At 64.8% G+C, this 112,357-nt stretch carries 99 protein-coding genes, 1 pseudogene and 1 CRISPR repeat array (1 of these 101 only partly in view); of the genes and pseudogenes, 42 read left to right on the top strand and 58 right to left on the bottom strand.

The features are described from left to right. Positions 1 to 390 precede the first annotated feature (390 nt). Together ACZ0AV_RS12980 and ACZ0AV_RS12975 are read right to left on the bottom strand one after the other, a co-directional pair. Positions 391 to 711: an antitoxin YezG family protein gene (locus tag ACZ0AV_RS12980; RefSeq protein ID WP_499151400.1), complete on the bottom strand. Its 321-nt coding sequence runs from the start codon at positions 709 to 711 to the stop codon at positions 391 to 393. Beyond that, positions 689 to 1,153 (bottom strand): DNA/RNA non-specific endonuclease, encoded by a 465-nt coding sequence (locus tag ACZ0AV_RS12975; RefSeq protein ID WP_499153360.1) that lies wholly within the window; start codon positions 1,151 to 1,153, stop codon positions 689 to 691. Before ACZ0AV_RS12975 ends, ACZ0AV_RS12980 begins: the two co-directional genes overlap by 23 nt. Between ACZ0AV_RS12975 and ACZ0AV_RS12970 the strand changes: the two genes are divergently transcribed. Then, entirely contained in the window at positions 1,079 to 1,228 is a 150-nt protein-coding gene (locus ACZ0AV_RS12970; RefSeq protein ID WP_499153443.1) for a hypothetical protein, read from the top strand. The genes ACZ0AV_RS12975 and ACZ0AV_RS12970 overlap by 75 nt on opposite strands. A 190-nt stretch (positions 1,229 to 1,418) precedes the next feature. On the opposite strand, the gene ACZ0AV_RS12965 is transcribed toward ACZ0AV_RS12970, so the two are convergent. The 16 genes and pseudogenes from ACZ0AV_RS12965 to tssA form a co-directional block, all read right to left on the bottom strand. After that, a complete protein-coding gene (locus tag ACZ0AV_RS12965; protein WP_042553522.1) occupies positions 1,419 to 1,889 on the bottom strand; it encodes an SMI1/KNR4 family protein in 471 nt (156 codons plus the stop codon). 14 nt (positions 1,890 to 1,903) lie between these two features. Next, complete coding sequence (locus tag ACZ0AV_RS12960) at positions 1,904 to 3,655, bottom strand: HNH endonuclease (RefSeq protein ID WP_499151399.1); 1,752 nt, start codon at positions 3,653 to 3,655, stop codon at positions 1,904 to 1,906. Next, entirely contained in the window at positions 3,645 to 4,757 is a 1,113-nt protein-coding gene (locus tag ACZ0AV_RS12955) for a DUF2169 family type VI secretion system accessory protein (RefSeq protein WP_499151398.1), read from the bottom strand. Before ACZ0AV_RS12955 ends, ACZ0AV_RS12960 begins: the two co-directional genes overlap by 11 nt. A gap of 21 nt (positions 4,758 to 4,778) precedes the next feature. Next, on the bottom strand, positions 4,779 to 5,240 hold the full coding sequence (locus ACZ0AV_RS12950; RefSeq protein ID WP_499151397.1) for a hypothetical protein: 462 nt from the start codon (positions 5,238 to 5,240) through the stop codon (positions 4,779 to 4,781). Between the two features lie 1,135 nt (positions 5,241 to 6,375). After that, positions 6,376 to 8,055: pseudogene (locus tag ACZ0AV_RS12945) on the bottom strand (type VI secretion system Vgr family protein); the annotation flags it as partial. A 17-nt stretch (positions 8,056 to 8,072) separates the two neighbouring features. Continuing rightward, on the bottom strand, positions 8,073 to 10,781 hold the full coding sequence (gene tssH / locus ACZ0AV_RS12940) for a type VI secretion system ATPase TssH (RefSeq protein ID WP_499151396.1): 2,709 nt from the start codon (positions 10,779 to 10,781) through the stop codon (positions 8,073 to 8,075). Between the two features lie 69 nt (positions 10,782 to 10,850). Beyond that, complete coding sequence (locus tag ACZ0AV_RS12935; protein WP_499151395.1) at positions 10,851 to 12,017, bottom strand: lipase family protein; 1,167 nt, start codon at positions 12,015 to 12,017, stop codon at positions 10,851 to 10,853. 9 nt (positions 12,018 to 12,026) lie between these two features. Continuing rightward, positions 12,027 to 12,431, bottom strand: a complete 405-nt coding sequence (locus tag ACZ0AV_RS12930; protein ID WP_499151394.1) for a DUF6795 domain-containing protein — start codon at positions 12,429 to 12,431, stop codon at positions 12,027 to 12,029. Between the two features lie 59 nt (positions 12,432 to 12,490). After that, positions 12,491 to 13,528, bottom strand: coding sequence for a type VI secretion system baseplate subunit TssG (gene tssG, locus ACZ0AV_RS12925; RefSeq protein ID WP_499151393.1), 1,038 nt, complete (start codon positions 13,526 to 13,528; stop codon positions 12,491 to 12,493). Beyond that, positions 13,510 to 15,369 carry a type VI secretion system baseplate subunit TssF gene (gene tssF / locus ACZ0AV_RS12920; protein WP_499151392.1) on the bottom strand — a complete coding sequence of 620 codons (1,860 nt, stop codon included), beginning with the start codon at positions 15,367 to 15,369 and terminating at the stop codon, positions 13,510 to 13,512. Before tssF ends, tssG begins: the two co-directional genes overlap by 19 nt. Further along, complete coding sequence (gene tssE, locus ACZ0AV_RS12915) at positions 15,366 to 15,881, bottom strand: type VI secretion system baseplate subunit TssE (protein WP_499151391.1); 516 nt, start codon at positions 15,879 to 15,881, stop codon at positions 15,366 to 15,368. Before tssE ends, tssF begins: the two co-directional genes overlap by 4 nt. Next, positions 15,869 to 16,669 (bottom strand): type VI secretion system accessory protein TagJ, encoded by an 801-nt coding sequence (locus ACZ0AV_RS12910; RefSeq protein WP_499151390.1) that lies wholly within the window; start codon positions 16,667 to 16,669, stop codon positions 15,869 to 15,871. The genes tssE and ACZ0AV_RS12910 overlap by 13 nt, the downstream gene beginning before the upstream one ends. A gap of 159 nt (positions 16,670 to 16,828) precedes the next feature. After that, positions 16,829 to 17,317, bottom strand: coding sequence for an Hcp family type VI secretion system effector (locus ACZ0AV_RS12905; protein WP_084303567.1), 489 nt, complete (start codon positions 17,315 to 17,317; stop codon positions 16,829 to 16,831). Positions 17,318 to 17,390: 73 nt separating this feature from the next. Then, positions 17,391 to 18,884: a type VI secretion system contractile sheath large subunit gene (tssC, locus tag ACZ0AV_RS12900; protein ID WP_499151389.1), complete on the bottom strand. Its 1,494-nt coding sequence runs from the start codon at positions 18,882 to 18,884 to the stop codon at positions 17,391 to 17,393. 12 nt (positions 18,885 to 18,896) lie between these two features. Continuing rightward, entirely contained in the window at positions 18,897 to 19,415 is a 519-nt protein-coding gene (gene tssB, locus ACZ0AV_RS12895; RefSeq protein ID WP_073263152.1) for a type VI secretion system contractile sheath small subunit, read from the bottom strand. Positions 19,416 to 19,502: 87 nt separating this feature from the next. Continuing rightward, complete coding sequence (tssA, locus tag ACZ0AV_RS12890; RefSeq protein WP_499153359.1) at positions 19,503 to 20,540, bottom strand: type VI secretion system protein TssA; 1,038 nt, start codon at positions 20,538 to 20,540, stop codon at positions 19,503 to 19,505. A gap of 352 nt (positions 20,541 to 20,892) precedes the next feature. Here tssA and tagH point away from each other — a divergent pair, with 352 nt between their 5' ends. The 17 genes from tagH (at position 20,893) to ACZ0AV_RS12805 (ending at position 44,036) form a co-directional block, all read left to right on the top strand. Then, on the top strand, positions 20,893 to 22,440 hold the full coding sequence (gene tagH, locus ACZ0AV_RS12885; RefSeq protein ID WP_499151388.1) for a type VI secretion system-associated FHA domain protein TagH: 1,548 nt from the start codon (positions 20,893 to 20,895) through the stop codon (positions 22,438 to 22,440). Between the two features lie 55 nt (positions 22,441 to 22,495). Next, complete coding sequence (gene tssJ, locus ACZ0AV_RS12880; protein ID WP_499151387.1) at positions 22,496 to 22,963, top strand: type VI secretion system lipoprotein TssJ; 468 nt, start codon at positions 22,496 to 22,498, stop codon at positions 22,961 to 22,963. Positions 22,964 to 22,977: 14 nt separating this feature from the next. Beyond that, positions 22,978 to 24,312, top strand: a complete 1,335-nt coding sequence (gene tssK / locus ACZ0AV_RS12875) for a type VI secretion system baseplate subunit TssK (RefSeq protein WP_499151386.1) — start codon at positions 22,978 to 22,980, stop codon at positions 24,310 to 24,312. Positions 24,313 to 24,318: 6 nt separating this feature from the next. After that, positions 24,319 to 25,668 (top strand): DotU family type VI secretion system protein, encoded by a 1,350-nt coding sequence (locus ACZ0AV_RS12870; RefSeq protein ID WP_499151385.1) that lies wholly within the window; start codon positions 24,319 to 24,321, stop codon positions 25,666 to 25,668. Then, positions 25,665 to 29,183 carry a type VI secretion system membrane subunit TssM gene (gene tssM, locus ACZ0AV_RS12865; protein ID WP_499151384.1) on the top strand — a complete coding sequence of 1,173 codons (3,519 nt, stop codon included), beginning with the start codon at positions 25,665 to 25,667 and terminating at the stop codon, positions 29,181 to 29,183. Before ACZ0AV_RS12870 ends, tssM begins: the two co-directional genes overlap by 4 nt. Beyond that, on the top strand, positions 29,180 to 29,839 hold the full coding sequence (gene tagF / locus ACZ0AV_RS12860; protein ID WP_499151383.1) for a type VI secretion system-associated protein TagF: 660 nt from the start codon (positions 29,180 to 29,182) through the stop codon (positions 29,837 to 29,839). The genes tssM and tagF overlap by 4 nt, the downstream gene beginning before the upstream one ends. Further along, positions 29,836 to 30,564, top strand: a complete 729-nt coding sequence (locus ACZ0AV_RS12855) for a PP2C family protein-serine/threonine phosphatase (RefSeq protein ID WP_499151382.1) — start codon at positions 29,836 to 29,838, stop codon at positions 30,562 to 30,564. Before tagF ends, ACZ0AV_RS12855 begins: the two co-directional genes overlap by 4 nt. 80 nt (positions 30,565 to 30,644) lie before the next feature. Continuing rightward, positions 30,645 to 33,662 carry a serine/threonine-protein kinase gene (locus ACZ0AV_RS12850; protein WP_499151381.1) on the top strand — a complete coding sequence of 1,006 codons (3,018 nt, stop codon included), beginning with the start codon at positions 30,645 to 30,647 and terminating at the stop codon, positions 33,660 to 33,662. Next, entirely contained in the window at positions 33,662 to 34,378 is a 717-nt protein-coding gene (locus ACZ0AV_RS12845) for an ABC transporter ATP-binding protein (protein WP_499151380.1), read from the top strand. Before ACZ0AV_RS12850 ends, ACZ0AV_RS12845 begins: the two co-directional genes overlap by 1 nt. Then, a complete protein-coding gene (locus tag ACZ0AV_RS12840; RefSeq protein ID WP_499153358.1) occupies positions 34,378 to 35,574 on the top strand; it encodes an FtsX-like permease family protein in 1,197 nt (398 codons plus the stop codon). Before ACZ0AV_RS12845 ends, ACZ0AV_RS12840 begins: the two co-directional genes overlap by 1 nt. Then, positions 35,567 to 37,267 (top strand): formylglycine-generating enzyme family protein, encoded by a 1,701-nt coding sequence (locus tag ACZ0AV_RS12835; protein ID WP_499151379.1) that lies wholly within the window; start codon positions 35,567 to 35,569, stop codon positions 37,265 to 37,267. The genes ACZ0AV_RS12840 and ACZ0AV_RS12835 overlap by 8 nt, the downstream gene beginning before the upstream one ends. A 157-nt stretch (positions 37,268 to 37,424) precedes the next feature. After that, positions 37,425 to 38,303, top strand: a complete 879-nt coding sequence (gene tagQ, locus ACZ0AV_RS12830; protein ID WP_499151378.1) for a type VI secretion system-associated lipoprotein TagQ — start codon at positions 37,425 to 37,427, stop codon at positions 38,301 to 38,303. 346 nt (positions 38,304 to 38,649) lie between these two features. Further along, entirely contained in the window at positions 38,650 to 39,255 is a 606-nt protein-coding gene (locus tag ACZ0AV_RS12825; RefSeq protein WP_499151377.1) for a c-type cytochrome, read from the top strand. Between the two features lie 152 nt (positions 39,256 to 39,407). Continuing rightward, positions 39,408 to 40,037, top strand: coding sequence for a thiol:disulfide interchange protein DsbA/DsbL (locus ACZ0AV_RS12820; RefSeq protein WP_499151376.1), 630 nt, complete (start codon positions 39,408 to 39,410; stop codon positions 40,035 to 40,037). Positions 40,038 to 40,061: 24 nt separating this feature from the next. Next, positions 40,062 to 40,925: an endonuclease/exonuclease/phosphatase family protein gene (locus ACZ0AV_RS12815; protein WP_499151375.1), complete on the top strand. Its 864-nt coding sequence runs from the start codon at positions 40,062 to 40,064 to the stop codon at positions 40,923 to 40,925. Positions 40,926 to 40,927: 2 nt separating this feature from the next. After that, positions 40,928 to 42,916, top strand: coding sequence for a GGDEF domain-containing protein (locus ACZ0AV_RS12810; RefSeq protein ID WP_499151374.1), 1,989 nt, complete (start codon positions 40,928 to 40,930; stop codon positions 42,914 to 42,916). Between the two features lie 223 nt (positions 42,917 to 43,139). Further along, the gene (locus ACZ0AV_RS12805; RefSeq protein WP_499151373.1) at positions 43,140 to 44,036 is read left to right on the top strand and encodes a peptidoglycan DD-metalloendopeptidase family protein; all 897 of its coding nucleotides are present in this window, start codon (positions 43,140 to 43,142) and stop codon (positions 44,034 to 44,036) included. Positions 44,037 to 44,071: 35 nt separating this feature from the next. Here the strand turns inward: ACZ0AV_RS12805 and ACZ0AV_RS12800 are convergent, their stop codons facing one another. Next, positions 44,072 to 44,815, bottom strand: coding sequence for an endonuclease/exonuclease/phosphatase family protein (locus tag ACZ0AV_RS12800; RefSeq protein ID WP_499151372.1), 744 nt, complete (start codon positions 44,813 to 44,815; stop codon positions 44,072 to 44,074). Between the two features lie 496 nt (positions 44,816 to 45,311). Here ACZ0AV_RS12800 and ACZ0AV_RS12795 point away from each other — a divergent pair, with 496 nt between their 5' ends. From ACZ0AV_RS12795 to ACZ0AV_RS12785, 3 genes are all read left to right on the top strand, one after another. After that, a complete protein-coding gene (locus ACZ0AV_RS12795) occupies positions 45,312 to 46,805 on the top strand; it encodes an aldehyde dehydrogenase (protein WP_499151371.1) in 1,494 nt (497 codons plus the stop codon). Between the two features lie 69 nt (positions 46,806 to 46,874). Then, positions 46,875 to 48,299, top strand: a complete 1,425-nt coding sequence (locus ACZ0AV_RS12790) for an APC family permease (RefSeq protein WP_499151370.1) — start codon at positions 46,875 to 46,877, stop codon at positions 48,297 to 48,299. 60 nt (positions 48,300 to 48,359) lie between these two features. After that, the gene (locus ACZ0AV_RS12785; RefSeq protein WP_499151369.1) at positions 48,360 to 49,742 is read left to right on the top strand and encodes an aspartate aminotransferase family protein; all 1,383 of its coding nucleotides are present in this window, start codon (positions 48,360 to 48,362) and stop codon (positions 49,740 to 49,742) included. Between the two features lie 62 nt (positions 49,743 to 49,804). Here the strand turns inward: ACZ0AV_RS12785 and ACZ0AV_RS12780 are convergent, their stop codons facing one another. The 5 genes from ACZ0AV_RS12780 to ACZ0AV_RS12760 all read right to left on the bottom strand — a co-directional run bounded on the left by ACZ0AV_RS12780 (position 49,805) and on the right by ACZ0AV_RS12760 (position 54,863). Then, positions 49,805 to 51,166 (bottom strand): hemolysin family protein, encoded by a 1,362-nt coding sequence (locus ACZ0AV_RS12780; RefSeq protein ID WP_499151368.1) that lies wholly within the window; start codon positions 51,164 to 51,166, stop codon positions 49,805 to 49,807. Between the two features lie 71 nt (positions 51,167 to 51,237). Beyond that, positions 51,238 to 52,545: a phosphate regulon sensor histidine kinase PhoR gene (gene phoR, locus ACZ0AV_RS12775; protein WP_499151367.1), complete on the bottom strand. Its 1,308-nt coding sequence runs from the start codon at positions 52,543 to 52,545 to the stop codon at positions 51,238 to 51,240. A gap of 52 nt (positions 52,546 to 52,597) precedes the next feature. Further along, positions 52,598 to 53,287 (bottom strand): phosphate regulon transcriptional regulator PhoB, encoded by a 690-nt coding sequence (gene phoB, locus ACZ0AV_RS12770; protein ID WP_042552495.1) that lies wholly within the window; start codon positions 53,285 to 53,287, stop codon positions 52,598 to 52,600. Positions 53,288 to 53,377: 90 nt separating this feature from the next. Beyond that, on the bottom strand, positions 53,378 to 54,268 hold the full coding sequence (gene ubiA, locus ACZ0AV_RS12765; protein ID WP_499151366.1) for a 4-hydroxybenzoate octaprenyltransferase: 891 nt from the start codon (positions 54,266 to 54,268) through the stop codon (positions 53,378 to 53,380). Between the two features lie 46 nt (positions 54,269 to 54,314). Beyond that, positions 54,315 to 54,863: a chorismate--pyruvate lyase family protein gene (locus tag ACZ0AV_RS12760; RefSeq protein WP_499151365.1), complete on the bottom strand. Its 549-nt coding sequence runs from the start codon at positions 54,861 to 54,863 to the stop codon at positions 54,315 to 54,317. A gap of 153 nt (positions 54,864 to 55,016) precedes the next feature. Here ACZ0AV_RS12760 and ACZ0AV_RS12755 point away from each other — a divergent pair, with 153 nt between their 5' ends. The 4 genes from ACZ0AV_RS12755 to ACZ0AV_RS12740 all read left to right on the top strand — a co-directional run bounded on the left by ACZ0AV_RS12755 (position 55,017) and on the right by ACZ0AV_RS12740 (position 57,472). Beyond that, entirely contained in the window at positions 55,017 to 55,184 is a 168-nt protein-coding gene (locus ACZ0AV_RS12755) for a rubredoxin (protein ID WP_070880380.1), read from the top strand. A gap of 100 nt (positions 55,185 to 55,284) precedes the next feature. After that, entirely contained in the window at positions 55,285 to 56,448 is a 1,164-nt protein-coding gene (locus ACZ0AV_RS12750) for an FAD-dependent oxidoreductase (RefSeq protein WP_499151364.1), read from the top strand. Between the two features lie 176 nt (positions 56,449 to 56,624). Next, positions 56,625 to 56,897: an HU family DNA-binding protein gene (locus ACZ0AV_RS12745; protein ID WP_073263100.1), complete on the top strand. Its 273-nt coding sequence runs from the start codon at positions 56,625 to 56,627 to the stop codon at positions 56,895 to 56,897. A gap of 185 nt (positions 56,898 to 57,082) precedes the next feature. Next, a complete protein-coding gene (locus tag ACZ0AV_RS12740; protein WP_499151363.1) occupies positions 57,083 to 57,472 on the top strand; it encodes a helicase in 390 nt (129 codons plus the stop codon). A gap of 46 nt (positions 57,473 to 57,518) precedes the next feature. On the opposite strand, the gene ACZ0AV_RS12735 is transcribed toward ACZ0AV_RS12740, so the two are convergent. The 6 genes from ACZ0AV_RS12735 to exbB form a co-directional block, all read right to left on the bottom strand. Continuing rightward, entirely contained in the window at positions 57,519 to 58,922 is a 1,404-nt protein-coding gene (locus ACZ0AV_RS12735; RefSeq protein WP_499151362.1) for an aminoacyl-tRNA deacylase and HDOD domain-containing protein, read from the bottom strand. Positions 58,923 to 59,017: 95 nt separating this feature from the next. Further along, positions 59,018 to 61,093 carry an ATP-dependent DNA helicase RecG gene (gene recG / locus ACZ0AV_RS12730; RefSeq protein ID WP_499151361.1) on the bottom strand — a complete coding sequence of 692 codons (2,076 nt, stop codon included), beginning with the start codon at positions 61,091 to 61,093 and terminating at the stop codon, positions 59,018 to 59,020. Between the two features lie 8 nt (positions 61,094 to 61,101). Next, the gene (locus ACZ0AV_RS12725; protein WP_499151360.1) at positions 61,102 to 62,025 is read right to left on the bottom strand and encodes a hydrogen peroxide-inducible genes activator; all 924 of its coding nucleotides are present in this window, start codon (positions 62,023 to 62,025) and stop codon (positions 61,102 to 61,104) included. A gap of 163 nt (positions 62,026 to 62,188) precedes the next feature. After that, positions 62,189 to 62,938: an energy transducer TonB gene (locus ACZ0AV_RS12720; protein ID WP_499151359.1), complete on the bottom strand. Its 750-nt coding sequence runs from the start codon at positions 62,936 to 62,938 to the stop codon at positions 62,189 to 62,191. Continuing rightward, positions 62,935 to 63,363 (bottom strand): TonB system transport protein ExbD, encoded by a 429-nt coding sequence (gene exbD / locus ACZ0AV_RS12715; RefSeq protein ID WP_499151358.1) that lies wholly within the window; start codon positions 63,361 to 63,363, stop codon positions 62,935 to 62,937. Before exbD ends, ACZ0AV_RS12720 begins: the two co-directional genes overlap by 4 nt. A gap of 4 nt (positions 63,364 to 63,367) precedes the next feature. Next, entirely contained in the window at positions 63,368 to 64,048 is a 681-nt protein-coding gene (gene exbB / locus ACZ0AV_RS12710; RefSeq protein ID WP_499153357.1) for a tonB-system energizer ExbB, read from the bottom strand. Positions 64,049 to 64,669: 621 nt separating this feature from the next. On the opposite strand from exbB, the gene ACZ0AV_RS12705 reads away from it, so the two are divergent. Continuing rightward, positions 64,670 to 65,527, top strand: a complete 858-nt coding sequence (locus ACZ0AV_RS12705) for an SDR family oxidoreductase (protein ID WP_499151357.1) — start codon at positions 64,670 to 64,672, stop codon at positions 65,525 to 65,527. Positions 65,528 to 65,566: 39 nt separating this feature from the next. Here the strand turns inward: ACZ0AV_RS12705 and ACZ0AV_RS12700 are convergent, their stop codons facing one another. The 5 genes from ACZ0AV_RS12700 to ACZ0AV_RS12680 form a co-directional block, all read right to left on the bottom strand. Continuing rightward, positions 65,567 to 65,947 (bottom strand): RidA family protein, encoded by a 381-nt coding sequence (locus tag ACZ0AV_RS12700; RefSeq protein WP_013789416.1) that lies wholly within the window; start codon positions 65,945 to 65,947, stop codon positions 65,567 to 65,569. 60 nt (positions 65,948 to 66,007) lie between these two features. Then, positions 66,008 to 68,116 (bottom strand): bifunctional GTP diphosphokinase/guanosine-3',5'-bis pyrophosphate 3'-pyrophosphohydrolase, encoded by a 2,109-nt coding sequence (spoT, locus tag ACZ0AV_RS12695; protein WP_499151356.1) that lies wholly within the window; start codon positions 68,114 to 68,116, stop codon positions 66,008 to 66,010. Between the two features lie 60 nt (positions 68,117 to 68,176). Further along, positions 68,177 to 68,440 carry a DNA-directed RNA polymerase subunit omega gene (gene rpoZ, locus ACZ0AV_RS12690; protein WP_499151355.1) on the bottom strand — a complete coding sequence of 88 codons (264 nt, stop codon included), beginning with the start codon at positions 68,438 to 68,440 and terminating at the stop codon, positions 68,177 to 68,179. Between the two features lie 202 nt (positions 68,441 to 68,642). After that, positions 68,643 to 69,263 carry a guanylate kinase gene (gene gmk, locus ACZ0AV_RS12685; RefSeq protein ID WP_499151354.1) on the bottom strand — a complete coding sequence of 207 codons (621 nt, stop codon included), beginning with the start codon at positions 69,261 to 69,263 and terminating at the stop codon, positions 68,643 to 68,645. 55 nt (positions 69,264 to 69,318) lie between these two features. After that, positions 69,319 to 70,182, bottom strand: a complete 864-nt coding sequence (locus ACZ0AV_RS12680) for a YicC/YloC family endoribonuclease (protein ID WP_499151353.1) — start codon at positions 70,180 to 70,182, stop codon at positions 69,319 to 69,321. Positions 70,183 to 70,367: 185 nt separating this feature from the next. Between ACZ0AV_RS12680 and rph the strand changes: the two genes are divergently transcribed. The 3 genes from rph to ACZ0AV_RS12665 all read left to right on the top strand — a co-directional run bounded on the left by rph (position 70,368) and on the right by ACZ0AV_RS12665 (position 72,599). Then, positions 70,368 to 71,090: a ribonuclease PH gene (gene rph / locus ACZ0AV_RS12675; RefSeq protein ID WP_499151352.1), complete on the top strand. Its 723-nt coding sequence runs from the start codon at positions 70,368 to 70,370 to the stop codon at positions 71,088 to 71,090. A gap of 26 nt (positions 71,091 to 71,116) precedes the next feature. After that, positions 71,117 to 71,491: a DUF4870 domain-containing protein gene (locus ACZ0AV_RS12670; RefSeq protein ID WP_499151351.1), complete on the top strand. Its 375-nt coding sequence runs from the start codon at positions 71,117 to 71,119 to the stop codon at positions 71,489 to 71,491. A gap of 103 nt (positions 71,492 to 71,594) precedes the next feature. Then, on the top strand, positions 71,595 to 72,599 hold the full coding sequence (locus ACZ0AV_RS12665; RefSeq protein WP_499151350.1) for a hypothetical protein: 1,005 nt from the start codon (positions 71,595 to 71,597) through the stop codon (positions 72,597 to 72,599). Between the two features lie 12 nt (positions 72,600 to 72,611). Here the strand turns inward: ACZ0AV_RS12665 and ACZ0AV_RS12660 are convergent, their stop codons facing one another. The 11 genes from ACZ0AV_RS12660 to ACZ0AV_RS12610 all read right to left on the bottom strand — a co-directional run bounded on the left by ACZ0AV_RS12660 (position 72,612) and on the right by ACZ0AV_RS12610 (position 81,944). Further along, the gene (locus ACZ0AV_RS12660; RefSeq protein WP_499151349.1) at positions 72,612 to 72,935 is read right to left on the bottom strand and encodes a DUF3392 domain-containing protein; all 324 of its coding nucleotides are present in this window, start codon (positions 72,933 to 72,935) and stop codon (positions 72,612 to 72,614) included. A 79-nt stretch (positions 72,936 to 73,014) separates the two neighbouring features. Further along, the gene (gene hemW / locus ACZ0AV_RS12655; protein WP_499151348.1) at positions 73,015 to 74,154 is read right to left on the bottom strand and encodes a radical SAM family heme chaperone HemW; all 1,140 of its coding nucleotides are present in this window, start codon (positions 74,152 to 74,154) and stop codon (positions 73,015 to 73,017) included. 157 nt (positions 74,155 to 74,311) lie between these two features. After that, entirely contained in the window at positions 74,312 to 74,905 is a 594-nt protein-coding gene (rdgB, locus tag ACZ0AV_RS12650) for an RdgB/HAM1 family non-canonical purine NTP pyrophosphatase (RefSeq protein WP_499151347.1), read from the bottom strand. Beyond that, positions 74,902 to 75,306 carry a DUF4426 domain-containing protein gene (locus ACZ0AV_RS12645; protein WP_499151346.1) on the bottom strand — a complete coding sequence of 135 codons (405 nt, stop codon included), beginning with the start codon at positions 75,304 to 75,306 and terminating at the stop codon, positions 74,902 to 74,904. The genes rdgB and ACZ0AV_RS12645 overlap by 4 nt, the downstream gene beginning before the upstream one ends. 11 nt (positions 75,307 to 75,317) lie before the next feature. Next, on the bottom strand, positions 75,318 to 75,938 hold the full coding sequence (gene metW / locus ACZ0AV_RS12640) for a methionine biosynthesis protein MetW (RefSeq protein WP_499151345.1): 621 nt from the start codon (positions 75,936 to 75,938) through the stop codon (positions 75,318 to 75,320). A gap of 2 nt (positions 75,939 to 75,940) precedes the next feature. Further along, complete coding sequence (gene metX, locus ACZ0AV_RS12635) at positions 75,941 to 77,080, bottom strand: homoserine O-succinyltransferase MetX (protein ID WP_499151344.1); 1,140 nt, start codon at positions 77,078 to 77,080, stop codon at positions 75,941 to 75,943. Between the two features lie 117 nt (positions 77,081 to 77,197). Continuing rightward, complete coding sequence (locus ACZ0AV_RS12630) at positions 77,198 to 79,180, bottom strand: dynamin family protein (RefSeq protein ID WP_499151343.1); 1,983 nt, start codon at positions 79,178 to 79,180, stop codon at positions 77,198 to 77,200. A 109-nt stretch (positions 79,181 to 79,289) separates the two neighbouring features. Further along, positions 79,290 to 79,586 carry a DUF167 family protein gene (locus ACZ0AV_RS12625; protein ID WP_499151342.1) on the bottom strand — a complete coding sequence of 99 codons (297 nt, stop codon included), beginning with the start codon at positions 79,584 to 79,586 and terminating at the stop codon, positions 79,290 to 79,292. Between the two features lie 214 nt (positions 79,587 to 79,800). After that, complete coding sequence (locus tag ACZ0AV_RS12620) at positions 79,801 to 80,391, bottom strand: YggT family protein (RefSeq protein WP_499151341.1); 591 nt, start codon at positions 80,389 to 80,391, stop codon at positions 79,801 to 79,803. An 11-nt stretch (positions 80,392 to 80,402) separates the two neighbouring features. Next, positions 80,403 to 81,221 carry a pyrroline-5-carboxylate reductase gene (gene proC / locus ACZ0AV_RS12615; protein WP_499151340.1) on the bottom strand — a complete coding sequence of 273 codons (819 nt, stop codon included), beginning with the start codon at positions 81,219 to 81,221 and terminating at the stop codon, positions 80,403 to 80,405. A 36-nt stretch (positions 81,222 to 81,257) separates the two neighbouring features. After that, the gene (locus tag ACZ0AV_RS12610) at positions 81,258 to 81,944 is read right to left on the bottom strand and encodes a YggS family pyridoxal phosphate-dependent enzyme (protein WP_499151339.1); all 687 of its coding nucleotides are present in this window, start codon (positions 81,942 to 81,944) and stop codon (positions 81,258 to 81,260) included. 136 nt (positions 81,945 to 82,080) lie between these two features. Here ACZ0AV_RS12610 and ACZ0AV_RS12605 point away from each other — a divergent pair, with 136 nt between their 5' ends. Together ACZ0AV_RS12605 and ACZ0AV_RS12600 are read left to right on the top strand one after the other, a co-directional pair. Beyond that, positions 82,081 to 83,115, top strand: a complete 1,035-nt coding sequence (locus tag ACZ0AV_RS12605) for a type IV pilus twitching motility protein PilT (protein ID WP_499151338.1) — start codon at positions 82,081 to 82,083, stop codon at positions 83,113 to 83,115. A gap of 96 nt (positions 83,116 to 83,211) precedes the next feature. Further along, entirely contained in the window at positions 83,212 to 84,357 is a 1,146-nt protein-coding gene (locus tag ACZ0AV_RS12600) for a PilT/PilU family type 4a pilus ATPase (RefSeq protein ID WP_499151337.1), read from the top strand. A 47-nt stretch (positions 84,358 to 84,404) separates the two neighbouring features. Continuing rightward, positions 84,405 to 85,452: direct repeats of the CRISPR family, unit length 28 nt; unit sequence TTTCTGAGCTGCCTACGCGGCAGTGAAG. A gap of 190 nt (positions 85,453 to 85,642) precedes the next feature. Here the strand turns inward: ACZ0AV_RS12600 and ACZ0AV_RS12595 are convergent. Together ACZ0AV_RS12595 and ACZ0AV_RS12590 are read right to left on the bottom strand one after the other, a co-directional pair. Continuing rightward, positions 85,643 to 86,497 (bottom strand): TIGR03915 family putative DNA repair protein, encoded by an 855-nt coding sequence (locus ACZ0AV_RS12595; protein WP_499151336.1) that lies wholly within the window; start codon positions 86,495 to 86,497, stop codon positions 85,643 to 85,645. Beyond that, a complete protein-coding gene (locus ACZ0AV_RS12590) occupies positions 86,497 to 87,708 on the bottom strand; it encodes a putative DNA modification/repair radical SAM protein (protein WP_499151335.1) in 1,212 nt (403 codons plus the stop codon). The genes ACZ0AV_RS12595 and ACZ0AV_RS12590 overlap by 1 nt, the downstream gene beginning before the upstream one ends. A 134-nt stretch (positions 87,709 to 87,842) precedes the next feature. Between ACZ0AV_RS12590 and ACZ0AV_RS12585 the strand changes: the two genes are divergently transcribed. Continuing rightward, positions 87,843 to 88,247: an NINE protein gene (locus tag ACZ0AV_RS12585; protein WP_499153356.1), complete on the top strand. Its 405-nt coding sequence runs from the start codon at positions 87,843 to 87,845 to the stop codon at positions 88,245 to 88,247. A 90-nt stretch (positions 88,248 to 88,337) separates the two neighbouring features. Here the strand turns inward: ACZ0AV_RS12585 and ACZ0AV_RS12580 are convergent, their stop codons facing one another. From ACZ0AV_RS12580 to gshB, 7 genes are all read right to left on the bottom strand, one after another. Next, positions 88,338 to 89,609, bottom strand: coding sequence for a dihydroorotase (locus ACZ0AV_RS12580; RefSeq protein ID WP_499151334.1), 1,272 nt, complete (start codon positions 89,607 to 89,609; stop codon positions 88,338 to 88,340). Next, a complete protein-coding gene (locus ACZ0AV_RS12575; protein WP_499151333.1) occupies positions 89,609 to 90,613 on the bottom strand; it encodes an aspartate carbamoyltransferase catalytic subunit in 1,005 nt (334 codons plus the stop codon). Before ACZ0AV_RS12575 ends, ACZ0AV_RS12580 begins: the two co-directional genes overlap by 1 nt. Then, the gene (gene pyrR, locus ACZ0AV_RS12570; RefSeq protein WP_499151332.1) at positions 90,610 to 91,131 is read right to left on the bottom strand and encodes a bifunctional pyr operon transcriptional regulator/uracil phosphoribosyltransferase PyrR; all 522 of its coding nucleotides are present in this window, start codon (positions 91,129 to 91,131) and stop codon (positions 90,610 to 90,612) included. The genes ACZ0AV_RS12575 and pyrR overlap by 4 nt, the downstream gene beginning before the upstream one ends. Before the next feature lie 27 nt (positions 91,132 to 91,158). Next, positions 91,159 to 91,602: a Holliday junction resolvase RuvX gene (gene ruvX / locus ACZ0AV_RS12565; RefSeq protein WP_499151331.1), complete on the bottom strand. Its 444-nt coding sequence runs from the start codon at positions 91,600 to 91,602 to the stop codon at positions 91,159 to 91,161. Beyond that, entirely contained in the window at positions 91,602 to 92,171 is a 570-nt protein-coding gene (locus ACZ0AV_RS12560; RefSeq protein WP_499151330.1) for a YqgE/AlgH family protein, read from the bottom strand. The genes ruvX and ACZ0AV_RS12560 overlap by 1 nt, the downstream gene beginning before the upstream one ends. 189 nt (positions 92,172 to 92,360) lie before the next feature. Beyond that, on the bottom strand, positions 92,361 to 93,257 hold the full coding sequence (locus tag ACZ0AV_RS12555; RefSeq protein WP_499151329.1) for an energy transducer TonB: 897 nt from the start codon (positions 93,255 to 93,257) through the stop codon (positions 92,361 to 92,363). A gap of 104 nt (positions 93,258 to 93,361) precedes the next feature. Next, complete coding sequence (gshB, locus tag ACZ0AV_RS12550; protein WP_499151328.1) at positions 93,362 to 94,324, bottom strand: glutathione synthase; 963 nt, start codon at positions 94,322 to 94,324, stop codon at positions 93,362 to 93,364. 228 nt (positions 94,325 to 94,552) lie between these two features. Here gshB and pilG point away from each other — a divergent pair, with 228 nt between their 5' ends. The 8 genes from pilG to ACZ0AV_RS12510 all read left to right on the top strand — a co-directional run bounded on the left by pilG (position 94,553) and on the right by ACZ0AV_RS12510 (position 107,986). Beyond that, positions 94,553 to 94,960, top strand: a complete 408-nt coding sequence (pilG, locus tag ACZ0AV_RS12545) for a twitching motility response regulator PilG (protein ID WP_447594792.1) — start codon at positions 94,553 to 94,555, stop codon at positions 94,958 to 94,960. A gap of 50 nt (positions 94,961 to 95,010) precedes the next feature. After that, complete coding sequence (gene pilH, locus ACZ0AV_RS12540; protein ID WP_499151327.1) at positions 95,011 to 95,376, top strand: twitching motility response regulator PilH; 366 nt, start codon at positions 95,011 to 95,013, stop codon at positions 95,374 to 95,376. Positions 95,377 to 95,415: 39 nt separating this feature from the next. Then, positions 95,416 to 95,952 (top strand): chemotaxis protein CheW, encoded by a 537-nt coding sequence (locus ACZ0AV_RS12535; protein WP_499151326.1) that lies wholly within the window; start codon positions 95,416 to 95,418, stop codon positions 95,950 to 95,952. Positions 95,953 to 96,037: 85 nt separating this feature from the next. Continuing rightward, the gene (locus tag ACZ0AV_RS12530; protein ID WP_499151325.1) at positions 96,038 to 98,086 is read left to right on the top strand and encodes a methyl-accepting chemotaxis protein; all 2,049 of its coding nucleotides are present in this window, start codon (positions 96,038 to 96,040) and stop codon (positions 98,084 to 98,086) included. Positions 98,087 to 98,154: 68 nt separating this feature from the next. Further along, positions 98,155 to 99,003, top strand: a complete 849-nt coding sequence (locus ACZ0AV_RS12525) for a CheR family methyltransferase (protein ID WP_499153355.1) — start codon at positions 98,155 to 98,157, stop codon at positions 99,001 to 99,003. A gap of 14 nt (positions 99,004 to 99,017) precedes the next feature. After that, positions 99,018 to 106,451, top strand: a complete 7,434-nt coding sequence (locus tag ACZ0AV_RS12520; protein WP_499151324.1) for a hybrid sensor histidine kinase/response regulator — start codon at positions 99,018 to 99,020, stop codon at positions 106,449 to 106,451. Beyond that, positions 106,451 to 107,470 (top strand): chemotaxis protein CheB, encoded by a 1,020-nt coding sequence (locus ACZ0AV_RS12515; RefSeq protein WP_499151323.1) that lies wholly within the window; start codon positions 106,451 to 106,453, stop codon positions 107,468 to 107,470. Before ACZ0AV_RS12520 ends, ACZ0AV_RS12515 begins: the two co-directional genes overlap by 1 nt. Before the next feature lie 45 nt (positions 107,471 to 107,515). Then, positions 107,516 to 107,986, top strand: coding sequence for a chemotaxis protein CheW (locus ACZ0AV_RS12510; protein WP_499151322.1), 471 nt, complete (start codon positions 107,516 to 107,518; stop codon positions 107,984 to 107,986). A 192-nt stretch (positions 107,987 to 108,178) separates the two neighbouring features. Here ACZ0AV_RS12510 and ACZ0AV_RS12505 read toward each other — a convergent pair whose 3' ends face one another. From ACZ0AV_RS12505 to ACZ0AV_RS12495, 3 genes are all read right to left on the bottom strand, one after another. After that, entirely contained in the window at positions 108,179 to 108,697 is a 519-nt protein-coding gene (locus ACZ0AV_RS12505) for a cytochrome b (RefSeq protein ID WP_499151321.1), read from the bottom strand. A 179-nt stretch (positions 108,698 to 108,876) separates the two neighbouring features. After that, positions 108,877 to 109,596, bottom strand: a complete 720-nt coding sequence (locus ACZ0AV_RS12500; protein WP_499151320.1) for a 16S rRNA (uracil(1498)-N(3))-methyltransferase — start codon at positions 109,594 to 109,596, stop codon at positions 108,877 to 108,879. 83 nt (positions 109,597 to 109,679) lie between these two features. After that, positions 109,680 to 111,083, bottom strand: coding sequence for an adenosylmethionine--8-amino-7-oxononanoate transaminase (locus ACZ0AV_RS12495; RefSeq protein WP_499151319.1), 1,404 nt, complete (start codon positions 111,081 to 111,083; stop codon positions 109,680 to 109,682). Between the two features lie 224 nt (positions 111,084 to 111,307). Between ACZ0AV_RS12495 and ACZ0AV_RS12490 the strand changes: the two genes are divergently transcribed. Together ACZ0AV_RS12490 and ACZ0AV_RS12485 are read left to right on the top strand one after the other, a co-directional pair. Next, a complete protein-coding gene (locus tag ACZ0AV_RS12490) occupies positions 111,308 to 111,853 on the top strand; it encodes a cytochrome b (RefSeq protein WP_499151318.1) in 546 nt (181 codons plus the stop codon). A 59-nt stretch (positions 111,854 to 111,912) separates the two neighbouring features. Further along, a protein-coding gene (locus ACZ0AV_RS12485; protein ID WP_499151317.1) for a YceI family protein crosses the window boundary here: on the top strand, positions 111,913 to 112,357 show its 5' portion. Its footprint extends 134 nt past the window's final position; 445 of the gene's 579 nt are visible here — the first part of the coding sequence; its start codon is at positions 111,913 to 111,915; its stop codon lies beyond the right edge, outside the window.

The following is a 112,357-nucleotide window of genomic DNA, read 5'->3' as shown; positions in this document are numbered from 1 at the left end:
AGGAGGCTGCGGTCGGTCGAGTGCAGCGTTCGGCTTGTGACCTGCCGGGACTCACTTCAACAGTCGCGCAGCTCGTCCATGGCAGCGTCGAGCGCCGCGCGATCGACGGGCCGCGTCTGGCGCTGGAAAGCGCAACACGTTTCTCGTCAACGGCCACGATGCCCATCAGGGCTTTGTAGATCGCCTTGCGCGGTGGTTTAGATAAGTCGCAGATTCGGCGCAGCGCAGCGGGGGAGTCGACGCCTTCGAGAACGCTGGTCTGAATACGCTGGATCCAGCTGTTGCCATTTATTGAAGAGGTTTAGCGCAAGCTCCCCACCAGTGCGACTGTGGCGCAACTCACGTCATGATGTTCGTACTGGTTGCGGGTGGGGTTTGGCCACTTCAACCCTAGAGCTTCGGCTGCTCTGGAATACGATCCTGCAGCTCCGGTCGTGGGTAGGTGCGGAACTCGTCCGCCCATTTATCGGCAGACGGAATGATTTCAAATGCGGGCAGTTCGTCATAAATGAAATCGAATCTGAAATTGCCGTCAGGAGTCAGGGTAAATGTTCCGGTGTACCAGGCATGCCCGTTTTCATGGAGGGTTGCCATTTTGCTGCGTAGCTCATGGAACGCATCGCTTGCCTCGTCTTCGATGGAGAAGTAAACCGGCTTTCCGTTTTCCGGCAGGTAGTGGCCGATCTCTTCAGCAAAGAGCGTGATGGTCAACAGAGAGTACTGGGCCTGAGTCCAGCCATCGTCTGGCAACGCGTCGTATACACCTCTGGGCGATAGTTTGTTGGAGCTGTTGTATTTCAGGGGTCATGTCATAAGCCTGTCGAGTTATTGATCGTGCGTGTCTTGGTGACGTCACCAATGGTCTCAACAATCTTGAATTTACTGGCTCGCATGCTGGCGTCGGTATACACCGGACTGATTTAACACGCACATCTTTGCCGGCCGCCAGTTCGCTGGCCCAGCGCTTCTCCATCTGCCCCCACTCACCTGCGTGATAGTTGTTGATGTCCTTGTGCATGGGGGGCAGGTTGCCTTTGCCGCCGTGCCCGCCGAACTGTGAGCCGATGAGGTGCCCGCCTTGGTCATCAGCGATGCGACCGTCGTTCTTGCCGACAGTACGCTGAGCGTACCCGTTGCGTTCAGCCTTTTTCAGTGGCAGTTTGCATTCGACGGAGTTGATACGGCCTTCTGCGTCGGCGGTGTATCTGTCGGCGTTGAGTTCGAGTGAATGCGGCTTGGCCAGTCTCACCTGCCCCGATAATCTTTAGAAGCCCCATGCAGTCGCCTGGGATGCTTGGATAACGGGTAAGAGTATTTCTTTCGTTGATCTGCAGAGATGGCCGTCATCTAGTCGATTGCAGAACCGCTGCCTTTTGGTCTACTGGTAGTAGTTGTATATGTCCGAGTCTTTTTCGGTTTCAAGTGAATAGCAGGGTCTTGAAGTCGGCGAAGGAGGGGGCAACTGGCTCCGTATGCGGAGCGAAATCATCGGATTGGTTGTGATCCCAAAGTACCACCTCAGGGCATTCAGCGTTTTTCCGAAAATCTAAGCAGAGAAAGTCACCAGAAAAAAGCGCTGCGAAAGGAATGAGCTTGCAGCCGATCTCGTCAGGATCATCGCCGAGTCGGGAGTCCAACGCTGTCATCACTACCGATATGTCGTACTCACCTATATCCTCTGAGTTAGGGTCTAGCATAACGGGTAGAAAGCGTTCAATCAGTCTGTCCGTACCCTCATGCATAAATAGATTTTTTTCGGGGATTCCACCATTGCCGTATTGGAGGAACTCAATAAAATCCTGAGGCAGTTTTACTCTGCAGTAACGCTCGAGTGAAGTTGTCGCTTCAATAGGGGGCGCTGAAATCTGGCCTACTATTTTTAATTCCATAACAAACTCCTGGTTCATCTCTTGCCTGCCGCCCACATGCCTGTAGACCGACCGCCAGAGTGAGTAATGATGTTATGCGGCCCAAACGGAACAAGTTCCATTCTACCCGGCAGCTCTGAGTGGTGCCATGTGAACCCGCTAGGGCGACCTCCGGGTATCTGGCTATCCAGCCATTTGAACTGCGCTTTGTCGCCCGTTTTCCACAAATGCTCAGGGAGGTGTTCGACCCGGCTGACCAATCCTGCTTTCTCGAAATCTGGAAACTTGGTGCCAGGTTTGAAAGGCACATCTGGTATCAAACCCTCCGCTATTGCTTGCCGCTTTATCGCTTCCTTTTGCCCTCGGGTGAGGTTCTCACCACCAGGGAAATCTTTTTCCCATGACCAGCGTTTGTTTGAGTTCACTAGCTTTGCGTATTGTTGAGCGTTTGACAATTTGGCTACATGCACACCGGTCACGGCTGCATCCGCGGCTTTTTCTGCTTCCTTGGCGGACTCCGGCAGGCGCCGCCCCAAACCACCCGCATCCGATGCTACGTCGGCCCCCCTTGTTGCATCCGCTGCAGTATCCAGTACACGCGCTGCCTTGCCCGCTCTACTCGCCCCCTTCACCACCACGCTGCCGGGTATGAACATCGACAGTACAGAGCCACCGGTCTGTGCATCGCTGGTCAGCTCGAACAAATCCCCGGCGTAGCCCGCGTTCATCATCTTGCTGGCCTGGCTGGCCAGTTCATTGGCTTTGGTCAGGTCGCCGGCCTGGTGGGCGGCAAGGGCGGCCTTTTCCATAGCATGTGCGCGCAGTGCGATAGGGGGGATCCCCGCCGCCGAGCTGTATTTGCTGGCCATCACGCCGAGGTTCCAGAGATCTGTAGGCAGATTGCCGATGCCCTTGAGTACACCAACGCCGGTATCCAGCGGGTCGTCAACGCTGGCCTCGGCTATGCGTTTGGTGCTGCTCCAGGCGCCGGAACCCAAGTCCTTGGTCTTCTCCCACAATGAGCGCTCATCTGCTTGCGCTTCCAGCAGTGCCTGCAGTTCCGGGTTGGTCTCCTCGGCGGATTTTTCGGCCTGGGTATCTGCGCCGCGCTGGGTGGTGACGACCTTGCCCAGCGCACCGCCGATACCGGCGCCATTGCAGTTGACCAGGCAGGCGCTGTCCTGACGCACCAGCGGGAGACCGTTGACCTTGACGTCGCTCTGGCCGCTGATGAACTTGACGTAGCCGCCGCCGAGCGAAGTACCGGCGACCACGTGGGAACCGGCATCGCCCTGGACGCCCTTGTGCAGGTCGCCGACTCGATACACCGGCACACCCTGGGCCTTTACGTCCGGCGAGGACTGGGTCTGATTGCCGAGGGTAGCGAAGCTGTCGAAGGGCACCACGGCATTGCCGACCTTGCAGAAGTCCGGTACCGAGCAGACGGCTTTCCATTCATGGCTGTCGTTGGCGGCGTGGCGGGCGTTGCCCACCAGATCCCGGCCGTCCTCGGTCGGTTTTGACTCCGCCAGCTCGCCATCCTTGTAGACCCCTTTGTCGTACAGATCCTTGACCTGCCTGGCGGTCTTGTCGAAGCTCTCGCGCTGGCCCGGAAAGTATTCGCCGTTGGCGGTGAACGCTTCCCAGGGATGCCCGCCACGGGCGTACAGGCTATCCAGATTGTTCAGAGCGCCTGCCGCCTGTTCGGCGCTGTCGATACCGAAGTTCTTACGGAACAGATCGGCGTTGTGGTAGCGCCCTGCCGATATGTCTACCTCAAGTGCCATGCACGTCCTCCTGTGCCAGGGGAACGTCCAGCGTGCCAATCGCCAGCCGTCGCCAGGGCTCGCCACGCTCGAAAGTGCCACGCCAGATCAGCGAGACTTGCCGGGCATCCAGATCGATGGCCACGGTATCGAGCAGCAGCGGCCCCTGCCGGGTATGGCCGTGCAACGGGGTCAGCGAGACCAGAGCCAGGATCCCGGGCAGACGGAAATGCGTCAGGCCCTCAGGCAGCATGCCGAGCAGGGAGATGAATTCGTCGCCGGCCAGGTAACCGTCCTGGATCAGATCAGGCGGCGCGGCCTGGTAGAAGCGTTCGTCGAAATCCTCGGGCAACAGAGGGTAGCGCTCACGCTGCCAGTGTTCGTCGTAGGTGCCGGCGTATTGCAGGCGTGCCTGGCTCCAGCGGGCGAGGGGGGCGAAGCCTTGTGGCGGCAGAGCATCATGGGGGCTGGTGATGGGCGCATCGACGTCCTCGATCTGTGGCGCCGGCAGCTCGCGTACGCCCTCAAGCCATTGGCGTATCTGCGCCTGGGCCTCGGGCGACACGGCTTGCAGGTCGGCCTCACTGGGCAGCCAGCCGCACCCGGCGGGATTATCGGGGTTGTACACCCGCTCTACCGGGCTCTGTTCGCTCGCCATCACGCTGTAGCAGCCACCGAAGGCATAGCGGTAGTCGAGGGGGACCCTGTCGACGGGGTCAGCGTTGCTCAGGCGCCACTCCTGCCCGTGCCGTTCGAAGCGCCGCGGGCCATGCAGCTGCAGCAGCTTGCGCCGGGTACCGACGCGTATACCGGCGAGCCAGCCAGGTTGCGGGACGCCACCTTCACTGTGCGCCGTGCCCATGACGTACACATCGCTGGCTGGCTTGCACAGCGTCAGGTCGCCCTCGCGGCGCAGCACGCTTTGCAGGGGGTTGGCTTCGGGATGGCCCTCGTATTCGTCGGCGTAGACGATCGGCGCCTGCACATCGGCCCGCGGCAGTGGGCGGTAGTCGGCGCTTAGCGCAAAGGTGCCGCGCAGCACCAGCACATCATGAACGATGCCGCCTGGGCCGGTTTTCTCGAACCAGGCATGGGGGAAACCACTGCGGTTGTCGATCTGCACGCTATGTCCGTTGGCTATGGATCACGAGTCGCCCGGTGTTGGCGGCGTGGCTGGAGTGATCGACACGCTGTGCAGGCACTCAGGGTTGTTCTGCTTGAAGGCGAAGCGCAACTGCCCCCACGGCTGTGGGCTTTCCCACACGCTTGTCTCGTGTAACGAACGGCCGCGTGGGGCGGCGACCAGCAGCAGCGCGCCATACTGGTCTTCGATGTCGCTGCGGGCGATGCAGGCCCCGCTCAGGAACAAGCCAAGGGTGGTCCGCTGAGCGGCGCTCTCTCTGGTGAGAACCGTCAGGCCGGCCTGCGTGATGCGCACGTTGCCCTGCAGGGCAACCTCGCCGCCGACCCAGCGCGTCCGATGTTCATCCTGTGTGTCCAGTTGCAGCGGGCCACCCAGTGTCTGTTCGACCCTCGCCTTGGTCAGCGGGCCGTGCTGCGCCAGTTGTTCGATGGTTTGCCAAAGCGTGAAGGAGGCTGGGTTCATCCGTTGGTTCTCGTTCGCTAGTGAACAGGCTGCCGTGCTTGCCACCAGCAGGTAGGCGCAAAGCCTGAAAAAGGGCCGTTTACTCGTCGACGTTGTCGTCATACCAGCTGCCGTAATACTCGTTGTAGGTGACGAACTTGCCGTCGACCTTGACCGATGAGGTCTCGCTGCCCCACAGCCTGCCAACGGCGGCGCGGGCAGCATCGTTATTGCCGTTGCCGAGCAACTGCTCATAGGCCGCGTTATAGCCCGCATGATTGGCTGCGGAGCCGTTGATGCCGATGTCGACACCGCCGTTGGCGATGATTTCCCGTTGTACCTTGATGTTGTTCAACACCGCCGCGCCTTCGTCTTTCAACGCGCCACCGACATAGGCGGCTTTGGAGGAAAGGTCTTCTTGGTAACGGTTCCTGGCGTGGCCCGTTTCGTGAGCCAGCAACTGGGTCACCGTGGCGGGCGAACCGCGCTCGTCGCCGTCGATGACGATCTTGCTGATATCGCCTTCCTGCGTCACGTAGGTGCCTTCGCCTGCGGTGCCATAAGCGATTTCCCAGCCCTCTTCCTGCAGCTCGCGCAGGTCTTTCTGCAGCGTGGGCGACTTGGCTGCAAGGCGATCCACTGCGGCACCCAGGCCGGTGGTCACGCCGGCGGGGCTGGCGGCTGCGGTGGGCGCATGGCTGCGCAACGCCAGGCTGCCCTGGGTCTCGGGGCCCGGGCGTTGGGCGTTGCCCTGGAACGATGGCGCCGCTTGCGAGCCAAGGCCGCGAGCCACCCCGGCGACCGCCGCCAGTGCGCCGACCAGCGAGCCGGGCTCGGCCTTGCCGCTGTGTTCCGGGGCCGGTTGCGCGGTCCCCGAGTTCAGCAGGATGTCGGACGGCGCATCGGCATGCAGGTGTTCCTGCGCCGTGAGGTGGATGTCCTTGGCGCTGAGGTAGATGGCATCCGGGGTCAGGGTCAGCTGCGAGCTGCCGACCTTGAACTCGATCTTGTCGCCGGCCGAGACGGCCCAGGTCTTGCCGACGAAATCGGTGCGGTTCATGCCCACGGCCGAGAACATCGCCATACCGACGTTGCGGTTGTAGCCCAGGCCGACGTTGGTCATCTTCGCCATGCCGATGCTCTCGACCTTGAAGCGGCCGATGTTGACCGTCTTGTTGTGGCCGATGCTGTAGCGTTCGTTGCGAGCGATCTTCTTGGTGCGATTGGCGCCGACATCGACGCTTTCGTTGCGGCCGATGGACTTGCTGCGGTCACGGCCGATGGCGTGGGTCTCGTCCAGCTCGACGACGATGTCCTGGTTGCGCTCGGCGTGGATGTACAGCTGCTCCTCGCCCTTCTTGTCCTCCATGCGGATTTCATTGAACTGCGCGGGCGTGCCGCCCTTGCTGGAGCGGCTCTTGATGCCGCTCTGGGTGGCGTTGGCGGGCAGGTCGTAGGGCACGGTCTGTTCGGCGTTGTAGACGCGGCCGGTGATGATCGGCCGGTCGGGGTCGCCTTCCAGGAAGCTGACGATCACTTCCTGGCCGATACGCGGGATCTGGATCGAGCCCCAGTTCTTGCCGGCCCAGTTCTGCGACACGCGGATCCAGCACGAGCTGTTTTCGTTGGACTGGTCGTGGCGGTCCCAGTAGAAGTGCACCTTCACCCGGCCGAACTGATCGGTCCAGATTTCCTCGCCCTTGGGGCCGACCACCATGGCGGTCTGCGGGCCCTGGACGATCGGCTGCACGGTGAGCGGCAGCGGGCGAAATACCTGGCTGGCATCGATGCAGTCGAGGCGGCTGTCGAATTGCAGCGGCTCGTCGCTGGTGTTGTTCTCGAACGCCTCCTGGACGATCTGGTAGTCGGCACTGACCGTCAGGTACTCGCGGTTCTGATCGGTGCGCGGGTAGCCGGTCATGCTGAACAGATGCCCGGCGCCGATGCCCCGCGCGTTGCTGCGCAACTGCACGCGCTCGTACCGGGTGTGCAGCGCCTCGATACGGTTGCGTGCGTATTGCTCGCCGTCCTTGCTCTGCACGTACTCGCCCGGGTAGTCGAACAGCGTGTGCCCGGCGTTGCTGTGTGGCCGCGAGACGATCGAGCGCACTTCCAGGCGTGCGCTGGGGCGCTGGAAATCGTAGTCGGTGAGCTCCAGCGAGCCTGACTGTACTTCGTGGTCGAGGTGCCAGTCGTAGATGTGGTCGCGCTCGCGCATCTGATCTTCGAGCGGGAAGTAAGGCACGCTGGCGTAGCCCGGCGCCGGCCGGTGTGCCCCATAGGCATCGCAGAGCACCAGCACGTGACGGGCCTGCTCGTGGCGGAAGTAGTAGTAGATGCCTTCCTGCTCGAGCAGTCGGCTGACGAAATCCAGGCTGGTTTCGCGGTACTGCACGCAGTACTCCCACTCCCGATAGGAGCGGGTGAGGGCATCCTCGAAATCGGAGAAGCCCAGGTCGCGGAACACCTGCTTGACGATATCGGGCACCGTCTTGTTCTGGAAAATACGGCAGTCCGAGGTGCGCGACAGCAGCCATAACCAGGGCTTGAGGCTGACCCGGTAGCTGGCGAACTGGCCGCTGCCTGCCGCCTGGCTGCAGCGCGCGGCGATACCGTGAAAATAGCGGTCGCTGCCGTCGGCCAGTTGCAGAGTAAGCCCCATCGGCTTGCCCAGCAGGGCATCGAGTGGCAGCGCATGATCCTCGGCGATCAGCGCCAACTCGTAGGCAAAGGGTCGGCCGAGCTCGTCCCGACCCTCCATTCGGCGCAGCGCCAACACGTCACCGCCCAGTGGGCTGGTGACCACCGCCATGCGTGCTGCCTGGGTAATCGGCATCTACGTTCCCCCGTGCCTCACTGCGTGCGTTCGAAGTCGTAGTGCAGCTCGTTGTTCTGCTGCGTGACCCACACCCCGCTCAGCGGCTTGCCTTCGAGCAGGCGGGTAAGGAACTCGCGGCTCATGTCCGGCAGCATGCTGTTGGTCAGGATGGCATCGATCTGCCGGCCACCGCTCTCGTTCTCGGTGCAACGCGAGACCACCAGGTCGACCACGCTGTCGTCGTAATCGAACGGCACCTTGTGAGTACTTTCAATGCGCTTCTTGATGCGCTCGAGCTGCAGGCGGGTGATGGCCTTGAGCATCTCATCGGAGAGCGGGTAGTAGGGGATGGTCACCAGGCGGCCGAGCAGCGCCGGCGGGAAAATCTGCAGCAGCGGTTCGCGCAGGGCCTTGGCGATGCCTTCGGGTTCGGGCATCAGTTCCGGGTCGCTGCACAGCCCGGCGATCATCTCGGTGCCGGCGTTGGTGGTGAGCAGGATCAGGGTGTTCTTGAAATCGATCTGACGGCCTTCGCCGTCCTCCATCACGCCCTTGTCGAACACCTGGAAGAAGATCTCGTGCACGTCCGGGTGGGCTTTCTCCACCTCGTCGAGCAGTACCACGCTGTAAGGCTTGCGGCGTACCGCTTCGGTCAGCACACCGCCTTCGCCGTAGCCGATATAGCCCGGTGGCGCACCCTTGAGGGTCGACACGGTGTGCGCTTCCTGGAACTCGCTCATGTTGATGGTGATGACGTTCTGCTCACCGCCATACAGGGCTTCGGCCAGGGCCAGCGCGGTTTCGGTCTTGCCCACGCCGGAGGTGCCCGCGAGCATGAACACGCCGATCGGCTTGTTGGGGTTGTCCAGCCCGGCGCGGGAGGTCTGGATGCGCTTGGCGATCATTTCCAGGGCGTGGTCCTGGCCGATGATGCGTTTCTTCAGGTGCTGGTCGAGCTTGAGGATGGTCTCCAGCTCGTTGCGCGCCATGCGCCCGACCGGAATGCCGGTCCAGTCGGCCACCACCGAGGCGACCGCCTGGTAGTCGACGGTCGGCAGGATCAGCGGCGTCTCGCCCTGCAGGACGCTGAGGCGCTGCTGCAGGTCGCTGAGGGTGTCGCGCAGCGCGGTGCGTTCCTCGTCGCTGAGGGCCGGTTGCCCGGCGCCAGCTTCACGGCTGGTGTCGTCCAGCGGCTCGGCCGCGGCGCGCAGGCGGGCGCGGGTGGCCAGCAGTTCGTCGACCAACGCCTTCTCGTCGGCCCAGCGGGTTTCCAGGGTGACCAGGCGCAGGCGCTCCTCGGCCAGTGCCGCGTCGACGTCGAGCAGGCGGCTGCCGATGCTGACGCCAATGGCCTGTTCGCGGCCGATGATCGCCCGCTCGGTTTCCAGCGACTCGATGCGCCGACGGCTGTCGTCCACCTCGGCCGGTACCGCGTGCAGGCTGATCGCCACGCGGGCGCAGGCGGTGTCGAGCAGGCTGACCGACTTGTCTGGCAACTGACGCGCCGGGATGTAGCGGTGCGACAGCTTGGCGGCGGCCTCCAGGGCTTCGTCGAGGATCTGCACCTGGTGGTGCTTTTCCATGGTCGAGGCGACGCCGCGCATCATCAGGATCGCGCGGTGCTCGGACGGCTCGTCCACCTGCACCACCTGGAAGCGGCGGGTCAGCGCCGGGTCCTTCTCGATGTGTTTCTTGTATTCCGCCCAGGTGGTGGCGGCCACGGTGCGCAGGGTGCCGCGCGCCAGCGCCGGCTTGAGCAGGTTGGCGGCATCGCCGGTACCGGCCGCGCCACCGGCGCCGACCAGCGTGTGGGCTTCGTCGATGAACAGGATGATCGGCTTCGGCGAGCTCTGCACGTCCTCGATGACCTGGCGCAGGCGCTGCTCGAATTCACCCTTCATGCTGGCGCCGGCCTGCAGCAGGCCGACGTCCAGGCTGCGCAGCTCGACGTCCTTGAGGCTCGGCGGTACGTCGCCGGCGACGATGCGCAGGGCGAACCCTTCTACCACCGCGGTCTTGCCCACACCGGCTTCGCCAGTGAGGATCGGGTTGTTCTGGCGGCGGCGCATGAGGATGTCGACCAGTTGGCGGATCTCGTCGTCACGGCCGACGATGGGGTCGAGCTTGCCGCTGCGCGCCTGCTCGGTGAGGTCGACGGTGAAGCGCTTGAGCGCCTCCTGCTTGCCCATGGCGCTAGGGGCGATGGCGCCGCTGGCTTCGCCGGGGGCCGCGCCGGCCTGGAAGCCGTCAGTGGCGCTCAGGGCGTTCTCCGGCGAGGCACCGACGATCTCGTCGAAGCGCTCGGTGAGGGTCTCGACCTTGAGCTTGTCGAACTCGCGGGAGATGGCCAGCAGTGCATTGCGCAGGCTCGGCGTCTTGAGGATGCCGACGATCAGGTAGCCGCTGCGCACCTGGCTTTCGCCGAACATCAGGCTGCCGTAGACCCAGCCGCGCTCGACCGCTTCCTCGACATGGGAGGACAGGTCGGTGATCGAGGTGGAGCCGCGCGGCAGGCGATCCAGAGCTTCGGTGATGTCCTTGGCCAGGCGCGCCGGCTCGATGCTGAACTGGCGGATGATCTGGTGCAGGTCGGAGTCCTGCAGTTGCAGGATCTGGTGCAGCCAGTGGCTCAGCTCGACGTAGGGGTTGCCACGCAGCTTGCAAAACACCGTGGCGGCCTCGATGGCCTTGTAAGCGACGCTGTTGAGCTTGCCGAACAACGCGGCGCGACTGATTTCTGCCATGGTTCTTTCCTTTGAACGAGAGAGTTGTTGGGCTATCTGGTTACGACCTGAGGCAATGCCTGATCGCCGTTAACGTAATTGGCCTATGGAATTGAGAGCCTTGCGGGCCAGGTTACTTATGGTGGTGAACAGCAGGTTGAGCATCCAGCGCAGGAAGGCGCTAGTCATGTCGCTGGCTGTCGGCAACGGTCGGCCAAGGAACTGGAAAATACGCACTACCAGATTGCGGACGTGCTCACCCAGTTCCTTGCCGATTCTGACGCCCTGAATCAGGATGGCGGCGATCTGGTCGATCACCGTCAGCGAGGCGCCGAGGAGCATCCCGAGAGCGCCTCCCGCGACCGACAGAATCTGTTTAAGCACCCAGCCGATGGCGCTGCTGAGCATCCAGAAAGAGGCCGAGGACAGCTGCAGCACACCGCCGTTGCGGGCGCTATCCAGCCAGGCTTCGATATCCTGCTCGAACTGCGAGCGTTCGAGACGCCGCAGCCCGACCCAGGAGGCGTCTTTGACCGAATTCATGTAATTAGGCATGCGATGAGCATCGCCAGAGACCAGGCCGCCCCAAGGCAGCTTGCAGGTGTCTCCTTCCACCGGTAGGTGCAGAAACGGAAACAAAGGCACCATTGGCACCACGTCGGAATCGTGAAAGACGCGGTTGATATTGTCGACGCCTAACTTGCCAGTGAGATGGCGCGCGAAGCCGGCGGTGCCCACGCGTGGACAACCGAAGGTGTAGAGCTTGACGCTGCCTGCGCCCAGCTCGCTCAGATGATCTGCCATCAGGGTGGCGATGGCGCCGCCCAGGCTGTGACCGACCAGGTGAATGGCGCTTGGGTTCTTGCCGCGTAGAAACTGCATGACCTCGTCACGCATGGACGTGAACGTATTGTTGAAGCCCGCGTGCACCGGCCAGGTGGAGGGCCCGCGCTGCATATCGCAGTGCGCATCGGTCACCACATCCGCGAGGGTTTGTGTGCCGCGGAAGGCAATCAGCATTTCACCCCGGCGACCACCGATGCCATCCGCGGCATAGGCAAAGCCGGACTGGCTGCGAATGGCCACGCCGCTGCTGCCCTGGTAGCCCTTGGCAGACGAGAAGTCGAAGAGCTGCGCGACATCACTCATGCTCGCTGCCGCTCGTTTGGCCATCTCGACCATATCGAGGTTAAGGGTCAGGGTGTTGTAGACATTGTCCGCTACGAGGGAGGCCTGCCTTGGGGTTAACAGATTCATTCCATTGCCTCAGTCTTTTCTCAGCACGCAAATCCCGTAGCTCTTGCTTTCCGGATGGGCGCCGGGTGCATCGTTTAGTTCACACACCAGGTTGAACGCACCGCTCGCGCTCTCGCTGTCCTTGGCGTAATTGTCCTTGTCGTGCAGCCAGCCATCATATTCCTTGCCGTTGTGGCGAATCGTTATGGTCTGGTTGATCTTCTGTCCGGTCGGAATCACGGTGGCGAAAAAGGATTTTTCCACGCGATCTTCCAGTGAGAAGTGCCCCTGCTGATCCGTGGTGGTGGAGAATGTCCGTTTTTTCTGATCCCACAGCCAGATGTAGCTCTGTTCGATTGCTGCCCCTGCAACGGGTTCGCCATTGAGCAGTACCGTGCCTTTGACTGCCGAGAACATATAGAGTGGTTTGGCCATGGCCGGCTCCTGCAGTAGAAAGAAAAGGGCAGTCGAAAACGTGGCGACAAGTATTTTTTTCATGTTCTGGCGGCGTTCTCTTCAGATAGGTCATCAGCCTTCTCCGGGCCTCGACAATGCGCGGCGCAGAGGAAAAGGTCATCGGCATGATCTTGTGGCTTGCCAAGCCAGGTATCGAAGCCGAGTCGGCAGCCGCCATCCAGTGACGCGGGCGGTACCTCCTCCTGTTTGAGCACCAGGTTGGTGTCCCAGTCCAGTTCCATGCCGACGTATTCGGCCACCCAGGCCGCCAGCTCGGCGAGCAGCGGCTGGTCGGGTAGAAAGCGGCGGTACTGCGCCAGGCTCAACGGGCCGATGCGCAGGCGAAACTTGTGTTGCCGGTCCCACACGTGAGTGCCCAGGCACAGGTCCATGCCCAGCGTGCAGGTGCTGGCCCCCAGGCGGCTGTATTCCGGCAATGGCAGCCACTGGCCGACGTATTCCTCGAGCGCCACCGGCACGCCGAAGTACTCGCCGAGAATCGCCTGCAAGCCATCCGGGTAGCGGCTCTGGGCGGCCAGGTGGCCGGTGAAGTAGTAGCGCGCCGCGTCGGGAATCGGGCCCTGGCCCAGAAGGCTGGGCATGCCACGGCCGGACAGCGCGCCAAGGCGTGGCGACCAGTAGTCGTCCGTGGTGCGATCCTGGCTTACCGTTGGCCGGGCCTCGGCCCAGGCGCGGTAGAACAGGGTCAGCAGGCGGTGATTGAATACGTCCAGGAAGCGCTTGAACGTGGCGTCACCATGGTGCCGCTGGCGCTCGCGGGCATGCTCGGTCAGGTGAATCGGCAGCGGCCCGTTGGGGCCGGTGAGACCGAAGAAGAACTGCTCGATGCGCGGCGTACCGGTGCTGTCGTGGATGACGCTGGCCAGGGTCGAGGGCGCGAAGCCGCAGTCCGGCTTCTGTCCCAGGCGCAGCGGGTCGTCGACCAGCCGCACTGAATGGCCGAGGCGCGGGCGCAGCGGGTATTCGCATTCGATGCGCCGCATGGCCTGGAAGAAATCGTAGTTCCAGGGCGCTTCGGCCATTGCCGCCAGGGTATTCACAGCGTCGGCCGACATCCGGGCTTGGCCCTCCAGCGCATCACTTCACCGCGCTCGCTGGTGCGCAGCACCGTTTCGGTGAAGCTGTTGATGGAAACATAGCGGGTCAGGAAGCGCTCCAGCACCGACCCGAGCAGGAACACGCCGGTGCCGCGAAAGGCGTTCTCGTCGAATTCCAGGTCAATCTCCAGGCCGCGCCCGAAGACGATCGGGCCCGGCATCGGCAGGCGCCGCGTGCAGGGCTGGGCGCTGACTTTGCGCAGGCCGTCGATCTGCAGCTGCAAGGCGTTGTCGCCGGCATCGCCGTAGAGGCGCAACAGCTCGCGCAACGCGGCGGCGCCCTGGCCCTGCTGCGTGAGTGACAGGTAGTTGAGCGACAGCTGGCTGATCAGGCGCCAGGCGCTGGCATCGTGGGCACGGCTGGCACGTGGACGGCTGGGGCCGGCCAGGCAGCGCACCGCCACCACGGGGGCGCTGTCTTCCAGGGTGAAATCGCTGCGCGTGCCACCGATTGGCATCGACAGGGGCAGGTCGCGGTTGGTGCACAGTGCACCGATGCCCAACTGGCGGAGGTCATGGCGATAGGGCGCCTGGTTGGCGTCGACCAGGGAAATGAAGGTCTCGCTGCCGATGTAGGTGGAGCGTGGACCGTTGCGCCGCTGTTTGCTGGACAACACCCGGGGTTCGCGACGCAGGCTGTACCAGGCCTGTTCACGACCGTAGCGCGACGGGTCGCGCACCGCGTAGAACGGCTGAAAAGGCTGCTCAGGGCCGCTGCCATGGCCGCTGACTTCGGTGATCGAGTGAATTTCGAAATCCTGCGGACGGGTGCGGTCGGCGATGATCTGATGCTCGTGCACGCGATCGCTCAGGTGAATGCGGTCGGCGCGGCGTGCGAACAGGTTGATCGCCGGGGTGCAGAACAGCCGGAACTGCTCCGCGCCGATGCTGTTCTCCAGGCTGTTGTCGAGGCGATTGAACAGCACCACGATCTCCAGCTCCTGGCTGGTATTGCGTTGCACGGCGCGCTTGAGCCCGGCCAGTTCGACGAACAGGAAGCGGTTGGGCAGCGCGAAGTATTCCTGCAGCAGCCGATAGCCCTGGAATGCCCTGGGCACCACCGGTAGCGCCGCCTCGCTGTCGTCGAAGCCGCGCGGGCGCAGGCTGTCGGGCGGCAGGCGTTCGACCCAGGAACCGTCCACGGCGCGCACGAACAAGGCGCAGACATTGCCCATCAGCTGTTCGTAGAGACGGAACGGTTGCTCGTCGGCACCGTGCAGGAAGAAGGTCAGCGTATCCAGGTCCAGTGCGTTGAACGGCAGGCCGGCGCCGGTGTGCAGGCGCAGGCGGACGGCTGCCTTGGCACCGGGTTCGCTGGCGGCCAGGCGGCCGAGCTGAGTGGTCGGGTTGCCGAAGTAGCTGGCCTGGGTCACTTCCAGCGGCCACAGGGTGACCGGCTGACAGGTACGGTACTCGCAGGCGGTTTGCGCCTCGCTGCCCAGTGCGCCGCGTAGCGAGGCACCACGTTCGAGGGTGAAGCCGCTGCTCAGGGAGCCTTCGTTGGGATCGGCGCACAGCTGCACCACGGTCATCGACGGGGTCGGTGCCAGGTAATGCGGGTAGGCGATTTCCAGCAGGTTGTGGGTGAAGGTCGGGTATTCGGCATCGAGCTTCAGTTGCACGCGGGCGGTCAGGTAAGCGAAGCCTTCAAGCAGGCGTTCCACGTAGGGGTCGGCGCACTCCACGCCGGACAGGCTCAGGCGGCTGGCGATCTTCGGGAATTCGCGGGCGAACTCCTCGGCGCTCTCGCGGATGTGTTGCAGCTCCTGGTTGTAGTAACCAAGCAGGCGAGGGTTCATCGGCGTCTCCGTGAGGCGTCGGCGGGCAGTACCTGGACGTGCCCGGTTTCCAGGTCCAGCTCGGTGGTGAGCAGCAGGCGCAACGGCATCGGGTGCGCCCACAGGTCACCCTCGATCTCGAAACTCAGCGAGTTGTGGCTCATCTCCTCGGCCTCCTGGCGCGCGCGCACGCGCAGCGACGACCGCACGATGCGCGGTTCGAAGTCGGCGATGGCCTTGGTCAGCAGGCGTTCCACCGCCGGGATGTCGATGCTCGAGGCGCTGTGCCCGGCCAGGGGTGGCAGGCCGAAGTTGACCACCGAGCTGCCGGCCCGGGTGAGGGCCTCGTCGTCGCTGGTCAGCGGTGCGATGGTGTTGAACAGCCAGGCCAGATCGCGCAGCACCGAGGCGCGCAACTGGGTCAGGCTCAGCACGCGCTTGTCGACGCTTTCCGCCGGGTTGCTCGGGTCGTCGTCGAGCAGGCGATCGAGCAGGGCCGGTTGCAGGCGGTCCTGACGTTTCAGGTCGGCCATGCCGCGTCATTCCCGTGCTCGAAGCTCAGTGAACGAACATCGAACAGCGCCTGTTCGCCGCCGTCGAAGGCCAGCAGGCGCTGGCCGAGCGGCAGACCGTTGGCCTGCCATTCGGTCTTGCGCGCCAGGCGCAGGGCCCCGTCGGTGCTGGCGTGGCTGCCCGGGTAGCGGCTGGGAATCAGCGCCACGGTGCTGCCGCCGTTGGTCAGGGTCACCTGGGCCGGTAGCCAGACCAGGTCGCGCAGGTCGCTGGGGGCTTCCAGGCTCAGGCTGGCGATGTTTTCCATCGGCAGCCAGACATAGCGGCCATTGACGATCAGCTCGAGCACCGGGCCGAGGCGCGGGTCTGCATCGGCCAGCCAGCCGAACGCGGTGTCGTCGAGTGTGCCGGGTACTGCGGCGGCGGCTGCAAAGGCCTGGTCACGCAGGCTCTGGGCTGCCTCGGCGTTACCCTGGGCATCCTGCTCCAGGGCGAGGATCAGCGGTGCTACCCAGTCGGCAGGCTGACCCAGCACCACCGGTGTGGTCTTGCCCGCGAACACCTGCTCGCGCAGGGCCTCGCAATTGAGTGCGGTGCTGTAGGTCTGCACCATCGGCAGGCAGGCGGCATCCAGATCACCGGCTACCTTCAACTGGTTCTGGGCACGGCTCCACTGGCCCATCACCGCCAGCAGCTGGAACAGGAACACCCGCAACTGCGCCTTGGCGGGCTGCGCCCGTACCTGGTCCTGCAGCGCCTTCAGTGCCTCATCGAGCCGTGCTTCACGCAGGTATTGTTCGGCAGTCATCGTCGTTCCCTGTACTGGCGCGGCCACCGCTGCGGGGCAGCGACCATGAGGCCCGCTGCAGTCGTCGCAGGGCGAGCCGTTGAAATTCGCGGTAGTCAAAACCAGCGATGCCCGGCGCAGTGCCGGGCATCGCTGTGTGCCCAAACATCGAGCGGGTGTTTACACCTTGACGTTCTGGCGGATGTTCCAGCCGTACTTGACCGGGCCGCCATCTTTGGCGCCGTCGGCTTTCTGCGGTTGGTAGTCGACCAGTACCTGGGCGAAGTTCAGGGTGACGTTCTCGGTGAGGCGATCTTCGCCGCCGCTGCCGCCAGTGCTGATGGACGACACCAGCACTTCCTTGAGGGTGATGATCAGGTACTCGACCTGCGAGTCGCCGCCGGCCTTGCGGATGGTCAGCTTGGCTTCCGGATAATGCTTGCCGCTGGAGCAGGCCATCATCAGGTTGGGGCTGGACTTGTCGACATACTTGGTCAGCGACAGATCCTGAATGTTGACCTTGCCGGCACCGCCGCCACCGCCTACATGCATCGAGCCGGATTGGCTCATGCCCCAGCTCCAGGCCAGCACGTCGATTTCGTCCGCATGGGTCTTGTCCTTGGACTCGCCTTTGACGTCGCCAATCTTGATGAACATATCAACAGCCATCATTTCTCCTTTCGTGGCTTTTGCCACTCTGTTTCAGCTACGCCCGCGGAAGCGGGCGCCACAGTGACGAGCCTCAGGCCCCCTTGGCCGAAGGCAGTTTGGATACCAGGCGCAGCGACACGGTCAGCCCTTCGAGCTGGTAGTGCGGGCGCAGATAGAACTTGGAGCTGTAATAACCGGGGTTGCCTTCGATTTCCTCGACTACCACTTCCGCTTCGGCCAGCGGGTGCTGGGCCTTGGTGGTTTCGGTGGAGTGCGCCGGGTCACCGTCGACGTAGTTGAGGATCCAGTCCTGCAACCAGCGCTGCATCTCGTCGCGCTCTTTGAACGAGCCGATCTTGTCGCGCACGATGCACTTCAGGTAGTGGGCGAAGCGGCAGGTGGCGAACAGGTACGGCAGGCGCGCGGCCAGGTTGGCGTTGGCGGTGGCGTCCGGGTCGTCGTATTCGGCCGGCTTGTGCAGCGACTGGGCGCCGATGAAGGCCGCCAGGTCGGTGTTCTTCTTGTGCAGCAGCGGCATGAAACCGTTCTTCGCCAGTTCCGCCTCGCGGCGGTCGGAGATGGCGATCTCGGTCGGGCACTTCATGTCCACGCCACCGTCGTCGGTGGGGAAGGTGTGCGCCGGCAGGTTCGGCACTTCACCGCCCGACTCCACGCCACGGATGCGCGAGCACCAGCCGTAGAGCTTGAACGAACGGTTGATGTTGACGGCCATGGCGTACGCCGAGTTGGCCCAGGTGTACTTGCTGCTGTCGGCGCCGTCGGTTTCTTCCTCGAAAGCGAACTCTTCGACCGGATCGGTCTTCGCGCCATACGGCTGGCGAGCCAGGAAGCGCGGCATGGTCAGGCCGATGTAGCGCGAATCCTCGGAGTCACGCAGCGAGCGCCAGCCGGCGTACTCGGGCGTGGTGAAGATCTTGGTCAGGTCGCGCGGGTTGGACAGTTCCTGCCAGGAGCCCATGCCCATGACCGTCGGCGAGGCCGCGGAGATGAACGGTGAGTGCATGGCCGCGGAGATCTTGGCGATCTCGCCGAGCAGTTCGACATCCGGTGGCGACTGGTCGAAGTAATAGTCGCCCACCAGGCAGCCATAGGGCTCGCCGCCGAACTGACCGTATTCCTCTTCGTAGAGCTTCTTGAAGATCGGGCTCTGGTCCCAGGCGGTGCCCTTGAATTTCTTCAGGGTCTTGTGCAGCTCCGGCTTGGAGATGTTGAGCACACGGATCTTCAGCTGCTCGTCGGTCTCGGTGTTGTTGACCAGATAATGCAGGCCGCGCCAGGCGCTTTCCAACTGCTGGAAGTCCGGGTGGTGCATGATCAGGTTGACCTGGGCGGTGAGCTTGGCATCGATCGCGGCGATGATCGATTCGACCGACTTGATGGCGTCGTCGGAGATCAGGTCGGTCTTGCTCAGGGCATGTTCGGCCAGGGTGCGCACGGCGGTTTCCACCGCTTCACGGGCGCGTTCGGTCTTGGGCTTGAATTCCTGCAGCAGCAGCGAGGCGAATTCGCTGGTCTGTTCGGAGGTGGCGAGCGACTGCTCGGGCGCCTGGGTCTGTTGGCTCATCGGGGCGTCCTCTTAGGCTTGCGGCTCGTTGTCTTGGGGCTTGGGCGCGCTGGCCAGCGCCTGCAACAGGGCCGGATCCTTGATCGCCTTGATGATCAGCTCTTCGGCGCCGGTCTTGCCATCCATGTAGGTCAGCAGGTTGGCGAGCTGGGTGCGGGCTTCGAGCAGTTGGTTGAGCGAGTCGACCTTGCGGGCGATGGCCGCCGGGCTGAAGTCGTCCATGCTCTCGAAGGTGATATCCAGGCTCAGGTTGCCTTCGCCGGTCAGTGCATTGGGCACGTGGAAGGCCGCACGCGGCTTCATGGCCTTGAGGCGCGAGTCGAAGTTGTCGGCGTCGATTTCCAGGAACTTGCGGTCGGCGACGGCGGCCTGGGGCTCGGCAGGCTTGCCGGCGAGGTCGGCCATCACGCCCATGACAAAAGGCAACTGCACCTTTTTCTCGGCGCCGTACAGCTCTACGTCGTACTCGATCTGCACCCGTGGGGCGCGGTTGCGCGCGATGAATTTCTGGCTGCTGGTGGTGTTGCTCATGTTGCTCCTCCTGTGCATGGGCACTGGCTTCTGCGGCCAATGGCCGATAGCTGTGTGCGTGGGGCTTCCTTGAAGATCCGCCGCACGTTAGTCGTATTCGGGGCCACGCAGGTTTTCGAACTGCGACATACCGTCGGGAATCAGGTTGCGCACGATTTCCGCGAAATCCGCGGTGACCAGCTTCTGCGCGCGCGTCAATAAGACCGGGACCGGGCTGGAAGGTTCGTGCTGGGCATAATATTCAAGCAGGCGATCAAGGGTGCGTAGCACGTCGTCGCGGCTGGCGATGCGGCCCGGTGCGGCGGGCGCCTGACGCGCCGTCTGCTGCCCATTGGCCTCTTCGGAGCCGGCCGGGTCGGAGTCGGACGCGTCATCGGCGTACGGGGCCTGATCGCCAGGCGCGGGGGCCTGGTCATTGAAGATCTGCCGGGCGTGGCGCAGCACCTGCTTGAGCGATTCCAGGTTGGCGCTCTGCGCCGAGCCGACCCGCTCGGCGAGCAGGCCTTCGATATCGGCCAGCGCCGCGGCGGCTTCGTCGAGTGCGCTGCGAGTGCCGTCGAGCAGTTCCTGCTCGGCATCCAGAAAAGCACCGCGCAACTGCTCGGGCGACAGGGTTTCGCTGGAGAAACGCTGCAGATCGGCGGCATTGAGCGCCGCGCGGATGCTCACCGCGCCAAAGGCCCTGGAGCGGGTAATGCTCGCCTCGCGCAGCAGCACGATGACCGGCTCGGCGCTCAGGGCATTGAGGGCATTGATGCGGATGGTCGGGTCATTGTCATCGTCGGCGTCGAGCTGCGGGTAGACGCCTTCCCAGTACTGGGTGAGCAGTTCGCGTACCAGGGTCAGGCCCTGGGCCAGGCCCGTCAGGCCGTCGAGGGCGATGGCGCTCTGCAGGTAGAGGGTGGCCAGGCGCAGGTCCTTGCTGCGTGCGAACAGCTCGCTGGCGCGCTCGCGCACCTGGCGCCAGTCCGGCGGTTCGGCAGCGATGACCGACTGGCCCATCTGGCGTTCCGGCTGGCCGATCGCCAGGCGTTCCAGTTCGAGGAAGTCGGCATCGTATTCGAGGTCGTCCCCGCATGGGTTTTCGTCGGATACTGCGTTGAGCAAGTGCGACACATCCACCACGTCAGGTGCTCTCCATGTCAAGCCTGAAAATCGAAATGAATCCTTGTCGGCGGGCTGCCCGACAACCAGGATTCGTGGCGCGGCAGGGCTAAGTGCCACTACTGGCGCGGGGTCCGCTGCTAACCGCGGCCATTCTCCGAGTGCGCTCAGATCATTGTCAAGCGAGGCCTAGGCGGTAGAAACTGTCGCGATGCACAGTATTTGCGTCTTCTGTGCAGTGACTCACAGCCGTTTGCAGATATAGGCCCGCCTGGGCATTGAATCGTATCGGCCAAGGGCAAAAAATAGGGCGTTTGGCATATCGACATCGCTCGAAGAGCATGGTCTTTTTACCGCACTGCAAGGAGCCGCAATGCCGCTGCGTCTGGTCATCACCACCTATCACAAGCTGACGCCCGGGCAACGGGCCGAGGTCGAGCTCGATCGGGGTGAGCTGAAAATCGGGCGCAGCGCCGGCAATGACTGGGTGCTGCCCGATCCCGAGCGTCTGGTGTCCAGCCAGCACTGCGTGATCCAGCACCGTGATGGTATCTACTACATCACCGACACCAGCACCAACGGGGTGATTCTGCAGAATGCCGGCACGCGCCTGCGGCGTGGCAGCAGTGAACCGCTGGAAGATGGCGAGGTGCTGAAGATCGGCGAGTACGAGATTCGCGTACAGATCAGCGGCATCAGCGTTGCTCCCGCTCCGGCACTGGCCAGCGGTGCCGTGGACGATCCCTTCAACAGTTTCGAGGCGCTGCTCAGTCGCAGTGCCCAGCCGCTGGAGATGCCGCCGGTCAGTCCCGCTCCCGCCACACCTGCGCCACGCCGCGACTCACCGTTCGACACCAAGGCGGACCTGTTCGATTTTCTCAGCCCGCCGCCCGCCGTGGCGCCCTCGGTTGCCGATCACGTGCCGGCTCAGCAACATGATTTCCGCCCCCCACGGCCATCGCAGGCGCCTGCTGCCGTGGCGCCTGCCGTTGTCGTGCCTGATGCCGCGCCAGCGTCGGTGATTCCCGCCGACTGGGATCCGTTCGCCGATCTTCAGGCCCGTTCGGCGCCGCAGCCGACTCCCGATCCGTTCGCCGAGCCTCCGTACATCGCTGCGGCGCCGGTGCCGGATCCGTTTGCCGAGTCGCCGCCACTGCCGCCGATGCCGGCAGTGGAAATTCCTGCGTTTGGCGAGCCGGATTCGCCGGTACAGCAAATTCACTCGCTGCCGGTTGTCGAGCCGCTCGAGGTACCCCAGCCTGCACCTGCACCTGCACCTGCACCTGCACCTGCACCTGCACCTGCACCTGCACCTGCCGCCTCGGCTGCTGGTGACGAGTTGATGGAAGCCTTTCTGCGCGGCGCCGGCCTGCAGCACCTGCGCCTGGATCGTGCGGCCGCCGCGGCGCAGATGGAGGCCATCGGCCGCAGTTATCGGCTGATGGTCGAGGGGCTGATCGACGTCCTGCGCGCCCGCGCCAGCCTCAAGGGCGAGTTCCGCATGGCGCAGACCATGATTCAGCCCATCCAGAACAACCCGCTGAAGTTCGCCCCCAACGTCGATGAAGCGCTGCTGATGCTGCTGCGTCACGACAATCAGGCGTTCATGGCGCCGGACCAGGCGGTGGGCGAGAGTTTCGATGACCTGCGGGCCCATCAGTTGGCACTGATGGCCGGGGTGCAGGCGGCCATCAAATATTTGCTCGCCCGCTTTGAACCGCGTGAGCTGGAGGGGCGTCTGAACAAGCCCAGCGGGCTCTCGGCGCTGCTGCCCAATGGCCGTCGAGCACATTACTGGGAGTTGTTCACCGAGCTTTACGCGACCATTTCCCAGGAGGCCGAGGACGGCTTCCAGGAGCTGTTCGGCCGTGAATTCAGCCGCGCCTACGAAGAACACATCGCGAGACTGAGAGGCCGTTGAGGCCATGTGGCTCGTCGCGTCGCGGCGGGCCCGCTGTAACCATCGAGGAAGCGTTATGCCAAGGATTCTGACACTGCTGGTCTTTCTGTTGCTCGGCGCCTGTGCGTCAGGCCCCGGGGAGCCGGTACCCACTACTGTCGAGCTGCAGCTGCAGGCCAGTCGCGATCTCAACCCGGCGCCTGCGGGCACGGCGTCGCCGGTCTGGGTGCAGGTCTACCAGTTGCGCAACGCCTCGAGTTTTGCCCGCGCCGACTTCTTCTCGCTGGTCGACCGCGCCGACGCCACCCTGGCCAGCGAGCTGATCGAAACCGAACGGTTCGTGGTGCGCCCCGGGGAAACCCAGCGCAAGACATTGACCCTCGACGACGCCACGCGCCACCTGGGCGTGGTGGTGGCCTATCGCGCCCTCGACCGGTCAGTGTGGCGCCAGGTCATCGAAATTCCTGCCCATCAGGCAAGTGCCCTGCGCCTGCAGCTGGACGCCTATGCCATCAGCGCCGCGCCGCTGACACCTCTTGAGTGATTGGAGACCCGTTCATGTCCTGGAACAATCGTGTGGTTTGGTCGGAGGGGATGTTCCTGCGGCCGCAGCACTTCCAGCAGCAGGATCGCTACATCGAAACCCTGGTGCAAAGCCGTAGCCATGCCGTACAGCCTGGCGCCTGGGGCTTTTCCCAGCTGCTTGTCGACAGTGCGCTGCTGAGTCAGGGCAAACTGGCGATCCTCTCGGCGCGCGGGCTGCTGCCCGACGGCACACCGTTCAATATTCCCGAGAACGATGCCGCGCCAGCGCCGTTGAATATCGATGACAGCCTGCGTGACGGGGTGATTTACCTGGCCCTGCCGCTGCGCCGCGCAGGCCTGCGCGACACCGTGGAAACCGGCGAGAGCCTGGGCTCGGCGCGCTACCAGAGCAGCGTGCACGAAGTGCGCGACGACAACTCCTCGCTGGAAAGCCGTGCCCCGGTGGCCATCGGTTCCCTGGCGCTGCGCCTGGTCACCGAGCGTGACGGCCTCGACGAGCATGCCGCGGTTGGCGTGGTGCGCGTGGTGGAAAAACGCGAGGACCGCAGCCTGCTGCTCGATGACAGCTATATCCCGCCGCTGCTCGACGTCAGCGCCTCGCGGCCGCTCGCCGGGTTTCGCAACGAGTTGCTCGGCCTGCTGCACCAGCGTGGCGAAGCGCTGGCCGGGCGAGTGGTCGCTTCGGGCGCGGGCGGCGCCTCGGAAATCGCCGATTTCCTGTTGCTGCAACTGGTCAACCGTGCCCAGCCGCTGGTCGCGCATCTGGCGCGGATCACCCCGTTGCACCCGGAAGTGCTGTACCGCGAACTGCTGGCGCTGGCCGGCGAGTTCGCCACCTTCACCGCCGCCGAGCGGCGCCCGGGCGAGTTTCCGGTGTACGAGCACGACGACCTGACCAGCACCTTCGCGCCGGTCATGCTGGCGCTGCGGCAGGCGCTGTCGATGGTCATCGACAGTCGCGCAATCCCGATTCCCATCGTCGAGAAGTCCTACGGCGTGCACGTGGCAATGCTCGCCGACAAGTCGCTGCTCGACTCGGCCAGCTTCATCCTCGTGGTGCGGGCCGACGTGCCGGGCGAGAGCCTGCGTGGGCATTTCCCGCAGCAGGCGAAGATCGGCTCGGTGGAGCACATCCGCGACCTGGTCAACCTGCAACTGCCAGGCATCGGCCTGCTGCCGCTGCCGGTGGCGCCACGGCAGCTGCCGTACCACGCCGGCTCCAACTATTTCGAACTGGACCGGGGCAGCGATCACTGGAAGCAGCTGATCCATTCCGGCGGTTTCGCTTTCCATATTGCAGGCCAGTTCCCGGGCCTGAACCTGGCCTTCTGGGCCATCCGAGGCTGACGCGCGATGACCATCGACGATCCATTTGGCGCCTTGCCCGGCCAGCCCGGCAAGGGCAGTGACCCGGCGGGCAACGACCGCACCATGATCATGCCGCGCCCGGGTGGCCGCGCGGCCGAGCCTGCGCGCCCGGCGCCTGCCGGCTCGCCGCCGCCCGCCATGCCCAGCGCACCGCCGCTGGCCGCCCGTGGCCTGGGCATGAACCCTATCGAGGCCGCCGCCGGGCCGATGCTGGCCCTGCTGACGCGCCTGCGCAGCACCATTTCCCATCCCGCGCCGGCCAGCCTGCGTGCCCAGTTGCTCGGCTACCTGCGCCAGTTCGAGGACAAGGCGCGCGCTGCCGGCGTCGCCCAGGACGAAGTGATGCTGGCGCGCTACGTGCTCTGCACCGCGCTGGACGAGGCCGTGCTCAGCACGCCCTGGGGCAGCGCCAGTGACTGGAGCAAGCAGAGCCTGCTGATCACCCTGCACAACGAGGCCTGGGGTGGCGAAAAGGTCTTCCAGCTACTCGACCACTGCCTGCAGAACCCGCGTCAGCGCCTCAACCTGATGGAGCTGCTGTACCTGTGCATCAGCCTCGGCCTGGAAGGCCGCTACCGGGTCATGCAGGACGGCCGCAGCCAGCTCGATGCCCTGCGTGAGCGGGTGGCAGCGACCATTCGCAGCACCCGGGGCGAGATCGAGCGCGAGCTATCGCCGCACTGGCGCGGCCTGGTGGTCGCCCGCGATCGCCTGCGCCAGTTCCTGCCGCCCTGGGTGGCGGTGGCCATCGGCTTGGCGATCCTACTGGTGCTGCTGTTCGGCCTGCGCATGAAGCTGGCTGCCGAAGCCGAACCGGTATTTCGCAACCTGCATGCCCTTGGCGACGTGCCGGTGCAGACCATCGACCGGCCCGCCCAGCAGCCGCGCATCGTCGAGCGTCCGCGCCTGGCAGGCTTCCTGGCCGAGGAAATTCGCGCCGGCAAGGTCGCGGTGGAAGATGCCGTCGACCGCTCGGTGGTGACCATCCGCGGCGACCAGCTGTTCGCCTCCGGCAGTGCGTCGATCGCCGATGACTTCCAGCCGCTGCTGCTGCGCATCGCCGAGGCCATTCGCAAGGTCAACGGCCAGGTGCTGGTCACCGGGCACAGCGACAACCGGCCAATCGCCACGCTGCGCTATCCGTCCAACTGGAAGCTGTCCCAGGACCGCGCCCAGCAGGTGATGGACGTGCTGGCGGCCAAGACTGGCCAGCCCGCGCGTTTCCGCGCCGAGGGCCGCAGCGACACCGAAGCCAAGGCTTCGAACGATACGGCGGAGGGCCGCGCGCGTAACCGCCGGGTCGAAATCACAGTCTTTGCGGAGGGCGTCGAGTGAAGGCGTTGTTCGGTTTCATGGCCCGCTGGGTCATGCCGGTTTTGGGGTTGCTGGCGCTGAGCCTGGTGATCTGGTTCGTAGGCCCGCTGATCGCCATCGGCGGTTTCGAGCCGCTGGCCGGCAGCACGGTGCGCTGGGCGCTGATCATCCTGCTGTTCACCCTGTGGGCGGCCTGGCGGCTGATGCGCATCATCCAGGCACGGCGTAACGCCGCCAGGGTCATGCAGGGGCTGGTCGACGTCGCGCCGGACCCGACCAGCGTGGCCACCGCCGAGGAGCTGGCCACCCTGCGCCAGCGCATGGACGAGGCCCTGGGCCTGCTCAAGCGCGCCAAGCTGGGCGGTGGTGAGCGGCGCAACCTGTACGAGCTGCCCTGGTATGTGATCATCGGCCCACCCGGTTCCGGCAAGACCACCGCGCTGGCCAACTCCGGGCTGCGCTTTCCGCTCGCCGAGCAGATGGGCGCCGGTGCCGTGCGCGGCGTTGGCGGCACCCGCAACTGCGACTGGTGGTTCGCCGACGAGGCCGTGCTGCTCGACACCGCCGGGCGCTACACCACTCAGGACAGCCACGCGGCGGTCGACAAAGCCGCCTGGCTGGGCTTTCTCGACCTGCTGAAGAAGCAGCGCTCGCGGCGGCCCATCGACGGTGCCTTCGTCGCCATCAGCCTGTCCGACCTGCTGCTCGGCAGCGAAAGCGAGCGGGCGGCCCACGCCGTGGCCATCCGCGCCCGCGTGCAGGAGCTGTACACCCAGCTCGGCGTGCGCTTCCCGGTCTACGTGATGCTCACCAAACTGGACCTGGTGCCCGGCTTCATGGAGTTCTTCGATGGCCTGAGCAAGGAAGAGCGCGCCCAGGTCTGGGGCATGACCTTCACGCTCGACGACGGCAAGAGTGCCGAGGGCCCGTTGCAGGTGTTTCGCAGCGAGTTCGACGCGCTCGAGGCGCGCCTCAACGAGCGCCTGGTCGAGCGCCTGCAGCAAGAACGTGATCCGGCGCGCCGCGATCTGATCTACGGCTTCCCGCAGCAGTTCGCCGCGCTGCGTGAGGCGCTGGCCGGTTTCCTCGACGGCGTATTCAAGCCCAACCCTTACGAGGAACGGGTGCTGCTACGCGGCGTGTACCTGACCAGTGGCACCCAGGAAGGCAGCCCGATCGACCGGCTGATCGGTGCCATGGCGCAGAGCATGAGCCTGGACCGTCAGCACCTGGCCCGGCAGACCGGCACCGGCCGCAGCTACTTCATCGAGCGGCTGCTGCGTGACGTGGTGTTTGGCGAGCGCGGCCTGGTGGGTGCCAACCCCAAGGTCGAGCGGCAGAAACGCTGGCTGGCCCGCGGGGTGATCGCCGCGACCGTGGTGCTGGTGCTCGGTACCGCCGTGCTGTGGTTCGCCAGCTTTCGCGCCAACCAGGCCTACATCGCCGCCGTGGATGCCCGCGTGCAACCGCTGCGTGGCGAGCTGCAGGCGCTCAGCCCGGCGCAGCGCGAGGTACTGGCGGTGCAGCCGCTGCTCGATGCCATCCGCAACGTCAGTGGTGATGCACCGGGCTGGGCCGAAGGTTTCGGCCTGTACCAGGGCGACATGCTCGACAGCGAAGCCTCCAGCGTCTACCGCAAGCTGCTCATCGCGGTCATGGCGCCGCGGGTGCTGGCGCGCCTGGAGGAGCAACTGCGTGCCGGCGGCAATTCGGATTTCCTCTACGAAGGGCTCAAGGCCTACCTGATGCTCGGTGAGGCCGAGCGCTACGACGCCGACTTTATCAAGGCCTGGATTGCCCTGGACTGGGACCGCAGCCTGCCGCGCGACCTGCTGCCCGAGCAGCGAGAGGCGCTGAACGCGCACCTGGCCGCCCTGTACGACCGCCAGCCGCCTGTGGTGCGCCTCGACGAGCAACTGATCGAGGACGTGCGCCGGCAACTGCAGCGCCTGTCCGTTGCCCAGCGCGCCTACGACCGCGTCAAGCGCCAGAAGCTGCCCGACGGCATCCCGGACTTTCGCATCAGCGACGCCGCCGGGCGTGATGCGGCGCTGGTGTTCACACGCAAGAGCGGCAAACCGCTGAACGAGCCACTCAGCGGCTTCTATACCCAGCGCGGTTACCGCGAGGCGTTCCTGGTCGGCAGCGTCAGCCAGGCCGGCACGCTGGCCGAGGAACAGTGGGTGCTCGGCCGCAGCCTGGACGACGGGCAGAACGCCGCGGCCCTCGCCCTGGAGGTGCGCCGCCTCTACGTGCAGGACTACATGCGCCAGTGGGATGCGCTGCTCGCCGACCTCGATTTCGTGCCGGTGACCAGCGTGGCCCAGGCGGCCGACGTGCTGCGCGTGTTGTCCGGGCCGACGTCACCGCTGAAGAAGCTGCTGCAGGCGGTGGCCAAGGAAACCGACCTGCAGAAGGAGGAGCGCCTGGTCGCCGAGAAGCTCAAGGAGCGCGGCGACGATACCGTCGATCGTCTCAAGCAGCAGCTTGGCTCCCTGGTCGGGCAATCCGAAGAGGGCGTGAGCAATGCCCTGGCGACCGAGATGGACCCGATCACCGCGCATTTTGCCGAGCTCAACAGCCTGGTCGATGACGCCAACGGGCAGACTCCGGCTATCGACGCGCTGCTGCAGGACCTCAATGCGCTGTACGTTCAGGTCAGTGCCATGAGCGGCGCCAGCGGCGAGGCGCTGCTGGGCGAGTCGCGCAACCAGACCACCGCCGCCGCGGACCAGGTGCGCCTGAGCGCCGAGCGTCAGCCGCCGGTGGTGCAGGGCTTCTTGAAGTCGGTGGTCGGTTCGACCACCGGCACCATGATGGGCGGCATTCGCAACCAGCTGAACACCGCCTGGATGAGCGAAGTGGTGAGCGTCTATCGCCAGTCCCTGGCCGGCCGCTACCCGCTGGACCGAGGCAGCAGCCGCGATGCGACCCTGGACGACTTCGGCCACTTCTTCGGCCAGGGCGGGGTGCTCGACAGCTATTTCCGCAAGTACCTGCAACCCTATGTGGACACCTCGGCGAGCACCTGGCGCTGGCAGCCGGGCGCCGCGCAAAAGCTCGGCATAGGCAGCGGCGTGCTGCAGACTTTCCAGCGCGCGGCGAGCATTCGCGAGGCGTTCTTCCGCTCCGGCGGCACCCAGCCGATGGTGCGTTTCGAATTGCGCCCGGTGGCGATGGATTCCAGCATCGAGCAATTCCAGCTCGACCTCGACGGCCAGCAGTTCAGCTATGACCACGGGCCGGCGCGGCCGGTGGCCATGCAGTGGCCGAGCGCCAACGGTACCGGCGTGGTACGCCTGAACATCTCGCCGGCATCGGTTACCGGGCGTTCAGCCGTTACCCTGGAAGGCCCGTGGGCCTGGTTCCGCCTGCTCGACCAGTCGGACCTGGCCCAGGGCAACTCGCCGGATCGCTTCACGCTGCGCATGCGGGTGGACAACGCGAGCATTTCCAGCGAGCTGCGCGCCAGCAGCGCCTTCAATCCATTCCGCCGCCAGGTGGTCAGCGGTTTCAGCCTGCCGGAGCGTTTGTGAGCACACCAGGTTTCTACGGCAAACTGGCCGTACGGGGAGATTTCATTCATCGCGGCCTGAGCCCGGCGTTCGTCGAGGCCTGGGACGCCTGGCTGGCGGCCGGGCTGGAGGCCAGCCGCCTGGAGCTCGGCGATGCCTGGCTGGATGCCTATCTGATCAGCCCGCTGTGGCGGTTCGCCGTGGCGCCTGGCCTGCTCGGGCCCGAAGCGGTGTGCGGGGTGATGATGCCCAGCGTTGACCGGGTCGGGCGCTATTTTCCCTTGACCATCGTCCTCGCGCTGCCGGCCGATACCGATCTCGGGCACCTGGTCAGCGACAGCGACGACTGGTTCGAGCGTGCCGAGGGGCTGTTGCTGTCCACCCTGGAGGAGGGCGCCGATGCGCAGGCTTTCGAACACGCGGTGGAAGCCCTGGGCAGCCCGCTGCTGGCGACCTGCAGCGGGCAACGCTGGGGTGCCAGTGGCGCCGCGATATGGGCCATCGACAGCCCGCGATCGCGCGGGCTGGCGCTGATGCAGCAGGCGTGGCGCGGCGCCAGCCTGTGGTGGGGTAACGGCTCCGAGCGCGTGGCGCCCGGGCTGGTGCGTTTTGTCGGGCTGCCACCGGCCGAGGCGTTTGCTCGCCTGCTTGGTGAGTCTGCGGAGGGCGAGGCATGAGTCCATCGAGTGTCACCCGTTTCCAGTCGGCCAGCCATACCCATGTCGGCATGGTCCGCACGATCAACGAAGACGCCTGCCTGGATGCTCCGGACAACGGCCTGTGGGCCGTCGCCGACGGCATGGGCGGGCACGCCAGCGGTGATTTCGTCAGCAACCTGATCATCGACAGCCTGCGCAGCCTGCCGCCCAGCGCGGTGCTCGACACTTACCAGGGCGCGATCATCGACACCCTGGATCAGGTCAACGGCCAAGTGCGCGTCGAGGCCGGCAAGCGCGGTGGTGCGACCATGGGCAGCACCGTGGTGGTGCTCGCGGCGCGCGGTGCCGAAGCGCTGTGCCTGTGGGCCGGCGACAGCCGCCTGTACCGGCTGCGCAACGCGGACCTGCAACCGATCAGCCGTGATCACAGCTACGTTCAGGAACTGGTCGACAGCGGCCTGCTCGACGAAGAGGCCGCGCGCAGCCATCCCATGGGCAATATCGTCACCCGTGCCCTGGGCGTGCAGGATGAGCTGGAGCTGGAAACGGCGCGGCTGGACGTGCGCCCCGGCGACACTTTCCTGCTGTGCAGCGATGGCCTGAACAAGACGGTCGAGGATTACGAACTGCGTGAGGTGCTGGGGCACGAGGATCCGTACCAGGTGGTGCGTAGCCTGGTGCACCTTGGCTTGACCCGGGGCGCGCCGGATAATATTACCGCCGTGGTGATCAAGGCCTCCTAGCCACCTGCACCTGCTCCACTCACCATCCAGACATCTGCCGCGCCCGGGGTTCCCGGGCTGGCCTCGGAAGACCAAATAGCATGGACATGCAAATACCGGGTTACGACATCGAACGCGAGCTGGGCGATGGCGCGATGGCCGTGGTCTACCTGGCGACCCAGCGGTCCCTCGACCGCAAGGTGGCGCTCAAGGTGATGGCCGCGGCGCTCGCCGCCGACCCGACCTTCTGCGAGCGCTTCCTGCGCGAGGGCAAAACCCTGGCGCGGCTGTCGCACCCCAACACGGTGACCATCCATGATATCGGCAATGTCGGCAGCCTCTATTACATGGCCATGGAATACCTGCCCAACGGCACGCTCAAGGAACGCATCGCCGCGGGCCTGAGCATCGACCAGGGGCTGGTGTGGCTGCGCCAGATCGCCTCGGCACTGGGCTATGCCCACGCTCAGGGCATGGTGCACCGCGACGTGAAGCCGGCCAACATCCTGTTTCGTGCCGATGGCACCGCGGTGCTCAGCGACTTCGGCATCGCCAAGGCGCTGGATGACCGTACCCAGTTCACCCAGGCCGGGTTCGCCGTCGGCACACCCAGCTACATGAGCCCCGAACAAGCCCGCGGCCTGGACATTGATGGCCGGGCCGACCTGTATGCCCTGGGCGTGGTGCTCTACGAAATTCTCACCGGCAAGCTGCCCTATGTCGGCAGCGACTCGCTCTCCACGGCTCTGGCGCACCTGACCGAGCCGCTGCCGGCACTGCCCATGGTGCATGGCCGCTATCAGCCAATCCTCGAGCGCCTGCTGGCCAAAGATCCCAACCAGCGTTTCGCCAATGCCGCAGAGCTGATCGCCGCGCTGGACCGGTTGCAGGCACCTGCCGACGACGCCACGCTGTTCCAGCCACTGGCGCTGCCGGGCGCCGCTCAGACCGAAGGCGACACCGGCCTGCCGCCGCTGGCCGCGGTGTCCGTGGATATCCCGACCCATGCGCCTGCCGCCGAGCCGACCCAGGTGCCACCTGCGCAGCCTTCGCCGCTGGCGTCCTCGGTGCGTCAGGGCAATGCAGGCGGCAGCAGGAAACCGCTGATTCTCGGTGCGTCCCTGGCTGGCGTGCTGTTGCTGGCCGGTTGTGGCTACTGGCTGCTCGGTGCCGACGGAACAAAGCCAGCCTCGCTGCCCGTCGCCGGCGAGCCGGTTCAAGCCCAGGCCCAGCCAAATGGGGAGGCCGGGCCGATCTCGGCGGTGGCCGACAGCGATGGCGGTGATCGCCCGCTGCTGATGCCGGGCAAGAAAACCCTGTTCCAGCGCGTGCTGAGCAAGCCGGGCGCCAGGCTGGTCGATGAGGCCGGCGGCAGCGGCGGCAAGGACATGCCGGCGTTCTCGGTGTTCTACGTCTATGCCCGCGAGGATATCGACGGCCAGCCCTGGCTGCAGATCGGTGCCTCCAGCGACGGTCGTCGTGACGGCTGGCTGCCGGCTTCGGCGGTCAGTGACTGGAAGCAGAGCCTGGTGCTCAAGTTCACCGAACGCTCCGGCCGTGCGCCGGTGATGTTCGTGCGCGATGCCTCGGCGCTGGAGCAGTTGCTGGCCGAGCCGGCGCGCGCCCGTGAAGCGCTGCGCGAGGCGCTCAAGGGCACCGGCCACAATGTGGTGGCGGTCGAACCGGGCGGTAGCGCGGTGCCGCAGGACCAGTTCTACCTGCTGCCGATCTTCGACTCCGAGGAAACCTTCGACGCCAATGGCCAGCCGATGCAGTTGCTCAACGTCGCCTCCATCGACCCCGGCAATGCGCCACAGGCCCAGGCCGACAGCGCGCCGGCCGCGATGCCCGAAGGGTTCAGGACAGCCGTGGTGCTGGTGGTCGACACCTCGGTATCGATGCAGCCCTACATCGACCGCGTGCGCGACGTGGTGCACGAGCTGCAGGGCCAGATCGCCAGCCGGGGCGACCTCGACAGCGTCAGCTTCGGCATGGTCGGTTTTCGCAGCAACACCAGCAAGACCCCGGGCCTGGAATACACCGCCAAGACCCTGGTGAGTCTGGAGCAGGGCCGCGACCCCGAGCGTTTCCTGCAGCTGGCGCAGCAGATCAGGGCCACCGACGTGTCCAGCCACGACTTCAACGAGGACGCCTTCGCCGGCGTGATGCAGGCGGTCGATGACATGGACTGGAATGGCTACGGTGGCCGCCTGATCCTGCTGGTCAGCGATGCCGGTGCGCTGCGCAAGAGCGACCCGCTGGGCCTGACCCAGATGAACGAGGCCGAGGTCCGCGAGGCTGCCCTGCGCAAGCAGATCAAGATTTACGCCCTGCACCTGAAAACCCCGGCCGGCAAGCGCAACCACGGCTTTGCCGAACAGCAGTACCGCAGCCTGACCGCCGACCCCAACCCGCGCATCGGCGACCTGTACGTGCCGGTCGCGGGCGGCGACGTCAACGCCTTCGGGCAGAGCGTGTCGCAGATCGGCAGTGCCTTCGCCGACCTGGTGCATCAGGTGCGCACGGACAACCGCCTGCCCGAGCCCAGGGGCGGCGCGAGCATTGCCGACAAGTCGGCGGCGGTCGGTTACGCCATGCACATGGATTTCCTCGGCCACCAGAGACAGGCGCGCGCGCCCCAGGTGGTTACCGCCTGGACCAGCGACCGCGACATCACCGACCCGGCCCTGCCGGCCTTCCAGGTCTGCGTGCTGCTCACCAAGCTGCAGCTCAACGATCTGCAGCAATCGCTGCGCATGGTGGTCGACGCCGCGCGGCGCACGCAGAGCTCGCCCAAGGATTTCTTCCAGGAAATCGCCAGCGCCAGCGCGCACATGAGCCGCGACCCGTCGGCCTTGGTCAAGGGCGGCAACCTGGCCCAGAGCGGCGTGCTCGGCGAGTACCTTGACGGCCTGCCATACCGCAGCAAGGTGCTCAACATGAGCCAGGACCTGTGGCTGTCGCTCAGCGTTGCCGAGCAAGAGGATTTCATCGACGAGCTGGACTCGAAGATCCAGCTCTATGAGACCTTCCACAACGACACGGCCAACTGGGTGCGTTTCGGTGATGCGGCCCCCGGCGACGCGCTGTACCGCGTGCCCCTGTCGACGTTGCCCTGATGCTCAGCCTGGAGGCGATCAGCAAGACCCGCGGCACCGACGGGCAGCGCTATCGCCTGGACATCCCGGCGCTGCAGCTGCGCGCCGGGCAGCGCATCGCGCTGATCGGACCCAGCGGCAGCGGCAAGAGCACGCTGCTCGACCTGCTGGCGCTGGCCTTGTCGCCCGATAGCGGCGGCGCCCTGCGCTGGGACGAGGGCACGCGGTCACTCGACCTCGCCGAGCTGTGGCGCCTGGGCAGGCACGACCAACTGGCCGCCTTGCGCGCGCGAGCCTTCGGCTACGTGCTGCAGACCGGCGGGCTGCTGGGCTTTCTGACCGTGCGCGGCAATATCCAGCTGCCCCGCGAGCTGCTCCGGCTGCCGATGGAAGGCACCGTCGAGCAGTTGGCTGGGCAACTGGGCATCGCCGATCTGCTCGACCGGCTGCCGGGCCAGCTTTCCGTCGGGCAGCGGCAGCGCGTCAGCATTGCCCGCGCGCTGGCCCATCGGCCGACCATCGTGCTGGCCGACGAACCGACCGCGTCGCTGGACCCCGTGAACGCCGAGCGAGTGATGCAACTGCTGGTCGAGCAGGCTGCACAACGCGGCCTGTGCCTGGTGATTTCCACCCATGACGAAGCCCTGGCGGCGCGCTACGGGCTGACGGCCATGCGCCTTAGTGTGGCGCAGCGCGGCGATGGTGGCGTAACTGCGCGCCTGGAGGCGTCATGCTGATGGGGCTGGCACTGTTTGCCCGGCTGGCCTGGCAGGACTACCGCTGCGACGCGCGCCTGTCCTGGTGCTCGATCCTGGCCCTGGCGGCGGTCATCGCGCCCCTGCTGGTGCTGTTCGGCCTCAAGTTCGGCCTGGTCACCACGCTCACCGAGCGCCTGGAGCGCGACCCCACGGTGCGTGAGATCATCCCGCTCGGCGGCGCCCGCTACAGTCTGCAGGCCATCGAGGCGCTGGCCCGGCGTGACGATGTCGGTTTCGTGATCCCGCGTACCCGGCAGATCGCCGCCACCGCTGACCTGCAGGGGCCGAGGGGTGTCCTGAACGTGGAAATGCTGCCAACCGCCGAAGGCGACCCGCTGCTCGGTGACCTGCCGGCGCCCGGCGAGACGGACGGCGTACTGCTCAGTCAAAGTGCCGCCGAGAAGCTAGGGGTGAAGGCCGGCGATGTGCTGCAGGCCGGTTTCGGGCGCAGCGTGGCGGGCCAGCCGCAGTACGCGCGCAGCGGTCTGCGCGTGCAGGCGGTATTGCCGGTGGCGGCATTTTCCCGGGATGCGCTGTTCGCGCCGCTGAGCCTGTTGGAGGCCGTCGAGGATTACCGCGATGGCCTGGCCGTGCCAAGGTTCGGCTGGCCGGGCGAGCAGGCCGCAACGCAGCGTGAGCGGGTCTACCCTGGCTTCAGGCTCTATGCTCGCGATCTCGACGCGGTGGAAAGTCTGCGCCGGTACTTCCAGGCCCAACAGCAGGCCGTGGTGACTCAGGCCGAGGCGGTGGCGCAGGTGCGCACCCTGAGTCGCAACCTGGCGTGGGTGTTCTGGTCGGTGGCGTGCCTTTCCCTGGCCGGTGCCTTTGCCGCGCTCACTGCCAGCACGCTGGGGGCCGTGGAGCGCAAGCGTCATGAGCTGGCGGTACTGCGCCTGCTGGGCTTTCCGGCCGCTGCGCTGGTCGCCTTCGTGGTCGTGCAGGCGTTGTACACCGGGATTGCCAGCCTGTTGCTGTCGCTGCTGCTGTATGCAATCGCCGCCAGTGGCCTGAACCTGTTGTTCCAGTCGGCGTCCGGCGAATATGCTTGCCGACTGTTGTTCTCCCATTACCTGCTGGCGGCACTGGCAACGCTGCTGTGCTGCATGCTCGCGGCCGCTGCTGGTGGTCGGCGGGCGGCCTACCTGGAAGCCTCGGAAGGATTGCGTCATGTATAAGGTGTTGAGTGCCGCACTGGTTCTGTCCTGCTTCTGCGGGGCCGCCCGGGCCGAGGCGGATGCCGACCCGCTCTACAACCCCAAGCCGCTCAAGGGCGACGTGAGCCTGCCTCTGCCCTGCGATGGGCAGATGGTCTTCCGGCATGTCTACGTGCTGGCCAAGGGTTCGCTGGACGATCACGAGGTGACCCTCGGCTACCCGTTCAGCGAAGGCGAGCCGGGCTACCAGCAGTCGTTCATTTCCGGCTACCGGCGTGACTACATCAACGGCCAGTTCACCCTCGGTGACCTGTCCAAGGACTGGCAGGCCAAGGTGCGCGGTGAGCTGCCCAAGGCCGATGGCGTGACCCCGCTCAAACCGATGCTGTACTTCATCGGCAAATACGAAGTGACCCAGCGCCAGTACGACCTGGTGATGGCCCAGGCGCCCTCCCTGGCCGGTGAGGGCGAGCCGCCGGCCTGCGAGGCACCCGCCGGCATGGCGGGCAGGTTGCCCAAGGTCAGCCTGTCGCGGTTCGACGCCGAGCGTTTCGCCGCGGTGTACAGCGCCTGGCTGCTGAAAAACCACCGCGACCTGCTGCCGATCAGCGGGCGCAGCGGCAATGGCGAAGACGGCGGCCAGGGCTTCGTGCGCCTGCCCACCGAGGTGGAGTGGGAGTACGCCGCCCGCGGTGGTCACGCGGTCAGCCGGCAGCAGCTCGAGGCGCGGCTGTTTCCGCGCCCGGTGGAAGGCAGTGACAGTGACGGCCCGCTAGGCGACTGGGCGGTATTCAATCAGGTGTCGGGCGGCACCGGGCAGAACGCGCGGCTGCTGCCCATCGGCCTGAAGAAGCCCAACCCGGTCGGCCTGTTCGATGTCGTCGGCAACGCCGCGGAAATGGTCCAGGAGTCGTTCCAACTGGTGCATGCCGGGCGGCGCCAGGGCACCTATGGCGGCTTCGTGGTCAAGGGCGGCAATTACCTGGAAGGCGAGATGACCCTGTTCACCGGCATGCGCCGCGAGTACCCGCTGTTTGCCGCCGACGGCACCGAACAGCGCAACGAGACCACCGGTTTTCGGGTGTCCATCGGCGCGCTGTCGGCCCCGCGCTCGCGTTACAAGGAACTGTTTGCGCAGTGGAAGGACGAAGGACGAGTCAGTACGCTCACCGATGAGATAGACGAAGACCAGGACGCCACCAAACTGCTCGATGGGCTGATCGCCAATAGCGACGATCCGCAACTGCGCGATCGCCTGGCAATCGTCAACGAGGAGCTCAAGCGCAGTGTCTCGCTGATCGCCAAGCAGCGTGAGGATGCCGCCGGCAACCTGATCCAGTCGGCAGCCCTGGTGGCCGAAACGATCAACAACTACAACATTCGCCTGACCAATTTGCGCAAGAGCCGTGACGAGGCTCGCAGTGCCAAGGATGAAACCTCGGCGAAACTGTTCGAGGCGGCAATGGCCAATGGGCAGAGCGCGCTGGACGGCGCGCTGGCGATCTACATCGACAACCTGGCAAACGGGACGCGCTACAGCAATGCGGTCATCCAGGCACAGTTCCAGCGCACCAAGGAAGAGCTGGCGCGCAAACCGGTACTGGGTAAAAGTCTGGTAAACCGGGCTACGCTGTTCGTGCGCCATGTTGGCGAGTACCGCAAGAATCGCAAGGCCGACGCAGGGGCGATTCTCAAGCAACTGCTGGCGCCGTGACGGTGATGGCATTGCAGCAACGAATGCCGGGTATCGGTCGTTGACCGGTACCCGGTTGCAAGGAACTCTGGCGGCCCTGGCCGTGATCAAGCGGACGGCAGTCACCCGACGCCGCCTGAATGGAATAAACACTCACTCAAGTACGAGATCGACGACGATGCAAAATCCCAACAAGGCCCTCGCTTTTTCCTCGATACGCACTGCGCTGCTGTCCGCCGTCACCTGCGCCAGCGTGCTGCTTGTCGGCTGTGCCGGCTCGCCAAGTTCTCAGGTGGCCTCGAGCACCAAGGCCGAGTTCTTTCCGCAATGCTACGAGCCGGTTACCCAATTGCGCAGCTCCGACGAAGCGATGAGCCGCAGTGTCGCCATCGGCGCTGTGACCGGCGGCCTGATGGGCGCCCTTGGTGGCGCGCTGGTGGACGACGAGAAGCGCGGCCGCAACGCTGCCATCGGTGCCGCCGGTGGTGCATTGGCCGGTGGCGCGCTGGCGTACTACAACCAGCGTCAGCAGCAGATCAGCGACGACAACGCGCGCCTGGCCTCCTACGCCACCGACATCAACACCAACAACCAGAACATCGACCGCAACATCCGTTACGCCTCCGCCGCGCAGAGCTGCTACCAGCAGGCGTTCACCCAACTGCGCGCCGATCGCAAGGCCAACAAGATCAGCGACGCCGATGGCCGCAAGCGCCTGGCCGAGATCGTCAGCGGCCTGAACGAAACCAACGCGCTGCTGGCCAAGGTCGACGGCCGTACCGGTGAAAACGTCAGCACCTACACCCAGGCTTACGAGAAAGACCTGCAGACCGTGGGCATCGAGCGCAAGGAAGTCACCAAGGTGGCTGCCGCCAAGCAGCCGAAGCCGACCGCCAAGGTCACCAAGGAAGTCATCACCACCGAGCAGTCGCTGCAGACGGCCAAGGCCAAACAGAAGGAAAGCCAGCAGGTGGCCACCCGTGGTCGCACGCTGGTCAGCGACGTGTGCAACAACCCGGACATGGGTGACTGGGCACCGGCCAGCTGCAAGGCCTGATCGACGCGTCATGAGAAAACCGCGCCTGGCGCGGTTTTTTTTTGTGCGCGGTATCTTGGCAGCGACGGCCTGTGGCTCACCGCGCCGGCTGATGCGAAGGTGCGGGCGCGGTCGTATAGACTGGCCGGCGAGCGCAGGCGAGCGAAATGTAGGTGCGGGATTGATGCCGGTCACTATCGGATCGCCCAGGCTGGGCAATCATGGCAGGTACCGCGTGGGTGCCGGGCCGCTGCAGGCCGGTCGGGCAGCTCGCTGCCGAGCGAATCATGCGACCCCCGGCCGCGGGTGGTCGTACGGGCGAACCGCGGCGCGGCATACTACTTCCCTAGCCGTTTTGGATGAGCTGATGAACAACATACGAGTGAGCCTGCTGTTGGCTCTGGGCCTGGTCGGGGCCGTTCAGGCTGCCGGCGATCCGGTAGCCGGCCAGGCGAAGACCGTCGTTTGCGCGGCCTGCCATGGTGCGGATGGCAACAGCGTGCTGGCGAATTTTCCAAAACTGGCCGGCCAGGGCGAGCGCTACCTGCTCAAGCAGATGCAGGACATCAAGTCGGGCGCCCGCCCGGTAGTTGAGATGACCGGCCTGCTCGAGCCACTCAGCGAACAGGACATGGCCGATATCGCGGCGTATTACGCCCGTCAGAAGATGAGTGTCGGCGCTGCCGAAGCGCGGCTGGTCGAACGCGGGCAGGCGCTGTTCCGAGGCGGCAAACTGAGCGAGGGCATGCCGGCCTGCACCGGCTGCCACGCGCCGGATGGCAGCGGTATCACCACCGCCGGCTATCCTCATCTGGGTGGCCAGCACGCCGGCTATATCGCCAGGCAACTGACCGCCTTCCGCGAAGGCGAGCGCAGCAACGATGGCGACAGCATGGTCATGCGCGACATCGCCGGCAAGCTCGGCAACAAGGACATCGAGGCGCTGTCGAGTTACCTCCAGGGCCTGCACTGAGGCGCTGATCGGTGTTTATCAGGCAGTAATGAAAAAGGGTGGTGCCGACCACCCTTTTTCATTGGCGAGCCCGCTACAATGGAGGGAACCTGCCGGGTAGCGACCAGTCGAAACGACGCTGTCCGCAGCACCATCATAGCTAGGAGTCATGCATGCGTAATCTGATCCTTTCCGCGGTTCTGGCGGGTGCCAGCCTGTTTGGTGTCGCCGCACACGCCGCCGAGATCGAAGCCGGTAAGCAGTATGTCGAACTGAGCAACCCGGTGCCGATCTCCAAGCCTGGCAAGATCGAAGTGGTCGAGCTGTTCTGGTATGGCTGCCCGCACTGCTACCAGTTCGAGCCGACCCTCAACCCCTGGGTCGAGAAACTCCCGGAAGATGTCAATTTCGTGCGTATTCCTGCCCTGTTCGGCGGCGTATGGAACGCCCACGGGCAGATGTTCCTGACCTTGGAAAGCATGAAGGTCGAGCACAAGGTGCACAACGAAGTGTTCCGTGCCATCCACCAGGAAGGCCGCAAACTGGCAACGCCAGAAGAAATGGCCGATTTCCTGTCCACCCAGGGTATCGACCGTGACGCCTTCCTCAAGGCGTTCAACTCCTTTGGCGTGAAGAGCCAGATGGAAAAGGCCAAGAAGCTGGCCATGGCCTACCAGATCAATGGCGTACCGGTGATGATCGTCAACGGCAAGTACCGTTTCGATATCTCCAGTTCGGGCGGCCCGGAGCAGACCCTGGAAGTCGCCGACCACCTGATCGCCAAAGAGCGCGCAGCCAAGTAATCAGCCTACACGGAGCGCCCAGCCATGCTGCGCCGCCGTTCGATGCCCCGTCAGGCCGGCCTGTGTGATCCGCAGGTCAATCCTGATTGCACCCCGGACGGCGAATGGCCGCAGAACGGGCGCCTGCGTCTGCTCAGCTTCAACATCCAGGTCGGCATCAGCACCGAGCGTTACCACCACTACCTGACGCGCGGCTGGCAGCACCTGCTGCCGCATCAGGGGCGTGCCGGCAACCTGCAACGTATCGGTGATCTGCTCGGCGACTACGATATCGTGGCGCTGCAGGAAGCCGACGGTGGCAGCGTGCGCTCCGGCTTCATCAACCAGATCGAACACCTGGCGCGCCTTGGCGCCTTTCCCTACTGGTACCAGCAGCTCAACCGCAACCTCGGGCGTTTTGGTCAGCACAGCAATGGCTTGCTCAGCCGGCTGCGGCCGACGCTGCTGGAAGATCATCCGCTGCCGGGCCCCGCTGGGCGTGGCGCGATCCTGCTGCGCATCGGCGAGGGCGACGAGGCCATCGCCGTAGTGATGATGCACCTGGCGCTCGGCCCGCGTACCCGCACCCGGCAGTTGGCCTATATCCGTGAGCTGATCAGCGGTTACCGCCATCAGATCCTGATGGGCGACATGAACACCCACGCCGCCGATCTGCTGGAGAACTCGCCATTGCGCGATCTCGGCCTGGTCGCGCCGCAGGTCGAGGCGACTTTTCCAAGCTGGCGTCCGCAGCGCTGCCTCGATCACATTCTGCTCAGCCCCGGCCTGGAGCTGGAGCGCTTTCAGGTATTGGCCCAGCCGATCTCCGATCACCTGCCGGTGGCGGTGGAAATTCGCCTGCCCAACGCCTTCGTCCCGCCGTTGCCGCCGCGTATACAGGAGCGCTGAACATGGCTGACGACGCCCAGCGATGGCGCGAAAAGTACCTGTCCAACCTGGAGCAGCAGGAAAAGCTCGAGCGCCGCTGGGACGCGCGCATCGACCTGCTGCGCCGTGGCCTGGTGCGCAGCAGCCTGGCAGCGGAGGGCTCCGACAAGTCGGTCGATCAATGCATGCAGGACCTGCGGGAAATCCTGCGCCGTGATGACATGGATGCCGGGCTCAGTGCACTGATTCCGCGCCTGGAAAAGACCGTGCTGGACTCCGAGCAGCGCCGTCAGCAGCGCATCGAGCAGGTCGCCAGCGGGCTGTCGAACCTGGTGGCGCAGTTGCTGAAGATGGACCTGCCGAGTGATGTTCGCAAACCGCTCAAGCGCTATGCCAAGCAGGTCGATCAGCGCGCGCGACAGGCCCGCGAGCTGCCTGCGCTGCTCGCCGAACTGAGCCAGTTGCAGCAGCAGGCGCTGCAGGTCCTGGGCGGCGAGCAGGTGGCGCGGCCGGGCTTTATCGAGCGGCTGTTCGGCCAGCGTGACGCGGCCGGTGCACCGTTGCCGGTGGAGGGCACCGCCGAGATCGCTCCAGCTGCCCCGGCACTCCCTGTCGATACTCCGCCCGGCCTCGCACACCCTGATCTCGCTGCGTCGGCGCCCGAGCCCGCGGCTAGCGCTGCAACTGCGACCATGGCGTCAGGCGAGGCGCTTGCGCCAGTCAGGGCGGCGGAGCCGGCGCGCTTCACGGCAAGCCCCGCTGCACCTGCCGCAGCGGTGTTGCTGGACAGCCTGCCGTTGCCATCTGCCTTGCTGATGCCGGTGCCGAGTGCCGTGCCGGTGGCCGAGCCCGCCGTCGACCAGCCAGTAGCCGCCGATGAGCGGCCTGCGCCAGCCGAGCAGTCGCTAGCCGAGGCGCCGCTTGACGCCGATCCCCGGTACGCGCTGCCCGCTGCGCTGGAGCCAGGCTACAGCGCCATCGCCAGCCACGTCGAAAGTAGCCTGCTGGGGCTGCTCGAAGAGCTGCCGCTGCCGGAGCGCCACCAGGCCCAGGCCGATGTACTGCGCCAGCGCATCACTGCCGGTCTCAACATGTATGAGCTGGTGCCGGTGCTCGATGACCTCGGCGTGCTGATGCTGGCGATCGCCGACGTTGGCCAGCGCGAGTTCGAAGGGTATCTCAAGCAGCTCAATCAGCGCCTGGCAGCCTTTCAGGGCAGCCTCAAGGATGTCCACGCGGACTACGCCGATTCGGCCCAGGCCGCGCGCAGCCTGGATACCGAGCTGCGCCAGCAGGTCGATGGGCTGCACAACAGCGTGCAGGAAGCCACCGATCTCGACAGCCTCAAGAACCTGGTGGAGAACCGCCTCAGCGGCCTGCTCGGTACCATGGAGCAATACCAGCAGCAGCGCGACGAGCGCGAGCAGCAGGTCGGCGAGCGGCTGCAGATTCTGGTCGAGCGCGTGGCCAGCATGGAGCTCGAAGCCAAGGGCTTTCGTGACCACCTCGAGGAACAGCGGCAAAAGGCCCTGCTCGACCCGCTTACCGGATTACCCAATCGCGCTGCCTGGACGGAGCGCCTGGACCTTGAACTGGCACGCTGGCAGCGCTACGGCGGCGATCTGCTGCTGGCGGTGCTGGACATCGATCACTTCAAACGCATCAATGATGATTACGGCCACCTGGCCGGCGACAAGGTGTTGAAGATCATCGCCAGCGAGTTGTTCAAGCGCCTGCGCAAGACCGATTTCATCGCGCGCTTCGGCGGCGAGGAGTTCGTGCTGCTGATCCCCTCGACGCCCATGGAAGGTGGCCTGACGTTGCTCGACACTTTGCGTTCGGCCATCGAAAGCTGCCCGTTCCACTTCAAGGGTGAGCGCGTGACCATCACCCTGTCCGGTGGCATCAGCGCGTTCAGCGCCGCGGAGCGCAGCGAACAGGTGTTCGAGCGTGCCGACCAGGCGCTCTACCGCGCCAAGCGTAGCGGTCGCAACCGCATCGAGCAGGGGTGAAGCGCGGGCAGGCCCGGTTTTCAGGGCGCTGATCGGTTTCGGTTGACCGTGCCCTGGGCGGGCTGCTGGTCCGTGCCGGTGGGCGCGGTGTCTGCCGGTTCTGTGCGCCAGGGCCCGGCAAGGTTGTGCCGATTGTCGCAAAGCGCGCCGGCGACAGTCGCCCGCCCGGCGAGACGCTGCTAGTCTTGCCCCGCCGAACACTTCATAACCAGATCGACTCGATATGCTAGGGCGCTTCTCACTCTTCCTGGGACTCTGTGCGTTTGCCTGTCAGGCCTGCGCGCTCACGGTCTACAAGTACACCGATGCCAACGGCGTGGTCACCTACAGTGACAAGGCCGCGCCCGGTGCGAAGGTGTTCGTGTTCAGCGACCGCATGGTCGAGAAACTCGATAACCAGGTGAAGCTGGAAACCCGCAAGCACGCGGCAGGCGAGACCCTGCTGGTGCGCAACGACCTGTATGCCCCGGTGCAGGTCCAGCTCAAGCTCGAGCAACTGAGCAACGTCAGCGGTGCGCCGGGCAAACCGATCAATTGGGTACTGCCGCCGCGCAGCGAAATCCGCCTGGCCACGCTGGCGCCGCTGGATCCCGCCAAACCGCTGCGCTACACGCCGAAACTCAACTATGCCCTGGGCGACCCGCGGCTTTTGCCGATCAAGCAGCCGTACCCGCTGCCGTGGCGCGGTGGGCCGTTCCGCCTGACCCAGGGTGCCAACGGCCAGTACAGCCACTTCACGCCCAAGGGGCGTTATGCCCTGGACATCGCCATGCCTGAAGGCACGCCTATCGTCGCGGCGCGCGCCGGTGTGGTGGTGAAAACCGAGAATGCCCAAAGTGGGCGGGGCAACAATCCCTCCGGCAACTTCGTGCGCATCCTGCATGAGGACGGCACCATGGGCGTCTACCTGCACCTGATGCAAGGCTCGGTGAGCGTGCGTGAGGGGCAGCGCATTGCAGTCGGCGCGCCGATCGGCCGCTCCGGCAATACCGGCAACAGCACCGGCCCGCATTTGCACTTCGTGGTGCAGCGCAACGTGGGCATGGCGCTGGAGTCGATTCCCTTCGAGTTCGCCCAGCCGGTGGACAGCCTGCCCAATTTCGCCGTAGGGGGCGACTGAGGCACCCAGCCTCGGCTATCGGCTCGAGCCGCCAGTCAGGCCTTGCCCAGGCGACAGCTCAGCGCACAGTGGTCGGACACGCCGGTCGTCAGCCTGGCGTTTTCCAGCCGATAGCCCGACGTGTGGAACAGCCCATCGACCATGAAGGGGATGTCGCCGGCGCGGTGCAGCGAGCCGTCGATGCTGCTGGTGTAGTGCGCCGGTACGCCGTCGATGAAGTGTTCGGCGAGCAGGTCGAAGGTGGCGCGGCCGCGCGGTGCGTTGAAGTCGCCCACCAGCAGCAGGTCACCGGCCTGCTGCGCCTGTGCCTTGGCCAGGTCGATCAGCTTGCCGGCGCATTCGCGCTGGTGGGGCGTCGAGGTGCCGAGCGGGGTCACGTTGAGGTGGGTGACGGCGACGCGGAAGCCGCGGACCGTGGCACTGAGCATCACTTCGGCAATGCTCAGAGGATCGGCCATGCGCTTGCCCTCGGCAGTGACGAAGGCCATCTCCTGAATGCGCTCGGGGTTGCCCGAATAATACTCGGCTGCCACGTCGAGCACGGCATCGTCACGCGCGATCATGCCGACGCCCACCACATTGGCAGGACCCTCTTGCGGATAGCGCGCCATGGGCGCGAAGACCATGGTGCTGCCCATCAGGGCCTCGAAGAACGGAATGTCGCGCTCGCAGAGTTCCTGCAGGCAGAGCAGATCGGGCCGTTCACGGGCGATGAACGCCTCGACGCGCGGCAGGTGTCTGGAACGTTCGATATTGATGGACGCGATGTCGAGCGGCATGGGATCTGGGAAAGGTGACGGCATGGAAAAGGGCGTTTGGATGCTATCGGGGGGCTGCCACCAGGGAGGAAAGCGCAGCGCATGGTTGGACGAAGTATACCTGACGCTCGCCGCAAAGGCCTGCTCGGAGCCGGCGTGAGCACGCCTGCGCGGTTGTCATTGGCCGCGCGGCCGTCAGTTTCACGACGCCTGGCGTCTCCAGGCAGCCAGCTGGCGCACCGTCGTGGGGCGCTCGATTGCCGCCTGGTGTCTGCCAACGGGCTGTTCATTCGCGGCCGAGTCGCGTCGGCCGGGCGCGGGCGCGGGTGTGGATTTCCCGGCCTGGCAGCGGCTCGCCAATTTGTACGAAAGTGGTGCGAATTGCCCGCTATTGGTGCCCTGTAGGCCAGTTTTTTCGTATGTCCCGATGATATTTTTAATATTTTTCCAATGACCCCCGTTCGGCCACTATCAGCCTCAACAGCTATCAAGTGGCCATAAGAAAAGGGGAAGGGCGGTGTACGGACTCGGTGATTGGCAGCAACGTGCTCAGCGGCAAACCTTCATCAGCCAGGCGATCATCGGCGGTCGTCGGGTCGCGGCGCAGTCCGGCGCTACCTTCGCCTCCGTCAATCCGGCCACCGGGCAACTGCTCGCCAGCGTTGCCGCCTGTGATGCTGCCGATGCCGACCTGGCAGTGCGCGCGGCGCGCCAGTCCTTCGAGGCCGGTGTCTGGTCGCAAAGGGCGCCGGCCGAACGCAAGCAGGTGCTGCTCAAGCTCGCCGAGTTGATCCTCGCCCACCGCGATGAGCTGGCGCTGCTCGACTCGCTTAACATGGGCAAGCCGGTGATGGACGCCTGGAACATTGACGTGCCTGGTGCCGCCGGGGTGTTTCGCTGGTACGCGGAAAGCCTCGACAAGCTCTACGACGAAGTGGCGCCAACGGCGCGCAACGTGCTCGCCACGGTGACGCGCGAGGCGCTGGGCGTGGTGGCGGCGGTGGTGCCGTGGAATTTTCCCCTGGACATGGCGGCCTGGAAGCTCGCCCCGGCATTGGCGGCGGGCAACTCGGTGGTGCTCAAGCCGGCCGAGCAGTCGCCGTTCTCCGCGCTGCGCCTGGCCGAGCTGGCGCTGGAGGCGGGCGTGCCGGAGGGCGTCTTCAACGTGGTCACCGGTCTTGGTGAGCAGGCTGGCAAGGCGTTGGGGTTGCACATGGATGTCGATTGCCTGGCGTTCACCGGCTCGACCGAGGTCGGCAAGCTCTTCATGGGGTATGCGGCGCAGTCCAACCTCAAGCAGGTCTGGCTGGAATGCGGCGGCAAGAGCGCCAACCTGGTGTTCGCGGATTGCCAGGACCTGGACCTGGCGGCGGAAAAAGCCGCCTTTGGTATCTTCTTCAATCAGGGCGAAGTCTGTTCGGCCAACTCGCGCCTGCTGGTCGAGCGCTCGATTCACGACGCCTTCGTCGAGCGCCTGTTGAGCAAGGCCGGCGACTGGCAACCAGGCGACCCGCTGAACCCGGCCAGCCGCGCCGGTGCGATTGTCGATTCAGGGCAGACGGCGCGGGTCATGGCATTCATCGGCGACGCCCAACGTGAGGGTAGCCACCTGCTGTGCGGGGGCCGCCAGCAGCGCTTCAACGGCTCGGACAACTTCATCGAGCCGACCATCTTCACGGGTGTCTCGCCGACCAGCCGGCTCGCCCGTGAGGAAGTGTTCGGCCCGGTGCTGGCCGTGATGCCCTTCGACGACGAAGACCAGGCCGTGCAACTGGCCAATGACAGCATCTATGGCCTGGCCGCGTCGCTGTGGAGCGACGATCTCAATCGCGCCCATCGCGTGGCGCGCCGCCTCAAGGCCGGTACGGTATCGGTCAATACCGTCGATGCCCTGGATGTCAGCGTTCCCTTTGGTGGTGGCAAGCAATCGGGCTTCGGCCGCGACCTGTCACTGCATTCGTTCGACAAGTACACCCAACTGAAGACCACCTGGTTCCAACTGCGTTGCTGATCGACGGCGGTCTGGCTGCGTGTGCGGTTTTCCTCCATGCAAAACGATAACATCGCAGGAGCGTTACAGATGACTGACGCCGATATTCGCGTAGCTTCAAAGCCCGTCGACAGGCGGGTTGAACCTGGCAAGGCGAGCAAGCCGCTGGGGCTTGCCGCACTGCTGGCGGTGTCTATCGGTCTCGTCATATCCCAGGGTGTGATGGTGCTGATGCTGCAGGGTGCAGGCATTGCCGGGCCGGCTTTCCTGATCCCGCTGTCGCTGGCGTTCCTGCTGGCGCTGAGCTACGCCTTTTCGTTTTCCGAACTGTCGTTGATGATCCCGCGCGCCGGCAGCCTGAGCAGCTACACCGAGGTGGCGCTGGGGCATTTTGCGGCCATCGTCTCGACCTTCTCCGGGTACGTGGTGGTGGCGATGTTCGCCCTGTCGGCCGAACTGCTGCTGCTCGACCAGATCATCAGCCATGTCTACCCGGGGCTGTTCCCGAGCATGAGCGTGGCGGTCGGCGTGCTGGTGCTGTTTACCCTGCTCAACCTGCTCGGCATCGATATCTTCGCCCGTCTGCAGACGGCCCTGGCGACGGTGATGCTCATCGTGCTGCTGGCGCTGGGGCTCTCGGCAGTCAGCGGCAGCGGTAGCGAGCCGGCCCTGACCGGGGGCTTGCCGGCGGACTGGAACCCGATGGGCGTCGGGGTGCTGACGCTGGTCGCGCTGGCAATCTGGGGCTTCGTCGGCGCCGAGTTCGTCTGCCCGCTGGTGGAAGAGTCGCAGCGCCCCGAGCGCAACATTCCGTGGGCCATGATCCTGGGGATATCGATTATCTTCGTGACCATCGCGCTCTATGTGCTGGGTGCGCTCTACTACGTGCCGCAGGACCAGTTGGCCAGTAGCGGGTTGCCGCATTTCCTGTATGCCACCGCGCTGTTCGGTGAGACCGGCAAACATGTGCTGGTCATCGCGGCGATCACCGCCACCTGCAGTACCCTCAACACCTCCCTGGCAGCCATTCCGCGAATGCTCTACGGCATGTCGAAGAATGGCCAGGCGTTCCCTCAGTTCAAATTGCTGAGCAGCCGTTTCAACACGCCCTGGGTGGCGGTACTGTTCGTGGCCGCCATCACCGGGTTGCCGATCCTGTTCATGGGCGACGATCCGGGTGTCGTCGGCATGTTGCTGATCGCCGCGGCAATCGCCTGGCTGTTGGCCTACGTCGTCTGCCACCTGGACGTGATCGCGCTACGCCGTCGTTATCCCGATCTGCGCCGGCCCTTCCGCACCCCGTTCTATCCGCTGCCACAGCTGCTCGGTATCGGTGGCATGCTGATCTCCATCTACTACGCCTCGCCGTCGCCGGAGATGACCCGGTCGATCTTCACCAGCGCAGGTGTGGTGCTGGGGCTGGTGTCGCTGATCGCCGTGGTGTGGATCAAGCTGGTGATGCGCAAGCCGCTGTTCACCCCGGAACCGCTCGAAAACGTACTGAACCGTCAATGAACTCCGCTCGGGGCGATGTGCCCCGGCCATCTGCCCAATGTAACCGGTGAGGCTGCTGCCATGACTCTCTCTCCAACCTCCACACATTCCACCCGTGACTACCAGGCCCTGGATGCGGCACACCACATCCACGCCTTCCTCGACCAGAAAGCCCTCAACGAGAAGGGTGCATTGGTAATTGCCAAAGGGCAGGGCTTGAACCTCTGGGACACCGACGGCAAACGTTACCTGGACGGCATGTCCGGCCTGTGGTGCACCGCGCTCGGCTACGGCCGGGCTGACCTGAATGCGGCGGCCACGCGCCAGCTTGAAGAGTTGCCGTACTATAACCTGTTCTTCCACACCACCCACCCGCGGGTGGTGGAGTTGTCCGAGCTGCTCTTCAGCCTGTTGCCCAAGCACTACAGCCACGCCATTTATACCAACTCCGGTTCCGAAGCCAACGAAGTGCTGATCCGTACCGTGCGCCGCTATTGGCAGGTGGTCGGCAAACCGCACAAGCGCATCATGATTGGCCGCTGGAACGGCTACCACGGCTCCACGCTCGGCAGCACCGCGCTCGGCGGCATGGGGTTCATGCACGAGATGGGCGGCATGCTGCCGGACTTCGCCCATATCGGTGAGCCGCACTATTTCGTCGAAGGCGGTGCCCTGAGCGAAGAGGCCTTCGGCCTCAAGGCGGCCCGTGAACTGGAAAGCAAGATTCTCGAACTGGGCGCGGACAACGTCGCCGCCTTCGTTGCCGAGCCGTTCCAGGGGGCCGGCGGGATGATCTTTCCGCCGGCCAGTTACTGGGCGGAGGTGCAGCGCATCTGCCGTCAATACGACGTGCTGCTGTGCGCCGACGAAGTGATCGGGGGCTTCGGTCGTACCGGCGAATGGTTCTCTCACCAGCACTTCGGCTTCCAGCCGGACACCCTGACCATCGCCAAGGGCCTGACCTCGGGCTATATCCCCATGGGTGGCCTGGTGCTCAGTGCGCGTATCGCCGATGCGCTGGTGCAGGAAGGCGGCGTGTTCGCCCACGGCCTGACCTATGCCGGGCATCCGGTAGCGGCGGCGGTGGCCATCGCCAACCTCACCGCACTGCGCGACGAGAAGATCGTCGAGCGGGTCAAAAACGACACAGGTCCCTACTTGCAGAAACTGCTGCGCGACACCTTCGGCGATCACCCGCTGATCGGCGACGTCCAGGGCACCGGCATGGTGGCCGCGCTGCAGTTCGCCGAGCACAAGGCCTCGCGCAAGCGTTTCGCCAATGAAAACGACATCGCCTGGCACTGCCGCACCGTCGGTTTTGACGAGGGCCTGATCATCCGCTCCACGCTTGGCCGGATGATCATGGCACCGGCCCTGGTCGCCACCCACGCCGAGCTGGATGAGCTGGTGGAGAAGACCCGTCGTGCGGTGGATCGCACCGGCCGTGAGTTGAATCTGCTGTAAGCACCTGCCGCTCCAGTGCGAGCGGCTAAAGGAGCCGGCCCACAGAGGCCGGCCCCCTCCTGTCAACGCCCCTCGGGCGCTCTGCCATCGAGCTTGATGACCTTGGCCAGCAGGATCTTGGGGCCCTTCATTTTCTTGACGATCAGGCGCAGGCCGGCGACTTCAAGCGATTCCTCTTCTTCGGGCACGCGCTTGAGGGTCTCGTAGATCAGCCCGGCCAGGGTTTCCGCCTCGATATGGTCCAGGTCGACGCCAAGCAGGCGTTCGAGCTTGAACAGCGGGGTATCGCCGCGCACCAGCAGCTTGCCGGGCTGGTAGGCGAGGATGCCGCGCTCGGCCTTGCGATGTTCGTCCTGGATGTCGCCGACCAGCGCTTCGAGCACGTCTTCCATGGTCAGGTAGCCGACTATTTTGCCATCGGCCTCTTCGACCAGCGCGAAGTGGGCACCGCCCTTGCGGAATTGTTCCAGCAGATCGGACAGCGGCAGGTTGCGGTTGACCTTCTCCAGCGGGTGCATCAATTCACCGAGGCGCAGCGCAGAAGGAAGCATTTCCAGCAGTGACAGGTGCAGCAGCAGATCCTTGATGTGCAGCACGCCGACGAACTCGCCGGCCGCTTCGTCGTAAATCGGGTAGCGGCTGTACTTGTGGCGGCGGAAGACGCTGAACACCTCGTCCAGCGAGGCATTGAGCTCCAGATGGATCAGGTCCTCACGGGAGTTGGCCCAGTCCACCACTTCCAGTTCGCCCAACTCCACCGCCGAGGCCAATACGCGCATGTCCTGGTCAGTGGGATCGCTGGCACGGCTGGAGTGCAGGATCAGCTTGAGCTCGTCGCGGCTGTAATGGTGGTCGTGGTGGCCACCCGGCTCGCCCTGGCCGGCGATGCGCAGGATGGCATTGGCGCTGGCATTGAGCAGAAAGATCGCCGGGTACATGGCCCAGTAGAACAGGTACAGCGGCACGGCCGTCCACAGCGACAGCAGCTCGGGCTTGCGGATCGCCCAGGATTTGGGCGCCAGTTCGCCGACCACGATGTGCAGGTAGGAAATGATGAAGAACGCGGTGAAGAAGGCGATGCCATGGATCAGCTTCGGTGACTCGATGCCCATCGAGGTCAACAGTGGTTCGAGCAGGTGGGCGAAGGCCGGCTCGCCGACCCAGCCAAGCCCCAGCGACGCCAGGGTGATACCCAACTGGCAGGCCGACAGGTAGGCGTCCAGCTGGTTGTGCACGGTGCGCAGGATGTGCCCGCGCCAGCCATTCTGCTGGGCCAGGGCCTCGACCTTGGTGGCCCGCAGCTTGACCATGGCGAACTCGGCGGCAACGAAGAACCCGTTGAGCAGCACCAGGAACAGGGCGAACAGCACGAGGCCGAAATCGGCGAAATAGCTGGAGAAGGAGACGCTCGTAGAGGGATCCATGAGGAGTTCGTGTGACCGGATGTTGCTAAAGGGTGGGGCCTGACACGGCGCTTTGCAAGAGCGCCAGTGGCTCAGCGGTCACCGCGTGCCACCTGGCCTGGCGGAAAGTGGCAAACGAACAGGCTGCCCTTGCCGACCACGCTGGTGATATCCAGCCTGCCGCGGTGGCGCAACAGCACGTGCTTGGCGATCGCCAGGCCCAGCCCGGTGCCGCCGGTATTGCTGGCGCGGCTCGAATCCACCCGGTAGAAGCGCTCGGTCAGGCGCGGCAGGTGCTTGGCCTCGATGCCTGGGCCGCTGTCCTGCACCGACAGGTGCGCGCCCTGGTCGTCTTGCCACCAGCGAATACGGATATCGCCTTCGGCCGGTGTGTACTTGACGGCGTTGAACACCAGGTTGGAAAAGGCGCTACGCAGCTCCGATTCGCTGCCCTTGAGGCGGACCCCCGCGTCGGCTTCCAGGCTGATGCGGTGGTTGCGCTCGGCTGACAGGGCCTGGGCGTCGGTCTTGATCGCCTGCAGCAATGGTTCGATGGCCACTGGCTGGTTTTCGGACGGGTAATCGGTGGCTTCCAGCTTGGCCAGCAGGAGCAGGTCGTTGAGCAGGCACTGCATGCGCGAACCCTGTTGCTGCATCTGCTGCAGGGCGCGGCGCCAGCGCGGGTTGATGTCATCGACGTTGTCCTGCAGGGTTTCCACGTAGCCGGAGATCACCGTCAGCGGCGTGCGCAATTCGTGGGACACGTTGGCGACGAAATCCTTGCGCATCTGCTCCAGCTGGTGGAGACGGGTGACGTCTCGCACCAGCATCAAGTGCTCGTGGTTGCCATAGCGGGTGATGTTCAGCTGCAGCTGCTTGCGCGGATTGACCGGCGATGGCAGGTCCAGGGGCTCCAGGTAGTTGCCACGCTCGAAGTATTCCTTGAAGCGTGGGTCGCGAACCAGGTTGGTGATGGACTGGCCGCTGTCCTGAGGCGTCTTCAGCCCCAGCAGGATTTCCGAGGCCTTGTTCCACCATTCCAGGTTGCCATGGCTGTCGAGCATGATCACCGCATCGCGCAGCGCTGCAGTGGACTCCTGCACACGGTCGATCACCGCCTGCAGGCGGCCGCGTGCGCGCTGGTTGCGGCGTTGCAGGTGGTAGATGCTATCGAGCACCTCACCCCACAGCCCGTAGCCGTCGGGTGGGGGTTCGTCGGGGTGATGGTTCTTGAGCCAGGCATGCAGGCGCAGCAACTGGCCAAGGTTCCAGAGCAGGTGGACTGCCAGGCCGATGGCGATCGCCCAGGCATATTCACCGGTGATCACGCCGGCTGCCAGGCAGGCCGCGATCAGCAGCAGTAAACGGCGGGTTATGGCGCCACGCCAGTTGCTCGTCACGTTTCGCTCATCCGCCAGCCGATCCCTGTCGTGGTGCGTTTCAGGCTATCGCTCAGCCTTTGGTGGAGAAACGATACCCGGTACCGCGTACGGTCTGCACCAGGTTTTCGTAGGCCTCGCCCAGCGCCTTGCGCAGGCGGCGGATGTGCACGTCGACGGTACGTTCCTCGACGTAGACGTTGCCGCCCCAAACCTGGTCGAGCAGTTGGCCACGGGTGTAGGCGCGCTCCTGATGGGTCATGAAGAACTGCAGCAGGCGGTATTCGGTGGGGCCCATTTCCGCGGGCTTGCCATCGATGGTCACGCGGTGGCTGATCGGGTCGAGCAGCAGGCCGCCAACTTCGATCGGGCCTTCGCTGTCGCTGGGGCCGGCGCGGCGCAGCACGGCCTTGAGGCGGGCAACCAGTTCGCGTGGCGAGAACGGCTTGGTGATGTAGTCGTCGGCACCGACTTCAAGGCCCTGGATCTTGTTGTCCTCTTCGCCCTTGGCGGTGAGCATGATGATCGGGATATCGCCGGTCAGCTCGTCGCGCTTGAGGCGCCGCGCCAGCTCGATGCCGGAGGTGCCGGGCAGCATCCAGTCGAGAAGAATCAGATCAGGCTTGCGGTCGACGATGATGGCGTGGGCCTGTTGGGTATTCTCCGCTTCCAGGCACTCGTAACCCGCCATTTCCAGCGCCACCACGATCATTTCGCGGATCGGCGCCTCGTCATCGACGATCAGGATGTTCTTGCCAACCATGGGTGCAGCCTCGGTTCATTCAACTGTCATTGCGGCGCATTAGATAACGGAATTATTGCAGCGATATGACAGCTGTGCGGCGGGTCGCCATCAGCGCAGTGCGTAGTCCAGCACGATACCGATGAAGATCGCCAGCCCGGCCCAGTGGTTGTGCAGGAATGCCTGGAAGCAGGCCATCGGCTCGCGGCCGCGCGTGAGGTGGAACTGCCAGGCGAAGCAGGCCGCCGCCACCACCAGCCCGAGGTGATAATAGAGGCCGAGCTCGAAACGCGCACCGGCCAGCAGCAGGCACAACAGCGCCAGCCCCTGCAGGCCAAGGATGATCACCCGGTCGGCGTCGCCAAACAGGATCGCCGTGGACTTCACGCCGATCTTCAGGTCGTCTTCGCGGTCGGCCATGGCGTAGTAGGTGTCGTAGGCCACGGTCCAGATCACGTTGGCGAGCAGCAGCAGCCAGGCGGCGACCGGCACGCTACCGGTCTCTGCCGTGAAGGCCATCGGCATGCCCCAGGAGAACGCCGTGCCGAGCACCACCTGCGGGTAATAGGTGTAGCGCTTCATGAATGGATACAGCGCTGCCACGCCCAGCGCGCCGAACGACAGCCATACCGTGGGGGCATTGGTCAGCAGCACCAGGGCGAAGCTCAGCGCGACCAGCACGGCGAACAGGATCAGCGCCTCGCGGGCGCTGACCCGACCGCTGGCCAGGGGGCGGGCCTGGGTGCGGCTGACGTGCCCGTCGAAATGGCGGTCGGCGTAGTCGTTGATCACGCAGCCGGCGGCGCGCATCAGTACCACCCCAACCACGAAAATCACCAGGTTCCTGGCGCTCGGTACCCCTTGGGCGGCAATCCACAGTGCCCACAGTGTTGGCCACAGCAACAGGTAGATGCCGATCGGCTTGTCCATGCGCGTCAGTTGCAGGAAGTCCCAGACACGAGGGTGCAGGCGATTGAGCGATTGCAGCAGGCGGGTGTACATCGGGTGTGCTCCTGGCGAGGTGCCGGCGATTATACCGGCGCGGGGCTCAGCTCGCGCGGCCTGCCGCGTGCCAGAAGGCCGGTAGGAACACTTCGGCGACCAGCACGGCCAACTCGCCGCGCCGGAAGCAGGAGCGGCGTGCCCATAGCTGTTCATGCCAGTCGCCCTGCGGCAGCCAGGCCTGCGGGTAATGGCAGACCTGCAGTGCGCCACGCTCGAAAGCCTGGTCGCTGAACAACAGCTCGCCCAGGGAGCGACTACCGAGCTGCTGCAGGTCCAGGCCGGAACCGGCCAGCGCTCCGTGGGCCGCCACACTGCGGGCGAACACCCAGGGCTCGCCGTTGCCGCGCAGGTACACCTCGCGCACCCAGCCGAGGCTGCCCGCCGGCACCTCGAGCGCAGCGCATTCGTCGTCGCGCAGGGCGAACCAGCCTTCGCGCAACGGGGTGACGCTGAAGCCATCGGCGGACAGCGCCGTGAGCCGACGGGTGAGCGAGCGTTCATCGAACAGCCAGTCGCAGGCGAGCGCTGCAGGCTGAGGGTGCAGGTGGTCGCGAGAACGCCAGGTTGGCACGCAAGGGGCGGAGCAGGGCACGGTACGGATTCGTGGCAGGGCGGTGGCGCAAGTCTACCATGGGCATCGGCGGGGTTCGTGGGTGCCGCGGGATTCGTCGCACCCGCTTGGCGCTCCGCGGCATTTGCGGTAGCGTGCCCGCGCATTAACCGTGAGCTACGCCGGAGAGCGTTTATGAAGAAGTGGCAGTGTGTGGTCTGCGGACTGATCTATGACGAGCGCGACGGATGGCCTGACGATGGCATCGCGCCTGGTACCCGCTGGGAAGATGTACCCGAAGACTGGCTGTGCCCCGATTGTGGCGTGGGCAAGATGGATTTCGAGATGATCGAAATCAACTGATAATCCGCCCCGAGCCTGGCGTGCGCAGGCCCTGGCCCTCTACCGGGAATAGCCGGTGGGCGTGGCGCCCTGCATGGCGATGGGGTGGACAGATTGTTGGATGAAGGAGCGAGCAATGACCGACCCCGTGGTAATTATCGGCACCGGCCTGGCGGGCTATAACCTGGCGCGCGAGTTTCGCAAGCTGGACACCGACACGCCGCTGTTGCTGATCACCGCCGACGACGGTCGCTCCTATTCCAAGCCCATGCTCTCCACCGGCTTTGCCAAGAACAAGGATGCCGACGGGCTGTGCATGGCCGAGCCGGGCGCGATGGCCGACCAGCTCAATGCCCAGGTATGGACGCATACCCGCGCCACCGGCATCGACCCCGGCCACCAGCGTGTGTGGATTGGCGAGGAGGCCGTGCGCTACCGTGACCTCGTGCTGGCCTGGGGCGCCGAGGTGTTATCGGTGCCGCTCGCCGGCGAGGCGCGCGAGGAACTGTTCACGGTCAACGATCTGATGGGTTACGCACGCTTCCGGCAGGCCGCTCAGGGCAAGCGCCGAGTGTTGATCCTTGGCGCCGGTCTGATCGGTTGCGAATTCGCCAATGACCTCGCGCTTGGCGACCATGAGGTCGATCTGGTCGCGCCCTGTGAGCAACTGATGCCGGCGCTGTTGCCGGCCGAAGCCGCCGCTGCCGTTCGCGGCGGGCTGGAGTCGCTTGGCGTGCGCTTCCACCTGGGGCCGGTAGTAAGCCGCCTGGAGTACGCGGCAGAGGGGCTGGAGGCGCATCTGTCCGATGGTCGGGTGATCGCCTGTGATCTGGTGATCTCCGCCGTCGGCCTGCGCCCGCGTATCGACCTGGCGGCCGCCGCCGGTCTGGCTGTCAATCGTGGCGTGGTGGTCGACCGCCACCTGCGTAGCTCCCATGCCAACATCCATGCGCTGGGCGACTGCGCCGAGGTGGACGGGCTCAATCTGCTCTACGTCATGCCGCTGATGGCCTGCGCCCGCGCCCTGGCGAAGACCCTCAGCGGCGAGCCAAGCGCTGTGGTCTACGGTGCCATGCCCGTCACCGTGAAGACCCCGGCATGCCCGTTGATCGTGTCACCCCCGCCGCGCGGAACCGAGGGGCGCTGGACGGTCGAAGGCAATGGCGCCGACATCAGGGCGCTGTGTCACGACGCCTCCGGTGCCTTGCTCGGGTACGCGCTGACGGGCGCAGCGGTGCAGGAAAAACTGGCACTGAACCGCCAGTTGCCGGCATTGCTGCCCTGAGCGTTCTGACGCGTGCTCGACAAAATCCCGGGTATAGCCAAAAGCAGGGCTGGCGAAGCCCTCGGTAGCGTGCCATTCTGCGCAGGCTGGCCCGCAGCGTAGAGCTGTCGCGGCGCCTTGGCGCTGCACGGCATGGCACGGAACACAACAACAACAAACCGTAAAATGAGGCATTTATGCGCAAACCGGAACTCGCCGCCGCTATCGCGGAAAAAGCCGATCTGACCAAGGATCAGGCTAATCGTGTACTCAACGCCGTTCTCGAAGAAATCACCGGTGCACTGAACCGCAAGGACAGTGTGACGCTGGTCGGCTTCGGCACCTTCGTGCAGCGTCACCGTGGCGCTCGTACCGGGAAAAACCCGCAAACCGGGCAGCCCGTTAAAATCAAGGCCAGCAATACCGTCGCCTTCAAACCGGGCAAGGCCCTCAAGGACTCGGTCAACTGAGCCCCCAGGGTCTGTTGGCGTTGCAGCGCAACCGGCGGCTCATCGCGTGGTGGTGCCGGGCGTCGTCCTGAGCTGTCAGCAGACCCTTTGTTTCTGGCGCTTGCGGTTCGTGCCAGTAGCCGGCTGCCACTCGGCTGGCGAGTCGCTACAATGCGCGGCCTTTTCCCACGCCAACAGGCCTTGCCATGAAATTTCGTTTTCTTCTGTGGATGCTGGGCCATCTCATGGCCAGGGCAAGCCGCCAAAATCCCGCGTTTCGCCAGCAACTCGAGGGGCGTGATCTGGTGTTCCAGCTGCACACGCTGGATGGCCGGATCGCCCGCCACTTCATCGTCAAGGATCAGCGGGTGAGCAGCGAGCGAGGCGTCGCCCGCGAGCCTGCCTTCGCCATCGGCTTCAAGGATGCCGCCTACGGTTACGCCACACTGACCGCGAAAAACAAGCAGCTGGCCTTCATGCAGGGCATTCAGGACAAGGGCATCCAGATCCAGGGCAACCCGGCGTTGGTGATCTGGTTCCAGGGGCTGACCAAATACCTGCGGCCCAGGCGCGTGGCAGCCAAGAAGGCCGCCTGATTGCGCGTGGTCGCGTGGTCACATCGGCTGTGACCACGCGATCAGCTCAGTTGGGCGAGCCGAACTGGGATGCTAGGTCGCGCAGGGCAACCTCGGCGGCCAGCACCTTGTTCAGCGCTTCGTCCGCCTTGTCCCGGGTGATTCCCAGGTTGTCGAGCAGGGTTTGCGGGATCTCGCGCTCCGGCCCGGTACCGATGCCACGATTGCGCAGCAGGCTGACCGCCAGGTACACCAGGTTCGGATAGGTGGCGTGGTTGCCGCTGTAGCTGGAGTCGTGCTGGAAACGCAGGGCTACCGCGAGCTCTTCCGGCATGTCCCAGTAACGCATCAGCCAGGAACCGATCTGCTCGCGGCTGATGCCCAGCAGGTGCTGCTCGATGTAGCTGTGTGGCAGGTGCCGGTTGACTTCCAGGTGGCGGCAGATCAGCGAGAAATGCGGCGGAAACACGTGGGCCAGCACCAGATTGCCGAAATTGTGCAGCAAGCCGGCCAGGTAGGTCAGCCCTGCTTCCGGGCGATGGGCGCGAGGCATGGCGCGGGTCAGCCCTTCAATCACGGCTGCGGTGTAGATTGCCTGCTGCCAGTAGGGCGTGGTTTGTTGCGGCTGGTCCTTGGGCAGGCTCAGGGTCTTGCCCAGGGCCAGGCCGAGGGCCAGGTTGATCACTAGGTCGAAGCCCAGTACGCGGACGATGGCGTCTTCCACCGAGCGAATCTTGCCGGGGGCGGCGTAATAGGGCGACGCTGCCCAACTCACGACCTGGGCGGCCAGGGCGGGGTCGGTTTCGACCACGCCGGTGATGTCGTCGACGGTGGCGTTGGGGTCGACCCGCAGCTTGATGATCTTCTGTGCGGTTTCTGCCAGCGGCGGAATCTCGATGGTCTCTTCCAGGCGCTGCTGGATACGCCGTGCCGTGAACGCCTGCACCGCCTGGCTGATCTCGCTGCGGTCATCATCGGGGCGGTTGAGATTGAGACGGACCTTGCTCACCGGCTCGCCGAAACGCGCGGCACTGGCCTTGCCCAGCAGTCCCTTGAAGGCCTCGGTATGCAGCTCCAGCAGCACGCCGGGTTCGCCCGACTGGATGTACAGGCTGGAGGCTTCCAAGAGGCGCTCGTCATACAGGCATGGCGAACTGGTCAACGCGGGAATGCCAGGCAGCACGACGAGGTCGTGCTTGCCGAGCATGCGGTCCAGACGCTCGGGCTTGACCGCCGTGAGCTTGCGGCCGGTCAGCTCGGCCAGCCGGTTGAGGTCGAGCAACTGGTTCTGCGGGAACAGCACCAGCAGCGCGCCGACGGCATCCTCGAGGAGCACGGTCTGCACCCGCTGGGCGCTCGGCAGCCCAGGTTGCTCATGGCGCACCTGGTAGCTCAGGCCGAGCTTTTCCAGCAACTGACGAATCACCAGAGGCGGTTGGGGGGAGGTGTCGGCGATGGCTACTTCAGTCATGACGCGTTCCGTCGAAAAGGGGGATGCAGCTTCCCAAGTATAACCAGCAAGCGGACAACGTGACGTGGTGAGTCGACCATCGTCCTGCGTGACGTTCACACTTGCCCATATTGTTGACCATGACGCAGCCAGCGTTCCAGCAGCGGGCTGACATGTTGCGGCCAGGTTTCCAGCAGTGCCTGCGCCGCATCGCGTACCGCGGGGAGCAGGTCGGCATCGCGCATCAGGTCGGCTACCTTGAACTGCAGCAGGCCGGTTTGTCGAGTGCCGAGCATCTCGCCGGGCCCGCGCAGCTCCAGGTCCTTTTCGGCGATGATGAAGCCATCGCTGGTTTCGCGCATGATGCCCAGGCGCTCCCGGCCTATCTGCGACAGCGGCGGGTGATACAGCAGCACGCAATGGCTGGCCGCACTGCCGCGACCGACTCGGCCACGCAACTGGTGCAGTTGCGCCAGCCCCAGGCGTTCGGGGTTCTCGATGATCATCAGGCTGGCGTTGGGAACGTCGACGCCCACCTCGATGACGGTGGTGGCGACCAGCAGCTGCAGGTGGCCCTGCTTGAACTGGTCCATCACCGCAGCCTTTTCGGCAGCCTTCATGCGCCCGTGGATCAGCCCGACCCGCTGGCCGACCAGCGCCGCCGCCAGGTCTTCGTAAGTGGTCTGCGCGGCCTGGCAGGTAAGCTCTTCTGATTCTTCGATCAGCGTGCACACCCAGTAGGCCTGGCGGCCTTCGTTGCACGCCGAGCGCACCCGTTCCACGACCTCGAAGCGACGGCTGTCGGCGACCAGTACGGTGTTCACCGGCGTGCGGCCGGGCGGCAGTTCGTCGAGGATCGAGGTGTCCAGATCGGCGTAGGCGCTCATCGCCAGGGTGCGCGGGATGGGGGTCGCGGTCATGATCAGTTGATGCGGGCTTAGCCGGCCGCCCACGCCCTTCTGGCGCAGGGCCAGGCGTTGCTGTACGCCGAAGCGATGCTGCTCGTCGATGATCGCCAGGGCCAGGTTGCGAAAGCGCACCTCTTCCTGAAACAGCGCATGGGTGCCTACTACCATTGGCGCGCCGGCGGCGATGCGTTCCAGCGCGGTCGCGCGGGCCTTGCCCTTGAGCTTGCCGGCCAGCCAGGCGGTCTCCAGGCCGAGCGGCTGCAGCCAGCGGGTGAAATTGAGGTAGTGCTGCTCGGCGAGGATCTCCGTGGGTGCCATCAGCGCCACCTGGTAGCCGGCTTCGATGGCTTGCAGGGCGGCGACGGCGGCTACCACGGTCTTGCCGGCGCCGACGTCGCCCTGTACCAGGCGCAGCATCGGCTCGGCCTGGCTGAGGTCGTAGGCGATTTCGGCGCCTACCCGTTGCTGCGCACCGGTGGGTGCGAAACCGAGGTTGGCGAGGAACTGCCGGGGCAGCGTCTGCGCCACCGGCAGCGCCGGTGCCAGCTGGGCCCGCGCGCTTTCGCGCAGGCGCTGCATCGACAGTTGGTGGGTCAGCAGCTCCTCGAAGGCCAGCCGGTGCTGTGCCCAGTGTCGGCCCTCGGCGAGTTCCTCGAGGTCGGCGTCAGGTGGTGGGCGGTGCAGGTAGCGGATCGCCTGGTCCAGCGGTGCCAACTGATAGTCATCGGCCAGTTCGCGCGGTAGCCAGTCGGGCAGGCTGTGCGGGCCCAGGCGTGCCAGGGCCTGTTCGCTGAGCTGGCGCAGGCGCTGTTGGGTCAGGCCTTCGGTGGTCGGGTAGATCGGCGTCAGGGTCTGTTCCACGGCCGCCGGTTCGTCGCCGGACAGCGCGCGGTACTCGGGGTGATAGATTTCCAGGCCCGAGGAGCCAGGACGTATCTCGCCGTAGCAGCGCACCTGGGTGCCGCGTTTGAGGCCTTCCTTTTGCGCATTGCTGAAATGGTAGAAGCGCAGGCTGAGCGTACCGCTGCCGTCATTGAGGCGCACCAGCAGACTGCGGCGCTTGCCCATGACCACATCGGCGCCGGACACGGTGCCCTCGACCACGGCGTCCTGCCCCGGGCGCAGCGCGCCGATCGGCACGATGCGGGTGCGGTCCTGATAACGCAGCGGCAGGTGGAAAAGGATGTCCTGCAGGGTCTCCAGGCCGACTTTGGCGAGCTTTTCCGCCAGGGCCGCGCCGACGCCTTTGAGGTCGGTGACGGGCACCGTCGACAGCTCGCTCATCGTTGCCCTCAGACGCTACGAGGCAGCGGCTTGGCAACCGAGCACAGGCGAACGGAGTCGGCCAGCACTTCGATCGCCTTGGGGCGCGGAAAGCTGGCGCGCCAGGCGATGGCCACGGTGCGAAAGGGTGCCGGCGGGCTGAGCGGACGGACTTCGATCACGCCCGGCGCATAGTGGTGGCTGTCGACCGCCGAGAACGGCAGGATCGACACGCCAAGACCCGACGCGACCATGTGGCGGATGGTTTCCAGGGAGCTGGATTCCACGGTGGTGTGCTTGGCATGCTCTTCGCCCTTGCGCAGGGTCGGGCAGGCTTCCAGCACCTGGTCGCGGAAGCAGTGGCCTTCTCCGAGCAGCAGCAGGCTCTTGTCGTTGAGCAGCTTGGTGTCGATGGTCTGCATGGCCGTCCAGGGATGGTCCGCCGGCAGCAGGGCGTAGAAGGGCTCGTCGTAGAGCGGCAGGGTCAGCACGTCGGCTTCCTGGAACGGCAGCGCGACGATGATCGCGTCCAGCTCACCGGTGCGCAGCTTGTCGCGCAGCACGTGGGTGAAGTTTTCCTCGATGTACAGCGGCATCTGCGTGGCCACGCGGTGCAACTGGGGAATCAGGTGAGGGAACAGATAAGGACCGACGGTATAGATGGCGCCGATCTTCAGCGGAGCGGTCAGCTGGTTCTTGCCGGCCTGGGCCAGTTCGCGGATGCCCTGGGCCTGCTCCAGCACCTTTTGCGCCTGGGTGACGATGCCTTCACCGACGGGCGTCAGGCGCACTGCACTCTTGCTGCGCTCGAAGATCAGCACGCCGAGCTCGTCTTCGAGTTTCTTCACGCCCACCGACAGGGTCGGCTGGCTGACATGGCAGCGTTCTGCCGCTCGGCCGAAATGCTGTTCCTGAGCGAGCGTCACGATATAGCGCAGTTCAGTGAGGGTCATAGTCTTGGTCCATTGAGATGCCGCCAAGCATAGCGGCTGTCTTGCAGGTAACCAACCACTGAGGTTGCCCTATCTGTACTGTCGTAACCGACCAGGCTGGAGGCGGTGGGCCCGTTTTCGCCGCCACCCCGGGCACTGCACCCTGGGTGGCGGTCGATGCGCCTCAGCGACCGCGGCCGCGCTCCAGCGAGTAAATGAACGGCGCGACGATTTCCACGCTGCCGTTCGTGAGCATTTCCGCCGGCGGCTTGGGCAGCGGCTGCGCCTTGCGGATCATCTGCAGCGTTGCCCGGTCCAGAGCGGCGCTGCTGGATTTGCCGACCAGCGTGTAGGACAGCACCATGCCCTCGGCATCGACCACGAAGCGCAAGCGGTTGACCCCTTCAAGGCCGCGGCGGCGCGCGTCTTCGGGGTAGCGCTTGTACTTCGCCAGGTGGCTCAGTAGCTCGCTTTGCCAGCTGGCCTGGGCCTTGCTTGGCGCACTGACCGGTGCCTGCTGCGGTGCGGCCGGTTTGGCTTCGGCCGGCGCTGGCGGTGCGGGCGGCGCATCTTCCGGCGGCTCCTGCTGCGGCTCCGGCGGTTTGGGCTCGGGGGGCTTGGGCTTCGGCGGCTTGGGTTTTGGCTTCGGCTTGGGCTTGGGGGGCGTCACGGCCAGCGTCGGCTTGGGCGCCTCGGCCAGTTTCGGCTGCGGCTCCGGCTCCTCCGGAATGACTTCCGGGGGTGGCGGTGGAGCAGGCTTGGGCGCGGCCGGTGGCAGTGGCTCCAGCTCGACGATCATTGCGGCTGGTGGCGGCAGTTCGATAGGCGTCGCCTGGGGCTGCCAGTACATGGCCCAGAGGAACAGGCCGACGTGCAGCCCCACCACGATGACCAGGCTGGCGACCCAGGAGAACGTGCGGCTGGATTTCTTCATTGCGCGCCGACCGTCTCCAGGCCTACCAGGCCGATCTTCAGATAGCCGGTACCGCGCAGGGTGTTCATGACTTCCATCAGGTCGCCATACTCGACGCCCTTGTCACCGCGCACGAAGATGGTCTTGTCCTTGTCGTTCTGGGTCAGCTTGTCCAGCGCGGCGCCGAGCATGGCTGGCTGCACCTCGTCGTTGTCCAGGTACAGCTTGTTGTCTTCCTTGATGCTCAGGTAGATCGGCTTGTCCGGGCGCGGCGCCGGCTTGGCGCTGGAGGCGGGCAGGTCGATCTTCACGTCGACGGTGGCCAGTGGCGCGGCGACCATGAAGATGATCAGCAGCACCAGCATCACGTCGATGAAGGGCGTGACGTTGATCTCGTGGTTTTCCTGAAGATCGTCGCCGCCGTTTTCGTTGAGATGAAGACCCATGGCCTTAACCCGCCTTGACCATGTGCGGCTGTTGCGCGCGGTCGCTGCTCGGCAGCATGTCCAGGTCACGGCTGACCAGCAGCAATACCTGGGCGGATGCATCGGCGACCTGGGCCTTGTAGGCACTGATCGAGCGCGAGAAGGCGTTGTAGATGATCACCGCAGGAATCGCTGCAACCAGGCCCAATGCGGTGGCCAGCAGCGCTTCGGCGATGCCCGGGGCGACCACGGCGAGGTTGGTGGTCTGGGTTTTGGCGATGCCGATGAAGCTGTTCATGATCCCCCACACGGTGCCGAACAGGCCCACGAAGGGTGCGGTGGAACCGATGGTGGCGAGCACGCCGGTGCCCTTGCTCATGTCGCGGCCACAGGCACCGACCAGGCGCTCGAGGCGGAAGCTGACGCGCTCCTTGATACCTTCCTTTTCACGGCTGCTGGCCGAAAGCTTCAGCTCTTCGCGGGCGTCTTCGATGAGAATCTCGCTGAAACTGTGCTTGGCGCGCGCCTGCTCGCTGGCCTGGGCCAGGTTGCGAGCGCCCTTGAGCTCGACCAGCTCGCGACGCAGACGGCGGCGGGCGGTCACCAGCTCGATGGTCTTGGCGATCCAGATGGTCCAGGTCAGGATCGAGGCCAGTACCAGGCCGATCATCACGCTTTTCACGACTACGTCGGCGCCCTGGTACATGCCCCACGGCGACAGGTCGTGGAAGACCACTTCCGCTTCGGCGGCCGAGTCATTGTCAGCAGCGAATTTCTCAAGCGCGTCACTGAAGCCGCGAAGCGCATCGATGGTTTCCTGGGAGGCACCCTGTTCTCGAAGGAACTGCTCGCGAGTCTGGCTCACCTGTTCAGGTGTGGCGTCAGGGCCGAGCGCGTCGATTTTCGCCTGCAATTCTTCCATCAGACGTGGGTCGACTGCGGGCAGGGAGGGTGCTGCACCTGGTTGCGGCACGGGTTGTCCGGCCTCGGGGCTGGCAGCGGGTTGAGCACTGGACGCTGGCTGAGCAGGTGCCGACTGGTCGGCGAAGCCCGCGGTCGGTGCCAGCGTGAGGCCGAGCAGCAGGGCGAAGAGCGCAGCCAGGCGTTGCAGCCGAGCGGCGGGGGTGGTTGGCTTAGCGCTGTGGGCGGTAGAGTTCATGCTTGCCGGACCTAAATGTGATGACGGTGACCTGCGCAGGCAAATGGCTGCGCGGCAAAAAAGGTTGAACATTATTGCAAGTAATTCTTGTTTATGAAAGTGATAATGTAACTATATTACGTTCAGGCCGTCGTATTAGAGCGTCCGCCGAGCCAAGAGAGGGTGCTGATGAGTACAACTGCGAGTGTCATGATTGCCGGCTGTGGCGATGTAGGGGGGCGTCTGGGTGTGCGTCTGCGCGACGCGGGCTGGCAGGTATACGGCATGCGCCGCAGCATTTCGCAGTTGCCAGCGGGCATCGTGCCGGTAGCGGGCGACCTGCATGAGTCGAGCTGCCCGGACCAATGGCCACAAGGCGCCCTGGATTACCTGGTGTACAGCGCTGCAGCCACCCAGCACGACGAGCCGGGCTACCGGCAGGCGTATGTCGATGGCCTTCGTCATGTGCTGAGCTGGTTGGCGGCGCGTGGGCAAAGGCCCAGGCGGGTGCTGTTCGTGTCCAGCAGCGGGGTGTATGCCCAGGCTCGGGGCGAGTGGATCGACGAAACCTCGCCTGCCGAGGCGCAGAGTTATTCGGGGCGCATCATCCGCGAGGCGGAGCAGTTGGCCTGGAATGCCGACGTGCCGGCCACCGTGGTGCGCTTGACCGGCATCTACGGGCCGGGGCGTGAATGGCTGCTCAAGCAGGTGCGCATGGGCTATCGCGTGTCGGTCGAGCCGCCGCTGTATGGCAATCGCATCCATGCCGACGATGCTGCGGGGCTGCTGGCCTTTCTGTTGCAGGCCGATTGCGCCGGGCAGCCGCTGCAGGACTGCTACATCGGTGTCGACGACGAGCCGGCGCCACTGCACGAGGTGGTGGGCTGGATGCGCCAGCGCCTCGGTGTCGAACATTGGGCGGAGGAGTCGGCGATCCGCCGCTCGGGCAGCAAGCGCTGTAGCAATGCGCGAGCTCGCGCGCTGGGCTGGGCGCCACAGTATCCCAGCTATCGAGAAGGCTACGCGGCGATATTGCGCGAGGGCTGAAGCGGGGCGCCCGGAGCCTCGGCTCCGGGCGCAGCCTGGTCAGTCGATGACCAGAATGCCATCCATCTCGACCTGCGCGCCCTTCGGCAGGGCGGCCACGCCAATGGCGGCGCGGGCCGGATAAGGCTGCTGGAAGTAGCGGCCCATCACTTCATTGACGGTGGCGAAGTGGGAGAGGTCGGTGAGGAAGATGTTCAGCTTGACCACGTCCTTGAACGAGCCGCCGGCTGCTTCGATGACCGATTTGAGGTTCTCGAACACTTGCACGGTCTGCGCTTCGAAGCCTTCCACGAGCTCCATGGTCTTCGGGTCCAGGGGAATCTGTCCGGACAGGTAGACGGTGTTGCCGGCCTTGATGGCCTGGGAATAGGTGCCGATGGCGGCGGGTGCTTTGTCGCTGTTGATGACGCTCTTGCTCATAAAGGCTCCTGGTTGAAGATGCGCGGGGCGCATCGATCATGGGCGGCCCGAGCGATCCGATCAGGCCTTGACGCGGGTTATGCGCATGACGCCGGGCAGGGTGCGCAGCTTCTTGATCACCCGGGCCAGGTGGACGCGGTCATGCACGCTGACCACCAGTTGTACCACGCTGACGCGACCGTCGCGCTCGTCCATGCTGATCTTTTCGATGTTGCCGTCGGCGGCGTTGACGCTGCCGGCCAGCAGGGCGATGAGGCCGCGCTGGTGCTCCAGTTCGACGCGCAGTTCGACGTTGAACTCGCCCGTCACGTCCTTGGCCCAGGACAGCTGGATGCATTTTTCCGGATTGTGGCGCACTTCACTGATATTGCGGCAGGTGTCCATGTGCACCACCATGCCCTTGCCCGCTGACAGGTGGCCGACGATCGGGTCGCCCGGGATTGGCGTACAGCACTTGGCGTAGCTGAGCACCAGGCCCTCGGTGCCGCGAATCGCCAGCGGGCCTTCGGCGTTGGGCAGTTCCTCGCCTTCGCCAGCCAGCAGTCGGCGGGCGACCACGTAGGCCATGCGGTTGCCGAGGCCGATGTCTTCGAGCAGGTCTTCGAAGGTGTCCAGGCGGTATTCGGTGAGCACGGCTCTTTGGCGTTCGGGCTGCAGCTTCTCCAGATGGCTGTCGAAGCTGGCGAGGACCTTGTTGAGCAGGCGCTCGCCCAGGTTGATCGATTCCGAGCGGCGTTGTTGCTTGAGCGCGTGGCGAATGTGTGTACGCGCCTTGCCGCTGACCACGAAATTCAGCCAGGCCGGGTTGGGGCGAGCGCCCGGCGCGCTGACGATTTCCACGGTCGAGCCGCTTTCCAGGGCCTGCGACAGGGGCGCCAGGCGGCGGTTGATGCGGCAGGCAATGCAGGTATTGCCGACATCGGTGTGCACCGCGTAGGCGAAGTCCACCGCTGTAGAGCCCTTGGGCAACTCCATGATGCGGCCCTTGGGCGTGAACACGTAGACCTCGTCCGGGAACAGGTCGATCTTCACGCTCTCGATGAACTCCAGGGAGTTGCCGGCGCGCTGCTGCATTTCCAGCACGCCCTTGACCCACTGCCGCGCACGGGCATGGTTGCCCTTTGGCGTTTCATCTTCGTTGGATTTATACAGCCAGTGTGCGGCGATGCCGTTGTTGGCCATCTCTTCCATCTCGCGGGTGCGGATCTGGATTTCGATGGGCACGCCGTGCATACCGAACAGCGTGGTGTGCAGCGACTGATAGCCGTTGGCCTTGGGGATCGCGATGTAGTCCTTGAAGCGGCCAGGCAGCGGTTTGTACAGATTGTGCACGGCGCCCAGCACGCGGTAGCAGGTGTCGACCTTGTCGACCACGATGCGGAAGGCGTAGACGTCCATGATCTCGTTGAAGGCCCGGCGCTTGCCGCGCATCTTCTGGTAGATGCTGTACAGGTGCTTCTCGCGGCCCATCACCTCGCCGCTCATGCCTTCGCGCTCGAGGCAGTGCAGCAGCGACTCCTCGATGCGCGTGACGATTTCCTTGCGGTTGCCACGGGCGCGACGCACCGCGGCGCGAATGCGCTCGGAGCGCATCGGGTGCATGGCCTTGAAGCCGAGGTCTTCGAATTCCACGCGCATGCTGTGCATGCCCAGCCGGTTGGCGATGGGGGCGTAGATTTCCAGGGTTTCCTTGGCGATGCGCCGGCGCTTCTCGCCGGACAGCACTTCCAGGGTGCGCATGTTGTGCAGGCGGTCCGCCAGCTTGACCAGGATCACGCGGATGTCGCGTGCCATGGCCATGGCCATCTTCTGGAAGTTCTCGGCCTGGGCCTCGGCCTTGGTCTCGAAATTCATCTGGGTCAGCTTGCTGACCCCGTCCACCAGCTCCGCCACCGATTCGCCGAACTGCGCGTGCAGGGCTTCCTTGGCGATGCCGGTGTCCTCGATGACGTCATGCAGCATCGCAGCCATCAGGCTCTGATGGTCCATGTGCATGTCGGCGAGAATGCTGGCCACGGCCAGCGGATGGGTGACGTAGGCTTCGCCACTGCGGCGGCGTTGCCCGTCATGCGCCTGTTCGGCGTAGAAGTAGGCGCGTCGGACCAGGTTGACCTGGTCGTCACCCAGGTAGGTCGAAAGTCGATCGGCGAGGGCGTCTATGCTCGGCATGGGAGGCTCCCGTGCCAGGCCTTGTGTACCTGCGATGAACGTTTTCGACCAGGCATAGGCTTACAGAGGCTCGTTCGCCTCTTCGTCGAAGGCAGCGAACAGCGGCTCTTCTTCGATGATGTCTTCCTGGGCGACGATTTCGGCATTGACCAGGCCGCTGGCGATTTCACGCAGGGCGACCACGGTTGGCTTGTCGTTTTCCCAGGCCACTTTGGGTTCCTTGCCGCCGGTGGCGATCTGGCGAGCGCGCTTGGTGGCAAGCATGACCAGCTCGAAGCGGTTATCGACGTTGTCCAGGCAATCTTCAACGGTAACGCGAGCCATGGTGTTCCTCGTAGCGAATGCAAAAATAAGCTGGGCCCGAATGGGCGAGCGGACTGGATAGTCTAGAAAAACGCCAGCATTAAGGGAAGCGAAACTCGCTGGAAGGCTGAAGTTCGCTACGCGGGACGCGATGATCGGCTCGCAAACCACCGGCGGGGAGGCGGTTCGCCGTCTCTGCGCCCCGCTCCCGACCGATCGCGCGTTACGCCAGCAGCTCGCTCAACAGGCCGAGATGGCGCTGCTGCTGGGCGGTTTGCAGCAGCTGATTGGCGCGGAAGATCGCTTTCAGGTCGCTCAGGGCATGGGAGAAGTCGTCGTTGATCACCACGTAGTCGTACTCGACGTAGTGGCTCATCTCGCTGACCGCTTCGCGCATGCGCTGCTCGATCACCTCGCCACTGTCCTGGCCGCGGCTGGTCAGGCGGTGGCGCAGGGCTTCGAGCGTCGGCGGCAGAATGAAGATGGATTTCGACTGCGGCATCAGCCGGCGTACCTGCTGGGCACCCTGCCAGTCGATCTCCAGGATCAGGTCGATGCCTTCGCCCAGGGTCTTCTCCAGCGCGCGCTGGGAGGTACCGTAGTAGTTGCCGAATACCTGGGCATGCTCGAGAAACTCGTTCTGTTCGAGCATGGCGGTGAACTGGGCGTGGTCCACGAAATGATAGTGCACGCCGTCACTCTCGCCCGGTCGCATGGCGCGGGTGGTGTGCGACACCGACACGCGAACGTGGGGTTCGCTGTCTATCAGTGCCTTGACCAGGCTGCTTTTGCCGGCGCCCGAAGGCGCGGAAATAATGTAGAGCGTGCCCGTAGTGGTGCTCATGATCGGTCCTGAAACGATGGGGTCGGGGAGGCGCGCAGCGGAGGCCGGGCGCCGTTCATTCGATGTTCTGTACCTGTTCGCGCATCTGTTCGATCAACACCTTGAGGTTGACCGCGGCCTGGGTGCTGCGGGGGTCAAAGGCCTTGGAGCCCAGGGTGTTGGCTTCACGGTTGAGTTCCTGCATGAGGAAATCCAGGCGGCGACCGGCCGCGCCGCCGGCCTTTAGCACGCGGCGCACCTCGCTGACATGGGTGTTGAGGCGGTCCAGCTCTTCGGCCACGTCGCTCTTTTGCGCGAGCATCACCAGTTCCTGTTCGAGGCGCTGGGGGTCGAGGTCGGCCTGCATTTCACGGCAACGTTCGAGAATCTTCTGGCGCTGCACCTCGAGCATCTGCGGCACCAGTTCGCGCAGTGCGGCCACTTCGCCAAGCATGCTGTCGAGACGCTCGTTGAGCAGCTTGGCCAGCTCGGCGCCTTCACGGCTGCGGCCTTTCTTCAGCTCGTCGAGGGCGCTGGCGAACAGCGCCAGCGCGGCGCTGTTGAGGGCTTGCGGGTCATTGCTGTCGGCCACCAGCACGCCCGGCCAGGCCAGCACTTCCAGCGCGTTGAGTGGCGCCGGCTGCTTGATCAGCGCGGCGACGCTCTCGGCGGCGGCGATCAGTTGCGTGGCCCTGTCACGGTCGACCTGCAGGGGCTTGCCGGCGCTGTCTTCGGTGTAGCGCAGGGTGCATTCCACCTTGCCACGCGACAGGCCCTGGCGCAGGGCCTCGCGTACCGCGCCTTCGAGGTCACGAAAGGCTTCTGGGAGGCGCAGGTGGGGTTCGAGGTAGCGGTGGTTGACCGAGCGCAGCTCCCAGCTCAGGGTGCCATTGGCACCGGCCTGCTCGGTGCGGGCGAAGGCCGTCATGCTGTGGATCATGCTGCTTACCTCGTGGATTCTGCCGGCCTGGCATGGGCCAAAGGCGGCGATTGTAGCGCAGTGCGGCGATGGCTCCCAACCGCCATGCTGCCGCTCGGACAGGCGCGGTCGCGGCCAGATGGCAACAGCCCCTATAATGCGCGGCAGATTTTCCGATTCTCTAGAGCACGAGCAGGTATTCCTTGATGAAACGTCCCAGTGGCCGCGCGGCCGATCAGTTGCGCTCGATTCGCATCACTCGCAACTACACCAAGCACGCCGAGGGTTCGGTGTTGGTGGAATTCGGCGATACCAAGGTGATTTGCACCGTTAGCGTCGAGCAGGGCGTACCGCGCTTCCTCAAGGGCCAGGGACAGGGCTGGGTGACCGCCGAGTACGGCATGCTGCCGCGCGCCACCGGTGATCGTAACCAGCGCGAAGCGAGCAAGGGCAAGCAGGGCGGCCGCACGCTGGAGATCCAGCGCCTGATCGGCCGCTCCCTGCGTGCCGCGCTGGACATGAGCAAGCTGGGCGAGAACACCCTGTACGTCGACTGCGACGTGATCCAGGCCGACGGCGGTACCCGTACCGCGTCGATCACTGGTGCCATGGTGGCGCTGGTAGACGCCCTCAAGGTGATGAAGAAGCGCGGTGGTCTTAAAGGCGGCGACCCGCTCAAGCAGATGATCGCGGCGGTTTCCGTGGGCATCTACCAGGGCGAGCCGGTGCTCGATCTGGATTACCTGGAAGACTCGGCTGCCGAGACCGACCTCAACGTGGTGATGACCAGCACCGGTGGTTTCATCGAAGTGCAGGGCACCGCCGAAGGCGCGCCCTTCCAGCCGGCCGAACTGAATGCCATGCTGGCCCTGGCGCAGCAGGGCATGACCGAGCTGTTCGCCTTGCAGAAGGCCGCCCTGGCCGAATGACCGGTCGCTGACCGAGGAGAGTCGTGATGCATGAGAGCAACCCGTTGACCCAAGCGCCCGAGCCCGGCAAGGAAGCGCGCCAGTGGGCGATGATCTGTCATTTCGCCGCGGCCCTCGGTTTCATCTTTCCGTTTGGCAACCTGATCGGTCCGCTGATCGTCTGGCAGCTCAAGAAGGATCAGGATGCCTTCATCGACGAGCAGGGCAAGGAAGCGCTGAACTTCCAGCTTACGGTGGCGATCGCTGCCATCGTCTGCCTGGTGTTGATGCTGGTGCTGATCGGTTTTTTGCTGATGGGCCTGCTGTGCATCGGCATGGTGGTATTGACCATCATCGGCGGCATCAAGGCGGGCGAAGGGCGACCCTACCGCTACCCGTTCTGCCTGCGCCTGATCAAATGATCGGCCACTGATTGACGGAAAAGCCAGCGCATCGCTGGCTTTTTCACGACTGGACAGACTGGCAGCCGTCACTGGCCTGCACCATGCCGCACGAGGACGCCCGATGATTCCCGTCAACCCGATGGCCATGCTGCTTGGTTCATTGCTGGTGCTGATTTCGCTTGCCTGCGTGTTCGCCTTGCTTGTGCTGATAGCGGCCTGCCTGATCCCGCGTGCCAGGCGCTACATCGGCGCGCGGCGCTGGCGCTTCTGCCTGCTGGCCCTGGCCCTCGCCGCCGGCAGCCTGCCAACGCTGCAACTGCTGAGTTGGCAGCTGGACGATTGGCGTGAACAGCGCGCGCTCAGCCCGCGCCTGGAACGCGACGAAGTGCTGGGTGACCTGACGCTGCCAGCCGGGACGCAGGTATGGCTGGAGCGCCTGGAGCCGCTGCGCGATTTGAGCGGCAATACCTTGAGCCATGGCTTGCAGAGCCTGAAGCGGGCCGAGTTCGATCGCGTGCCGGGCACGGTTCACGGCCTGCAGGTGCGCAGCCTGGAGCTCGATGCCAGTCGAGGTTTTGCCGCGTTGCGCTTGCTCGAGCCTGCGAACCTGAACGGCTGGGTGTGCTCGCCCGAGAACGATGTGGTGTTCGATTTTCCGTTTGGCGCGCCCTTCGTGTTCGCGCACTGGCGCCTCGACAGCTGCACCCTGGCGCCAGGCAGCGAGGTGGCCGGGATAGTCTGGCCGGATGAGCTAAGCGTGCACGCCATCGAGGATGACCGCTGGCAGCTGGAGCCCGGCCACACACCGGTGCGCGTCCAGGGGCTGAATGTGCGTGTCGGGAATCTGTGGGTCGCCGGCGCCGCGGGCGAGCTTCAGGGCTGGCAGGGCGAGCTGGTCGAGCCGCTCACGCTGGGCCCGATGCAGTACCCGGCGCGAACGCGGGTGCGCGAGTTTCGCGGCAACCTGCTGTTCAGCCCGCTTGCCGACGCTCCTGCCCTGGATGGCCGGCATAACGCGGCGGTCGCTGCCGACATGTCGGTCGAGCAGAACGCGGCCGGGGAGGTGCTGGGCATCCACGCAAACGAATCCGTCGGGGTGATCGACTGGTTCATCATGACGCCATGAGGCCGTTGCCGCCTAGCTGCGGTCAGCCAGCACGCCGATCAGGAACATCACCACCAGCAGCACGGGCGCCAGCGTGTAGTTGTTGAAGTGGCCGAGCACCTGGGTCAGCAGCGGCGTCAGGTAGACCAGCGCCAGCCCGTAGCCGACCACGCAGACCGCCACGAATATCAAGGTGCGCAGCACGAAGTTCAGGCTGCCGATGCGACCCTGTATCCAGGCGTTGATGGCCGGGCCGAAGAGCACCAGCAGGGTGGCCATGAGCCCCAGGGAAATCTCGCTGAGGTGCCCGCGACTCCAGCGTGACACGGTGGCGATCAGGTCCAGCACATAATCCATGGTTGCTCCTTGGGCATGACGATTGAATCCTGCTGCCTGGGATCACGCGCTACGCCTTTGGTTCGATGGCACCGGCGATTCAGGGTAGAAAGTACTGCAGCAGGTCGTTGAGAAACAGTTGCCCCTCACGAGTGGCGACCAGGCGCGCTGGGTCGTCCAGCAGCAGGCCGCGGCGCTGCGCCTGTGCACGCGCGTCGGCCAACTGCTCGAGGGGCGTGCCGGTGCGCTGGCTGAACAGCGCCGCGCTGCAGCCATCGCTCAGGCGCAGCACGTTCATCAGGAATTCGAACGGCAGTTCCTCGGTGCTGAGCAGGCGCTCACCGGCGCTGTAGCGCTTGGCTGGGTCCAGATAATCCTTCGGCAGGCGGGTTTTCCAGGTGCGGCTGATGCGGCCGTCCGGCGTGCTCAGCTTGCCGTGGGCGCCAGCGCCGATGCCGAGAAAGTCGCCGAAGGTCCAGTAGTTGAGGTTGTGCCGTGCAGCGCGACCGGCTTGCGCGTAGGCCGAGACTTCGTACTGGGCGTAGCCGTGTTCGGCGAGCAGGGCCTGGCCGGCTTCCTGAATGTCCCACAGGGTATCGTCTTCCGGCAGCACGGGCGGCTGGTTCCAGAACACCGTGTTCGGCTCCACCGTCAGTTGGTACCAGGACAGGTGCGTCGGCGCCTGGGCGATGGCGATGCGCAGGTCGCCGAGGGCGTCGTCCAGAGACTGATCCGGGAGGCCGTGCATGAGATCCAGGTTGAAGTTGTCGAAGCCGGCTGCGCGAGCCATGTCGGCGGCGCGAATGGCTTCGTCGCCATCATGGATACGTCCCAGGGCCTTGAGTTTTTCGGCCTGGAAGCTCTGCACGCCGATCGACAGCCGATTGATACCCAGGCGCCGGTAAGCCGCGAATTTTTCCTGCTCGAAGGTGCCCGGGTTGGCTTCCAGGGTGATCTCGATATCACTGGCGAACGGGATGCGCCGCTCCACGCCTTCCAGCAACCGGCCGAGGGCCTTGGCGGAAAACAGGCTGGGTGTGCCGCCACCGAAGAATATCGAGGTCAGCGGCCGGCCGTACGCGTGCTGCAGGTCGCCATCGAGGTCAGCAAGGAGCGCGTCGACATACGCCTCTTCCGGCAGGGTCGGGCCGGCGGCGTGGGAGTTGAAATCACAGTAGGGGCACTTGCGCACGCACCAGGGAATATGGACGTACAGGGCCAGAGGGGGCAGCTGGAACACAGGCGTTGGGTCACGGCGGGTGGGTGCGGGGCGCTATCGTGGCACGAGTTGGGCGAAGCGCCAATTTTCGTGGACGAAACGCCTGTGGGTCAGGCTGTGTGAAAACTGCTGCGCTCGGCCATGTTGCGTTAAAACCCAGCCTGGCGAGCGGCAGGCGTCAGAGCCCCAGGCGCTGCTTGAGCAGCGCCATGGCGATGGCGCGGTGGCTGAGCTGGTTCTTCTCGGCAGAGGGCAGCTCGGCGCTGGAGCACTGGCGTTCCTCGACCCAGAACAGCGGGTCATAGCCAAAGCCGTGCTCGCCGCGTGCTTCGTGCAGGATGCGGCCGTGCCAGAGGCCTTCGCAGAGGATCGGCAGCGGGTCGTCGGCATGCCGTACCAGGGCCAGGCAGCAGACGAACTGGGCGCCGCGCTCGGCGTCGGGTACGTCCTTGAGGGCTGCCAGCAGCTTGGCGTTGTTGGCGGCATCACCCAGGCCATCGGCGTAGCGGGCCGAATAGATGCCCGGCGCGCCGCCGAGGCAGTCGACCGCCAGGCCCGAGTCGTCAGCCAGCGCCGGCAGGCCGGACAGCCGCGCCGCATTGCGCGCCTTGAGGATGGCGTTCTCGACGAACGACAAGCCGGTTTCCTCCGGCTCCACCTGGCTGAACTCACCGACCGAGCGAAGGCGCACACGGTCGCCGAGCATGGCTTGCAGTTCCTTGAGTTTGCCGGCGTTGTGGCTGGCGAGTACGAGTTCTGGGAAAGGCATCATGGCTCCGGAAAGAGTTCCTGGTTGAAGTCCAGGCGCTGGCCGTTCACCTGCAGGTTGAACAGCAGCACCTCACGCGAATCGATGGGGAACTGCGCCAGGTACGAAACGAAGTCGCCCTCGCGCCGTTCCAGGAAGGTCAGCGACTGGCCCTGGCCCAGCACGTTCTTCACCTCGCCGCTGAGCGTGGCAGAGGTTGACTTGCCTGCGCGCAGCACGCTGATGGTCAGTACGCCCAGCTTGGCGCTGCGTACCAGGCCGCTGGCCTGGGCGATCTGTGGTTGCAGGTAGCTGGCGTTGAAGGCGCTGTAATGCACCTGCAGGTCGCCGAGGCGTTGCATCCGCTCTGCGGCGCCGGCCGGCAGGCCCAGGCACAGCGCGACCAGCAGCACGATCAGGCGCATGTTCGACACGCTCAGGTGGCGATGCGCAGGTCGCGCGCATTGTGGCCGCTGATGCGGTAGATGCCGATCTCGCCCAGCAGGTTCGGCCAGGCGCGGCTGGCCCAGCCGTGGCGATGCTCGCGGTCGACTGCCAGGCGATCGAGCACCCGGGCGCTCTGTTGGTGGCAGAGGCGCTCGAAGTCCTCGAAGGTGCAGAAATGGATGTTCGGCGTGTTGTACCAGGTGTAGGGCAGGAAGTCCGACACCGGCATGCGGCCCTTGCTCGCCAGGTACCAGCGGCAGCGCCAGTGACCGAAGTTCGGGAAGGTGATGATGCACGTCTTGCCGACACGCAGCATCTCCGCCAGCACCTTGTCGGGAAAGTGCAGCGCCTGCAGGGATTGGGTCATGACCACCACGTCGAAGCTGTCGCTGGCGAAGTTGCCCAGGCCTTCGTCGAGGTTCTGCTCGATGACGTTGACGCCCTTGACGATGCACTGGGCGATCTTGTCCGGGTCGATTTCCAGGCCGTAGCCGCTGACCTGCTTGTTGGCCCCCAGCCAGGCGAGCAGCTCGCCGTCGCCGCAGCCCAGGTCGAGGACGCGGCTACCGGCAGGGATCCATTCCTGGATGATCTCTAGGTCGGCGCGCATGCTTACACCTCGATCCGTTTCATGTAACTGGCAAAGCCCTGCAGGTAGCGGGGAATCGGCATCAGGAAGGCGTCATGGCCCTGCGGTGCATCGATTTCCAGGTAGCAGACGTTCTTGCGGGCGGCGAGCAGGGCGTCGACGATTTCTCGCGAGCGGGCCGGCGAAAAGCGCCAGTCGGTGGTGAATGACATCACGCAGAAGTCCGCCTTGGCCTGGGCCAGGGTCTTGGCCAGATCGCCGCCGTGCTCGGCGGCCGGGTCGAAGTAATCCAGCGCCTTGGTCATCAACAGGTAGGTGTTGGCGTCGAAGCGCCCGGAGAATTCTTCACCCTGGTAGCGCAGGTAGCTCTCGACCTGAAACTCCACGCTGTGGAAATCGTAGTTGAGCTTCTCGTTCTTCAGGCCACGGCCGAATTTCTCGCCCATGGCGTCATCGGACAGGTAGGTGATGTGGCCGACCATGCGCGCCAGCATCAGGCCACGTTTGGGGATCACGCCCTGCTCCTGGAAGTGGCCGCCGTGGAATTCCGGATCAGTGAGGATTGCCTGGCGGGCGACCTCGTTGAAGGCGATGTTCTGCGCCGACAGCTTGGGAGCCGAGGCGATGGCCAGGCAGTGCCGCACGCGCTCCGGGTAGCTGATCGTCCACTGCAGGGCTTGCATGCCGCCCAGGCTGCCGCCAACCACTGCCGCCCACTGTGTGATGCCGAGCCGATCGGCCAGGCGCGCCTGGCTGTTGACCCAGTCTTCCACGGTCATCACCGGGAAGTCGGCGCCAAAAGGCTTGCCGGTCGCCGGGTTGAGGTCGGACGGGCCGGTCGAGCCGTTGCAGCCGCCGAGGTTGTTGAGGCTGACGACGAAGAAGCGGTTGGTATCCAGCGGCTTGCCGGGGCCGATGCAGCTGTCCCACCAGCCCGGCTTGCGATCATCGGGGCTGTGGTAGCCGGCGGCGTGGTGGTGGCCGGACAGCGCGTGGCAGATCAGCACCGCGTTGCTGGCGCTGGCGTTCAGCTCGCCATAGGTTTCGTAGGTCAGTTGGTAGTCGGCCAGGCTACGTCCGCAGGCCAGCGCCAGGGGCTCGGCGAAACGGGCGATCTGCGGCGTGACCAGGCCAACGGAGTCTTCAGGAAAAACAGTCGGCATCGACCCTGCTCGGATAATGAAAGGTGCGAAAGAAAGAGCAGCAGTCTAAAGAGCGCGCCGGTCAGCGGCAAGGCAAGCGCGCGTTGTGCATCGCAGCCGGTCGCCGCCCTGCCTTGCTCACTCGGCGAGGCCTTGGGGGCGCGCCATGCCCGGTAGCGTCACTACCTTGCCCTGGCGCTGGATCGGCGCCGGGCGGCGCATCACGCGCAGCATCTCGCCGGCCTGGGCCAGTTGCTGTTTCAGCTCTTCACCGTACTGCGCCAGTTGCTGGCGCCGCTGACGGCTGTTCTGGGTATCCTGGGCCAGTGCCTTGAGGCGCAGCATGTGGCCCTCGAGCAATTGCTTGTGCTCCAGGGTGTGCTGCATCAGCGGCGTCAGCGCCTCGTCGGCCCACTGCTCGGCGTCGCTGCGCAGGCGACGGTGCAGGCCAATGACCTCTTGCACCAAGGTGGCGAAAAAGCGCCGGCTAAGGCTGCGCTGCTCGGTCAGCAGGGTTTTCAGGCCCAGGCGGAAACGGTCGGCCTTGCGTTGCAGGTGGCGCAGTTCGCGCACGTAGCGCGCCAGCTCGAAGCTTGGCGCATCGACTGCCTGCAACGGGTTCTCCTGGTTATGGCGACGATAAATGGCATCGACCATGCGGTTGGCCATCTCGGCATCGTGGGACAGGCTGTGCAGGTCGTCTTCCACGGCGCCGAAGAATTGCAGGATGGACTGGTTGATGCCCAGGGTCGTCCAGCTGCCGGTGAGCTGACGGCGCAGCAGATGGAGGTGAGCGTCGAGCTTTTCCGGCCGCGCCGCGGCCTTGAGGCGCTCGCCCTGGTTGCGCAGCAGGCGCTGGTTGGTTTTCAGGGCCACCAGGCGCTTGTGGTGGACGGTGTGGTCGTCCTTGGTGCGGGCGGTCAGCTCCAGCAGCATCTGCCCGTTGTCCTGGCGGCGCTCGTCGAGCAGGCCGAGCTGTTCGTTGACCTTGGCCAGGCGCAGGCCGAGCACGTGCTGGCTGTTGTTGAGCATGGCCAGCACCTGGCGCACCACGCGCTCTTCGAGCAGGCGCTCCTTCTGCGCCACGATGCGCTCGCAGAGCAGCGACTCGAGGTTGGCCATCTGGCTGCGGGCGAGCAGGGCCGGATCCTTGCGCACCTTGGCGAGCAAGGCCTGCTTGGCGGAGAGCGGCAGGATGTCCTGGCTGTCGATACCCAGGTGGCGCGCCGCCTGCATGCGCACCCGGTCGATGGCGTTGGCCACGAAGGCGTCGCCGGCCAGGTCGTCCCACAGCACGTCGATCTTGTTCATGACGGCGAACAGGCAGCTCTGCGTGTCTTCGTCCAAGGGCTGCACGTGCTGTTGCCAGATGTCCAGGTCGCTGGCGGTGACGCCGGTATCGGCCGACAGCAGAAAGATGATCGCCTGGGCGTTGGGCAGCATCGACAGGGTCAGTTCCGGCTCGCAGCCCAGGGCGTTGAGGCCCGGCGTATCGAGGATGCGCAGGCCCTGGCGCAGCAATGGGTGATCGAAGTTGACGATGGCGTGGCGCCAGGCAGGCACCAGCACCTGGCCGGCCTTGTCGGTGCTTTCCAGGTTGTCCGGGTGAAAGCCCAGGCTGATGGCCTTTTCGACGGGCATGCGTTTGCTGGCTGCGACCTGTGCGAAGGCCTTGGCCATGTTGTCCGGGTCGCTGGTGTCCAGCGCGATGTTCACCCAGTGGCGTGGCGTGCGCTTGAACTGCGCCACGCTGGCCTCGGCGATGCGTGTCTCGATCGGCAGCAGGCGAATGTAGGGGCGTTCGGCGCCTGGGTCGTAGAGGATCTCGGTCGGGCACATGGTGGTGCGCCCGGCCTGGGAAGGCAGCAGGCGCTGGCCGTAGTCGGAGAAGAACAGGCTGTTGATCAGCTCGGTCTTGCCGCGGGAGAACTCGCCCACGAAGGCCAGGGTGATGTGGTCGGTACGCAGTAGGCGCAGTGAGCGCTCCAGCCGCGCCTCGACACCTTCGCTGCTCAGCCGGTTGTGGGCCAGCCAACTGCGGTAACGGGTGATTTCGCGGACCAGCTCGCGCTTCCACGCGACGTAGGCATCTACCTGTTCACTGAGGCGTTCCATGCTCATGGGGATTTCCCTGACAGGGCATCGGGTAGCGATGCGCACTGCCGAGCATTATGCGAAGGGCGACGCGGGCGTCAATGGCCGCGCGCGCCGCAATGGCGCTGATGGTTGTTCAGGGGGCGCGAACGGTCAGGCCGAGCTCGGCTGGCAGCAGCCTTGGGGCCTGGATGCGCACGCGCTTGCTGCGGCTCTGCTGGCCGCTTTCCAGGCTGACCTGGCGCTTGGCAACGCCGAACGCCTCGGCCAGGAAGGCCAGCAGGTGGGCGTTGGCTTTGCCGTCCACCGGGGGCGCGGTGAGGCGAATCTTCAGGCGTTCACCGTGCAGCCCGGCGAAGGCATCGGCGCTCGCCCTGGGCTGCAGGTGCACATCGAGAATCAGCGCCTCGCCGTCCCAGCGATGGAAACCCATGGGCTTAGAACCTGTTCACTATCTTCCGCGCGTCGCATGCAGAACGTATCAAGGCGGTAGCGGCCGTAGGGTGGATGACGCTCTTTTCATCCACCATCGCGATCGCAAGGTTGGTGGACGGATGAAGCGTCGTCCACCCTACAAATGGCCTCTTTCGCCTTGTGGCTGTCTGTCAGGCAACCCTTGACTCTGGCTCGCTAAATCGTGAATAGGCTCAGATCGCCAGGCTCAGGCCGCTGAACATGCCGGTACTGACCGCCAGGTTGCGGATCACCAGCATGTCGATCAGGTTGAGGATCAGGAACGCCACGATCGGCGACAGGTCCAGGCCGCCCAGGTTCGGCAGGATGCGGCGAATCGGCATCAACAGCGGTTCGCAGATCTGGTTGACCAGCAGCGCCGCCGGGTTGTGCGTGCCCTGGGCGACCCAGGAAAGGATCACGCTGATGATCAGCGCGAAGAAGAACACCTTGAGCAGCAGGGCGGTCACGCCAATGAGCGACCAGACCAGAATCAGCAGCGGGTCGCCAACGCCGACGCCCATCAGCATCAAGGTCAGCGCCATCAGCACGTACTGCACGATCAGCGCGAGCACCAGCGACGCCAGATCCAGGCCGCCAAGGCTGGGAATGATGCGGCGCAGTGGCTTGAGCAGCGGGTGGGTGGCGCGCACGATGAACTGGCTGAGCGGGTTGTAGAAGTCCGCCCGCACCAGTTGCAGGATGAAGCGCAGCAGCACGATCAGCAGGTAGAAGCTGCCGATGGTCTGCAGGATGTAAACGGCAGCGGTGTTCAGACCGATCATTGATTGTCTCCTTATTGACCCAGTTGTTCGGCCAGCTCGGCCGAGCGATGGTCGGCGGCTTTGACGGCCTGCTCGACCAGCGCGTCGAAGCCGCCAGCCTGGAATGTCTTGATGGCCGCTTCGGTGGTGCCGGCCGGCGATGTCACGCGGCGGCGCAGTTCGGCGGCGTCCACATCACTGTTCAATGCCATCTGCGCAGCGCCGAGTGCTGTCTGCAGGGTGAGTTTGGCGGCGACGTCGCGGGGCAGGCCGAGCTTTTCGCCACTGGCGGTCATCGCCTCGATCAGCAGGAAGAAGTAGGCCGGGCCGCTGCCGGAGACGGCGGTCACCGCATCGATCAGTTTCTCGTCGTCCAGCCACACGGCCAGGCCGACGGCGCCGAGCAACTGCTCGGCCTGCTCACGCTGTTCGGCGCTGACCTTCGCGTTGGCATACAGGCCGCTGGCGCCCAGGCGCAGCAGCGACGGCGTGTTGGGCATGCAGCGCACCACGGCGCGAGGGCCAAGCCAGTTTTCCAGGCTGGCGCTGGTGATGCCGGCTGCGATCGACACGATCAACTGGCCGGCTTGCAGGTGCGGCGCCAGGTCGAGGCACACATCCTTCATCACCTGCGGCTTGACCGCCAGGACGATCACGTCGGCCTCGCGGCACGCCTCGGCATTGCTGGCCAGCACCTCGATGCCATGTTCCCGGACGATTTTTTCGCGCTGCTCGGCGCCGCGGTCGCTGGCGCGAATCGCTGTGGCCGGCAACCCCTGGGCGAGCAGGCCGCCGATCAGGCTGGCCGCCATGTTGCCGGCACCGATGAAGGCGATGCGGGGAGTGGTCATGGTGAGTTTCCTATCTAGAGAGTCGAGATCGGGGATTCAGGAGGTGCGGTAGTCACGTGCGCCGAACAGTGCCGTACCGATGCGCACCCAGGTCGCACCTTCGGCGATGGCCGCTTCCAGGTCGTGGCTCATGCCCATGGACAGCGTGTCGAGATCGAGGCTCAGGCCGTCCCGCAGCCCGCGCAGGCGGGCAAAGGCGGCACGTTGCGCGCTGACGTCATCGGTAGGCTCGGGAATTGTCATCAATCCGCGCAGGCGCAGGTTGGGCAGTTGTGTAACCGCCTGTGCCAGCGCCGCGAGCTCGTCAGGGTGGCAGCCGGACTTGCTGTCCTCACCGCTGACGTTGACCTGCAGGCAGATGTTCAATGGCGGCAGTTCGGCCGGGCGCTGGTCGCTGAGCCGTTGGGCGATCTTCAGGCGATCCACCGAGTGCACCCAGGCGAAGTGTTCGGCGATGGGGCGGGTCTTGTTCGACTGGATCGGGCCGATGAAATGCCAGGTCAGCGCCAGGTCAGCCAGCTCCTGCTGCTTGTCCAGGGCTTCCTGCAGGTAGTTCTCGCCGAAATCGGTCACGCCGGCCGCGTGCGCCTCGCGAATGACCGCGGCGGGCTTGGTCTTGCTCACCGCCAACAGGCCTATAGTGGCAAAATCTCGCTGCGAGGCTTGCGCCGCCTCACGGATACGCACACCGACCTTTGCAATATTCTCTGCTATCGTGGACATTACCTGCGCCTGCCGCCTGAGCGTTTCTGCGGGCTTGACGGTGGTCTCCGAAGGGCGTGCTAACGCAGCCGCATGGTGATCCCGCAAGGCCCCCTATCCTGAATTACGCGGCATTCTACCGTCATTAGGGAGTCCCATGGATATCACCGAGCTGCTTGCCTTCAGCGCCAAGCAAGGCGCGTCGGATCTGCACCTCTCGGCAGGCCTGCCGCCGATGATTCGGGTCGACGGCGACGTGCGCCGGATCAACCTGCCTGCCCTGGATCACAAGCAGGTGCATGCACTGATCTACGACATCATGAACGACAAGCAGCGCAAGGACTTCGAGGAGTTCCTCGAGACCGACTTCTCGTTCGAAGTGCCGGGTGTGGCGCGTTTTCGGGTCAACGCCTTCAACCAGAACCGTGGCAGCGGTGCGGTGTTCCGGACCATTCCGTCCAAGGTGCTGAGCATGGAAGACCTCGGCATGGGCGAGATCTTCAAGAAGGTCTCCGACGTGCCGCGCGGTCTGGTATTGGTGACCGGGCCGACCGGTTCGGGCAAGTCGACCACCCTGGCGGCGATGCTCGACTATATAAACAGCAACAAGTATCACCACATCCTCACCGTCGAAGACCCCATCGAATTCGTCCACGAATCGAAAAAGTGCCTGATCAACCAGCGCGAGGTTCACCGCGATACGCTGGGCTTCTCCGAAGCGCTGCGCTCGGCACTGCGTGAAGACCCGGACATCATCCTGGTCGGCGAGATGCGCGACCTGGAGACCATCCGCCTGGCGCTGACCGCCGCGGAAACCGGTCACCTGGTGTTCGGCACCCTGCACACCACCTCGGCGGCCAAGACCATCGACCGCGTGGTCGACGTGTTTCCTGCCGAAGAGAAGTCCATGGTGCGTTCCATGCTCTCCGAGTCGCTGCAGGCAGTGATTTCCCAGACCCTGCTGAAGAAGATCGGTGGTGGCCGGGTGGCCGCGCACGAGATCATGATCGGCACCCCGGCGATCCGTAACCTGATCCGCGAAGACAAGGTGGCGCAGATGTACTCGGCCATCCAGACCGGCGGCGCGCTGGGCATGCAGACCCTCGACGCCTGCCTGAAGACCCTGGTCTCCAAAGGCCTGGTCAGCCGCGATAGCGCCCGGGAAAAGGCCAAGACCCCCGAAAACTTCTGAGTCATGCCGGGCGACTCGCAGTCGCCCTCGCTCCTGGTAACCGGCGCAACCGCCCGGTAGCCGAACGTTGCTCCAGCGCATTGTAGGTAGGCACCCATGGAATTCGAAAAACTGTTGCGCCTGATGGTCGAGAAAGGCGGCTCCGATCTGTTCATCACCGCTGGCGTGCCACCGTCGATGAAGGTCAACGGCAAGATCATGCCGGTGACCAAGACGCCGCTGTCGCCGGAGATGACTCGCGAAACCGTGCACGGTGTGATGAACGAGCAGCAGCGCCGCGAGTTCGCCGAGAACCACGAGTGCAACTTCGCCATCAGCGCTCGCGGCATCGGCCGTTTCCGGGTCAGCGCGTTCTACCAGCGCAACCTGGCCGGCATGGTGCTGCGCCGCATCGAAACCAACATCCCGACGCTCGATGACCTGAAACTGCCGGAAATCCTCAAGAAACTGGCCATGACCAAGCGTGGCCTGGTGCTCTTCGTCGGTGCCACGGGTACCGGCAAGTCCACCTCGCTGGCGGCGATGATCGGCTTCCGTAACAAGAACAGCAGCGGCCATATCATTTCCATCGAAGACCCGATCGAGTACATCCACCAGCACCAGAGCTGCATCGTCACCCAGCGTGAAGTGGGCATCGATACGGACTCTTTCGAGGTGGCGCTGAAGAACACCCTGCGCCAGGCGCCGGATGTCATCCTGATTGGCGAGGTGCGCACCCGCGAAACCATGGATCACGCCGTGGCCTTCGCCGAAACCGGGCACCTGTGCCTGGCCACCCTGCACGCCAACAACGCCAACCAGGCGCTGGACCGGATCATCAACTTCTTTCCGGCGGATCGGCAGAACCAGGTGTGGATGGACCTGTCCCTTAACCTCAAGGCCATCGTCGCCCAGCAACTGATCCCCACGCCAGACGGCAAAGGCCGCCGCGCGGTGATCGAGGTGCTGATCAACACGCCACTTGCGGCCGACCTGATCCGTAAAGGGGAAGTGCACGAGCTCAAGGGCCTGATGAAGCGCTCGACCGAGCACGGCATGCAGACCTTCGACCAGGCGCTGTACAACCTCTACAGCCAGGGCGAAATCACCTATGAAGACGCCCTGCTGTATGCCGACTCGGCGAACGACCTGCGCCTGATGATCAAGCTGGGCTCGGAAACCGACGGCGAGCACCTGACCAGCATGGCCCAGGGCCTGGCCCTGGAAGTTACCGACGAAGATCCCGGTCGGCGCTTCCGCTAACCATGACGCGGCCCGCAAGCGATAGCGGGTCGCGGGCTTCTTGAAGGTTAATTGGCTGCCTACGCGGCAGTGAAGCGCTGCATGACCGTGTCGGCCAACGCCTGCGATTTCTGAGCTGCCTACGCGGCAGTGAAGAAGATCGACAAGCTGCGCGAGATGGCGCCGAATTTCTGAGCTGCCTACGCGGCAGTGAAGCCAGTGCGGCCACGTCCTGCTCACCGCTTACATTTCTGAGCTGCCTACGCGGCAGTGAAGGTCGCGGTCGATCTGTTCGCGGCCGCTATGAATTTCTGAGCTGCCTACGCGGCAGTGAAGGTCCAGGCAGCGGTCGGAATCGTCCGCCTTCATTTCTGAGCTGCCTACGCGGCAGTGAAGGATGCGCGGATGCCCTGGCTCATGACGGCCATTTTCTGAGCTGCCTACGCGGCAGTGAAGCTTGTCGGCACGATCAACGATCTGCTCGACCATTTCTGAGCTGCCTACGCGGCAGTGAAGCGACGTCCTGCGCAGCCGGCTAAGCGGCCGTGTTTCTGAGCTGCCTACGCGGCAGTGAAGAGTGCTCTGAAAAACTTGAGGTGTCCGATCTCTTTCTGAGCTGCCTACGCGGCAGTGAAGATGCTGCTCCCGGAAGAGCGTGCGGCTGTTCTTTTCTGAGCTGCCTACGCGGCAGTGAAGCCCATGAGGTTTCGATTCGAAACTTACCGAAATTTCTGAGCTGCCTACGCGGCAGTGAAGTGCTTCATTTGCTATTCGCTGATATGTCTGCTTTTCTGAGCTGCCTACGCGGCAGTGAAGGAGGAGACAATTGCAGGCCTGCTTACCTGGCATTTCTGAGCTGCCTACGCGGCAGTGAAGGCCGATTTCAGGGTTGCATTCCATCACGCACATTTCTGAGCTGCCTACGCGGCAGTGAAGTTTCCTACGCCCTACTTGGAAGCCCTGCTGCATTTCTGAGCTGCCTACGCGGCAGTGAAGCTGGCGGGCACGACATTCCGGGATTTCTACAATTTCTGAGCTGCCTACGCGGCAGTGAAGCAGGTGGCGCAACTGGAACCGGCGGGGCCACTTTTCTGAGCTGCCTACGCGGCAGTGAAGACCCAATAATGTCGTCCATGATGGCTCCAGGTGGAATCATGGCGGTTTAACATCTTTCCTCGCCTTTGCCGACCCTCTTCTTGTACACGGCTCCACTCACTGCAAATCGACGGGTTGGAGGCAAGTTGAAAAAGGGGATACTGGTTTTTGCTGCAGGGCAGATGAAAGCCTGACCTATCGTGCCTCGGGCTCACGGCCGTACCGGTAGCACTTTGTGCGCATCTGCCTGGATGCGTTTGCCAGGTCTGGCGGCGACCGTCTGGGCCTGTCCGTCGACCTGGGCGCCGGCCCGGGCCTGGCTCATCAGCCTGGGAATCAGCGGGCCTTCTGGCAGGTTGCGCCAGAAGCGCACCGGCATGTTGGTTTCCAGTACGCTGCGGTTGAGTCGCGCCGGGTTGAAGGTGCTGCCGTAGTAGGCCAGCCACATCGCTTCGTTTCGGTCGTCGGTGGCCTGCGCCAGTTGTTGCCACTCGGGTGGGCAAGGGGCGATGTGATGCAGGTGTTCGCCGTCCCAGTAGACGCCGTCGTCGGGTGTGGCGATCAACCAGGTCTGGCGGCCCAGGCGGTCGGCGAAGTGCCCCGATGCGCTGGCCAGAATGTCGTGCGCCGGTTCGTGCCAGGCCACCAGTTGCGGGCCCCCGACGCTGGCATCGCGAGGTTTGAAGCGCAGGAAAGCATGCAGGTGATGGGCTTCGCGGCGCACGGCCTTGAGGCGCATGTGCAGCTCGCTGCCGTCGGCATCGCCGGCGAGCATCGCCGCGTGGTCACCCTGGGCCACGCGCCAGAGGATGCGGTATAGCAGGGCCCAGCGGCCGTCACAGCGAAAGCGCGCGGCGCATTCCAGTTGCTCGAGCAGTTGCCGTGGCACCCTGACCGGGCGCGGACAGGTGGTCGTTGGCTCGGGTTCGTCCAGTTGGGCGAACAGGTCGTCGGCGTGCTGGCCGTCCTGCCAGCTCAGCTGATGGGGCGCCAGGCCGCGTTGCAGTTGGCGGCGAGCGGCGTCCCGCCAGCCGGCAAAACTGCCGTCGAAACGCACCGGATGCATCACCACAGGCCCATTTGGCGTGGCGCCTCGCTCAGTTGCTGACGGATGACCAGGGATTCGCGGGTCGCCTGCACCGGTCGGTAATCCTGGGTAACGATGAATGGCTTGGCCTTTTCCAGGGCGCAGCGCAGGCGACCTACATCCTCGAAGCGAATGCGTTTCTGCCTGCGCAGCGCCACCAGGCGCTGGGCGCTGAGTACGCCAATGCCGGGGATCCGCGCGATCAGGCTGACATCGGCGCGATTCAGGTCGACGGGAAAGTGCTGCCGGTTGTTCAGCGCCCAGGCCAGTTTGGGGTCGATGTCCAGTGCCAGGTTGCCAGGCCCTTCGAGCAATTCGGCAGCCTTGAAACCGTAGCCCCGCATGAGGAAGTCGGCCTGGTACAGGCGATGCTCGCGCAACAGGGGCGGCGCTTCGAAGGGCACGCTCTTGGGGCTCTGTGGGATCGGGCTGAAAGCCGAGTAGTAGACGCGCTTGAGGCGAAAGTCGCCATACAGCGACTGGGCGGTGTGCAGGATGGTGCTGTCGTCGGTGGCATCGGCGCCGACGATCATCTGCGTGCTCTGGCCGGCAGGCGCGAAGGCGGGCGCGCGTTTCTCGCTGCTGGCTTCTTCGACGCCGTTGCGAATGGTGCCCATGGCCAGCTTGATTGGCGCCACGCTCTTTTCCGGCGCCAGACGAATCAGGCTGCTTTCGGTGGGCAGCTCGATATTGACGCTCAGGCGATCGGCATATCGGCCTGCCTGGGCGATCAGTTCTGGCGATGCATCGGGAATCGTTTTGAGGTGGATGTAGCCGCGAAAGGCGTGTTCTTCACGCAGTAGCTTGGCGACTCGTACCAACTGTTCCATGGTGTAGTCGGCCGAGCGGATGATGCCGGAGCTGAGAAACAGCCCGCTGATGCAGTTGCGCTGGTAAAAATCCAGGGTCAGCGTGACCACTTCCTCGGGTGTGAAGCGTGCACGTGGCACATCGCTGGAGCGTCGGTTGACGCAGTACTGGCAGTCGTACAGGCAGAAATTTGTCAGCAGAACTTTCAGCAGCGCGACGCAGCGGCCATCCGGGGTGAAACTGTGACAGATGCCCATGCCGTTGGTGGCGCCCATGCCGCTCTGGCCCTTGGAGCTGCGCTTGGGGGCGCCGCTGCTGGCGCAGGACACATCATATTTGGCGGCGTCGGCGAGTACCGTAAGCTTGTCGATCAATTCCATGGTCAAGATTCGATAGCTGTATTTATGTACAGTATTCGGCAAGCCTGACCGACATGCAAGGTCGGCTCGTCGCCCACGGTGAAACCTGCGGCGCGGTTATCGATCAAAACGGTTTATGTACCTTTCTGGAGTACCTGATGCAGCGTCCTGACACCCACAGCAAGATCATTGGCTACCTGTTATGGATATTCGGCTTTCTCGGCGCGCACCGTTTCTATTACGGCAAGCCGGTAACCGGCACCATCTGGTTCTTCACCCTGGGATTGTTCTTCATCGGCTGGATCATCGACCTGTTTCTGATCCCGGCAATGGACCGTGAGGCGGACCTGCGCTTCACCGCCGGGCGAACCGATTTCAATGTCGCCTGGATCCTGCTGACCTTTCTGGGCATCTTTGGCGTACACCGGATGTACCAGGGCAAATGGATCACCGGGATTATCTACCTGTTCACCGGCGGGCTGTTTCTGGTCGGTGTGCTGTACGACTTCTGGACGCTGAACACCCAGGTGTCGATCAAGAATGCGCAGCAGCGTTATTGAGCCGATGGCGCGAGGGGTAAGCGGCGCCGATAGCCGTTGCAGGTATCGGCGCCGAGAGAGTGTGCAGACCGCTGGCTGGAGGTTGCCGGCTCACGCCTGATAACTGAGGTGACCGTCGACCAGCGTGTAGCGCACCTGGCCGGGCAGGCAGTGGCCCAGGAATGGACTGTTGCGGCCTTTCGAGTACCAGCTTTCGCCCGCCACCGTGGAGGCTTGCGGGTCGAACAGCAGGATGTCCGCCGCACCGCCGACCTGCAATTGGCCGGCGGGCAGGCGCAGGGCCTGGGCTGGGCCGCTGCTCAGGCGGGCGAGCAGGGTGGCCAGGTCGAGCAGGCCGTCCTGCACCAGGGTCATGGCCAATGGCAGCAGCAGCTGTACACCGCTCATGCCCGGCTCGGTCTCGCCGAAGGGCGCCAGCTTGGCGTCCCGCTCGTGGGGCTGGTGGTGGCTGGAGATGGCGCTGATCACGCCGCTCTTCACTGCCTCACGCAGGCCGTCGCGGTCGGCGCGGGTGCGCAGGGGCGGTTGCACGTGGTAGAGGCTGGAGAAGTCGATCAGCGCCTCGTCGGTGAGAATCAGCTGGTACAGCGCCACGTCGGCGGTCACCGGCAGGCCGCGGGCCTGTGCGTCGGCGATCAACTGGGCGCCGCGGGCGCTGGTCAGCTGGCTGAAGTGTGCGCGCACACCGCTCTGCTCGACCAGCAGCAAGTCGCGCGCCAAGGCCACGGTCTCTGCCGTTTCCGGAATGCCGGACAGGCCGAGGAAGCTGGCGGTGGCGCCTTCATGTGCCAGGCCGCCTTCGGCGAGGTCGTGATCCTGGGAGTGGAAGATCACCGTCAGGTCGAAGGTCGCCGCGTACTCCAGCGCGCGGCGCAGAGTACGGGCGTTGCGAAAATTGTTCAGGCCGTTGCCGAACGCCACGCAGCCGGCGTCGCGCAGGGCGACCAGTTCGGCGAGTTGTTCACCGTCGAGCCCCTTGCTCAGGGCGCCGATGGGAAACACCTTGGTGTGCCCGGCTTCGCGGGCGCGGTCGAGGATCAGTTCTGCGACCGCCGAGGTGTCCAGCACCGGTTTGGTGATCGGTGGGCAGCACAGGCTGGTGACGCCGCCGGCGGCCGCTGCCAGGGTTTCGCTGGCGATGCTGCCCTTGCGGCTGTAGCCGGGCTCGCGCAGGGCCACGGACAGGTCGACCAGCCCGGGCGCGGCGATCAGCCCTTGGGCGTCGAGGGTCTGGTCGGCCGTGAAGCCGGTGGGGGCCTGGCCGATGGCGCTCAGCTTGCCGCCTTCTACATACAGATCGGCGACTTGATCCAGGCCGCTGTTCGGGTCGATGACGCGAGCGCCGAGGATTCGGGTACGCATCAGTTGTGCTCCTCGGAGTTGAGTTGTCGTTGCGCGTTCTGGCCGCTCATGGCCATGGACAGCACGGCCATGCGGATGGCGATGCCGTAGGTGACCTGATTTAGAATCACCGATTGCGGACCGTCGGCCACTGCCGACTCGATCTCGACGCCCCGGTTGATCGGCCCCGGGTGCATGACCAGCGCATCCGGCTTGGCCAGGGCCAGGCGTTGCTCGGTGAGACCGAACAGGCGGTAGAACTCGCCTTCGCTGGGCAGCAGGCCGCCGGTCATGCGTTCGCGCTGCAGGCGCAGCATGATCACCACATCGACATCCTTGAGGCCTGCGGTCATGTCGCTGTAGACGGTTACGCCGTATTGCTCGATGCCCACCGGCAGCAGGGTTTTTGGGGCAATCACGCGGATGTCCGGGCAACCGAGGGTTTTCAGCGCGAGCATGTTCGAGCGTGCGACCCGCGAATGCAGGATGTCGCCAACGATGGCCACCGACAGGTTTTCGAAGCCGCCCTTGTGGCGGCGGATGGTCAGCATGTCGAGCATGCCCTGGGTCGGGTGCGCGTGGCGGCCGTCGCCGCCGTTGATGATCGCCAGGTTAGGGCACACGTGCTCGGCGATGAAGTGCGCGGCGCCTGATTCCGAATGGCGCACCACGAAGATGTCGGCGGCCATGGCTTCCAGGTTGCGCAGCGTGTCGAACAGCGTCTCACCCTTGCTGGCCGAGCTGGTCGACACGTTGAGACTGATGACGTCGGCCGACAGGCGCTGGGCCGCCAGCTCGAAGGTGGTGCGGGTGCGCGTGGAGTTCTCGAAGAACACGTTGCACACGGTCTTGCCGCGCAGCAGCGGGACTTTCTTGACGGCCCGGGCGCCGACTTCGATAAACGAGTCGGCGGTGTCGAGAATTTCCGTCAGCAACTCGCGGGGCAAACCGTCGAGGGACAGGAAATGGCGCAGCTGGCCTTGGTCATTGAGTTGCAGCGGTCGCTTGGCATCGATCGGGGTCATTGCGCACGGCCTTGGTCGGAGAGCGTCTGGAGTTCGAGGGTGAAGGGCGCGGGGCCGGACAATTTTACCCGTTGGTCGGCAGCCAGCGACAGGGTCGCGCCGACCACGTCGGGGCGGATCGGCAATTCTCGGGCATCCAGTTCGAGCAGGCTGACAAGGGTCACGCTGGCCGGGCGACCATAGTCGAACAGCTCGTTGAGGGCCGCGCGGATGGTGCGCCCGCTCATCAGCACGTCATCGATGAGCACCAGGTGTTGGCCTTCGATCTCGAAGGGCAGCTCGGAGGGCTGAACCTGTGGGTGCAGACCGTTCTGGGTGAAGTCGTCGCGGTAGAAGGACACGTCAAGAATGCCCAGCGGTTCATCGCGGCCCAGCTGCTCGAGCAGCGCCTGGGCCACCCACACGCCACCAGTGCGGATGCCGATGAAGCGCGGCTCGGCAATCTGCCGCCGGTTCAGGTGGCTGATCAGTGAGGACGCCATCTGCGGCAGCAGTTCGGCAGGGTTGGGTAGGCTCATCGAAAGCTCCTTGTGGCCAAGGCTGGATCAGCCCGGGCTGTTCTCTTCCAGCCAGCCTTGCAGCAACAGGGCGGCAGCCAGGGCGTCGACCGGGCGCTGGCGGTAGCCGCTGGTCTGGCCCTGTTGCAGGCGTTCGCCCTTGGCGGCGTAGGTGGTCAGGCGTTCATCGTGGGTGAAAACCGGCAGGTTGAAGCGGCCGCTGAGGCGGCGGGCGAACTTTTCCGCACGCTCGCTCATGTCGCTCGGTGTGCCGTCCATGTTCAGCGGCAGGCCAACTACCAGCGCGTCAGGCTGCCATTCGCGCAGCAGCGCCTCGACCTTTTGCCAGTCCGGCACGCCGTTCTGCGCCTTGAGAATGCACAGCTCGCGGGCAGAGCCGGTGATGGGCTGGCCAACCGCGACACCGATCTGCTTGGTGCCGTAATCGAAGCCGAGAAGCAGGCGCAGCGCCTTGCCGCTTGCCTCGGCCATCAGGCGTGCCCTGCCTGAGCGGTGAGCAGGTTGAGGTTGATACCGAGCAGTGCGGCGGCGGCGCCCAGGCGCTGGTCATACGGCGTTTCGAAGAGGATCGCCGGGTCAGCCGGGCAGGTCAGCCAGGCATTATCGGCCAGCTCCGCCTCCAGCTGGCCCGCGCCCCACCCCGCGTAACCCAGGGCGATCAGGTGCCTGGCCGGGCCGATACCCTCGGCAATGGCGAACAGCACGTCCTGGGAGGTCGACAGACCCAGGTCGCCGAGGTCGACGGTCGCCTGGAACTGCGGGCCGCTGGGGTGCAGCACGAAGCCGCGATCGGTCTGCACCGGCCCGCCGCTGAAGATCGGCAGGCTCTGGCAAAGCACGGAAGGATCGCTGTCGGGGCGCAGTTGTTCGAGCACGTCGGCCAGGTTCAGGCCGTTGGGGCGGTTGATCACCAGCCCCATGGCGCCTTCGTCACCGTGCTCGATGAGGTAGATGACGGTATGCGCGAAATTCGGATCGGCCATGTGCGGCATGGCGATCAGAAAGTGATGTTTGAGGATGCTCGGGGTGGCGTCTTTCATGGGCGATAGCTTAACAGGCTGTTGAAGAACTACCTACGTTGCCGCGGTGACTAAAGACCGTCTGGGGGCGAGCGCTGTGCAACCTGTAAACCTCGCATTCTTCCAGGCCTGCCGCGTTTCGGCCTTGCCTGCGTTGCCTTCGCCTTGGGCAGCCTGTAGGCGGCTGCCTCATGCAGCAGACTCGCCCCGTCAGTTGCTCGACAGGCGGTCGCCGCGCTCGAAACGCCAGGTACGGATGATTTCCAGGCGGTCGATGTCCGCCAGGTCGCCGGTGAAGGGGGCATAGGGAGCGGCCAGGCGCACGATGCGCAGCGCTGCCTGGTCGAGCACCTGCTGGCCGGAAGACTCCAGCACCAGCACCTCGTACAGGCTGCCGTCACGGTTGATCGAGACCAGCAGGCGCAGGCTGCCATGGATCTGCCGACGGCGAGCGTCGTCCGGGTAATTGAGGTTGCCGACCCGTTCGACCTTCTTGCGCCACTCGTCCTTGTACCAGGCGCCCTTGTCGCGCATGGTCGAGGCAGCGTTCAGGCGGTGGATTTTCGGGCGTTTGGCGTACTGCTGCACTTCATTGGCCAGCTCCGCCTCGAGGCTGGCGATCTCGGCGGACAGCTGGGTGCTGTCGAAGGCCGGCGCCTCGGGTGCTGGAGGCGTGGGCTTGGTCTCCTCGCGCTTGGCGGGCGCCTTCTGCGCCTGCGGTGCCCGGGTGGTGACCACCGCCTTGGGCGCTTCGGGTTTGACCGCAGGCGGCGGCGGGGCCGCTGCGGGCGTCACCTTGCGCACCTCGGTATCCTGGAAGGGCGCTTGTTCCGTGGTGGTCGGCGCTGCCTTCTTTTCCAGGGTACCGCTACCCTGCTGGTTGTCCTGGGCGAGGAAATCCGCCTCCTTGGGCTTTTCATCGCTCTTGAAGGTGGACAGGGTGATTTCCAGGGTCTTGCTGATCTGCCCGGGCTCGGCAAAGGTGAAGCCCACGCCAAGAATCAACGCGGCATGCAGCACGGCAGCGAGGAACAGGGTGAACCCCAGGCGATCCGCCGGGCGAACGCCGGAGGACGTCAATTCGGGTGGGGTGGCTGCTGCGTTCATCGCGATTCTGTCAGTCGGGAGCTAATGAGGTGTCGGCACGGTCGTGCTGACACCTCAGCAGACCCCTGGTTGCCGCGCAGTCTGCCGAGGCGCCCGGGAAAAGTCTATGAAGCACTCCGCGCATTGAGCTTTTCGGCAATCTTGTCCATCAGCTGTTCGCCGATGCGGGTATCGAAGGCCGCATCGATCTCGCGAATGCAGGTCGGGCTGGTGACGTTGATCTCGGTCAGGCGATCACCGATCACGTCCAGGCCGACGAACAGCAGGCCGCGCTCACGCAGGCTGGGGCCGACCGCCGCGGCAATTTCACGGTCACGCTCGGTGAGCGGACGCGCTTCGCCACGGCCGCCAGCGGCCAGGTTGCCGCGGGTTTCGCCGCTGGCGGGAATGCGCGCCAGGCAGTAAGGCACCGGCTCACCGTCGATCATCAGAATGCGCTTGTCGCCGTCGAGGATCGCCGGCAGGTAACGCTGCGCCATGATCTGCTGGCTGCCATGGGCGGTGAGTGCTTCGAGAATTACCGAGAGGTTCGGATCGCCCTCGCGGTGACGAAAGATCATCGAACCGCCCATGCCATCGAGGGGTTTGAGAATGATGTCACGGTGCTGCTTGGCAAAATCGCGCAGAATGTCGGGTCTGCGGCTGACAATCGTCTCCGGTGTGAATGCCGGGAAGCGAGTGGCGAAGAATTTCTCGTTGCAGTCGCGCAGGCTTTGCGGGCGATTGACCACCAGCGTGCCGGCTTCTTCGGCCTGCTCGAGCAGGTAGGTGGAATAGACGAATTCGTTATCAAAGGGCGGATCCTTGCGCATCAGGATCACATCCAGTTCGGCCAGCGGCAGATCCTGCTCCTCGCCGAATTCGAACCAGTGCTGCGGATCGGCGAACACCTGAAGGGCGCGTGTGCGAGCGCGGGCGACACCGGCGGCCTGATAGAGGTCCTTCTGTTCCATATAGAAGAGGCTCCAGCCGCGGGCCTGGGCAGCCAGCAGCATGGCCAGGGAGCTGTCCTTCTTGTAGGCGATCTGCGCGATGGGATCCATGACGATGCCGAGCCGAACGCTCATTGAGGTATCTCCGTGAAGGGCGGTGGGAAGCAGCCGCGAAGGTAGCGGGGGTGGGCGCCAAGGTTGGCGCTGACGGGGCCGGTGGTCAAGGGAAACCGGGCTGATGGCTTGCATGGGGAGAGTGTGCTAAAAAGGCCCAGCGATGGGCCGGGCCCATTGGTTTCAGGGGCTCCGGCACACTGGAAATGACGTAACACAACGACTCACCGAAGTGGTGGCAGGGCAGACATGGAACAGCATTCCGAAGGTTTGAGGGTGATGGTGATCGACGATTCGAAGACGATTCGTCGTACAGCGGAAACCTTGCTGAAAAAGGTGGGTTGCGAGGTGATCACTGCGGTGGACGGCTTCGATGCCCTGGCGAAGATTGCCGACACTCATCCGAGCATCATTTTCGTCGACATCATGATGCCGCGTCTCGATGGCTATCAGACCTGCGCCCTGATCAAGAACAACAGCGCATTCAAGTCCACGCCAGTTATCATGCTGTCGTCCAAGGACGGCCTGTTCGACAAGGCCAAGGGCCGCATCGTAGGTTCTGATCAGTACCTGACCAAACCCTTCAGCAAGGAAGAGCTGCTCGGCGCGATCAAGGCCCACGTACCGGAATTCACACCGGTCGAGCAGGCTTCCTGACGTCCGGCTGACGCCGTAACCGCCTCTTCTCTTATGTATTGGGAAACATCATGGCTCGAATTCTGATAGTTGATGACTCGCCGACCGAAATGTACAAGCTGACCGCCATGCTGGAAAAGCATGGTCATCAGGTGCTCAAGGCCGAAAACGGTGCCGACGGCGTTGCCCTGGCGCGCCAGGAAAAACCCGATGCCGTGCTGATGGACATCGTCATGCCCGGCCTCAACGGCTTCCAGGCTACCCGGCAGCTGACCAAGGACGCGGAGACCAGTCACATCCCGGTGATCATCATCACCACCAAGGATCAGGAAACCGACAAGGTCTGGGGCAAACGCCAGGGCGCCAAGGATTACCTGACCAAGCCGGTAGATGAAGCTACGCTGCTGAAAACCCTGAGCGCCGTGCTGGCCGGCTGACGTCGGACAGCGAGGCACAAGAAGAAGGTCACGACAGGCATGTCAGAGGCACGCACTCCCTTTCAGATTCTCCTCGGCATCGAGCAGCGCTGCCGCGCGGTGGCGGCGGGTCTGCCGTCGCAGCAAGTGGCGGTGCAGACCTGGAGCGGCATTGGTTTTCGCATGGGCGAACGGTTGTTCGTCGCACCGATGGGTGAGGTCGGTGAAGTGCTGCACGAACCACGGCATACCCTGCTGCCCGGCGTGAAGAGCTGGGTCAAGGGAGTGGCCAACGTGCGTGGACGGCTGCTGCCTGTCATGGACCTGTGTGGGTTCTTCGGCGGTGAGTTGTCGCCATTGCGCAAGCAGCGGCGGGTGCTGGTAGTCGATCATCAGGACATCTTCGCCGGCCTCACGGTCGACGAGGTGTTCGGCATGCAGCATTTTGCGGTGGACACCTTTTCCGAGCAGTTGCCAGCGCTCGAAGCGTCCATCCAGCCGTTTATTCATGGGGTGTTCCAGCGCGAGCAACCCTGGTTGGTGTTCAGCCCTCATGCGCTGGCACAGGCGCCGGGGTTTATCGATGTTGCGTATTGAGTGCTTTCTGGTGGAGGCGGCGTAGCCAGCCTTCTGACGTTATATGGAATTCGAAGTGCGGTAGGGCCCAGGCGGGGGCCAGATAATGAAAAAAGTAGTCTCAAACAATGTGCTGGCGGGGACACGTGTAGGCGCGCTCGTGGCGGGGCTGTTCGTCGTCCTGATCATTTCGATCGTGATGCTGTTCGCCAACTTCGCGTACGTGAATACGCAAAGTAACTACGACACCGAATACATCGGTCACGCTGGCGAGCTGCGCGTGCTGTCCCAGCGTATCTCCAAGGATGCCACCGAAGCCGCCGCGGGTACGCCTGCTGCGTTTGCCCTGCTGCGCGATGCGCGTAACGACTTCGAGGTACGCTGGGCGTACCTCACCGACGGTAACGCGCAGAGCGGCCTGCCCGCTGCGCCTGCCGCCGTGCAGGAACAGATGGCTGCCGTGCAGCAGGACTGGGATGGGCTGCGGCAGAACGCCGATGCCATCCTGGCCAGCGAACAGACCGTTCTGTCGCTGCACCAGGTAGCTGCCACGCTGGCGGAAACCATTCCGCAGCTGCAGGTCGAGTACGAGGAAGTCGTCGACATTCTGCTGGAAAGCGGTGCGCCGGCTGCCCAGGTATCGGTTGCCCAGCGCCAGTCGCTGCTGGCCGAGCGGATCCTGGGTTCGGTGAACCGGGTGCTGGCCGGTGACCAGGATTCGGTACAGGCTGCCGACATGTTCGGCCGTGATGCCAGCCTGTTCGGCCGCGTGCTGAGCGCGATGCAGGAAGGCAACGCGGCGATGGAAATCGCCAAAGTGAGCGACCCGGAAGCCCTGGAGCGTCTGGCGGAAATTTCCGAACTGTTCGAATTCGTTTCCGGTTCCGTGGACGAAATTCTCGAGACCTCGCCGGAACTGTTCCAGGTGCGCGAGTCCGCCAACACCATCTTCAGCCTCTCGCAGACCCTGCTGGAAAAGGCGTCGGGCCTGTCCGAGGGTTTCGAGAACCTGGCCGAGGGGCGTTCGCTGAACACCGTGGCCGGTTACGTGCTGGGCGCCCTGGCGCTGGGATCGATTCTGATCATCGGCCTGGTGATGGTGCGCGAAACCAACCGCCGCCTTGCCGAGACCGCCGAGAAGAACGAGCGTAACCAGACCGCGATTCTGCGTCTGCTCGATGAGATCGCCGACCTCGCCGACGGTGACCTGACAGTGGCCGCGACGGTAACCGAGGACTTCACCGGTGCCATCGCCGACTCCATCAACTACTCCATCGACCAGCTGCGTGACCTGGTAGCCACGATCAACCTGACCGCCGTTCAGGTAGCCGGTGCTGCCCAGGAAACCCAGGCCACGGCGATGCACCTGGCCGAGGCGTCCGAACACCAGGCCCAGGAAATTGCCGGGGCTTCCGCGGCGATCAACGAAATGGCCGTGTCGATTGACCAGGTATCGGCGAACGCCTCGGAGTCCTCCGCGGTAGCGGAGCGTTCCGTAGCCATCGCCAACAAGGGCAACGAGGTCGTACACAACACCATCACCGGCATGGATAACATCCGTGAGCAGATCCAGGACACCTCGAAGCGAATCAAGCGCCTCGGTGAGTCGTCCCAGGAGATCGGTGACATCGTAAGCCTCATCAACGACATCGCCGACCAGACCAATATCCTCGCACTGAACGCCGCGATCCAGGCCTCCATGGCCGGTGACGCAGGCCGAGGCTTCGCCGTGGTAGCGGACGAGGTACAACGCCTCGCCGAACGCTCCTCGGGCGCGACCAAGCAGATCGAGGCACTGGTGAAGACCATTCAGACCGACACCAACGAAGCCGTTATCTCCATGGAACAGACGACATCCGAGGTGGTGCGCGGTGCTCGCCTGGCCCAGGATGCGGGTGTGGCACTGGAAGAGATCGAGAAGGTATCCAAGACCCTCGCCGCGCTCATCCAGAACATTTCCAACGCGGCACGCCAGCAGGCGTCGTCCGCGGGCCACATCTCCAACACCATGAACGTGATTCAGGAGATCACCTCGCAGACCTCGTCCGGTACCACGGCTACCGCCAAGAGCATTGGTAACCTGGCCAAGATGGCCAGCGAGATGCGTCATTCGGTATCCGGTTTCACCCTGCCACAAGACGGCGAGCAGGCCTGATCAACTGCCGGGCGGCGCATTGAAGGATGTGCGGCGCGGCAGGTGTGGGCATGAGCGAGGGGCACGACATGCAGTCAGGCGTCTGGGCCTTGCAACCATTGGCGGACATGTCCGCCACGGAGTTCCGCGACTGGCAGCAACTGCTGGAGTCGCGGCTCGGCATGGTGGTCAACGAACAGCGCCGCATCTTCCTGCAGACCAACCTCAGCACCCGCATGCGCGAGCTGGGCATCAGTGACTACGCCACGTATTACCGGCAGGTCACCGATGGCCCGCGGGGTGCGGTGGAATGGGCGAATCTGCTGGACCGGCTGACCGTGCAGGAAACCCGCTTCTACCGTCATCCGCCGTCGTTCGAGGTGTACGAGGCCTACCTGGCCCGGCGTCGAGAGCAGGGGCTGGAGGCGCCGCTGGCGATCTGGAGCGTGGGCTGTTCCAGCGGCGAGGAACCCTATTCGCTGGCCATTGGTGCCAGCGAGGTGCTGGGCGCTGAAGGGCGATTCGGGGTCACCGGCACCGACATCAGCCGCAGTGCGCTGGGCAAGGCGCGGGACGGTCTGTATGACGTGCGCCGGTTGCAACAGATGGATGAAAGCCTGCGCGAGCGCTATTTCCTGGCGCAGGCCGACGGACGTTTCAAAGTGGTATCAGGGCTTGCCGCGCGCGTGTGTTGCGCCAAGCTCAATGTGCTGGAGTTGGACAAAGCGCCAATGGCCGGCATGGACGTTATTTTTTGCCAGAACTTGCTGATTTATTTTCGCCGCTGGCGGCGCCGCGAGATCCTCAACCGCCTGGCCGAGTGCCTGGCGCCAGGTGGCTTGCTGGTGGTCGGAGTGGGCGAGGTGGTCGGTTGGCAGCACCCGGATATGCTTCCGGTAGCCGATGAGCGAGTGCTGGCGTATACCCGCAAGGGCTAAGAGACGGAGTGTGTATGGGTGATCGGCACGACTATGTCGCCCTGGAGTGGGTCAAGGGCGAAATTGCGGAAACCCTGAAGCAGGCGCGACAGGCGCTGGAGGCGTTCGTCGAGAATCCGCAGGATTCGACACGCATGCGCTTTTGCCAGACCTACGTGCATCAGGTTCACGGCACTCTGCAGATGGTCGAATTCTTCGGTGCGGCCCTGCTCGCCGAGGAAATGGAGCACCTGTCCCAGGCGCTGATCGACGGCCGCGTGGCCAACCAGGGTGAAGCGCTGGAAGTGCTGATGCAGGCGATCCTGCAGCTGCCGGTGTACCTGGATCGCATCCAGACCGCGCGCCGTGATCTGCCTATGGTCGTGCTGCCGCTGCTCAATGACCTGCGCGCCGCGCGCGGCGAGAAGCTGCTGTCGGAAACCAGCCTGTTCTCGCCGGACCTGTCCGCCCGCCCCGCAGCGCTGTCGCCGGAATCGCTCACCCAGTTGCGTACCGCCGAACTGCCTGCCCTGCTGCGCAAGCTGCGGCAGATGCTGCAGGTTGCCCTGGTCGGGGTGATTCGCCAGCAGGACCTGGGCACCAACCTCGGTTACATGGCGCGTGTCTTCGCCCGCCTGGAAACCCTGTGCAAGGATTCGCCGCTGGAGTCGCTCTGGCAGATCGCGTCCGGGGTGGTCGAAGGGCTGTCCAACGGCAGCGTCGCCAACGGCACCTCCGTGCGCACCCTGTTGCGCCAGGTCGACAAGGAACTCAAGCGCCTGAGCGAGCAGGGTGCCGACGGCATCAACCAGCCCGCGCCGGACGAACTCACCAAGAATTTGCTGTTCTATGTGGCCAAGGCCTCGCCGCAGTCGCCGCGCAACCAGGTGCTGCGTGAGCGCTACAGCCTTGACGAAGCGCTTCCCGATCACGATGTCGTCGACGAGGAGCGTGCCCGCCTGGCTGGCCCGGACCGCGATGCCATGCGTTCGGTGGTCGGCGCGCTCTGTGAAGAGCTGGTGCGGGTCAAGGACAGCCTCGACCTGTTCGTGCGTAGCGACCGTGGCCAGGTGACCGATCTCGAAGCCCTGCTGGTGCCGCTCAAGCAGATCGCCGATACCCTTGCCGTGCTCGGCTTCGCCCAGCCGCGCAAGGTCATTGTCGACCAGCTCGAGGTAGTGAGAGCCATGGCCCAGGGCGCCCAGGAACCGAGTGACGCGGTGCTGATGGACGTCGCCGGTGCGCTGCTCTACGTCGAGGCGACGCTGACCGGCATGGTCGGCCAGAACGACAGCGCCAGGCGCGAGGAAAGCCACCTGCCGACCACCGACGTGGGGCAGATTCACCAGTTGGTGATCAAGGAAGCGCGCAATGGCCTGGAGCAGGCCAAGGACGCGATCATCGAATTCATCGCCTCGCAGTGGAACCACGAGCACCTGGCCCGCGTGCCGGAACTGCTGACCCAGGTGCGTGGCGGCCTGGCGATGATCCCCCTGGATCGCGCCGCGGCCCTGCTCAACGCCTGCAACCGCTACATCCAGGAACAGCTGCTGGCCCGCAAGGCGGTGCCGAACTGGCAGAACCTCGACACCCTGGCCGACGCCATCACCAGCGTCGAGTACTACCTTGAGCGCCTTTCCGAGGACCACGCCACCCAGGGCGACCTGATTCTCGATGTCGCCGAAGAAAGCCTGGCGACCCTCGGCTATCCGTTGCAGGAAAAGCCTTCGATTCTCGATGCCGCTCCGGTCGAAGAGCCCGCGCCGCTGGACGACCCACTGCACGACATCGACGTGCTGTCCGCCCCGCCAATTCTCGGCAATGCCATCGACGGCGAGCCGCCGCTGAACGAGCCGGTGGCGCTGGAGGATGACGCGCGGTTCGATCCCGGCGAGCCCGAATCTGAACCTGAGTCCGACCCTGAGTTGCGCAGTACAGCGGCCGATGAAACCCAGTCGGTCGCCGATGACCGCTGGCCCGAGCACGCTGATGAACAGCCGCAGCCGCAGCCGTCGCTGGAAGCCGACGCTTCGCCGCTTACCGGCCCCGACGTCGTCGACCTCGACGAACTGACGCTTGACCCTTATGCCGACGCCAAGGCGGCGGTGGCGGATGAAAGCTGGTCGCTCGATGACAGTGACCTGCTCGCTGACAACCCGGACACGCTCGCACCGCTGGTGCTCGACGATGCCGCGCTGTCCTCCGCCGAGCCCTTCGATCTGGGCGAACTCGACCCGCTGCCGGCGGCCGAGCGCCAGCCTTCGCTGGCCGACGACAACTGGTCGTTCGACCTCGACGAGCAGCCCGGCAGCGCGCCCCAGGCTATCGACCTGGATACGCCGCCGGGCGGCGAAGACGAAACCCTGTGGTCGATCGAGGAGCTGGAAAATCGCCTCGACCTGGCGGATAGCGAGCCATCGGTGGCCGAGCTGCCGACCCTGGACCTGCCCGCCGACGACCTGTCGCCAGCGCCGCTGGATTTCGAGGCCGACAGTGAGATTCAGTGGAGCGACGTCGACCTGGCGGACCTGCCGGAAGTCGACCTGCCTGGCATGCCGGAGCCTGCCGCCGTCGAGGAGCCGGTTGTCGACAGGCCGCTGTCCATGGCTGATGTGATGGCCGCGCCGGTGCAGGCGATCAATCCGCCTGCGCTGGACGTGCCGCCGAGCCTGCTGCCGCCGCCAGCCGACGAAGAACCGATCGACGACGAACTTCGCGAAGTGTTCATCGAGGAAGCCGGCGAGGTGCTGGAAACCATCGCCGAGTATCTGCCGCGCTGGCGTACCAACACCGAGGACAAGGACGCGCTGATCGAAGTGCGCCGTGCCTTCCACACCCTCAAGGGCAGTGGTCGCATGGTGCGCGCGCTGGTGATCGGCGAGCTGGCGTGGTCTATCGAAAACCTGCTCAACCGCGTGCTCGATCGCAGCATCGAACCCGGTGCGGACGTCCAGCAGGTGATCGCGCAGGTGGTTGCGCTGATGCCGGAGCTGGTCGACGAGTTCGCCAACCAGGCTCAGCGCCAGCGTGACGATGTCGACCGCCTGGCCGCCGACGCGCACGCCCTGGCCAAGGGGCTGAGCCTCCCAAAGCATGACGCCCCGGCTGCTGCGGTAGCCGAGCCCGCGGGCGAGATCGAGGCTGCCGCGCCGGTGGTGGAACCCGTGGAGGGCATGGATCCGCAGTTGCTGGAAATCTTCCGTAACGAAGCGGATACCCACCTCGACACCCTGTCGGCGTTTCTCGCCGACTGTGCCCGCGAATTGCCACAGCCGGTGACCGACGACCTGCAGCGCGCGTTGCACACGCTCAAGGGCAGCGCCTACATGGCCGGCATTCTGCCGATGGCCGAGATTGCCGCGCCGCTGGAAAAGATGGTCAAGGAATTCAAGGCCAACCTGCTGCCGATGGACCTGGCCGAGGCCGAGGTGCTGGTCGACGCGCAAGCTCTGTTCCGCCTGGGCCTGGCACAGCTGGAAAGTGATCCGCTGCAACCCTTGCCGGGCACCACGGAGTTCCTGGAGCGCGTGCAGCAGCTACATGACAAGCGCCTCGAACATGCCGAGAGCCAGCGTCAGGATGTACAAGGTGAAAGCCGCGACCCTCAATTGATCAGCATCTTCCTCGCCGAAGGCATGGATATTCTGCTCGATGCCGAGGACCTGCTGCGTCGCTGGCGCGAGCATCCGTCCGAGCGCCAGGAGCTCAGCGCACTGCTCGAAGAGCTGACGACCCTGGGCCGCGGCGCGGAAATGGCCGAGCTGCCGCAGATCGACGAGTTGTGCGAAGCGTTGCTCGACCTGTATGGCGCGGTTGAAGAAGGCAGTCTGGCGGTCAGCCAGCGCTTCTTCGATGAGGCCGAACAGGCCCATGAAGCGCTGGTCAGCATGATGGATCAGGTCGCTGCCGGTCTCGAGGTCAGTGCCAGCCCCGAGCGGGTTGCCGCGTTGCGCGCGCTGCTCGACCAGGCGCTGGATCCGGCCAAGCTTGCGCTGCTGTCCGGCGACGTGCCTGGCTTGCAGGTGGTCGACCTGGAAGAGGCGACGCGCGCCCTTGACCAGTCGCTGCTTGTGGATGCTGATACGGATACAGGTATCGACGCTGCCAACGACGCTGTGCAACCGGCAGAGGACGGCGACGACGAGCTGGTGTCGATCTTTCTCGAAGAGGCCGTGGACATTCTCGACAGCGCCGGCCTCGCGCTGCAGCGCTGGTTGGCCGAGCCGGACAACCGCACGGCGTTGACGTCGTTGCAGCGTGACCTGCACACCCTGAAGGGTGGCGCCAACATGGCCGGCATCGCGCCGATCGGCGAGCTGGCCCACGAACTCGAAGCGCTTTACGAAGGGCTGGTGGATCGCCGCTACGGCGTTTCGCCGTTCGTCACCGAGAGCCTGTCGCAGGGCCACGCCCTGTTGGTCACCATGCTCAACAGCCTGCAACAGCGACAGCCCACGCAGCACGCCGACGGGCTGGTAGCGGCGATTCGCCAGTTCCGCCAGCGTGGTGGCCAGGACCCGTTGCCTGAAGCCGATGCGCCGCTGTTGCCCGAGCTCAGCGAGAGCGAGGCACCGCTGGAAGACCTGGCGCCTGCCGCTGTAGCGCTCATTGATGAGCCGCTCGGCGAGCCGCCCATGCTGGCCGATGTCACCCCGCCGAGCCCGGCCGTGCATCAGGCGGCACCGGTGGATGACCGCGACCCCGAGCTGGTGGAGATTTTCCTCGAGGAAGGCTTCGACATCATCGACAGTGCCGGCGCGGCGCTCTCGCACTGGATGGACGACGTTGACAACAGCCTCGCACTGGAATCGCTGCAACGCGACCTGCACACCCTCAAGGGCGGTGCGCGGATGGCTGAAATCCGCGAAATCGGCGACCTGGCGCACGAGCTGGAATTTCTTTACGAGGACCTGGGCAACGGCCGCTTGCGCGCCAGCCCGATGCTCTTCGAATTGCTCCAGGCCTGCCACGACCGCCTGGCCGAAATGCTCGACGCCGTGCGTGCGCACCGTCCGGTACCGAGCGGCGACGAGCTGATCGAAACCATTCGCCGGCTGCGAGCCAACCCCGATGAGCAGCTCAGCATGCCTACCGCGGTGCCACTGCGCGCCGTGCAGGAAGACGCCTTCGATACCGAGGCGGACATTCTCGACATCTTCCTGGAGGAAGCCGACGACCTGCTCGAAGCCATGGAGGCCGGCATCGGCCGCTGGGAGGAGCGCCGTGATGACGCGAGCGCCATCGACGACCTGCTGCGCGTGCTGCACACCCTCAAGGGCGGTGCCCGCCTGGCAGGGCAGAAGCAGCTGGGCGACCAGAGCCACGACCTCGAGCAGCACCTGACCGATGCCCAGGCGCAAGGCGCGCCATGGCCGGAAAGCCTGTACCTCGACGTGCAGTCCGGTTTCGAAGGCCTGCAGAAGAGCCTCGACGAATTGCGCCTGCGCTTGCAGCAGCAACCGCTGGACGAGCGCCCGGTCGAGCCCGAGCCCGAGCGGCCGGCGGTGCGCAGCGCCACCTCGATCGTCGCCGCCAGCGAGCAGCCGGCGCTGCAGGCGCAGCATCGCGTGCTGCCCTTCGTACAGCGTGCCGAAGTGGCCGCCGAGGAAGCCGCAGCACGCCGCGCACCGCAGGAGCTGGTCAAGGTGCCGGCGGACCTGCTCGAAGGGCTGGTCAACCTGGCCGGTGAAACCTCGATCTTCCGGGGGCGCGTCGAGCAGCAGGTCAGCGACTTCGGCTTCACCCTCAGCGAGATGGAAGCCACCATCGACCGCGTGCGCGACCAGTTGCGCCGCCTCGACACCGAGACCCAGGCGCAGATTCTCAGCCGCTACCAGGCCGAGGCCGAGCGCGCCGGCTACGAAGATTTCGACCCACTGGAGATGGACCGCCACTCGCAGTTGCAGCAGCTGTCGCGTGCCCTGTTCGAGTCGGCGTCCGACTTGCTGGACCTCAAGGAAACCCTGGCGTCGCGTAACCGCGATGCGGAAACCCTGTTGCTGCAGCAGGCACGCGTCAATACCGAGCTGCAGGAGGGCCTGATGCGCACGCGCATGGTGCCGTTCGACCGCCTGGTGCCGCGTCTGCGGCGAATCGTCCGGCAGGTGGCCAGCGAACTCGGCAAACAGGTCGAGTTCATCGTCGGCAACGCGGATGGCGAGATGGACCGCACGGTACTGGAACGTATCGTCGCGCCGCTCGAGCACATGCTGCGCAACGCCGTCGACCATGGCATCGAAAGCGCGGCGACGCGGCGACAGGCAGGCAAGCCGGAGCAGGGCAGTATCCGCCTGGGCCTGGCGCGCGAGGGTGGCGACATCGTGCTGACCCTCAGCGATGACGGTGCCGGCATCAACCTCGACGCGGTGCGCCGCAAAGCTATCGAACGTAACCTGATGGACGCCGGTGCGGACCTCAGCGAGCATGAAATCCTGCAGTTCATCCTCGAGGCGGGTTTCTCCACGGCCGAGAAGGTCACGCAGATTTCCGGGCGTGGCGTCGGCATGGACGTGGTCAATGCCGAGGTCAAGCAGCTTGGTGGCTCGATGAGCATCGACTCGGTGATCGGCGAAGGCACCACGTTCCGCATTCGTCTGCCTTTCACGGTGTCGGTCAACCGCGCGCTGATGGTGTTGTCCGGCGAGGATCTGTACGCCATCCCGCTGAACACCATCGAAGGTATCGTGCGGGTTTCGCCCTATGAGCTGGAAGCCTATTACGGGCCGGACGCGCCGCGCTTCGAGTACGCCGGCCAGGCCTACGAGCTGCGCTACCTGGGCGACCTGCTGAACAACGGCCAGCATCCCAAGCTCGTCGGCCAGAGCCTGCCGCTGCCGGTGATTCTGGTGCGTTCCAACGACCACGCGATGGCTGTGCAAGTAGACTCGCTGGCCGGCTCGCGGGAGATCGTTGTAAAAAGCATGGGGCCGCAGTTCGCTGCAGTGCACGGCATTTCCGGCGCGACCATCCTCGGTGATGGCCGCGTGGTGGTGATTCTCGATCTTCTGGCGACCATTCGTGAGCTGCATGCCCACCTGCAGTACCAGGTACGGCCGCGGCTCTCCGCCGACGCGGGGGCTACGCCGGAGCTCGAAGCCGAGCGCCCGACACTGGTCATGGTGGTGGATGATTCGGTCACCGTGCGCAAGGTGACCAGCCGCCTGCTCGAACGCAACGGCATGAACGTGCTGACCGCCAAGGACGGCGTGGACGCCATCGCCCAGCTGCAGGAGCACCGCCCCGACATCATGCTGCTGGACATCGAGATGCCGCGCATGGATGGTTTCGAGGTCGCCAACCTGATCCGCCACGATGAAGGGTTGAAGGATCTGCCGATCATCATGATCACCTCGCGTACCGGTGAGAAACACCGCGAGCGCGCCATGAGCATTGGCGTCAACGAGTACCTCGGCAAGCCGTATCAGGAGTCGCTGCTGCTCGGTGCCATCGAAAAATGGACGAAGCATTGATGAGCGAGCGCAGCGCGGCCCGCATCGCGGTAATCGCCGACACCTCGCTGCAGCGCCATGTGCTGCAGCAGGCGTTGAGCAGCAATGGCTACCAGGTGGTGCTCAACAGCGACCCGGCGCGCCTCGATGATGAGGCTTTGCAGGCGTGCGAGGCCGAGCTGTGGCTGGTCGACCTGGTGCAGTCCGATGACCTGCCACTAATCGATACGCTGATGGCCGAGTCCAGCGTGCCGGTGCTGTTTGGCGAGGGGCATGCTCCCGAGCGCAGCTCCGAGCATTACCCTCGTTGGGAGCGCCGCCTGGTCGGCAAATTGAAAAAGCTGGTCGGCGACCCGGCCCTGGCCGCCGGCGCCGGCCTCGATGGGGTACTTGCCGAAGCCCAGCGGCCCGACCGAGTAGAGCTGCCGGCGGTTCTCGCCAATACACCCCTGCAGGCTGGCGAGCCGGCCAAGCAGGTCTGGTTGCTGGCAGCGTCGCTGGGCGGCCCGGCAGCGGTGAAGGCGTTTCTCGATGCGCTGCCCGGTGGTTTGCCGGTGGGTTTCATCTACGCCCAGCACATCGACCCCAGCTTCGAGACCACCTTGCCCCAGGCGGTAGGGCGGCACAGCCAGTGGCGCGTTGGCACGGTGCGCGATGGCGACAGCGTGCGCTGCGGTGAAGTGGTGGTGGTACCGATCAGCCGCGAGCTGACTTTCGGCGACGACGGTGCCCTGCAGGTTACCGAGCGCCCCTGGCCCGAGCCGTACAGCCCGTCGATCGACCAGATGATGCTCAACCTGGCGCAGCATTATGCGGCCAACAGCGGGGTGATCGCCTTCAGCGGCATGGGCAGCGACGGCAGCGCCGCAGCGGCCTATGTGAAGCGCCAGGGCGGGTTGATCTGGACGCAGCGCGCTGACAGCTGCGCGTGTTCCAGCATGCCCGACAGCCTGCGCGAAGGCGGCTACAGCAGCTTCAGCGCCGACCCGCGCGAGCTGGCAGCCGCTCTCGTCGACCACCTTGCCGAGCAATGCCGATAGGCTGCGGTTTCCCTTTTTGATTGCGCTGCATAACAGGATGTATTGATGAGCCAAGCCGTCGTTACCCAGAACAGCGTCAGCAGCCTGACCGCTCTGGTCGTGCCGCTGGCCGACCGCATGCTGCTGCTGCCCAACGTGGCGGTGGCCGAGTTGATTCCCTATCGCGCACCGCCGGCGATGGCCGGCCTGCCGGACTGGTTTCTCGGCCAGGTGGCCTGGCGCGACCTGACCCTGCCGCTGCTGTCGTTCGAGGCAGCGTCTGGCGGCCAGGCCGCGACCGGCGAAGGTGCCCGTATCGCTATCCTCAACGCGCTGGGCGGGCGTCCGAACGTCAAGTTCATCGCCTTGCTGGTGCAGGGCATTCCGCGCTCCGTGCGAGTTGCCGAAGACCTGCCGCGCGCCGATGTCGTGCTGGCACCACTGGAACTGGCGGCAGTCAGGATTGACGACGGCGTGCTGCGCATTCCCGACCTGGAAGGGCTCGAACAGTTGCTTGCGGATGCCGAGCTGATCTGAGCGTCGACTCGTCAGGCTTTGTTGCACTGCCACTACGGACAACCGAATGGCGGTCAGCCCATCGAGCACGACGGTGCGATTGACCGGCGTTGCGGGGTAGATCGGGGTGCCGTGCTGCATCTGCTCAACGGGTCGCAGGCCACCGTGTGATCTGGCTACGACTCGTTGATCGCCCGATGACGTTCAGGGGCTTCAGCTGCGCCGTGGCAGCATCGCTCTGAGCACGCCATCGCGCCGCCGGTAGTGGTGCCAGAGGGCGATGAAGCTGTGCCCCAGAATCAAGGCGAACAACAGGTATTTGGCCGTCAGGTGGAACTGCCGGGCAAGCGCCCGGGCGCCGTCGGAGAGCGGCAGCGGATCGATGCTGACCAGCCAGAACAGTTCCACCGGGCGCCTGCCAAACAGCAGGCCGCTCAGCGGCATCAGCAGCAACAGCAGATACAGTGCGACATGGCCCGCTGCGGCGGCGCGCCGTTGCCAGGCGGCGGCGTGCAGGCGTGGCGAGCCGTGCCGGGCGCGCACCAGCAGGCGCAGCAGGGTCAGCAGCAGAATCGTCAGGCCCAGGGATTTGTGCAGGGTGAACACGCCGCCGGTGCCGCCGAGCCAGTCGGCGACCAGATCCTGGCCATAAGGCAGAAACAGGGTACAAACCACCAGCAGGGCGGTTAGCCAGTGCAGGCCGATCTGCGCGCTCGAATAGCGGTCCTTCATGGCTTGTTCTCTGATCGGGCAGCAGTCGGGCGCACGCGGTCAGCGAGCGATCAAAGCCACAGGGCCGCACATGTCGGTGGCTGTGTCGCTTTGATTCAAGCGGCTGAAACCGGGAACTGTCAACGAAACGGCTGGGCTTTTTGCATTTTTGCTTACGGCTCGGCGGTGTCGTTACCGGATTAGAAGTCGCCCCACAGGTGCTGGGCAAGTGCCAGTGCGGCCACCGGCGCGGTCTCTGTGCGCAGTACCCGCGGCCCCAGGCGGGCAGCGTGGAAGCCGGCCCGTTGCGCGAGGGTCACCTCGGCGTCATTGAGCCCGCCCTCGGGGCCGATCAGAAAGGCCAGCGATTGCGGTTTGGCGTGGCTGGACAGTGGTTCGGCGATCGGGTGCAGCACCAACTTCAACTCGGCCTCGGTGTGCTGCAGCCAGTGCTCCAGAAGAACGGGCGAGTTGATCAGCGGGATCACCGAGCGCCCGCACTGTTCGCAGGCGCTGATCGCCACCTGGCGCCAGTGCGCCATGCGCTTGTCGGTGCGCTCATCCTTCAGGCGAACCTCACAGCGGGCGCTGATGATCGGGCTGATTACCTGGGCGCCGAGCTCGGTGGCTTTCTGGATCGCCCAATCCATGCGTTCACCGCGTGACAGGCCCTGACCCAGATGAATGTGCAGCGGTGATTCCGCCTGGCCGGGGAATTGTTCGCGCAACTCGACATTCACCGCCTTCTTGCCGACCTCGATCAGTTCGCCGCGAAACTCCTGGCCACTGCCGTCGAACAGTTGCACCGCATCGCCCACGGCATGGCGCAGCACGCGCCCGATGTAGTGGGCCTGTGCCTCCGGCAACGCGTGCCGGCCGAGGGAAAGAGGGGCGTCGATGAAAAAGCGGGAAAGGCGCATGGCGGTCATGGGTATGGCTGAAGATGGCCAAGCATAACCGCGTGGCGAATTTTATGCAGGCGCAGGGCCGCCTGCCCTGCACGTCAGCCCGGGTCGCGAAAGCCTGGGTAGCGGCGGTCACCAACCGGCACGCTGACCGAGGTACGGGTTGCCAGGTCGATGCCCTCGCTGGCGACCTCGGCGAGGAAATCGATCTGCTCCCCGGTAATCACGTACGGTGGCAGGAAGTACACCACGCTACCCAGCGGACGCAGCAGCGCACCGCGCGTCAGGGCATGCTGGTACACCTGCAGACCGCGGCGTTCCTGCCAGGGATAGGCCACCTTGCCGGCTTTGTCCTGCACCATCTCGATAGCCAGTGCCATACCGGTCTGACGCACCTCGGCCACATGAGGGTGCGCGGCCAGGTGCGCCGTGGCGCTGGCCATGCGGCTGGCCAGGGCCTTGTTGGCTTCGATCACGTCGTCCTCTGCGAAAATGTCCAGAGTCGCCAGCGCCGCCGCGCAGGCCAACGGGTTGCCGGTATAAGTGTGTGAGTGCAGGAAGGCCCGCAGGGTGGCGTAGTCGTCATAGAAGGCGCTGTAGACCTCATCGGTGGTCAGCACCGCCGCCATGGGCAGGTAACCGCCTGTCAGCGCCTTGGAGAGCACCAGAAAGTCCGGCGTGATACCCGCCTGCTCGCAGGCGAACATCGTGCCGGTGCGGCCGAAACCGACGGCGATCTCATCATGGATCAGGTGTACGCCGTAGCGGTCGCAGGCCTCGCGCAGCAACGTCAGGTAGATGGGGTGGTACATGCGCATGCCACCGGCACCCTGAATCAACGGTTCGACGATCACTGCGGCGGCTTCGTGGTGATGCTCGGCGAGGGTCTGCTCCATCGCCGCGAACATCGTCCGCGAGTGGTCTTCCCAGCTTATGCCGTCCGGGCGCAGGTAACAGTCCGGGCTGGGTACCTTGAGGGTGTCGAGCAGCAGCGCCTTGTAAGTGTCGGTGAACAGCGCCACGTCACCCACCGACATCGCCGCCACGGTTTCGCCGTGGTAGCTGTTGGTCAGGGTGATGAAGCGCTTCTTGGCCGGTTTTCCGCTGTTGAGCCAGTAATGGAAGCTCATTTTCAGCGCCACTTCGATACCTGACGAGCCGTTGTCGGCGTAGAACACCCGGTTCAGCCCTTCTGGGGTGATGCGCACCAGCCGCTCGGACAGCTCGACCACCGGCTGATGGCTGAACCCGGCCAGCATCACGTGCTCGAGGGTGTCGACCTGCTCCTTGATGCGCTCGCCGATACGCGGGTTGGCGTGGCCGAACACGTTGACCCACCAGGAGCTCACGGCGTCGAGGTAGCGCTTGCCCTCGAAGTCTTCCAGCCACACGCCTTCACCGCGGCGGATCGGAATCAGCGGCAGCCGCTCGTGGTCCTTCATCTGTGTACAGGGGTGCCAGAGGACCTCCAGGTCACGCTGCATCCAGTGGTGGTTGTTCATCGACGTGCTCTCCCCCGGTCATCAGCGGCAAGCCTATCAGATCAGCGGGTTGGCGTTACCGGCTGGGCAGGCCGGGGGGGAGGGCGGTAGCGCCAGGCTGCTTCTCCTGCACGTTTGAAAATGACGTGTCATATCGTATTTATAGATATTTCAAAGCAGTAATTTGTGCTATTAACCGATAGGTTTATTGCTAATCTCTGGCGATATTATTTCGAGATCAGGCCATGCAATGGCGTAATTCGGCGTTTCGTTACGGTCTTGTCAGCGTTTCCCTGCATTGGCTGGTGGCCATTGCGGTATTCGGCCTGTTCGCGCTCGGCTACTGGATGGTCGGGCTGACCTATTACAGCGGTTGGTACCAGACCGCGCCGAACATCCACAAAAGCATCGGCATCCTGCTGTTCATGGTCATGGTTGCGCGATTGCTGTGGCGCTGGTTCAGTCCAACCCCGCCGGCGCTGGAAGAACACGGTCGGCTGACCCGTTTGGCCAGCAAGCTGGGCCACGCCTTTTTGTATGTCGGCCTGTTCGTGCTGATGATTTCCGGTTACCTGATCTCCACGGCAGATGGTCGCGGGATCAGCGTGTTCGGGTTGTTCGAAGTGCCAGCGAGCGTGACCAGCATTCCCAGCCAGGGCGACACTGCCGGCCTGGTACATGAATACCTGGCCTGGGCTATCGTGATTTTTGCGGTCCTGCACGGCCTGGCTGCGCTAAAGCATCATTTCATCGACCGTGACCGCACCCTGGTGCGTATCTTCGGGCGCTGATTCTCCAGCCCTTTCGGTGCAGCGCCGCTGCACCTTTGATCAACACGCAAGGAGTTCTCATGTTGAAGAAGACTATCGCTGCACTGGCACTGGGTACCGCGCTGCTGAGCGCTGGCCACGCAATGGCGGCTGATTACGCAATCGACAAGAAGGGCCAGCACGCCTTCGTCAATTTCAAGATCAGCCACCTGGGCTACAGCTGGCTGTACGGTACTTTCAGGGATTTCGACGGCAGCTTCACCTATGACGAGAAGAGCCCTGAGGCCAGCAAGGTCAGCGTGACCTTGAATACCGAAAGCGTCGACACCAACCATGCCGAGCGCGACAAGCATATCCGCGGCGCCGATTTCCTCAACGTCAGCAAGAACCCGACTGCGACCTTCGAGTCCACTGCAGTCAAGTCGACTGGCAAGGGCACGGCTGACATTACCGGCAACCTGACCCTCAACGGCGTCACCAAGCCGGTTGTGATCGCTGCCAAGTTCATCGGCCAGGGCGATGACC

The organism is Pseudomonas sp. AC532 (assembly GCF_979258965.1).
The sequence above is the reverse complement of the archived record's forward strand: the minus strand, read 5'-3'. Positions and strand labels throughout refer to the sequence as shown.

What these genes read in the sequence shown, in the direction of transcription:
- ACZ0AV_RS12965 (WP_042553522.1), bottom strand. Translation starts at nt 1,889, where the DNA reads ATGGAATTAAAAATAGTAGGCCAGATTTCAGCGCCCCCTATTGAAGCG.
- ACZ0AV_RS12960 (WP_499151399.1), bottom strand. Translation starts at nt 3,655, where the DNA reads ATGGCACTTGAGGTAGACATATCGGCAGGGCGCTACCACAACGCCGAT.
- ACZ0AV_RS12950 (WP_499151397.1), bottom strand. Translation starts at nt 5,240, where the DNA reads ATGAACCCAGCCTCCTTCACGCTTTGGCAAACCATCGAACAACTGGCG.
- tssH (WP_499151396.1), bottom strand. Translation starts at nt 10,781, where the DNA reads ATGGCAGAAATCAGTCGCGCCGCGTTGTTCGGCAAGCTCAACAGCGTC.
- ACZ0AV_RS12935 (WP_499151395.1), bottom strand. Translation starts at nt 12,017, where the DNA reads ATGAATCTGTTAACCCCAAGGCAGGCCTCCCTCGTAGCGGACAATGTC.
- ACZ0AV_RS12930 (WP_499151394.1), bottom strand. Translation starts at nt 12,431, where the DNA reads ATGGCCAAACCACTCTATATGTTCTCGGCAGTCAAAGGCACGGTACTG.
- tssG (WP_499151393.1), bottom strand. Translation starts at nt 13,528, where the DNA reads ATGTCGGCCGACGCTGTGAATACCCTGGCGGCAATGGCCGAAGCGCCC.
- tssF (WP_499151392.1), bottom strand. Translation starts at nt 15,369, where the DNA reads ATGAACCCTCGCCTGCTTGGTTACTACAACCAGGAGCTGCAACACATC.
- tssE (WP_499151391.1), bottom strand. Translation starts at nt 15,881, where the DNA reads ATGGCCGACCTGAAACGTCAGGACCGCCTGCAACCGGCCCTGCTCGAT.
- ACZ0AV_RS12910 (WP_499151390.1), bottom strand. Translation starts at nt 16,669, where the DNA reads ATGACTGCCGAACAATACCTGCGTGAAGCACGGCTCGATGAGGCACTG.
- ACZ0AV_RS12905 (WP_084303567.1), bottom strand. Translation starts at nt 17,317, where the DNA reads ATGGCTGTTGATATGTTCATCAAGATTGGCGACGTCAAAGGCGAGTCC.
- tssC (WP_499151389.1), bottom strand. Translation starts at nt 18,884, where the DNA reads ATGAGCCAACAGACCCAGGCGCCCGAGCAGTCGCTCGCCACCTCCGAA.
- tssB (WP_073263152.1), bottom strand. Translation starts at nt 19,415, where the DNA reads ATGAGCAACACCACCAGCAGCCAGAAATTCATCGCGCGCAACCGCGCC.
- tagH (WP_499151388.1), top strand. Translation starts at nt 20,893, where the DNA reads ATGCCGCTGCGTCTGGTCATCACCACCTATCACAAGCTGACGCCCGGG.
- tssJ (WP_499151387.1), top strand. Translation starts at nt 22,496, where the DNA reads ATGCCAAGGATTCTGACACTGCTGGTCTTTCTGTTGCTCGGCGCCTGT.
- tssK (WP_499151386.1), top strand. Translation starts at nt 22,978, where the DNA reads ATGTCCTGGAACAATCGTGTGGTTTGGTCGGAGGGGATGTTCCTGCGG.
- ACZ0AV_RS12870 (WP_499151385.1), top strand. Translation starts at nt 24,319, where the DNA reads ATGACCATCGACGATCCATTTGGCGCCTTGCCCGGCCAGCCCGGCAAG.
- ACZ0AV_RS12855 (WP_499151382.1), top strand. Translation starts at nt 29,836, where the DNA reads ATGAGTCCATCGAGTGTCACCCGTTTCCAGTCGGCCAGCCATACCCAT.
- ACZ0AV_RS12850 (WP_499151381.1), top strand. Translation starts at nt 30,645, where the DNA reads ATGGACATGCAAATACCGGGTTACGACATCGAACGCGAGCTGGGCGAT.
- ACZ0AV_RS12845 (WP_499151380.1), top strand. Translation starts at nt 33,662, where the DNA reads ATGCTCAGCCTGGAGGCGATCAGCAAGACCCGCGGCACCGACGGGCAG.
- ACZ0AV_RS12840 (WP_499153358.1), top strand. Translation starts at nt 34,378, where the DNA reads ATGGGGCTGGCACTGTTTGCCCGGCTGGCCTGGCAGGACTACCGCTGC.
- ACZ0AV_RS12835 (WP_499151379.1), top strand. Translation starts at nt 35,567, where the DNA reads ATGTATAAGGTGTTGAGTGCCGCACTGGTTCTGTCCTGCTTCTGCGGG.
- tagQ (WP_499151378.1), top strand. Translation starts at nt 37,425, where the DNA reads ATGCAAAATCCCAACAAGGCCCTCGCTTTTTCCTCGATACGCACTGCG.
- ACZ0AV_RS12825 (WP_499151377.1), top strand. Translation starts at nt 38,650, where the DNA reads ATGAACAACATACGAGTGAGCCTGCTGTTGGCTCTGGGCCTGGTCGGG.
- ACZ0AV_RS12820 (WP_499151376.1), top strand. Translation starts at nt 39,408, where the DNA reads ATGCGTAATCTGATCCTTTCCGCGGTTCTGGCGGGTGCCAGCCTGTTT.
- ACZ0AV_RS12815 (WP_499151375.1), top strand. Translation starts at nt 40,062, where the DNA reads ATGCTGCGCCGCCGTTCGATGCCCCGTCAGGCCGGCCTGTGTGATCCG.
- ACZ0AV_RS12810 (WP_499151374.1), top strand. Translation starts at nt 40,928, where the DNA reads ATGGCTGACGACGCCCAGCGATGGCGCGAAAAGTACCTGTCCAACCTG.
- ACZ0AV_RS12805 (WP_499151373.1), top strand. Translation starts at nt 43,140, where the DNA reads ATGCTAGGGCGCTTCTCACTCTTCCTGGGACTCTGTGCGTTTGCCTGT.
- ACZ0AV_RS12800 (WP_499151372.1), bottom strand. Translation starts at nt 44,815, where the DNA reads ATGCCGCTCGACATCGCGTCCATCAATATCGAACGTTCCAGACACCTG.
- ACZ0AV_RS12790 (WP_499151370.1), top strand. Translation starts at nt 46,875, where the DNA reads ATGACTGACGCCGATATTCGCGTAGCTTCAAAGCCCGTCGACAGGCGG.
- ACZ0AV_RS12785 (WP_499151369.1), top strand. Translation starts at nt 48,360, where the DNA reads ATGACTCTCTCTCCAACCTCCACACATTCCACCCGTGACTACCAGGCC.
- ACZ0AV_RS12780 (WP_499151368.1), bottom strand. Translation starts at nt 51,166, where the DNA reads ATGGATCCCTCTACGAGCGTCTCCTTCTCCAGCTATTTCGCCGATTTC.
- phoB (WP_042552495.1), bottom strand. Translation starts at nt 53,287, where the DNA reads ATGGTTGGCAAGAACATCCTGATCGTCGATGACGAGGCGCCGATCCGC.
- ubiA (WP_499151366.1), bottom strand. Translation starts at nt 54,268, where the DNA reads ATGTACACCCGCCTGCTGCAATCGCTCAATCGCCTGCACCCTCGTGTC.
- ACZ0AV_RS12755 (WP_070880380.1), top strand. Translation starts at nt 55,017, where the DNA reads ATGAAGAAGTGGCAGTGTGTGGTCTGCGGACTGATCTATGACGAGCGC.
- ACZ0AV_RS12750 (WP_499151364.1), top strand. Translation starts at nt 55,285, where the DNA reads ATGAAGGAGCGAGCAATGACCGACCCCGTGGTAATTATCGGCACCGGC.
- ACZ0AV_RS12745 (WP_073263100.1), top strand. Translation starts at nt 56,625, where the DNA reads ATGCGCAAACCGGAACTCGCCGCCGCTATCGCGGAAAAAGCCGATCTG.
- ACZ0AV_RS12740 (WP_499151363.1), top strand. Translation starts at nt 57,083, where the DNA reads ATGAAATTTCGTTTTCTTCTGTGGATGCTGGGCCATCTCATGGCCAGG.
- ACZ0AV_RS12735 (WP_499151362.1), bottom strand. Translation starts at nt 58,922, where the DNA reads ATGACTGAAGTAGCCATCGCCGACACCTCCCCCCAACCGCCTCTGGTG.
- recG (WP_499151361.1), bottom strand. Translation starts at nt 61,093, where the DNA reads ATGAGCGAGCTGTCGACGGTGCCCGTCACCGACCTCAAAGGCGTCGGC.
- ACZ0AV_RS12725 (WP_499151360.1), bottom strand. Translation starts at nt 62,025, where the DNA reads ATGACCCTCACTGAACTGCGCTATATCGTGACGCTCGCTCAGGAACAG.
- ACZ0AV_RS12720 (WP_499151359.1), bottom strand. Translation starts at nt 62,938, where the DNA reads ATGAAGAAATCCAGCCGCACGTTCTCCTGGGTCGCCAGCCTGGTCATC.
- exbD (WP_499151358.1), bottom strand. Translation starts at nt 63,363, where the DNA reads ATGGGTCTTCATCTCAACGAAAACGGCGGCGACGATCTTCAGGAAAAC.
- exbB (WP_499153357.1), bottom strand. Translation starts at nt 64,048, where the DNA reads ATGTACCAGGGCGCCGACGTAGTCGTGAAAAGCGTGATGATCGGCCTG.
- ACZ0AV_RS12705 (WP_499151357.1), top strand. Translation starts at nt 64,670, where the DNA reads ATGAGTACAACTGCGAGTGTCATGATTGCCGGCTGTGGCGATGTAGGG.
- ACZ0AV_RS12700 (WP_013789416.1), bottom strand. Translation starts at nt 65,947, where the DNA reads ATGAGCAAGAGCGTCATCAACAGCGACAAAGCACCCGCCGCCATCGGC.
- spoT (WP_499151356.1), bottom strand. Translation starts at nt 68,116, where the DNA reads ATGCCGAGCATAGACGCCCTCGCCGATCGACTTTCGACCTACCTGGGT.
- rpoZ (WP_499151355.1), bottom strand. Translation starts at nt 68,440, where the DNA reads ATGGCTCGCGTTACCGTTGAAGATTGCCTGGACAACGTCGATAACCGC.
- gmk (WP_499151354.1), bottom strand. Translation starts at nt 69,263, where the DNA reads ATGAGCACCACTACGGGCACGCTCTACATTATTTCCGCGCCTTCGGGC.
- ACZ0AV_RS12680 (WP_499151353.1), bottom strand. Translation starts at nt 70,182, where the DNA reads ATGATCCACAGCATGACGGCCTTCGCCCGCACCGAGCAGGCCGGTGCC.
- rph (WP_499151352.1), top strand. Translation starts at nt 70,368, where the DNA reads ATGAAACGTCCCAGTGGCCGCGCGGCCGATCAGTTGCGCTCGATTCGC.
- ACZ0AV_RS12670 (WP_499151351.1), top strand. Translation starts at nt 71,117, where the DNA reads ATGCATGAGAGCAACCCGTTGACCCAAGCGCCCGAGCCCGGCAAGGAA.
- ACZ0AV_RS12665 (WP_499151350.1), top strand. Translation starts at nt 71,595, where the DNA reads ATGATTCCCGTCAACCCGATGGCCATGCTGCTTGGTTCATTGCTGGTG.
- ACZ0AV_RS12660 (WP_499151349.1), bottom strand. Translation starts at nt 72,935, where the DNA reads ATGGATTATGTGCTGGACCTGATCGCCACCGTGTCACGCTGGAGTCGC.
- rdgB (WP_499151347.1), bottom strand. Translation starts at nt 74,905, where the DNA reads ATGATGCCTTTCCCAGAACTCGTACTCGCCAGCCACAACGCCGGCAAA.
- ACZ0AV_RS12645 (WP_499151346.1), bottom strand. Translation starts at nt 75,306, where the DNA reads ATGCGCCTGATCGTGCTGCTGGTCGCGCTGTGCCTGGGCCTGCCGGCC.
- metW (WP_499151345.1), bottom strand. Translation starts at nt 75,938, where the DNA reads ATGCGCGCCGACCTAGAGATCATCCAGGAATGGATCCCTGCCGGTAGC.
- metX (WP_499151344.1), bottom strand. Translation starts at nt 77,080, where the DNA reads ATGCCGACTGTTTTTCCTGAAGACTCCGTTGGCCTGGTCACGCCGCAG.
- ACZ0AV_RS12630 (WP_499151343.1), bottom strand. Translation starts at nt 79,180, where the DNA reads ATGAGCATGGAACGCCTCAGTGAACAGGTAGATGCCTACGTCGCGTGG.
- ACZ0AV_RS12625 (WP_499151342.1), bottom strand. Translation starts at nt 79,586, where the DNA reads ATGGGTTTCCATCGCTGGGACGGCGAGGCGCTGATTCTCGATGTGCAC.
- ACZ0AV_RS12620 (WP_499151341.1), bottom strand. Translation starts at nt 80,391, where the DNA reads ATGATCGGTCTGAACACCGCTGCCGTTTACATCCTGCAGACCATCGGC.
- proC (WP_499151340.1), bottom strand. Translation starts at nt 81,221, where the DNA reads ATGACCACTCCCCGCATCGCCTTCATCGGTGCCGGCAACATGGCGGCC.
- ACZ0AV_RS12610 (WP_499151339.1), bottom strand. Translation starts at nt 81,944, where the DNA reads ATGTCCACGATAGCAGAGAATATTGCAAAGGTCGGTGTGCGTATCCGT.
- ACZ0AV_RS12605 (WP_499151338.1), top strand. Translation starts at nt 82,081, where the DNA reads ATGGATATCACCGAGCTGCTTGCCTTCAGCGCCAAGCAAGGCGCGTCG.
- ACZ0AV_RS12600 (WP_499151337.1), top strand. Translation starts at nt 83,212, where the DNA reads ATGGAATTCGAAAAACTGTTGCGCCTGATGGTCGAGAAAGGCGGCTCC.
- ACZ0AV_RS12595 (WP_499151336.1), bottom strand. Translation starts at nt 86,497, where the DNA reads ATGCATCCGGTGCGTTTCGACGGCAGTTTTGCCGGCTGGCGGGACGCC.
- ACZ0AV_RS12590 (WP_499151335.1), bottom strand. Translation starts at nt 87,708, where the DNA reads ATGGAATTGATCGACAAGCTTACGGTACTCGCCGACGCCGCCAAATAT.
- ACZ0AV_RS12580 (WP_499151334.1), bottom strand. Translation starts at nt 89,609, where the DNA reads ATGCGTACCCGAATCCTCGGCGCTCGCGTCATCGACCCGAACAGCGGC.
- ACZ0AV_RS12575 (WP_499151333.1), bottom strand. Translation starts at nt 90,613, where the DNA reads ATGACCCCGATCGATGCCAAGCGACCGCTGCAACTCAATGACCAAGGC.
- pyrR (WP_499151332.1), bottom strand. Translation starts at nt 91,131, where the DNA reads ATGAGCCTACCCAACCCTGCCGAACTGCTGCCGCAGATGGCGTCCTCA.
- ruvX (WP_499151331.1), bottom strand. Translation starts at nt 91,602, where the DNA reads ATGGCCGAGGCAAGCGGCAAGGCGCTGCGCCTGCTTCTCGGCTTCGAT.
- ACZ0AV_RS12560 (WP_499151330.1), bottom strand. Translation starts at nt 92,171, where the DNA reads ATGAAAGACGCCACCCCGAGCATCCTCAAACATCACTTTCTGATCGCC.
- ACZ0AV_RS12555 (WP_499151329.1), bottom strand. Translation starts at nt 93,257, where the DNA reads ATGAACGCAGCAGCCACCCCACCCGAATTGACGTCCTCCGGCGTTCGC.
- gshB (WP_499151328.1), bottom strand. Translation starts at nt 94,324, where the DNA reads ATGAGCGTTCGGCTCGGCATCGTCATGGATCCCATCGCGCAGATCGCC.
- pilG (WP_447594792.1), top strand. Translation starts at nt 94,553, where the DNA reads ATGGAACAGCATTCCGAAGGTTTGAGGGTGATGGTGATCGACGATTCG.
- pilH (WP_499151327.1), top strand. Translation starts at nt 95,011, where the DNA reads ATGGCTCGAATTCTGATAGTTGATGACTCGCCGACCGAAATGTACAAG.
- ACZ0AV_RS12535 (WP_499151326.1), top strand. Translation starts at nt 95,416, where the DNA reads ATGTCAGAGGCACGCACTCCCTTTCAGATTCTCCTCGGCATCGAGCAG.
- ACZ0AV_RS12530 (WP_499151325.1), top strand. Translation starts at nt 96,038, where the DNA reads ATGAAAAAAGTAGTCTCAAACAATGTGCTGGCGGGGACACGTGTAGGC.
- ACZ0AV_RS12525 (WP_499153355.1), top strand. Translation starts at nt 98,155, where the DNA reads ATGCAGTCAGGCGTCTGGGCCTTGCAACCATTGGCGGACATGTCCGCC.
- ACZ0AV_RS12520 (WP_499151324.1), top strand. Translation starts at nt 99,018, where the DNA reads ATGGGTGATCGGCACGACTATGTCGCCCTGGAGTGGGTCAAGGGCGAA.
- ACZ0AV_RS12515 (WP_499151323.1), top strand. Translation starts at nt 106,451, where the DNA reads ATGAGCGAGCGCAGCGCGGCCCGCATCGCGGTAATCGCCGACACCTCG.
- ACZ0AV_RS12510 (WP_499151322.1), top strand. Translation starts at nt 107,516, where the DNA reads ATGAGCCAAGCCGTCGTTACCCAGAACAGCGTCAGCAGCCTGACCGCT.
- ACZ0AV_RS12505 (WP_499151321.1), bottom strand. Translation starts at nt 108,697, where the DNA reads ATGAAGGACCGCTATTCGAGCGCGCAGATCGGCCTGCACTGGCTAACC.
- ACZ0AV_RS12500 (WP_499151320.1), bottom strand. Translation starts at nt 109,596, where the DNA reads ATGCGCCTTTCCCGCTTTTTCATCGACGCCCCTCTTTCCCTCGGCCGG.
- ACZ0AV_RS12495 (WP_499151319.1), bottom strand. Translation starts at nt 111,083, where the DNA reads ATGAACAACCACCACTGGATGCAGCGTGACCTGGAGGTCCTCTGGCAC.
- ACZ0AV_RS12490 (WP_499151318.1), top strand. Translation starts at nt 111,308, where the DNA reads ATGCAATGGCGTAATTCGGCGTTTCGTTACGGTCTTGTCAGCGTTTCC.